Source organism: Erythrobacter sp. JB3-1 (assembly GCF_057364995.1).
The window spans coordinates 1783344-1898686 of the sequence record NZ_CP200289.1 but is presented as its reverse complement, the minus strand read 5'-3'; the positions used below and the strand labels follow the sequence as shown (position 1 = coordinate 1898686).

Genomic DNA, 115343 nt, shown 5'->3' with positions numbered 1-115343 from the left:
GTACAGTTGCGCAGGCACCCAGGAAGAGTGTCGATGCGCTTACCAGTGCAAGTCCCTTATTCATTGGCTCACCTTCATCCGTTCTATTTTCAACTAAAAGCTGCAAGCAGTTTGCTTGCTTCGTCATCGGCTTCGCCACTGGCGCGTGCCATCATCGTATCAAGTGTTTCAGCCTTGGCCACCGCATCTGCAATCGCCTTATCCAGTCTGTATCTCACCGGTTGCACCCTGAATAACGACAGGGATCTCAATCACTTCACCATCAGCCCGGATTGCGCGAACAACCAACCTGATCGTCTCTGCATCGACCGGACGTTCAATGATCGCCAAACCGCGAGCATCCATCCGGATCCAGTCAGGCAGCGGCGCGCCATCGCGCGTCACCAGCTGATATTCGGTGATCCGAGGGGCATCGTCCGCGCCAATATCGCGCATTTCGACATAGACCACACGGTCGCGCGAAATGCTCTCGATCATGACCTGATCGCTGCCGGTGTCGAGTTGCCGCACGGAGAAGCCAGTCAGCGCCTCTGGCAGGAAGTCGCCAAAGCGCGGATCGAACAGACGGTCCACACCAAAGCGTAGATCGCGAATGTGATCGATATAGCCAACCACGTCATCAATTGGATGGCCATTGGCATCGAAGCCGCCAATGCCATTCAAGGAGCGCAGGCCGTTCACAGCGTTCAGCAATGGCTGATCAACGTTGAGCGTGCCCATGCCGCCAAGCGAGCGGAAATCATTGACCGTATCGAGGATGATCAGCGGCGTGCTGATAAAGGCGTCGCTCTGATCCAGCACCCGGTCGACCGGATAAGCATCAGGAATGCCCGGAGCAGGCTCATCGCCGAGCAGGAAGCTGATATCAGCCGCAGCCTCAACCACGGTGATCGTCGCGAAGCTCTCTACAAAGCCGCCCTGACCATCAGAGATGAAGTAGCGGATCGTCACTTCGCCGAAGAAATCAGCCGGCGCAGAATAAGTGAGCGTGCCGTCAGGATTGATCACCACTTCGCCAATATCGACGAGCGCGATCACCACTTCCAGAGGATCGCCCTCTGGATCGGTCGTATTGTCGAGCACGTTGATAATCGTGTCAGTGCCGCTGATAACGGTCACGTCCTCCGGCTCATCAACCGGCGGTTCGTTGGTGTTGATCACCTCTACCGCGACGGTCGCTGTCGACGTGCCGCCATTGCCATCCGTGATGGTGTAGGTGATCGTATCCTGGCCGAAGAAATCGGGGTTCGGCACATATGTGATCGTGCCATCCGGGTTGATCGTAACCGTACCGTTGGTGGCGGTCGCGGTCGTCACCGTCAGCGGATCGCCATCGGCATCCGTGTCGTTGACCAGCACTGGAATGGTGACTTCGCTGTCCTCATTCACGCTGGTCACGTCATTGCCCGCAACCGGCGGATCATTGACCGGATTGACCGTGACGGTTGCCGTCACTGTGTCAAAGCCACCCATGCCATCGCTCACCTGATAGGTGATCGTATCGGTGCCGTTGAAGTCCGGGTTTGGCGTGTAAGTGATTGTGCCATCTGGGTTGATCGTAACCGTGCCATTCGGCGCATTGGCCGAGACAACAGTCAGCGGATCGCCATCCGGGTCATTGTCATTCGCGAGAACTGGAATGGTGACAGGTGTGTCTTCATCGGTGACTGCCGTATCTGGCTCACCAATAGGCGGATCGTTCACCGCGACAATGTCGACCGTAACCGTCGCCGTTGCCGTGCCGCCCATACCATCATCAATGGTGTAGGTGATGATGGTTGGCCCGTTGAAGTCCGGGTTAGGGACAAAGGTAATCGTGCCATCCGGGTTGATCGTAACCGTTCCATCCGGCGAAGTCGCCGTTGTCACGGTTAGCGGATCGCCATCTGCATCACTGTCATTGGCAAGCACTGGGATAGTGACCGGCTGATCTTCCGTTCCGGTTGCCGTATCATCTTCGGCCACCGGTACGTCGTTCACTGGATCAACCGTGACCGTCAGCGTCGCCGTGTCAAACCCGCCATTGCCATCAGAGATGGTGTAGGTGATCACATCGGTGCCGTTGAAGTTCTCATCCGGCGTGTAAGTGACCGTGCCATCCGGGTTGATCACAACCGTACCGTTTGGCGCGGTCGCCTCCGTAATAGTCAGCGGATCGCCATCTGCGTCGCTATCATTGGTGAGCACAGGAACGGTAACCAGCGTGTCTTCGTCGGTTGTTACCGCATCATCTTGCGCAACAGGCGGGTCGTTGACCGGCGCAACATTGACCGTAACGGTCGAAATTGCAGTGCCGCCCATGCCATCATCAATGGTATAGGTGATGGTGGCCGGTCCGTTGAAGTTCGGATCAGGCTCAAAAGTAATCGTGCCATCGGGGTTGATGGTGACTGTGCCATCTGGCGAAGTCGCATCAGTGACCGTCAGCGGATCGCCATCAACATCGGTGTCATTGGCGAGCACTGGGATGGTGACTGGTGTGTCCTCATCCGTATCCACCGTGTCAGGCGTCGCAATCGGCGCATCATTGACCGGCGCAACCACAACAGTGATCGTCGCTGTGTCGGTGCCACCCATGCCATCATCAATGGTGTAGGTGATCGTGTCGGTCCCGTTGAAATCGGGATCCGGCGTATAGGTCACTGTGCCATCTGGGTTGATCATAACCGTGCCGTTTGGCGCGGTCGCATCGATCACCGTCAGCGGATCGCCGTCCACATCAGTGTCATTGCCGAGCACAGGGATCGTAACCGGCGTGTCTTCATCGGTTGTGGTGGTGTCATTGACGGCCACCGGCGGATCATTCTCTGGATCAACTGTAACTGTGACGAGAGCCGAGGCTGTGCCGCCATTGCCGTCGCTGATCGTGTAAGAGATGGTGTCCGTACCGTTGAAATCCGGGTTCGGCGTGTAATCAATCGTGCCATCGGGCAGGATCGTGACCGTACCGTTCGCCGCAGACGCGGTGACCACAGTCAACGGATCGCCATCAGGATCGCTGTCATTGGTCAGAACATCGATGTTGGTCAATGTGTCTTCTGTAGTGGTCGCGGTGTCGTTCACCGCCACTGGAACTGGATTGGTCACAGTCCAATTAAAGATGGTGGACACGGTGCCGCCGTTGCCATCATCGGCTGTCACAGTGACTTCATAGACACCGTCACCGTTCGGTCCGCCGATCGAAGCAGATGGATCGATCGTGCCGGAAATCACGCCCGTGGCCGGATCAATCGAGAGGCCAGTTGGCAGACCGGTGGCATCAAAGGTCAGCGGATCGCCGTCAACATCGCTGAAATTGCCGGCTGTCGGCACGTTTACCACCGCGCTATCGACATTATCGCGCGGGGCAATCGGCGTCACATCCGGATCATCATTGATTGGATTGACCGTAACCGTGACGATCGCAGTCGAGGTGCCGCCGTTGCCGTCGGAGATCTCGTAAGTGATCGTGTCCGTGCCGTTGAAGTCTTCATTCGGCGTGTAGGTGACCGTGCCATCGGCTTCGATCACAACCGTACCATTTGGCGCGCTAGCCTGAGTTACAGTCAGCGCATCGCCGTCTGGGTCATTGTCATTGCCCAGCACCGGAATGTTGACCGGCGTATCTTCATCGGTGATCGCTGTGTCATCCACTGCGAGCGGCGCTGGGTTGCCAACGGTCCAGGTGAATATGACATCAACGGTGCCGCCATTGCCATCATCAGCGGTGACAGTGACTTCGTAGATGCCATCGCCGTTCGGCCCGCCTTGCGAAGCGTCCGGATCAATGGTGCCGGTGACATTGCCCGCTGCGTCAATGCTGAGGCCAGCAGGCAGACCGGTCGCCGTGAATGTCAGCGGATCGCCGTCGACATCATCAAAGCCAGGCGAGAGATCCAGAGCGACAATGTCAGCATCATCATTGATGAGCGCCGACAAAGGCGGCGCAGTTGGATCGTCATTATCCGCACCAACAGTCACCGTCACAATGGCTGTGGACGTGCCGCCCTGACCATCGGTGATCTGGTAGGTGATCGTGTCGGTGCCGTTAAAGTCTGGATCCGGCGTGTAGGCCAAGGTGCCATCAGCATTGATCGAAACCGAACCATTTGGCGCACTGGCAGAAACCACCGTCAGCGTATCGCCGTCCGGATCGTTGTCATTACCAAGCACATCAATTGACGGGATTGGCGTGTCTTCGGTGGTCGAAGCCGTGTCATCCGCGGCCGTTGGGCCAGGGTTGGTCACGGTCCAGACGAAGGTGACGTCGGTCGTGCCGCCATTGCCATCATCGGCTGTAATGGTTGTCTGATAGACACCATTGTTCACCTGGCTGGCATCGGGATCAATCGTCCCGCTGATAACGCCAGAGACGGGATCGATCGTCAGGCCGGCTGGCAGATTTGTCGCGCTGAAGGTCAGCGTGTCACCTTCGATGTCAGAGAACAATACGCCAGCGTCGATCGAGATTGCATCGCCGTCTTCATCGCCGCGATCGGGCAGCGGCGTCGCATCAGGCGCATCGTTTTCTGGCGCGATAACGATCGTCGCAACCGCAGTTGCTGGATCGCCGTTTGCATCTTCGATTGTGTAAGTGACCGTCGCCGTTCCGTTGAAATTGGGATCGGGCGTAAAGGTGATGGTGCCATCAGGATTGACCACGGCCGTGCCATTGGTCGCCTGCGCAGCGATGATGACAATTGGCGTGGTGGCATTGCCATCCGGGTCAATATCATTCGCCAGTACGTCGAGCACTTGCGGCGTGTCTTCCGTACCGACGAAGTTATCGTCAACGGCGGTCGGTGGCTGATTGTTGATCGTCCAAGTGAAGGTCGTGCTGACTGTACCGCCATTGCCATCATCAGCAGTGATCGTGACGGTGTAGACGCCGTCATTCGCCGGGCCGCCGGTCGAAGCAGTTGGGCTGGTGGTGCCGGTAACGGCGCCTGTGGCCGGATCAATCGACAGACCATCTGGCAGGCCCATAGCGGAGAAGGTGAGCGTGTCGCCTTCTGCATCGCTGAACGCTGGAGCCAGAGGCACGTTGATCGCCTCGTTATTGCCATCGGTGAGATCTGGCAGACCAATTGTCTCTGGATCATCATTCACCGCGCCAACAGTGATCGTCACGGTTGAGGTCGAGGTGCCGCCCTCGCCATCGCTGATCGTGTAGATGACCGTATCGGTGCCGTTGAAATTCGCATCCGGCGTGTAAGTGATCGTGCCATCGGCATTGATCAGAACGCTGCCATTGGCGGCATTCGCCTCTATCACGGTCAGCGTGTCGCCGTCTGGATCATTGTCATTCGCCAGAACCGGAACATTGACCGGCGTGTCTTCCGTGGTGCTGGCCGTATCAGGCGCCGCGAGTGGCGGCGGATTGTTTACAATCCACACAAAGGTCGATGTGGTCGTGCCGCCATTGCCATCATCGGCGGTGACGGTGACGGTGTAGAGGCCATTGCTATTCGGCCCGCCTTGCGATGCGTCAGCATCCAACGTGCCAGTGATGACACCATTGGCGTCAATCGACAGTCCGCCCGGCAGACCAGTGGCGGTGAAGGTGAGCGTATCACCATCAACATCGCCGAAATTGCCAGACACATCGAGCGAGATAACATCGGCGTCATCGTCGGTCTGATTGGTCGGCTGCGGGTCAGCGACCGGATCGTCATTCACCGGATCAACCGTAACAGTGACAGTCGCGGTGGTGGTACCACCCTCGCCATCGCTAATCGTGTAGGTGATCGTATCCGTGCCGTTGAAGTCTTCATTCGGCGTGTAAGTGATCGTGCCATCGGCTTCGATCACGACGGTACCATTTGTCGCAATTGCGGACGTCACCGCCAGCGCATCACCATCTGGATCGTTGTCGTTCGCCAGCACAGGGATGTTGACCGGCGTGTCCTCTGGCGTGGTCGCGGTATCATCCGTGGCCACTGGCGGCGGATTGGAGACGGTCCAGGCAAAACTGCTTTCGACAGTGCCGCCATTGCCATCATCCGCCGTCACGGTGACGGTGTAAATTCCATCACCCGCTGGCCCGCCTTGCGAGGCATCAGGATCGATCGTGCCAGTGATGTTGCCAGCCGCATCAATGCTGAGACCCGGAGGCAGACCTGTCGCCGTAAATGTCAGCGTATCGCCGTCGACATCGCTGAAGTTACCGGCAACCGGAATACTGACAGTCGCGCTGTCAATATTGGCGAGATTGGCCAGCGGCGTATCAACCACCGGATCATCATTCACCGGATCGACCGTTACAGTGACCGTCGCGGTGGAGGTGCCGCCATTGCCATCACTGATGGTATAGGTAATCGTGTCGGTGCCATTGAAGTCCGCATTCGGCGTGTATGTGACCGTACCATCAGCCTCAATCACCACCGTGCCATTTGGCGCGGTGGCAGATGTGACCGTCAGCGGATCACCGTCTGGGTCATTATCATTGGCAAGCACTGGAATGTTAACCGGCGTATCTTCGTCGGTCGTCGCTGCGTCATCCACCGCCTCTGGCGGCGGGTTGGTGACAGTCCAGGCAAAGGTCGTATCAACCGTGCCGCCATTGCCATCATCAGCCGTAACAGTGACGGAGTAGATACCGTCACCTGCGGGGCCACCTTGGCTGGCATCCGCGTCAATCGTGCCGGTAATCTCGCCCGTGTTGGGGTCGATCGAGAGGCCCGCTGGCAGGCCAGTCGCGCTGAAGGTTAGTGTGTCGCCATCAACATCGCTGAAATTACCCGCTGTCGGCAGCGATACAGTCGCGCTGTCGATGTTATCTTGCGGCGCAATCGGCGTGACAACTGGATCATCATTCACCGGATCAACCGTGACGGTCACGGTTGCGGTGGAGGTGCCGCCATTGCCATCGCTGATGGTGTAAGTGATCGTATCAGTGCCGTTGAAGTCGGGGTTCGGCGTGTACGTGACCGTGCCATCAGCCTCGATCACAACGCTGCCATTGGCCGCATCCGCAGCCGTCACAGTCAGCGGATCGCCGTCCGGATCGCTGTCATTGGCAAGCACAGGGATATTGACCGGCGTGTCTTCATCGGTGGTCGCGGTGTCATCCACGGCCTCTGGCGGCGGATTGTTCACCGTCCAAGTGAAGGTTGTATCAACCGTGCCGCCATTGCCATCATCGGCTGTCACTGTGACTTCGTACACCCCGTCACCCGCTGGGCCGCCTTGTGAGGCGTCTGGGTCAAGCGTGCCAGTGATATTGCCATCGGCGTCAATGCTGAGGCCGGGTGGCAGACCGGTGGCGCTGAACGTCAGATCATCGCCATCAACATCAGAGAAATTGCCGCTGACATCCAGCGTGACAGGCGTGCTGTCATCATTGGTTTGTGGCGCGATTGGGGCCGCAACCGGATCATCATTGACCGGGTTCACTGTGATGGTTGCGGTGGAGGTTGAGAACCCGCCATTGCCATCACTGATGGTATAAGTGATTGTATCCGTGCCGTTAAAGTCCGGGTTAGGCGTGTAATCAACACTGCCGTCCGCGTTGATTACGACGGTGCCGTTCGCCGCGGTCGCAGCGGTCACGGTCAGCGCGTCACCATCCGCATCGGTGTCATTACCGATCAGCAGTACGTTGACAGGCGTGTCTTCATCGGTGGTCGCCGCATCAGGGTTTGCAACTGGCGGATCGTTGATCGGGTTGACCGTAACCGTGACGGTCGCAGTGGCCGTGCCGCCATTGCCGTCCGAAATCTCGTAAGAGATCGTGGTCGTGCCGTTGAAGTTCGGATTAGGTGTGAACTCCAGCGTGCCATCGGCATTGATCGTAACCGTGCCATCGGGCGAGGTTGCGGTCGTGACGGTCAAATCATCGCCATCAACATCGCTATCATTGCCCAGCACACCGATGGTGACCGGCGTGTCTTCATCAGTAGTGACCGCATCATCGACAGCCACCGGATCATCATTGATCGGATTGACGGTGACGATAACCGCAGCGGTCGAGGTGCCGCCATTGCCATCATCGATCGTGTAAGTGATCGTGTCTTCGCCGTTGAAATCAGGGTTCGGCGTGTAAGTCAGCGTGCCATCGGCCTCGATCACCACGGTGCCGTTCGGCGCGCTCGCGCTGGTCACGGTCAGCGGATCACCATCGGGATCATTGTCGTTGCCGAGCACATCGACATTAACGCTGCTGTCTTCATCAACGCTCGCGGTGTCGTTCACTGCGGTTGGCGCTGGGTTGGTAACGGTCCAGACGAAGTCTTGCGAGACTGTGCCGCCATTGCCGTCATCCGCCGTCAGCGTGACGGTGTATGGGCTGCCCTGGCTTGCATCAATGTCGAGCGTGCCAGAGATGATGCCGGTCGCCGGATCAATCGACAGGCCGGGCGGCAGGCCAGCCGCCGTGATCGTCAGATCATCTCCGTCAACATCGCTAAAGAAGCTCTCCGTTGCGATGGAAACAGACTGATTGTCTTCATTGGTCACGTCAGGAATATCGACCGCCACTGGCGCATCATTCTCAGCAGTGACAGTAACGGTCAGCGTCGCTGTCGCAACGCCGCCTTGGCCATCACTGACAGTGTAGGTGACATTCGCCTCCCCGTTGAAATCCGGATCCGGCGTGAATGTGACGGTGCCATCTGCATTGACGACGACTGTGCCATTGTCCGCGCTCGCGCTGGTAATGGTCAGCGCATCCCCATCAGGGTCGCTGTCGTTGGCCAGAACCGCAACAGTAACCGGCGTGTCTTCCGGCGTGGTCGCGGCATCATTCTGCGCGATTGGCGGGACGTTTTGTATCGAATAGATGAAGGTCGTGCTGACCTCTTCACCCGATGGATCAGTCGCAGTCACGGTCACCACGAACGGCCCGTTTTGCGAGCTATCTGAGGCCAAAGTGCCGGAAATCACACCGGTTACGGGGTCAATCGACAGCGCAGGTGGCAGGCCGTCCGCGCTGAACGTCAAGGCATCGCCATCAACGTCGCTAAACGCGCTGGCGGTTGGGATAGACACAGTCTGGCTGTCTTCGCCGCTTTGGTTTGGAAGCCCGATTGTTGTCGGCCCATCATTGACCGGAGTGACGGTCACATCGACGCTGGCCGATGAGGTGCCACCTTCACCATCGTCGATTGTATAGACAATGGTATCGGTGCCGTTGAAATCTGGGTTCGGCGTGTAGACCAACGTGCCATCAGCATTGATAGTGACTGTGCCATTACCGGCCTCAGCCTCAATCACCGTCAGATCATCGCCGTCCGGATCGACATCATTGGCGAGCACCGGAATATTGACCGGCGTGTCCTCGTCCGTTGTCGCCGTATCATTTTCCGCGACTGGTGCTGGGTTCGCGACGGTCCAGGTGAAATCCTGAGAAATGGTGCCGCCGCGTCCATCATCGGCTGTCACCGTGATGCTGTAGCTGCCGCCGTTCACCTGACTCGCGCTGTTATCAATCGTGCCAGAGATAACGCCCGTATCGGGATCAATCGTCAGACCTGCAGGCAGGCCAGTCGCTGTAAAGGTGAGCGCATCGCCATCCGGATCGCTGAATGCGCCCGCAACTGGCAGGTTGATGTCTTGCGCATCAAGGTTGGTCTGATCACCGATAGAGCCGCTGATCTCTGGCGTATCATTGATGTCATTGACCACGACCGTAACGGTCGCAATCGACGTGCCGCCATTGCCGTCAGAAATCTCGTAAGTGATCGTGTCCGTGCCGTTAAAGCCCGGATTGGGCGTGTAGGTGACCGTGCCATCAGCGTTGATGACAGTGGTGCCGTTCTGCGCGTCAGCCGACGTCACCGTCAGCGGATCGCCGTCTGGATCACTGTCATTGCCGAGTACATCAATCGTGACTGGCACGTCCTCATCGGTCGAGGCGTTGTCGTTGACTGCCCCTGGTGGAGGGTTCCCAACATTGAAAGTGATTGTCTCGGTTGTCGTGCCGCCATTGCCATCGTCAACAGTGATGGTCGCGGTGTAGACCCCGCCATTGGTCTGGCTGGCATCCGGGGTGATTGTGCCGGAGATGACGCCTGTATCAGGGTCAATCGTGAGACCCGGCGGCAGATCAGTCGCACTAAAGGTGAGCGTGTCGCCGTCAACGTCGCTGAATGCATCCGCAACCGGCACAGAAACCGTATCGCCATCCAGCGCGTCAACCGGCGGGATCGGGGTCGAATCTGGATCGTCATTTTCTGGCGCAACTGTAACGGTAACAGTCGCCTCAGACGTGCCGCCTTCGCCATCGCTGATGGTGTAAGTGATGGTCGCCGTACCGTTGAAATTGGCGGGCGGAACAAAGTTGATCTGATTGCCGACCAGCGTTGCCTGACCAACGGAAGAGAATGCGGAAATAACCGTCAGAACATCGCCGTCGGGATCGCTGTCGTTTGGCAAGACATCGATCAGAACAGGCGTGTCTTCCGTGGTGCTGGCGGTGTCATCCGCCGCGATTGGTGCAGGGTTGGTAACCGTCCAAGTGAAGTCCTGATCCGCGCTTTCGCCTGCCAGATCGGTCGCTGTCACCGTGATATTATAAACGCCGCCCGTGCCGCCAGTGCTCGCAGAATTGTCGATTGTGCCGGTAATCTCGCCCGTGGCGCTGTCAATCGACAGGCCCGGTGGCAAGCCAGCCGCGCTGTATGTGAGCGTCGCATCATCGCTATCGGCAAAGCCGCCAGCGGTCGCCACAGAAATCCCGCCATCGGCATCGAGATTGGTCTGCGCTGGCAAAGTGCCAACAGGAACAGGCGGATCATTGACCGCGCCTACTGTAACTGTGACGGTCGCCTGAGAGGTGCCGCCCTCGCCATCACTGATTGTATAGGTGATGGTGTCAGTGCCGCTGAAATCAGCATTCGGCGTGTAAGTCAGCGTTCCGTCAGCGTTGATAACAACAGCGCCGTTGGGCGCGGTGGCCGAAACAACGCTTAGATCATCGCCATCCGGATCATTGTCATTGGCCAGAACCGGGATGTCGACGGCCGTATCTTCGTCGGTGTTTGCCGTATCATTGGTCGCCGTCGGTGCAGGGTTGCTGACCGTCCAACTGAAGTTCTGGATGGCTGGCGTTCCGCCCATATTATCCGTCGCAGAAACAGTAACATTGTAGACGCCTGCTGCGCCGCCTTGGCTGGCTGAATTATCAATCGTCCCGGTGATCTCACCGGTCGAAGAATTGATGCTAAGCCCCGGAGGAAGACCAGTTGCAGAGTACACCAGATTGGTGCTGTCTACGTCCTCAAATCCGCCCGCAGTGTCCACGCTGATACCGGCGTCGGCATCATCATTCACTTGCGGCGGCAGTGAACCGGTAGCGACCGGATCATCATTTTGCGCGTTCACAAACAAGCTAACAGTGGCCGTGCTTGTGCCGCCCTCGCCATCACTGATGGTGTAAGTGATGGTTTCCGGGCCGCTGTAATTGGCGTTCGGCGTATAAGTGATTGTACCGTCGGCATTGATGATCACAGTGCCGTTCGGCGCGCTGGCCGAGACGACGGTAAGATCGTCACCATCAGGGTCTTGGTCATTGGCCAGTACGTTGAAAGTAGCGGACGTATCTTCGAGCGTAGAGCCGCCGTCATTGTTGGCCTGAGGCGCAGGGTTGGTGACGGTCCAGCTGAAGTTTTGCTCTGCCGTCAGACCGCCGGAATCGGTGGCAGTCACAACAACGTCGTAAACACCGCCAGAGCCGCCCTGGCTCGCGGAGTTATCGATATTGCCCGTGATAAACCCAGTGTTTGGATCGATTGAGAGCCCGGCTGGCAGGCCAGTCGCGCTGTAAGTCAGGCCGTTTGGATCTTCGGCATCGCTGAACCCGCCAGAAACATTGACGAAAATGCCTTGCTGCGCATCAATATTGGTTTGCGGCGGCAGATTGCCATTGGTGGTCGGATTGTCATTAACTGGATCAATCACAATCGGAACGGTCGCCGTAGATGTCCCGCCGCGGCCATCGCTAATCGTGTACGTGATGGTGTCTGTTCCGCTAAACCCTGCGTTCGGCGTGTAGTTCAGCGTGCCATCAGCATTGATCGTGACTGTACCGTTGCCGGCATTGGCACTGATCACGGTCAGCGTATCGCCATCACCGTCAAAATCATTACCAAGCACGTCAATGCTGTTGACCGGCGTATCTTCGTCGGTCGTAATCTGCGTGTCATTGACCGCAGTTGGCGGATCATTGACCTCGAGCACATTGATGGTCGCGGTTGCCACGTTTGAACTCAACGAAGCGTTTTCGAAACTGATATCAATTGTGCGCGGCGTCTCAACCGGACGCTCACCCGCCGTTAGGAATGTTATCGCCTGCAGCGCATTTTCATAGGAATTCGCGCTGCCATTTCCGGTGATAATGATTTCAGTCGCGGTCCGGGTGTAGCTGAGGCCGCCACCCAAAGAACCAGAGGCTGCATTCGAACCATTGACGAGCAACTCATCGCCAGCGAGAGCATTGGTCAAAGTGATGGTCGCGCCGGTGACCGACCCATTTGGGTTTTGCACATCAACATCGTTGTCGACGATGGACACGCCCGCGCCATTTTCGACGTAAGTGTTCGTATAAGCAGACCCGCCAGCCGTGCTGTCGTTGCCATCCAAATCAAGCCGCGGAATGGAAACCGTCGTCCCGCCAGTGCCTAGGTCAAAATCAGCATCGCCATCGTGTCGGAAAAACGCGCCAGTGAAACCACTTGCAAGGTTGTATTCAATGGTAAAACTGTTGGTGTCGAGCCAATTGAAACGTGCAGCCGATGGCAATTCGCCGTCCTCATTCGCAGATCCAGACGCAGTAACCTCGCCAGGCACGGAAGTATCAAACAGAACGCGCGAACCATTTGCCGCCTCAAAGGAAGACAACGTATCCGTGTCAATTACCAGAAACTCACGCGTTTCTGGGCCGCCATTGCCATCAATATCCGCGACTGTGAAGTTCACATCCACGTTTGCAGGCGCGCCGGTTGCGCTAAAGAAAATGTCCCAACGGATTGCAGTCGTTCCGAGCGTTGATCCATCTCCCTTGCGGAGAAACACCCCGAAGTCATCCCCAGGCCCGCTGAATTGCACATTGTCACCCGGCGTCAGCGACAAAATAGTAGCCCGCACACTGATTTGCTGGCCATTGACGGTCGCTACATCGAACCAAGTCGCAGATGACCCAACAGTTGTCAGGCGGGTGCCATCCGCCACCTGATTGCCGTTCTCATCAAAAACATCGAATGCGCCCGTTACGAATGCCGCGGGCGCCAGCAAGCCAGCCCATTCGCGCGCCACGAGCGAGGCCGTTTCAACCACGCCCAGCCGGTTTTCGAGCGTCCAATCGCCGCCGCGAGCAATGCTCCCGGTATCATCGATAGACGCCGCAATGTCAGCGCCAGTGATCGCAGCCAGATTGTTGAGCAGTGCCTGACCATCGGCATCACTGCCGACGTCACAGCCGTAAATCAGGATATCCCCGTCAGCTGAGAGTTTTGAGCCGATCGAAGCGAAAGCAGATGCGAGCTCACCGGTCAGCGATGCGTTATCAATCCGGGTGTCGCCCAGCCAAAACATGCCGTCTTCGCCGTGGCTAACGAAATGGATCGCGCCAATATCACTTGCACCGGCAAGCGCGGTGAGAACCTGATCTACGCCGTCACTATTGCCATCCACGAAGACAATCGTGCCGCGACCCTCCCAGATCTCGGCCAGCTGCTCGTAATTTTCGACGCTGGTGTCGATGAAGATAAAGTCGTTAGGCACTTCACCAGAGGCAGCAGTAACCGCATCATCAGAAGGCTCTGCGAAGAAACCATCAGCCAGCGCGCGCTCTGCGCCATACATGGCCGTTGCCCGGTCATCACGCGCGGCATCTATAATTGCGCGCGGTGTGCTGCCTTCGCGCAACTCGTCGTCGACTTGAATCTCTGGATATAGCCCTGCGTTACCCTCAGACCGGTTGCCAGAGAGAAGTCCGACAGGCTGAGCGGATAGGCCTGAACCGTCGCCATCACCAAGGCTTGAAGAAGTATCACCGCGTACATCAAGGTTTACGGGCGCAACGCTCGCCTCGTTGAAAGTGTATTCACCGGGCGCAGCGGCCATCGGGCCAATGTCCGCAGTGACAGCCGTAACTACCCCCGCGCCATCGAACATCATCCGTGGTTCAAGCGCCAGAATGTGACGACTTACAGCCTGTTTTTTTGTCATGCGCGACCTGACCCCATATTCACAAGCCTACCCCAAATTCATGGCTGAACGTTGCGATGCATTTCTCACTTTACAATCAAAACAGTATCATAGTGAAACAGCTTTGGCACCAGCGAACAGGGGTGAGAAGTTGTAAAATTACGTTAAACCGGGGCAAACTGACTGCAAAAGTCTTAATGCAATCAAGCACTAACGGAGCGGGTTAGTCACTCGTTAGCGTGACTAGTGACCAGCAGAGCTCTGTGGGAGCTGCAGCTTAAAAAGCACTCCAATAGCGCCTCAGTAGAGTGCAGAAGGTGTACTTTCAGGCAAGCGAGGCACGCGCAGTCCGAACGGCAAGCCAAACGAGCGCCGGAACTCAGCCAACCTTACGGCAGAATTCGTTAGTCTCAGGTTAGTCAAAACGACTTACAGAGTGGCCACGCCTCCCAAAAACTCATTTTGCGCCAGACGCTTACCGCACTGCTCATCTGATCAGCCATGTGGTGCAGCAAGCGGGATGAGGCGACCTTGAGGTCTAGTGACAAGTTACGGTTTGTTCGCACATCTTGCGTAAAGCGTCAGGTCCGACGTCATGAAAACCGCGTTAGCCTTTATGATTAGGAACTGGTTTCATCGCCGATGATAGCGGTGCAGCCAGTTGCAATATTACCCGCCACCCGGCGGTCTTTGGGAGGAATTCCAGTATGAGTGATGAGCTGCTTGAGGCGCCTGTGCGCCCTGAGGTGGAGACAGCCAATCCGCCAACACCAGAAGCGGGCGAGGCCAGTCATAGCCCCGCCATTTCGAAAGGCGCGGCGGTATCTGCGCTTGCGATCGCGACCGCTGCATGCGGCGGCGGTGGTGGCAGCGGTTCAGCCGCCGGCGGCACTCCCCCAACCGGTGGCGGCACGCCCGCACCCGTTGCTGTGGTCACCCCGCAGACCGACGAGGAGGCATCACGCTTCCTGCTTCAAGCATCGCTCTCTGCTTCCACTGCTGAGATCTCGGCTTTGCGTTCCGATGGTTATGAGCCATGGCTTGATAGCCAGATGAACCGCAGCAACGATCAGACCGCGCGGCAGTTCTTTGCCAGCCGCGGCTATGATCAGGTCACGCAAGAGCGCTATTATTTTAACTCCACCATTGGCGACAACATGGTCTGGAGCCAGTTGATCCAAGGTGGCAGCGGCGTTCGCAAGCGCGCGGCCCTGGCAATGTCAGAGTTCTTCGTTGTCTCTTTGAACAGCATCAACAACACCTGGCGAGCACTCGCAATGGGTGAGTATTGGGACATCCTCAATCGCAATGCGTTTGGCAATTTTCGCGATCTGCTCGAAGAGATCACGCTCAACCCGACCATGGGCATTTTTCTCAATATGCTCGGCAATCGCAAAGCTGACCCGAATTCAGGCCGCGTCCCGGATGAGAATTTTGGCCGTGAAATCATGCAATTGTTCACGATCGGCCTGTTTGAGCTCAACAATGACGGAACCGTTCGCACCAGCGGCGGCGAACCGATTGAGACTTACACAAATGAAGACGTAACCGGCATCTCAAAGGTCTTCACCGGCTACGATTACGATTACACCGGGGTCGGCTTTACGCCCGACGCGCAAGGTGGAAACTTCGACATTCCAGATCCGGATTACACCCGCCAGCCAATGACAGCTGATCAGTCAAAATGGCGTTTCCCACGAAATGAATCGTTCCATTCCGATCTGGAAAAAACCTTTCTCGGCGTCACAATCCCAGCGAATACCGGCGCCGAAGAATCCTTGCGCATCGCGCTCGATACACTGTTCAACCATCCCAATGTTGGGCCGTTCTTCGGCAAGCAGATGATCCAACGCCTGGTGACGAGCAATCCGTCACCGGCCTATGTTGATCGGGTCGCTTCTGCCTTTAATGACAACGGCAGCGGCACTCGCGGCGATCTTCGCGCAGTGTTCAAGGCGATCTTGCTGGATGACGAAGCGCTTTCCAGCGCCAATGTCACTAATGCTAATTTCGGCAAGCTGCGGGAACCCATGCTGCGCTACACACAGTGGGCACGCACATTTGGTGCGCAATCGGTCTCTGGCAATTACGAGCTTGGCAACACATCCGACAACTCAAGTCGGATCGGCCAGTCGCCACTAAGGTCACCATCCGTCTTCAACTTCTTCCGCCCCGGCTACGTGCCAGCAGGATCGCAAGCGGCAGAACGCAATCTGCTCGCCCCTGAATTTCAACTGGTCAATGAGACCTCGGTCGCTGGTTACGTCAACCAGATGGAGCGGGTGATCGATGGGTCGGTGTTCTGGTCGCGCGATATCCAGCCTCAATATACCGAAGAGCTAGCGATTGCAGATGACAGCGCCGCTCTGGTCGACCGGCTCGACCTGCTGCTGACAGCGGGTCAACTGAGCGAGAACACACGCTCACTGATCCTTCCCGTCCTCGACGAAATCGACGTTACCGCCACCAGCGATAACGAGACCAAGCTCAGCCGGATCCATCTCGCGGTCCTGCTGATTATGGCGTCGAACGATTACCTCATTCAGAAATAAGGGCAGCATCATGTATATTGGCAAAGGAAATGAACTTTCACGCCGCGCCTTCATGCGCCGCTCTGGCCAGCTTGCAGGCGCAGGTGTGGCATCGTCTTATGCGCTTGGACTTGCAGGAATTGGTGAAGCCGCCGCATTTTCATCTGCCGGCGGCTATAAAGCGCTCGTGTGCATGTTCCTCTATGGCGGCAACGACCATGGCAACACGCTGATCCCCTACGATCAGGCGAACTACAATCGCTATGCCGCCATTCGCGGCGGGCAAGGCGATGCGGGCGGCGGTATCGCACTGGCGCGCGGAAGCCTGGCCTCGACCGTGCTGAACCCGACCGGCAATCAAACGTTGACCGATGACATCCAATATGCGCTCGCGCCGTCCATGCCGCGCCTCAAGGCTCGCTTTGACCAAGGCGCGATGGCGCCATTGCTCAACGTCGGCCCGCTGGTCGTTCCGCTGACCAAGGCACAGTATGAAAGCAACAATAACTCGCAATTCCCGCGCCCGGCAAAACTGTTTTCGCACAATGACCAGCAATCAACCTGGCAAAGCTCACAGCCGGAAGGGTCAACCTCTGGCTGGGGCGGGAAAATGGGTGACCTTGCCCAGTCCAGCAACACCAACTCGATGTTCACGCTGATTAATGCCACCGGCAATGCCGTATTTATGACCGGCGAAGAGGCTGTCCCGTACAAGATTGGATCCAACGGTGCGACCCAGTTCCAAGGGCTCGAGCGCGGCCGGGTCTATCGTTCGCAATCGGCCTCTGCAGCTTTGGACAGCATCTTGAAAAGCAGCAATGGCAACGTCCTTGAGGCGGACTATTCGATGGTGAACGCACGCTCAATTGAATATGGCGGCTTCATCGCCGATGCGCTGGACAACACCAACCTCACCACGGATTTTGGCCAAAACAATAACCTTGCATCACAATTGTCAGTTGTCGCCCGGCTGATCGCTGCACGCAATCGGTTGGCTGTGACGCGCCAAGTCTTCATGGTTGGGATAGGTGGGTTCGACCACCACGATGGCCTCATTGGCAGCCATGAAGCCCTACTGGGCCAAGTCGATTTCGCGCTTGATGCGTTTTATCAGGCCACAGTCGATTTGGGCATCCAGGATCAAGTGACCACCTTCACCGCATCGGACTTTGGCCGAACCTTTGCCTCAAATGGTGATGGTTCAGACCATGGCTGGGGCAGCCACCACTTTATCGTTGGCGGCGGGGTCAATGGCGGACGCTTCTATGGCACCGCGCCTCAGGTCTCGGTCGAGAGTGACGATCAGGTTGGTCGCGGCCGACTGCTGCCGACTGTCTCGGTTGACGAATATTCCTCAACCCTGGCGCGCTGGTTTGGGGTCGACAATTCAGAGCTGCCGTCGATCGCGCCGAACATTGGCCGATTTGCTCAACCGGACCTTGGCTTTATGGCCTGAGCGAAACTTAGTTCACACGAAAAAGGGGCTCTGCGCTGCTGCGTAGAGCCCCTTTTTCTGTGTCAGCTAAGACAGCGCTTCTTAGGCGTTCGCCAGCGCTATGTGCCGCTTCATATGATGATCGACATTGCCAAACTCATTGTCGTAAGTCGTCAAGCGCTTGAAGTAATGTCCAATCGCATATTCATCGGTCATGCCGTTGCCGCCATGGATCTGGATCGCTTCCTGACCGATGTGATGGGCAGCTTGGCCAATCCGCACCTTGGCCGCTGAGATAGCAAGCTTGCGTTCCCGCTCATCGGCATCGAGATTAAGTGTTGCAAGGTACGTCATCGAGACGGCTTGCTCATACTCCGTATACATGTCGACCATGCGGTGTTGCAGCACTTGGAATGATCCAATTGGCACACCGAATTGCTTGCGCTCACGCGAGTAATCGACCGTCATGGTATGCGCGACTTTCATCGCGCCGCAGATTTCTGCGGACTGCGCAGCGATCGCCTCGTCCGTAACGAGTTCGATTAGCGGCAGGCCATTGCCCTCTTCGCCAATCAACGCCTCGGCTGGAATGCTGGCGTTTTCAAAGAACACCTCAGACGCGCGGCGGCCATCAACCGTGGCATAGTCGCGCGTGACCACGCCCGCGGCGTTCTTGTCGATCACAAAGACGGACACACCCTCACGATCTGTCCGCTCGCCTGAAGTGCGCGCTGTAACGATCAGATGCGTTGCCCATGGAGCACCGATCACGACCGCCTTGTGGCCGTTGAGGACATAGCTAGAGCCATCCTTCTTCGCTGTGGTCTCAAGGTTGGCATAATCATAGCGGCCGCGCGGCTCTGCATAGGCAAAGGCAAAGATCCGGCTACCATCGACGATCCCGCCAATATGTTCTTCCTTTTGTGCATCCGTGCCAGCGTGCTTGAGGAACCCGCCCGCGCACACCACAGTTGGAACAAACGGCTCAACAACCAGGCCTTTGCCGAATTCCTCCATCACGATCATCGCATCGACCGCGCCGCCGCCAAAGCCTCCATCGGCCTCAGAAAATGGCATGCCCAGCAGGCCCAGCTCAGCCAGACTGCGCCCAGATCGCTGGCTGCCAACCGCTTTCGCTATTGATCGCCTCCATGCGCGCTTCCCACGCATAATTCGCGCGCACCAGCCGGGTCAGGCTGTCGCGCACCATGTCTTGTTCTTCAGTGAAGTTGAAATCCACGTAATGTCTCCCGCGTCTCCTTAGGCCCTAAAGGCCTAGGATCATCTTGGTGATAATGTTGCGCTGGATCTCGTTCGATCCCCCGTAAATCGAGGTTTTGCGCATATTGAAATAGCCCGCAGCGGAATGTTCCGCATAGGCGGGGCCAACAGGATATTCGTTCGATCCGGCATCGGACACGCTTGGATAGAACGGCATGCCATAATGGCCGACCGCCTCCAGAGTGAGTTCGGTCAGGCGCTGCTGAATCTCTGTGCCCTTGATCTTGAGGATCGAACTTTCTGGACCAGGGCCCTTGCCCGCCTGTTCACCAGCCAGCGTGCGCAGCTCGGTGATTTCCAGCGCGGAAAGGTCGATCTCCAGCTGGCTGACTTTGCGCGCAAAATCGAAATCGCTCATCAGCGGCGCGCCGTCCATCTGCTCTGACTTGGCGATATCGCGCAATTGCTCAACGCCGCGTTTGGAGCGGGCAACACCGGCAATTCCGCTGCGCTCATGCGCAAGCAGGAATTTGGCGTAAGTCCAACCCATGTTCTCTTGCCCAACAAGGTTTTCTACCGGCACGCGGACATCCGTGAGCCAGGTTTCATTGACCTCGTACCCTCCGTCGATCAGCTTGATCGGGCGCACCTCAATACCCGGCGATTTCATATCAACCAGAATGAAGCTGATGCCTTGCTGCGGTTTCGCGGCATCGGGATCGGTGCGGCACAAGAAGAAGCCCCAATCGGCGTGCTGCGCCAATGTCGTCCACGTTTTCTGACCATTGATCACATAGTGATCGCCATCGCGCACAGCGGTCGTCTTAAGCGAGGCAAGGTCCGAACCCGCGCCCGGCTCTGAGTAACCTTGGCACCACCACACATCGCCGCTGCGAATGCCGGGCAGGTGCTGAGCCTTTTGCTCGTCATTGCCAAAGGAGTAGATCACGGGGCCAACCATCGAAACGCCAAACGGCAGCGGCATGACCGCATTCACCCGCGCGTTCTCTTCCGACCAGATATAACGCTGCGTCGGGGTCCAACCGGTGCCACCATATTCGGTTGGCCAAGCCGGAACAGACCAGCCCTTTTTACCGAGGATTTTGTGCCAAGCGACCATGTCCTCTGGATCAAGGTCATCACGCAGGCCATCGGGCGAGACGTGCTTGGGATAATTCTCTTCGATGAAGGCACGCACTTCTTCGCGAAATGCCAGCTCTTCGGGGCTAAACTCCAGATTCATGCTCTCTCACTCCTGATCGGTCCCACACAAATGATAGTGGCATCACTGCGAGGGACTGAAAAGGGGTGACGTTGCGGCAACCAGGCGAATTATTTTTCGCTCAAGCGTCCGCCATATCCGAATCCGATTGGGCTGAGCCCGGCCGTTACCAAAGATAGGCGTAGAGACCGACCAGGATCGCGATGGTGATCGTCGCTAGAGTGTTGAACAGCGCGCTGGTGGCAAAGGCGATATCGCCGAGCTTCACAGTCTGCTCTTCATCAGGCGCCGCCGTCATCCGCGAGACGATGGCTGCTGCCACCACGCCAACCAAGAACACGATCCAGATCCGCACTACAAACGGCAGGTCAGGCAGAACCGCGTTGACGATGATGTTCAGCGCAACCGACCCGATCAGCGCGGTAAAGGCGCCGGCCGCATTGGCCCGTTTGTCAAAGAAGCCGAGCAAGAACACGATCACCACGCCCGGCGCGATATAGCCGGTGTATTCCTGAACCGTCTGGAACGCGCTTTCAAAGCCGCCGAGGAATGGCCGGGCCAGAACCAGCGCCAGCGCCATGGCGGTGAAGGCTGCCACGCGGCCAACGGTCACATAATGCCGCTCGGTCTCATCGGGCTTCACGCTGCGATAGAGATCCATGGTAAAGATGGTCGAGATCGAGTTCATCATAGAGGCGAGCGAGCTAACCACCGCCGCGATTAGGGCTGCAAACACCAGACCGCGCAGGCCAGCAGGCGCAAAGCCCATAAGCTCGCCGTAAGTGCGGTCTGAACGCTCAGCCAGAGCCGCGCCATCAAGCGCGCCTTGCTGAGCCAGAATGACCGCCGCAATGCCCGGGATCACAACGATAAACGGCACAACCAGCTTCAGGAACGCAGCAAAGGCTAAGCCCTTTTGCGCCTCGCCCAGGCTCTCTGCGCCAAGCGCACGCTGGATGATGTACTGGTTAAAGCCCCAATAGCTGAAGTGCAGCACCCACAGCCCGCCCAGCAGCGTCCAGATGCCCGGAAGATCGTTGTAAGCCGGATGATCATTATCGAGGATCATCTCAAAGTGCCCTGGCATCTCGCCTGCGAGATAGCTCAGCCCGCCCAAAGCGCCGTCCGCTGGTAGCGCATCAAGCGCAAACCAGGTGATAGCAAAGCCGCCCAGGATCAGGATCACCACCTGAATGATGTCCGTGAGCGCAACCGCCTTCAGCCCGCCATAAAGCGAATAGAGCGCGGCAAACGCCGCCAGCGCCGCCATCGATGTGAGCACGCCCCAACCGGTCAGGCTTTCCACCGCAAGGCCGCCCAGCCACAGCACGGTGGTGAGGTTGACCGCAGTGTACAACGCGACCCAGAACACGCTCATCAGCGTCTTGACGCCGCTGCCATAGCGCTGCTCGAGGAACTGCGGCATCGTATAAATGCGCCGCTTCAAAAAGATCGGTAGGAAGTATTTCGCAACGATGATTAAAACCAGCGCCGCCTGCCATTCATAGGCCGCGATCGCCATGCCCACGGCAAAGCCCTGGCCCGACTGACCGATGATCTGTTCCGCTGAAATGTTCGAGGCAATCAGCGAGGCACCAATCGCCCACCACGGCAAAGCGCGGCCAGCCAGAAAGTAATCCTCAGTGTTCTTATCGCGCCCCTTAGGCTCGCGGCTCACCGCCAAGGCTATCCCCAGCAACGCCACCGCATACCCAACAATGATCACGATATCGATCGTCTCAAGCGTCACGAAAATCTCTCCCCATCGATCCCCGGCCGTCCATGCCGTGTTTTTGGGACCATATCCATCACCTAAACCCAAAGACCCCCGGACAGCATCGCCATCCGGGGGTCTCGGGAGATCCTACTAAGAAGCTTGCGCCTCCTACTAGAAGTTCGCGCGGGCGATGAAGGTGAAACGTCGATCGTTACGGAACGCGTTGCGCAATGCGAGGTCACCTGAAGCCGAGATCGATTGCTCTGTGACGGTGATGTCATCAAGCAAGTTCACCCCTTGGACACCGATCTTAATGTTGTCTGTAACATCAAAGAAGATCGATGCATCGAGCTGGCCCGTAGCGGGTTGATAGATCGACGCAAATGGGAAGATCACATCGCGCTCAGTGAGTTGGAATTCACTCCGCCAGTTATAGGCGAGGCGTGCTTGGACAGGCCCTTTCTCATACAGGCCCACAAGGTTGATGGTATGCTCCGAAATGCGAGGGAATATGCCATCGTCGATATCGAAACGCGCCGTTGGCGGGTCATCACTCGCAAGCGTGGTATCGATTTCGTTCGAGACCCCTCTTGCATCAATGTAAGTGTAGTTGAACTGCATACCAAGACCACTGAACGCGCCCGGCAAGAAGTCGAAGAATTGCTGGTAGGCAACCTCAAAACCACTGACGGTCCCGTTCTCTTGGGTGTTCACGACAGTGTTACGCTGAACTTGCAGATCCAGTCCGTCGAATGTGATCGGCACCGGCACTGGCTGAGTGGCAATGAAGTTGTCAATTTCCTTATGGAAACCCGTCACTGTGATCGAGCCGGCGCGTGAGAAATACCATTCCCAAGCGACATCAAAGTTCCACGAAAGCTGCGGTAACAACGCGGCATTGCCAGTCGCGCTGCCTTGGAAGCCGCCAAAGGTGTTGATTGTGCCTCCTGCACCATCGGGAATAACGGGTCCTGGTAACTGTTGAATATCAATCCGTTCATTGAGTTCATCGACACCTGGACGGGACAATGTCCGCGAGACCGCAATCCTGAGTAGATGCGAGTTAGGCAAGTCAAGCTTGAGGTTCAAACTCGGCAGCCACTCATCGTAAGAGGTATCCACCGCGGTCTCAATGAAGCGGCCATCGCCAAACGCAGTTTGGAAGGCGGCAAGATCAAGCGAACAAGCAGCCGGAGTTTGGAATCCTGCCACCATAGTTGCGGGGTTCGTTGGATCACACAACGCAAGGAGCGCCGGCGAGAAGAATGTGTCAAATGGATCGACCGTGATCGACGTATCAACCGTTCGGTCTGTGCGAACATACCGCAGACCAACGTTACCACTCAGCTTGATCCCTGAATCGCTCTCCGGCCCTTCAAAGTCGAAACGAACATAAGCAGCGATGTTGTCGCGAGTAATGCTGCCAATTTCGCTTGGCAAGAATGGGGTCCCGGCGATCACACCAGCCCGTTCAGTCAATACATTGGCACCAGACGGACTGCCACCCAGGCTCGAAAGAATGTTCGAAACGGCCGCCTGGAAACCATCAAAATCGGTGGCATTGATACCGTTCAGTGTTGGGATCGCTCCGGTTGGAGCGGATACATTCCCACGTTGATAATTATCAAATGTGAAAGACCCCAGAAGCGGAGCCACCAGCGCATCCAAGTCGGAGTTCGGATTGCCACCAAACAGCAGAACTGATTGGAAATCGTCGAAATTTCCGCCTGACAAACCCTGAGTATCGCGCCCAGTCCAGACTTCAGATATATTACCCCAATTGAAATCCGACTGACGCAGTTCAAGGTCTTGTTGATTATACCGGACCCCGCCACGAACTGATTTCAACCAACCATCGCCAGAAAAATCATATTCAACATCACCCCGGAAAGCTAGAGAGTCGCCTTCGTTCTGGCTTGTCTGATCCAGGAACGCCCGGAGGAAGAAGTTGCTTGGATCTTGGAAAAAGCCGTCAGCCGTAGTGAAGCCAATATCCGGAACAGTTCCAACCGAACGATCAATTGTGACGGGCGAGAAAAATGAGCCGAACAATGACAGATCAACGATTTCAGCTTCCGTCGCGATATACTGTGCATCAAAGTTAAAGCGCAGGTTATCAGTTGCTGCAAATTTCAAGTTGAAGCCGTAGTCTTCAGTGCGGTCTTGCTCACGACGGGTCCGGAATGTGTTAAGCTGCTGACCACCATTCGGCCCGGCCCCGCCAACCAAAGCCGCCGTGCCATTTGGCCCGCGCCATTGCGAGTTATCCGTAATGGTACCGCTTTCAAAAACGCCATCATCATCGAACACAAAATCAGTTCGATCCAGACCGGTGCGCGGGCCTGCGTTGTCGGCAACGGTCTCAATGACGTTCTCACCCCAGACCAAATCGGAATCCGATCGGAAGAACTGCGCGGTCGCAAGCCAGCGGCCGTCATTGCTTTCAAACTGCGCTGCTGCCGCGATGGTAAGGCGTTCGCGGTCAAATTCTTGCTGACGTATGCTGCCACCTGATGGGATAAACAGTGCATTACCATTCGCATCGGTGATGAGATTATCATCCGCCGTAAACAGTGTGCCATCTGCGCCTGCATCCCGATCAAGCGGATCACCAAAACCTGTACCATCGGCACGAGATTTAAGCTCTGAATATGCAACGTTGGCAAGGAACCCGAACGTACCAGCGCCCGTATCCCAATTGTTAGAATAGAGAGCAGAAACCGTCGGTGACACCTCTTCGCGAATATCGCCGTAGTTTAGCTCCGCAGAAACCGAGAAAGTCTGACCAGCAGAATCCAACGGAAGTCTAGTGCGCAAATCAATCGTTCCGGCTGCACCACCTTCGACAAGATCAGCTGATGAGTTCTTAAAGACAGCAACGCTCTTCAGCAGCTCTGGCGAGACATCATCAAATCCGAGAACAGCACCTGAACTGGCACCAAATACGTCGCGGCCATTTAGCTCTGAGCGAACCAAAGGCAAACCACGAATAACTGCTCCAGCACCCTCGATGGCAAAGTGATCGGGATCATTTGGACCGGCGAAACGGATGATCGAAACACCTGGTACACGCTGCAAAACCTCGGAGACAGAACGGTCGGGCAGCGCGCCAATATCAGACGATGTAATCACGTCGACGACAGTGTCTGCATTGCGCTTGATGCCTTGCGCGCTTTCGAGCGAGGCACGGATACCGGTAACGATGATAGCGTTACCCTCATCTTCGCCAGCAGCCTCAGCTCCTTCTTGCGGAGCCGCGTCTTGTGCGGCCTCGTCTTGGGCCAGTGCTGGCGCAGCCGCCAGCAATCCCAAAGACGAAACACTCGCCAAGAGCGTTTTGGACACGGCACCACCTGCGGCACGAGCGCGAATCTGTTTCACTGATTTTCCTCCCCTAAGAGCCTCCACTATACGGAGGTCACCCTAACTTATTCCCTAATTCAATCCCAAATTGACAACCTTGTCAACTGAGATTGTCAAATCTTGTGGAAGGCGTGGCCTCCGCGTCACTTGGAATTTTAAAGCATTGTATTTGATGCGCAATTTTCCTCGATAAACGAACGATGTGTCGGCATATCATTGGCCGCGTTATCAATTGTTGCTCGAACCTTATTCAGGATCGAATCAATCCGTTCCATCGGCAGCTTGGCAATTAACGGGTTGCTGGCCTGCGGCTCGACCCCTTGGCCATACATCACAGCGAGCCAGTCTGGCCGTGCCAAAAATGTCGTTCGGCTCTTCAAAAATCCGCCCGCCTTGTTCGAATTGCGCAATCCGGCCGCGCAACTCTTCGGGCTGCTCGATCGTCTGGCAATGCCGCCAGAACGGCGTGTCATCGCGCTGTGTCGCAGTGTAATGCAGCACCAGAAAATCGCGCACTCGGATGTACTCCTTCAAAGTGCGCGCGTTAAACGCATCAATATCGGGCTGGCTAAAGCGCTTGTCCGGGAAATGCGTAAGCAGCCGGGCAATGCTGGTCTGGACCAAGTGGATGCTGGTGGATTCCAGCGGCTCCATAAATCCAGCGGCCAGCCCGAGCGCGAGAACATTGCCGTTCCAAAACTGCTTGCGGTGCCCGGTGACAAAGCGCAGCCGGTTGGGCTCCGCCAAAGGTTCGCCATCGAGATTGCGCAGCAGCGCCTGCTCGGCTGCGTCATCGTCGAGATACTCGCTGCAATAGACATAGCCATTGCCCGTGCGGTGCTGCAGCGGGATCCGCCATTGCCACCCGGCTTCACGGGCCGTAGCCCTAGTGTAGGGGATCGGGAATTCATCGCGAGTGCAAGGGATCGCCACTGCCCGGTCACACGGCAGCCACTTGCGCCAATCCTCATAGCCAGTCCTCAGTGTCTGCTCGATCAACAGGCCGCGAAAGCCGGAGCAATCGACAAAGAAATCGCCATCAATGGATGGCCCGGCTTCCAAGTCAAGCGAGCGGACATGGCCGCTCTCGCTGTCTTGCGCGACATTGCTGATCCGACCTTCGATCCGCTCAACGCCTTTGCCCTCTGCAAAGCGCCGCAGGAACGCGGCATAAAGCGAAGCATCGAACTGAAATGCGTAATTGATCCCGGCAAAGGCCGATTGCGGCCGCTCCGGCGTTGCCCGCATGAACTTCTCGCGCCGACACGCCTCGACCATCAGCGAGTAGGAAAACAGATCGTCTTTGTAACCGGCGAGGTTGCGGTGCAGCCAATATTGGTAGAACGGGATCGCATCAAAATCCCGGCCAAAATCCCCGAACGGGTGGATGTAGCTCTCGCCCTTCTTGAACCAATCGACGAATTCAATGCCGAGCTTGAACGTCGCGTTTGTTTCCCGAACGAACTCGTTCTCATCAATGCCCAGCATCGTGTTGAAGGCGATAATTGGCGGAATGGTCGCCTCGCCCACGCCGACGGTTCCAATGGCCTCCGATTCGATCAGCGTTACTTTGGTCGGCGAACCTTCGAGCAGATGGCCGAGCGCCGCAGCCGTCATCCAGCCGGCGGTCCCGCCGCCAACAATAACAACACGGTCTAGCAAATGAGGGTTCATGCAGGTTCCGTCGCAAATGAGATGGGCACCGCCTTACAAAAGCGGTCGATATAGGCTTGGTGAGTGGGCATGGCCTGAGCCGCCTTGGCATAGCTGGTGCGCATGTTGGCGAGGCTCCCTTTGAGGTTAGCCTCTGACAATCCGCTGGCGATGGGGTTAAAGCCTCGCGGCCCCCATCCCTGCCCCTCGGCCACGGCAAGCCGGCTGGTCACATCGAACAATTCGGCATCATATTTGAAGAAGCGCCCTTGCGATTTTAGCAGTTCCAGCTTGCCCGCGAGGCTGTCTGGAATTTCCATCTCCCGCACATAATCCCAAAACGGCGCGTCATCGCGCTTGGTCGCTTTATAATGCAGGATCAGAAAGTCGCGCACATGGGTGAAATCATCGGTCATCAGCCGGTTGTATTCCGCCCTCTCCACTCGTGCATCGGTGCTGCTCGGGAACAGCGACACGAGCTTCGCAATGCCCATATGGATAAGGTGAATGCTGGTCGATTCCAACGGCTCCAGAAAACCGGAAGACAGACCAATTGCCACGCAATTTCCGGCCCAGAACTCCTCGCGGTGGCCGGTGCGAAACCGCAGATGATTGGGCAAAGAGACGGGCGCGCCATCAAGGCTATCCAGTAAAGTCTCCTCGGCCTGCTCTGCACTCAGATGCTGGTCGCAATAGACGTAACCATTGCCGGTGCGATGCTGCAGCGGGATGCGCCATTGCCATCCCGCCTCATGCGCAGTTGAGCGAGTGTAAGGCAAAGGATCGCCTTGCTTCTCACAGGCCACGGCAACGGCGCGGTTGCAGGGTAGCCAATGGCTCCAATCCTTATGCGCAGAGCCCATCGCTCCGTCGATCAACAGCCCACGAAAGCCGGTGCAATCCACAAACAAATCGCCCTCAATGCGTCGATCATGGTCAAGCGACAGAGCCGTGATCAGGCCGCTGCTGCTGTCTTGCTCGACCTCTTCAATGCGTCCTTCGATCCGGGTCACCCCCAGCCTTTCGGCAAACCGGCGCAGGAAGGTTGCATAAAGCCCGGCGTCAAAGTGATAGGCATAGCCGAGCTGGCCGATGACAGCCCCGTGGTCAGGCTCAGGCCGCAAGAACTTGCCTGCATAGGCGGCGCAGGTGTTGAGCGAATAATCCGCCAGACCATGCGCATCGCCAAGGCTTTTGAGCCGCGACCAATATTGATGGAATTCGACCCCCTCCAGATCAAAACCGTATCGGCCGAATGGGTGGAAATAGCGTTCGCCCAAACCGCCCCAATCGGCAAATTCAATGCCTAGTTTGAAGGTCGCCCGCGTCTCGCGCACGAAGGTGTGCTCATCAATGCCCGAGCTGGGTGTTGAACTTTGTGATCGGTGGGATAGTCGCCTCGCCCACACCGACCGTCCCGATTGCCTCGGATTCGACCAAAGTTACGGAGACACCAGCGGGCATGACCATTTTTGCAAGCGCCGCCGCTGTCATCCAGCCAGCGGTGCCGCCGCCCGCGATGACGACGCGTTTGATTTGCTGCTCTGTCATGCCGCTTGCACCTGCCGCGTTAGGCTGTCGATTTGCCCGCGCAATTGATCTAGCCAGTCGAGCAGCTGCTCATCGGGCAGGCGCTCTGCCATGCGGTCAGACCGGCGCGGACGAACACCGCGCGCCCAAAGTGCCGCAAGCCATTCTGGCGGAGTGAACACTTCATAATCCTCGGTTGGGATCCGCCCGCAAGCGGCAAACACCTCTACCTTGCGCTGCAAAGCAGGCCGCGAACTCTTGAGCGGATCATCAAGGCTCAGCAGCTCGCGCATATCCGCCACACGCTCATTCTCTGCCACCGCAAGCCGGGTCCATTCAGCCTGCTCCGGCGCGCAATCGGACAGGGGTGCTGCTAGATTTGCAAAGCGCCGCACCGCGCTACTCAAATGGTGCCATTCCAAACCAGGAATGTCGCTTTCGGGAGCAATGGTTAACTCTTGCCCCTGCCACTTGGGAGCACCTACATCGGGCGAGCACTGGATCACCAAATCTGCATCCTGCTCTTGCTCATTAATGCTCTCGATCACGCTCGCCCCGCCCGCCTTCGCAAAAGACAATAGCGCATTGCCATAGGCGTCGCGGTCAAAGGCAATTCCAAACTCCACCGGCAGCTGCGCCAATTGCTCCAATGGTGGTTTGTGCGGGGCGTTTTGCAGCGTCAGGGGCAGGGAAAATTCGGTGAGATCAGCCTGCTTTGTTACACGGCTGGCGCGCAGCCAATATTGGTGAAACTCCACCCCGCCGCGCGGCACGCCAAAGGCGGAAAACGGCAGACTGGACTGATGTGCCATCGGCGGCCAGAGCCTCAGCCGCCAAAACGGGAGAGCCGCCGCATCCCGCGAAAAGCTGATCAATCGGCAGGCCGATCTCGCCATGGAAACGGTATACGCTGGGACGGGTCACAAAGGGACCAGCAGCATTATCCTCAGCGGTGATTGCTAGCTCCAAAGCACGTTCTGGCCCAAGCCAGCGGCTGGCGAGATAGGCACCAACAATCCCCGCCTGCACCGGCGATCCGCGAACAAGGATGCACTCGGAGCTCATGCCGCCGCCCGCATCATATTGTTGCGCGCAAGATACGCCGCGTGATTTTCCATTGACCCGGCGGCCTTTTCCATATGACCTTTAAGCCCCGCAAGATGACGCAAAACCTCCGCATCCGCCTGCGCAGAAACGCGGGCATCGACGCTGCTAGGCAGCACACGCTGGCCGATCAGCACTGCGACCCAGCTAGGCACCAGAAACAGGCCGTGATCATAGGCGCTGACATGGCCGTGCGCGGTGAAAAGCTCCAGCCGCTCGGTGAGGCTATCAGGCACTGTCATCGTGCGCATGTGGTTCCAGAAATCGGAATCGTCACGCTCGGTCGCGTGGTAATGCAGGATCAGAAAATCGCGCACCCGCTCAAATTGCAAGTCCATCCAACGATTGTATTCCGCCACTTCAACATCGCAGTCCTGATCGGCGGGAAACAGCTCCAGCAGCTTGGTGATGCCTTCCTGAATCAAATAGATGCTGGTCGATTCCAGCGGCTCTAGGAAGCCGCCAGACAGACCAATCGCAACGACATTGCGGCTCCACAATTGGCGCCGTTTGCCGGTGACAAAGCGCAGGAACCGTGGGTCGGCCAATCGCTCTCCCTCCAGCCCGCCAAGCAAGGTGTCGCATGCGGCATCATCGCTTAGGAACTGGCTGGAATAGACATGGCCATTACCGGTGCGATGTTGCAGCGGAATACGCCAGCTCCACCCGGCTTCATGCGCCGTCGCTCGCGTGTAAGGCAGCAGCGGTCCGGCGCTTTCACACGGCACGGCAACCGCGCGGTCCGCGGGCAGCCATTCGCTCCAATCGTCATAGCCAGCGCTCAGCGTCTTTTCGATCAGCAGGCCGAAAAAGCCGGTGCAATCGACGAACAGATCGCCCTCGACAACCCGGCCATCATCCATGGTCAGCGCACTCACTCGCCCGCTCTCAGGCTCCAGTGCGACGTCGACCACCTTGCCCTCCATCCGCGCGACCCCGCGTGCTTCTGCATGGGCGCGCATGAAGGGCGCATATTGCAGCGCATCGAATTGATAGGCGTAGCGATAGGTCGACATGACCGAGCGCGGATCTTCGCTCGGCGGCTGAAACTTGCCCATGCGCGAAGCGATGACGGGCAGCGAATATTCATCGAGCGCGCCAACGCCCGGCTGACCCGCAAACTTGCGCCAATATTGGTGGAAGGCGACGCCCGCATTGGGCAGGCCAAACTCGCCGAAAGGGTGGATGTAACTGTCGCCCTTGCGGCCCCAGTTCACAAACTCAATGCCGAGCTTAAAGGTCGCTGAGGTTGCGGCCATAAACTCCGCTTCATTGACACCGATGGTATGGTTGAAATTCTTGATATGAGGCAGAGTGGCCTCGCCCACGCCGACAACACCAATCGCCTCTGATTCGATCAGCGTGATCTCCAGTCCGGTTGGGCCGAGCATGCTGGCAAGCCCAGCCGCAGTCATCCAGCCTGCGGTTCCCCCGCCGACCACAACCACGCGGTTTATCGCTTGCTTGCCCTCATTCGCGCCCACAGGTCGCTCCTCCATCCCGCCGCCAAGATCGCATTTGCTCGCTCGCTGTCAATCGCAAGCATTGCAACATTCGCGCTGCTCAGCTGGGGACGCCAATACGCACAATCACTTGACGCCCCTGTCAAAACAGTAATACAAATTGACAACGTAAGACAATAGCAACCTTGGGGAGGGGTTCAGTGAGTTCTTCGCGCGTGCGGATGGGAATGGCCGGCGGCGGCCAAGGCGCCTTTATTGGCGGCGTCCACCGCATGGCGGCTGCGCTTGATGGTCAAATTGATCTGGTCTGCGGAGCATTCAGCCGCGATTTTGCCAACAGTCTGGCAATCGGCAAAGCGCTGGGACTCGCTGAAAAGCGCTGTTATCAGGATGTCGCGACCATGCTCGCCTGCGAAGCGCAGGTTGCGAGCGGCGGCACGGGCGAGCGCAATCCGATGGAATTCCTGTCGATTGTTACCCCCAACAACACCCATGCGCCCATTGCAAAGGCGGCGGCGGACGCGGGCTTTCACATCATGTCGGATAAACCGGCGGGCGTGAGCCTGGCGGAAATCGAAGCCTTGGCTGAGACGCTGCAAGCGACCGGCGCGCATTACGGGCTGACGCATACCTATCTTGGCTACCCCATGGTCTGGCAGGCCCGGCATTTGGCCGCCCAACCGGACTTTGGCCCGATCCGCAAAGTGCTGGTGAATTACACTCAGGGCTGGCTCGCGAGCGAGACGGAAAGCAGCGGTAGCAAGCAAGCGGAATGGCGGGTTGATCCGGAGCGGTCTGGGCCTGCAGGCGCGCTGGGCGATATTGGCAGCCATGCGCATAGCCTCGCTGAATTTATCGCCAATTCGCGGATGGCCCGACTGTCTGCGCGGCTGCGCAGCCACTATCCGACCCGCGCGCTCGACGATGATGGCGAGATTAGCTTCTCGCTGGAAAATGGGGCCACCGGACAGCTCGTCTCCAGCCAGATTTGCGCCGGTGATGAGAATGATCTGACGATCCGCATTTACGGCGAACACGCTAGCCTTGAATGGCGACAAATGGAGCCAAACACGCTCACACAAAGGCTCGCGAGCGGACAAAGCGTTATCCACCGCGCCGGCGTCGACAAGCCATTGTGCGATGAGGCGCTAGAACGCTGCCGTCTGCCCTCCGGCCATCCAGAGGGATATCTTGAGGCATTCGGCAATCTCTACCGCCACTTTGCTGGTGCGCTGCGCGCTGGAACGGCGCCGTCATCGCTTGGTGTGCCGGGCATTGCCGAGGCTCTGCGCGGCATGGCTTTCCTAGAGGCAGCCGTAGCCAGCAATGTCGCCAATGGCGCGTGGCACGATATCAAAGCGCCCTCGGTGGGCCCTGATCTGAAAGGTCTCCTCGCGTGAAAGAACTCCGTGGCCCGGCCATATTCCTCGCCCAATTTATGGGCGACACCGCGCCGTTCAATTCGCTTGATACGATTGCGGAATGGGTTGCGGGCCTCGGCTATAAGGGCGTGCAAATTCCCTCCAACGATCCGCGCTGTATGGACCTTGATCTGGCAGCGGAGAGCCAAGATTATTGCGACGAGCTAGCGGGTCGCTGCGCCGAGCATGGCCTGACCATCACGGAACTGTCGACCCACCTGCAAGGACGGCTGGTTGCGGTGCATCCGGCCTATGACGAAATGTTTGATGCCTTCGCCCCAGAGGCGCTGCACGGCAAGCCTGCCAAGCGGCAGGAATGGGCGGTCGATCAGATGAAAAAGGCCGCGATTGCATCACGCCGCCTGGGCTTGAAGTCGCATGCGAGCTTCTCTGGTGCGTTGATGTGGCACCTCGTCTATCCTTGGCCTCAGCGTCCGGCTGGATTGGTGGAGGCTGGCTTTGCTGAACTGGCCAAGCGCTGGAGGCCAATTCTGGACGTTTTTGAGGATAACGGTGTTGATGTCGCCTATGAAATCCACCCCGGCGAAGACCTGCACGATGGCGCGACCTTTGAGGCATTCCTCGATGCGGTGGACAACCATCCACGCGCCAACATCCTGTTCGACCCGAGCCATTTCGTGCTGCAACAGCTCGACTATCTCGATTTTATCGACCGCTATCATGAGCGGATCAAAGCCTTCCATGTGAAGGACGCTGAATTCCGGCCCAACGGGCGCACCGGAGTCTATGGCGGCTATCAAGGCTGGCAAGACCGGGCGGGCCGATTCCGTTCACTTGGCGATGGGCAGGTCGATTTCCGCCAGATTTTTAGCAAGCTGACCCATTACGGGTTTGATGGCTGGGCGGTTCTGGAATGGGAATGCTGCTTTAAGCATCCCGAACAAGGCGCCGCCGAGGGCGCGCCTTTCATCGCAGACCATATCATCCGACCAACCGAATACGCGTTTGACGATTTCGCGGGCGGCAATGTGGATGAGGCCAAGATTAAACGCGCGCTGGGCATCGATAGCTAGATGCGATTGGGAGAGGGAAATTCATGGAAGCCTTAGCAATGGGCGCGCGAGCAGAGCCCGGAATAGATCGAAACCGTCTGTTCTGGCTAAGCTGTATCTCGCTGATCGTGACCGCCATGACCTTCGCGATACGCGCAGGGATTTTGACTCAACTGTCGGATCAATTCGCGCTGAGCGACACTCAACTTGGCTGGGTGAACAGCATGGCCTTTTTGGGCTTTCCGCTGGCGATGGTGGTGTTCGGTTTCCTCTACAACAAACTTGGCCCGCGCCTGATTATGATCCTGGCCTTTGTCGGCCACCTGCTCGGCCTTGTACTCACCATTTTTGCTGATGGGTTCTTGGGCTTGCTAATCTCCACATTCTTCATCGGTTTCGCCAATGGGTCAGTGGAAGCTGCGTGCAACCCCTTGGTCGCGGATCTGTACAAAGACGAAAAAACGAAATGGCTGAATCGCTTCCATGTTTGGTTCCCTGGGGGAATCGTGATCGGTGCGGTTGTCTCTTACGTCATGACCAATGCGGGAATTGGTTGGCAGCCCCAAATTGCCGTGATGCTAATTCCTACAGCAATTTATGGCGTCATGATTTTCACCACGCGCTTCCCAGATGTGCCTGAAAGCGAAAGGATCATCGATCTGGACGCTAAAGGCGTGTTTCTCATGAGTGCGATCCTTGGTCTTCTGATCCTGATCGGCACGCCAAATAGCTTGATCGCTGGTCTGCCAGGGACGTTCGTCTTGCCGCTGCTTCTGGTGCTGGGCCTGACCTTTGTGATGATGCTGTGGCGTGCAGGGCGCGCGCACGATGCGTTGCTCTTGATTGTGTTTATGTCGATCATGAGCATCACAGCCACTTCAGAGCTAGGAACTCAGCAATGGGTTGATCGCATCCTTGGTGCGCAGCTCGGGAACCTTCCCGGCCAGGCGATGATAGTGCTCGGCATGGTGACAGGTATCATGGCGGTCGGCCGCTATTTTGCCGGGCCGCTTATTCACGCACTCAACCCTCTTGGCGTCTTGTTGATGAGCGCCATACTGACAACGCTGGGGCTGTTTCTGATGTCGTCGGCAAGCGGGGCAATGGTCTATGTATCGGCCATCATTTTTGCGGTTGGCGTGTGCTATTTCTGGCCAACAATGATCGGCGTGACGGCGCAATATGTGCCGCGCTCCGGCGCTCTGGGCATGAGCCTCGTCGGGGCCGCAGGCATGTTTGCACTAACGATTTGGAACCCGATCATCGGGGGGTGGATCGATAGTGCAAGGGCCAGTGCTGAGGCAAGCGGGCTCGATGGCACTGCTGTTGAGGTGGCAGCGGGGCAAGGGGCGCTCTCTCAACTGGTCTACTTCCCAGTGGTGCTGATCGGTATCTTCACCTTGCTCTACCTCGCCCGGAGGCAGCTCGAAAGCACAGCAGAGGCCACTCAGTCATGACGACAGATACTCTTTCAATGAACCGCCGCTCCATGCTGCGCGGCTCCATCACAGTGGCAGGCGTAGCGATTGTCCTGCCCGCGATGGGCGGCCTTGCAGGCTGTTCCAGCGGCGCAGGCGGTAGTCTTGCCGGAAAGCTGGAGCTGATTGATGCGGTCAGCGATCTCGTGATCCCGCAAACCGACACACCCGGCGCGCGTCTGGCCAAAGTGCCTGCCTATATCGAGGCGGTCTTCACCGACCACTTCACCACCGAGCAACAAGATGATTTCGCCGCTGGTCTGTCCGTCTTTGACGACATGGCAAAAGACGCAGGCGCCGACAGCTTTACCAGCGCATCGGCGGAGCAGCAGCGCGCGATCCTGACCGAGCTCGACACAGGGCCCCGCGACATGACAGGCAAAGCCACTTGGCAGCAGCTACGCGATATGACGATCTTCGGCTTTTACACCTCTGAGCAAGCCACCGAGGAGCTCAAATTTGAAGAGATCCCGGGCAGGTATGACGCTTGCGCGCCTTTGGAAGAGGTCGGCCGGGCCTGGCTGAACCGCGGCGTCTGAGTGGAATCGAAAGCGAGTATCAAGAGAATGTCTGAGAACACCCCTTTCGATGTAATTGTTGTTGGGTCCGGAATGTCCGGCGGTTGGGCCGCGAAAGAATTCAGCGAAAAAGGGTTTAAGACCCTAGTGCTGGAGCGCGGCAAGCAGAACGAGCACAGCAAAGGCTATGTCACGGAAAACCAAAACCCGTGGGATATGAAGCACCGCGACCGGGTCGACCCGAAGCTGGCCGATGCGGAATATCCGGTGCAGCAGACCTGCTATGCCTTCCGCGAGAGCACGCGGCACTATTTCATCAATGACAAGGAAAATCCCTACTCAGTCGAAGACGGCAAGACCTTCGCGTGGCTGCGCGGTGATCAAGTCGGCGGCAAGTCAATGATGTGGGCGCGGCAAAGCTATCGTTGGAGCGAGATGGATTTCGCCGCCAACAAGGCCGATGGACACGGCACAGATTGGCCAATCCGCTACGCCGATGTTGCGCCATGGTATGACTATGTCGAGAAGTTCGTCGGCATCAGCGGGTCTGAAGAGGGCTTGGATCAACTGCCTGACAGCGTGTTCCAACCGGCGATGGACCTCACCTGCGTAGAGAAAGACGCCAAGGCTAAGATCGAGGCAGCCTTCCCTGGCCGCAAGATGATCCCTGGCCGTGCAGCGCATCTGACCAAGCCGACCGAAGAGCAATTGGGGCTGGGCCGCGGTTCTTGCCAATTCCGCAACCAATGCGAGCGCGGATGCTCGTTTGGCGGCTATTTCTCGAGCGTCTCGGCCACCTTGCCAGCGGCGAGGAACACCGGAAATATGACGCTGCTGCCCGACACCGTGGTTGAGCGCATTCTCTATGACGAAAAGACCGGCAAGGCGACCGGCGTGCGGACTGTCAATCGCACCACCAATGAGCGCCAGGATTACCAGGCCAAGGTGATCTTCATGTGCGCATCGACGCTGGGCACAGTGCAGGTCCTGCTCAATTCGACCTCAGAAACGTTCCAAAACGGGTTTGCCAATAACAGCGGCACGCTCGGCAAATATCTGATGGATCACCACACCCGGGTCGGTGCGGAAGCGGCCTATCCCGGTTTTCAGGACAGCTATTTCGCAGGGCGCAGGCCCAATGGCATCTACGTGCCGCGCTTTGCCAATCTCGGCAATGAAACCGATGGCGAGTTTTTGCGCGGTTATGGCTATCAGGGCCAGAGCTCGCGGTCCTCTTGGACCCGCGCCTTGGGCGGTCAGGGCTTTGGCGAGGATCTCAAGAACCAGCTCAGACAGCCCGACGACAGTTGGCGCATTCGCCTGCAAGCCTTTGGCGAGATGCTACCGCGCGAAGAGAACAAGGCTGTGCTGCATCCAACCAAGACGGACGCCAATGGCATCCCGCAAATCCACTTGGATGTGACCTGGTCCGAAAACGAGCGCAAGATGCGCGTCGCGATGAAGCGCGATGCGGTGGCGATGCTGGAGGCGGCGGGCTGCGCCGACATTCAGACCTTCGAGCAAGAGCCGGTGCCAGGGCATTGCATCCATGAAATGGGCGGTGCGCGCATGGGCTATGACGCGGCGACCTCTGTCGTGAACGGCCGCAACCAATGCCACGATGTGCCCAATGTGTTCATCACCGATGGCTCGTCGTTCTCCTCAGTCGCATGCCAGAACCCGTCACTCACATTCATGGCGCTGACGGCGCGCGCAGCCGACTATGCCGCCACGCAAATGAAACAGGATTTGATCTGATGAACGCATTTCCATCACTGGGCCGCCGCGATGTCTTAAAGGGCGGATTGATCGGCAGCATGGGATTACTGGCGGCCTGCAATGGCGCGGTTCCAGGGAAAGAAGTAGCGGCAAAGGCCAAGCCTCATGCAGGTAAGCTGGGCATTCAGCTGTACACTTTCCGAGAGCAGTTTGAGCGGGACTATGACGGCGTTCTCACCACTCTGGCTGAGATCGGCTACAAGGACTTAGAGTTCGCGGGATACTTCGAACACGACGCCGCCGCGATCAAGGCTCGGATGGATGACCTCGGATTGGTCAGCAATTGCACCCACGTGCAGCTCGCCGATATGCGCGATGATTTCGATGCCGTTATTGAGCGCGCGGCATTGATGGGACAGAGCAAGCTGATCATCCCGTGGCTCGCCCCAGAAGCGCGCACTCTCGACAGCTACAAAGCGATTGCCGATCTGCTCAATGAGCGTGCTGTACCTGCGAAAGAGGCTGATATGACGGTTGGCTATCACAACCATGAATTTGAATTTGAAACCGTCGAAGGCGAAGTGCCTTACGACATCCTGCTCGAACGCACTGATGCGGACAAGGTGACCATGGAGCTCGACTTTTTCTGGACGCACAAGGCCAATGTCGATCCATTGGCGCTGTTTGCAAAAGCGCCGGGCCGCTTCTCCGCCTGCCATATCAAAGATGCATCGGCCGATGGGGAAATGGTCAATGTCGGCGATGGAGTGATCGATTTTCCAGCCATCATGCAGCAGGCGGAAACCGCTGGGCTTGAGCACTTCTATGTCGAAAATGACAATACGAAGGATGCCGCGAGCTTTGCCAAGGCAAGCTTCACCTACCTCAACCAATAGCGGGAACCGCGGGCGACCACGCGCCCGCACCCCTTCGGCCGGCGATTAGTCTTCGGTCAATACGGCTAGCATATCCTCGTCCCAGCCATTCTCTTCCGAATGAAGGGCGAAGGTATTGCCGTAAGCCCATAGGCACCAAGGAATGTCAGCCGCTTCCATCGCTGTCTTGACAGCACCGACCCATTTCACGCGCTGCTTAGTGTCGACCGGGTCGTTCACTCCGAACTCGCCGAGAAAGACAGGCCGCTTCACAGCATCTCGAAACGCATTTGCGATCTCAATCGCATTGGCGAGCTCTGCTTTATCTGCGGCTGAACCCCAGCCACGCTTGCCCTTGGGCATGTTCTCACCCAGCCAGGTCGCTTCTTGGTGCGTGAAGTCAAACGGGTCATAATAGTGGAAAGTGTAGACCACATTGGGATCGTCGGTGGCCAGATTCGTCGCAAGCGTGCGGATACCAGACCATTCCTCACCGCCCAAAATGACAATGCGATCAGGATTATCGCGGCGAATGGTCGCCAGCGAAAGCGCCTGCGCTTGGCGCATTGGCTTGCCGTGGAGGTTCTTGTTCGGCTCGTTTAGGACTTCGAACCAGACATTGCCCGGCAGCTTCGAATAGCGCAGCGATAGCTGGTCCCAGATTGCCCGAAACCGTTCCATCTGCTCCGCCGGGTTTTCCATCATCTCATCAAAGTGATGGACGTTGACGATCACATTGAGGCCGCTGGAAAGCGCCCATTTCAGATTGCTATCGACCTGCTCAGCAAAGTCAGGATGGATGCGATAATCTGGCGCAGGCCCGGTGTAATCGCTCCAGCGTACTGGAATGCGGACCGTGTCAAAACCAGCCGCTGCAATCTTCTGATAGTCCGCCTTGGCATAGTTCTTACCCCAAGGCGCACCGTTTGGGGCCTCCAGCGCATTGCCCATATTGACGCAGCGCTTCATCTGGAAATCCACCGCTATTGGGGCACTCGCAGCCGGTTCTGCGGCTGAAGCTGGGGCGTCCTGTGCATTCACGGGAAGCGACAAGGAAAAACCCATTGCCGCAGCAATCGCTAGTTTCGAGTTTTTCCAGTGTGTCACATTCAAATCCCTTATCCTGCGTTATTTTTAGACGCGCTTCGGCGGCGCGGTTGTCCCTCTCAGGACAAATTCATGATCCAGCACGATGCGATGCGGCCCTGCCTTTTTGCTATCGCTGAGGCCCTTAACCAGCTCGCTAACGGCAGTGCCGCCCAGATCGCTCAGCGGCTGACGCACAGTGGTTAGGAAAGGCCGCATCCGTGTAGCGATATCGGCGTCATCAAACCCCACGACAGACATGTCGTCCGGCACCTTGAGACCTGCTTCGATCAACGCAGCGACTAGGCCTGCCGCCATGTCATCGTTTGATGAGAAGATGGCTGTTGGACGGTCTTCTAGGCTCAAGAAATGCTGCCCCGCTTCATAGCCCGACGAGAAATCAAACGCGCCAGGACGCACCAGATCATCAGCAAGCTCTAATCCTGCGGCCTCCATCGCCACAGTAAAGCCAGAATGGCGCACGTGAGTGGCGCGCTGATCTTCGCTGCCACGCACAAAGCCAATGCGCTTGTGCCCAAGATCAGTCAGGTGACGCACGACCTCAATCGCGGCCTGATAATCGTCGATTTCGACCATCATGCCTTGCGTCTGGAGGTCAACCGGCCCCACGCGCACGACCGGAATGCTTAGATCACCGAGCACAAAGCCAATCTTCTCGTCATTGGCATAAGGCGCGAGCAATACCACTCCATCGGGACGATTGCGGCGCACCAAAACGTCAAAGGCAGCGCGGATATCTGCAATGGATTTGCCCGTCAGGTTTTCCAGTAGGCTGATCGACAATTGATAGCCCAGCTCTTGGCATGCGATCACCGCGCCGAACTGAATCGAATTGACATAATTACTGCCCGCCATGTGGCAGACCAGATTGATATTGTAAGAACGGCTGCCGCGCAGAGATCGTGCCGACTGGCTTGGCACATAGTCGAGCTTTTGCGCAGCCTCGCGCACTTTGCGGCGCAGCTTTTCCTGCACGTGCGGTTCGTTGTTCAGAACCCGCGAAACGGTTTTGATGGAGACGCCAGCCAGATCAGCCACGTCCTTCATCTTTGCTGATTTTCCGGCCTTTACAATCGCCATCTTGCCCCCGTCATTTCGATAACTCGTCAACTATCCGTGCATGCAAACCACGGCTCAGTGGCATAAGAAACAACGTAATTGAAGCGATCACTAGGAAGGAGGCTGGAACCAGAGCCATAAAAACCCCCAAAGATTCCGCTGTTTGAGCAGTCTGAACCTCGCGACCCGCGTCATATCCAATACCCGCCAAGAGGTAGCCAATGCCCAGACCCGTGAGCGCACCAGAAGCTTTCTGCACGAACAGGCTAGATCCGAAAACGGGTCCTTCATAGCGCTGCCCGTGGGTGTACTGACCATATTCAACGGTATCAGGAATGAGCGCCCAGATGATGATGGCAAACGCAGATGTCGCAAATCCAAAGGCGATGATCTGTAGCGGAATTCCGCTCATGAGCAGCGGCCCGCTGATGAACAAAGACAGGCCAGCCACAGCCGATAAGATCGTCGCCATGTACCAGCATTTCTTTTTGCCATAAGCGCGTGCGATCATCGTCCAAACCGGCGTTCCGGCGAGAGTGGCAACGGCATAAGAAGAGAGGATCACCTCTTTGTTGGCAAAGGTCTGTGAATTGGCTTCAACATAGAACGCCATTGGTATGTGCAGGCTCGCCCCCGCGGCTGAATTGACCAACAGCAAGAGCAGCAACAGCCGCAAGGCGTCATTCTTTTTGAAGGCATCGACAAACGACCTAAGGTCCCAGCCTCGGGACAATTCTTCACCGCCCAGCGGCGGTTTTTCCTCTGTCAGGAAATAGCATCCGACCAATGCAATCGTCGCGATTGATGCGCCGATTGCAGCCGCGATCAGGAAACCGCCGCTGGTGTACTGGCTTGCCCCACCCAGCGCGCGCGCCAGCGGGAAAAAGAAACTGGTGACGCACAGCATGCCGCAAAAGGCGAAGAACATTCGAACGCCCGAAAGCTCCGCTCGCTCGACAGAGCTAAAGGTCAGCCGCGATGAGAGAGCAGAATAGGGCACCGCGACAATTGTGTAAGAAGTACGGAATATGATCGCCGAGCCGAGCAAGGCCGCGAACAATGCCCAGCCCTCAAATGGCGGTGTCCAAAAAAGCAGACAGAACGAGGCACCCAGCCCAAAACTGCCAAACAGAATAAAGGGCCGGTAAACGCCTCGCTTGCTGCGATTGGCAGCAGCTATGGAGGCAATGAGGGGGTCAGAGATTGCATCCCACAGCAAACCCAAGGCATAGATCCAGCCCGCCATTTCCGGGGCAAGCCCCACCACCTCTGCATACCAGAAAACGAGAATGAGCGAGAGGCTGTGCCAGTAGATATTGAGCCCGAAATCGCCAATGCCATAGCCAGCCAAGCGTACAGGTTTACCGCCAATCATCGGCTGGCGCCGCTCAGATACAGCGGCGATTGACGCAGCGTGGGACAATTCAAAAACGCCCTACTCCAGAAACTTTGGTGCGCACCGCAACCAAACGATCGGCGGCTGTGATGAACAAGGTGCGTCCATCCTCGCCAAAGGCGCAATTCGCCGTCGCTCGTCCGGTTCCAATCCGGCCCATACAGCGGGCCTGAGGATCGATCACCAGCACGCCGGCCGGACCCCCTAAGAAGACGTGCCCACTGGTCGCAACCGCCATCCCATCGGGCAGGCCGCCAACCTCGTGCATGAACGGCTTTGCGTCGAACCATATCTCCCCCCGCCCATCTCACTATCGGCAGACGCGGGCGTGTCAAACCGGCGGATCAGCGGAGCCTCTGGATCAGATTGGCTCACATACAACGAGCGTTCGTCTGGAGACAGGACAATGCCGTTGGGAAAGGTCATATCATCTACCAGCCGCGACACGGTGCCGTCGCTCGACAAGCGATAGACGCCATTGGCGTCCTGCTCCTTCATCGGCGATGCGTTGAGCCCCTCCAGCCCATAGGGCGGGTCGGTGAAAAAGATGGTTCCGTCGCTTGCCTCAATCAGATCATTCGGGCTGCTAAAGCGTTTGCCGTTGTATTCGCTGACCAAAGTTCGGCGGAGGCCGGTGGCCATATCGCGCGCTTCGACACTTCGTTTGCCATGGTTGCAGATCAGCAGTTCTCCGCTTTTCCCCATCAGCAAACCATTGGCACCCGGCTCTCGCATTCCGCCAGCTTCCTCTGGCGCGACGCCTGAGGGATCGAGAAAGACAGAAGTTCCCTCGGCTTCACTCCACGAAAAGGCGAGGTTTTGCGGGACATCGGTAAAATAGAGTTTCTGGCGCGCCGCATCCCATACCGGGCCTTCAGACCACTGATACCCCTCGGACAAAAGGCGCGCTGGAGCATCTGTGTCGACGAGGTCGGCAAAGCCTGTCTCGAAACCTTCAAAGGTGACACCAGCGCCCGCATGAGTGTCATCCACGGCAACTTTTTCGCTGCCATGATCGCCAGCGCAAGCCGCAAGCGCGCTAGCCGAAATGCCCAGCATTGTTGTCCGACGCGTAAACTGCATAGTGAATCAACCCCTCCTAGTCCCCTGATATTCCAATATTGACAACCTTGTCAAAAAACGCTGCTAGTAGGACAAGATTGACGAATAGGGATTCGCCTGCGCAAGGCTGCACGGGCGGGGGAGAGCCAGAATGCAGTTTAAATCAATGAAGCCAGCCTTGGCGCTGGGGCTTAGTCTTGTCGCGGTAAGCTGCGCCTCTGGCAATCAGGTTCAGGTCGCCTCGACCGAAGAGGTGGAGGCGCAAGGCGTCATCAATCCGGACATTTGGCCGCAGCTTCCCGCCACCCCGCTCGATCCGGCGATTGAAGCGCGCATTGATGCGATCATGGCCAAAATGACTTTGGAGCAAAAGGTCGGCCAGACGATGCAGGCCGATTCCGCCTCTGTCACGCCAGAAGATGTGAAGAAGTATCGCCTCGGCTCCGTGCTCAGCGGCGGCAATTCCGCGCCCGGTCCCCTGCCCTATGCCGACACGGCTAGCTGGCTGGAAATGGCCGACAAATATTGGGAAGCCTCAACCGATCCTGAAGGGGTTGAGGTCGCCATCCCGGTTATCTGGGGCATTGATGCGGTCCACGGCCACGCCAATTTGCTCGGCGCGACAATCTTTCCGCACAATGTCGGCCTTGGCGCTGCGCACGATCCCGATCTGATTGAGCGGATCATGGCGGCGACCGCGCGCGAGCTGGTGGTATCGGGCCATGACTGGACCTTTGCGCCGACACTGGCTGTGCCGCGTAATGACAATTGGGGCCGCGGCTATGAGGGCTTTTCAGAAAACCCTGAGATCGTCGTTTCCTATTCCGACCGCATCGTTGAGGGCCTGCAAGGCACATATGGCGAGGCTGACTTCATGGCGCCCGGCAAAATCCTGTCTGCGGCCAAGCACTATATCGGCGATGGCGCGACCGATTTTGGTCGCGACCAAGGCGATGCCAGCATCAGCGAAGAGGAGCTGCGCGATATTCACGCAGTCGGCTATCTCCCCGCGCTAGAGGCGCAGGTGCAAACCGTGATGGTCTCGTTCTCCGGCTGGCAGAACGTCAAGATGACGGGCAATAAGGCGCTGATCACAGATGTCCTTAAGGACCGCCTGAACTTCAATGGCTTCGTGGTAAGCGACTGGAATGCGCACGGACAAATTCCAGGTTGTTCCAACACCGATTGCCCAGAGGCGTTCAACGCGGGGATCGATATGTTCATGGCGCCTGACGGCTGGCGCGGCCTGTATGAGAGCACGCTGGCCCACGCAAAATCGGGACGCATTCCGATGGAGCGGCTGGATGATGCAGTACGCCGGATTTTGCGGGTGAAGCTGCAATATGGCCTGTTTGATCGCGGCGCACCGAGCACTCGGCAAGATGCTGGCGATGTAAGCCTGCTGGCCAATGCAGAGCACCGCGCGCTTGCCCGCGAGGCGGTTCGCAAATCGCTGGTTCTGCTGAAGAATAACGAGTCCCTGCTGCCACTTGATCCGGGCAAAACCGTTTTGGTGGTGGGTGACGGTGCAGACAGCATCGCCAAGGCATCCGGCGGCTGGACGCTGTCATGGCAAGGCGGAACACACACGAATGACGAGTTCCCCAATGGCCAGTCTATCCTGAGCGGCATTCAAGAGGCCGTTGGCGCAGCTGGCGGCACGGTGATCTTTGACGAGGATGGCACCGGCAACCATTCCGCCGATGTTGTCATCGCGGTTTATGGTGAGGATGCCTATGCCGAATTCCAAGGCGACCGTCCGCATCTCGATTTTTCTGAAGATGGCTTCGACACTAGTCTGCTTTCAACCTACCAAGCGGCAGGCACGCCGGTTGTCTCTGTATTCCTTTCCGGCCGGCCTATGTGGGTCAATCCAGAAATCAACGCCTCTCACGCGTTCGTCGCCGCATGGTTGCCGGGTAGCGAAGGCGCCGGAGTCAGCGACCTCCTGTTCCGGACCAATCCCGCCTATGATTTTACCGGCAAACTCTCGTTTTCCTGGCCAAAACTCGCGAGCCAATCAGAACTGAATGTCGGAGATGACGGTTACGACCCGTTGTTCGCCTATGGATATGGCTTGTCCTATGCGAGCAATGGTAACCTTGCAGAACTATCTGAGCGCTCTGGCGTCAACACCCGCGGGTCCGCCGTCGGCGATGTGTTCTTTGCTGGCGGGCGGGCGCCAAACCCTTGGTCGCTCTACGGAATAGTAGATGGGGCGCAAACTCGCCTCAACTCTAGTGTGTGGGATGGCGGCGTGTTGTCCTTCGCTGGCCTCGATCGCTCAGCCCAAGAGGATTCCTTGGAGATCACCTGGGGTTCTGGCGAACCCTATGTCCGGTTCAGCAGTCATGTACCTGTGGACTTCATGCGGCAGTCAAACGGCGCAATGGAGCTGGCCTTCTTTGTTCGCAACACGGGCGACACGCCCGCCAGCCTGCGGGTCGCCATGGGCTGCGAAGATGACAGCACCTGCGGGCGAGGCCTGCCGGTGAATGTGACGTCGAGCGAATGGCGCGAAGTGCGCTTGTCACTCTCCTGTTTTGCGGATCTGGGCGCTGATCTGGGCGCGCTCAGCAACGGCCTGATAATCCGCTCTGATGGTCCAGCGTCAATCGGCCTGTCGGATATCCGGCTAGAGCCCGATATCGACGCTACGCGGACTTGCGAATTTTGAGCCAAGTAGCGCTGTGAAATGACCGCTCGGCTTGTCATCATTATGGGGCCAAGCGGCTGCGGCAAATCGCGGATTGCCAGTGCATTGGCGGAGGCGATGGCGGCTGCCATGCTAGAGGGTGACGACTTTCACCCGCCTGCAAACCGTGCCAAGATGACGGCGAGCGAACCTTTGACTGATAGCGACCGTGCAGCTTGGATCGACGCCATGCTCAGCGCGATTGCGGAGCGTAACGAGCCGCTGGTGGTGCTCGCATGCTCGGCCCTGACACGGTATGTTCAGGAGCGGCTGAAAGCAATTCCAAGCCGCGAAACCCGCTTCATTCTGCTAGATGCACCGCGCGATACCTTGGCCATCCGTATGACAAGCCGCGAGGGTCACTTCATGCCCGTCAGCCTGCTCGACAACCAGCTTGAAGCGCTTGATGTGCCGACTGGCGCAATCCGCATCGACGCGGAACAACCCGTCGGCGCAATTGCTCAGCAGATCTCCGCCGCTCTAGAGCACTAAGCCCAGCACCAGCACCATCGCAAAACCGACAAGACCAACGAGGGTCGAGGCAACCGTCCACGTCTTTAGAGTCTCACGTTCGGTCAGCGCGAAATAGCGCGATACCAGCCAAAACCCACTGTCGTTCACATGGCTGACCACGCTCGCCCCCGCCGCAATGGCGATCACCATACGCGCTAGCTCCCAGCCCTCTAGCCCAGCGGCCAGAGCCAAGGGTGCGCACAATCCCGCCGCCGTCAGCATCGCGACCGTCGCTGAGCCTTGCGCAACCCGCACAATCGCGGCGAGGACGAAGCCTGCAACAATCGGGCCGATCCCCAGGCCCGCGAAACTCTCTGCCAGCATTTTGCCAGCGCCCGTGTCGACCAAGACCTGCTTGAAAGCGCCTCCCGCCCCGGTCACCAGCAAGATCACGGCGGTCGGTTCAAAGGCGCGCGACAGCCCGTCTTTAAGCCGCGTAGTGCCTGCCTCATCATCCGCGCTCAGCGCCAAGGCGGCGGCTGCGCAGCCGATCAGCAGCGCGGTGAACGGGTGGCCGACAAACGCCAGGACCGAGCTCTCAAAGCCAAACTGACCGGCAAGCGCAGCGGCCACGATCAGCGCAATCGGCAACGCCACAACCAGAGCAGCGCGCATTGCGAGGCCCGTGTTTGCTGTATCTGCTTCTTCCATTCCCGTACCTGCTTCGCTCAACGGCAACCAACCGCGTGCATCGGCAAAACGCGCATAATACGGACCCGCGATCAGCATGGCCGGAATGCCCGCTACGAGCCCGCAGATGATCACCAATCCCAAGTCGGCTGACAGGATCTCCGCCACGGCAACCGGACCGGGCGTTGGCGGGATGAAGGCATGCGCGGTCGCCAGCCCAGCGAGCAGCGGCAATCCGAAGAACAGCGCCGGCTTACCCGCCCGCATCGCCAGCGCTTGCACCAGCGGGAAAAGCAGGATCAGACCAACATCGAAGAACACCGGGATCGCGATCACCAGCCCAACAAAACCCATCGCAATGCCTGCTGGCCCGGCGGGACGATTTCCGATCAACGAGCGCGCGAGCGCGGCTGCGCCGCCGCTTGCCTCGAGATAGACGCCTAGCAAGGCGCCAAGCCCCACGATCACGGCGATAAAGCCAAGCACCCCAGCAAAACCGTTCTTCACCGCGTCCAGCACGGCGTCAGGCGCAAGGCCTGCCATCAGACCGGTTGCCAAGGCCGCGACAAGCAGCGCCGCAAAGGCATTAACCCGCCGCACCAGAATCAGGATCAGCAACCCAGCTACTCCAACCGCAGTTGCGAGCAAGGGCCGCCAATCGGCTAAAAATGCTACAAAATCGCTCATATTTTATTCGCCTTCCCGCGCATCATGGCTTAGCTCAGTCCAGCAAGAACACTCGGTCCCCAGTGCCAGATACCTCGGCAAGAGCTGCAAGCTCATCTGAGCTCGCCAGCTCCACCCTCTTCGCTGCCCCCAAAAACTGACCAGCAACCGGATCAAACAATCGCACCAGATAAGCGCCCGGCTCCATCGTGTCCGCATCCGGTTTCGGCGTCGCATCGCTCCAATAGATCGCATAGCTGCCCTCTGCGTCAGTCAGGCAATAGGCCGCCCCCACGCACGGCTGCATCGCCCAATACTCAAGGTTGTCTTCAAAGAATTCGAGCGCCACTCGCGTTTGCCGCCACAGCTCAGCGCGGCTGCGCCAATCCTCTGTGGTCAGATCATTGCCGTCCTGATGCGCGCCGAAGTACCACTCAACGCCCGCACCGCCGCCCAGCAATGTGCCCCACAGTGCATGCTGCCGCAAGCTGTCATGCGTGGGATCGTCTTTGTCCGCCCGCGCCCCGACCTGCCATTTGCCGATCTCGTCCATGGTGATCGCCCACGGACGGCCCGCCTCGCGTGCGGCCGCGATCCATTTACGCACCTCTGCGTTCACCGTCTCGCGCTCGCTGACTTGAAACGAGAGTCCGCCTAGTGATCTTTCACCAAGGAGCGGCATCAGGATAGCGTCCTTATCTGCGGCCTCCGCATGGGTGTGAGGCAAGACGGGATGTTCATAAGGATCGTTCGCCGCAAAACGCTGCGCCATCGCCTTGCGCTGCGCGTCGGTCTGGCCGTCTGGCCGCCAATGCACCGGGCCATTTTCCTCGCCCAAGTTCCAGAACAGCGCCGGGTGATGCGCAAATCGCGCGATCAGCTCGTTGAAATAGAGCTGTCGCATTGGCCCCGTGTCCCCGCCATCCAGCAGCAATTCGTTCTCGGTTTCCTGCAGCACAATATGCAGCGCAACGCCCCGCGCCTGCATATGCGCGAACACCGTTTCCCATTGCGCCAGCTTGCTGACATCGAACCGAGTGGGATCATCGGGAGATACCCAGGGCCACACGTCCTTGCCGTCGCCCTCGGCATTGTAGGTCAGGAAATAGACCGCGTTCATGCCCTGATCGGCGAGGTAGTTCACCGCTCCGATCAGACCTTTGCCTTTGCCGCCCTGCCAAGTCGGATCGCCCTCGCGCCAATCGCGCACGTGCGGGGCAAAGGTGTGAATGTCGCCGCCTGCATCAGATTCGCCGTCTCTGGCATTGTCAGAGATGCGGTAGGTGCCATCGAAATCCGCGAAAGCGAGCAAGTTTTCCGGGCTGTTCGCCCCGCCCTTTAGCCAAGCCTTCCCGGTTTGCGCGGTGCGGAAAAACTGGCCGTCTTCGGTGAGTTTCCCGGCGGCATAGAATCCCATTGCATCCCGCTCTGGCGGCGCAACGGCAAACTTTCCCTGCCATTCGCCAAGGTTTTTGGGCTTAGCCTGCGAAGCAGACTTCAATGCAATATCCGGCCCCTGTTCCAATCGAGCGTAATATTGCCATTCGCCCGGCTCATCCGGCATAAACCGCGCGCGCCAGACATTGCCGCTCTCCGCGCCCGTCTCGCCCGCATTGCCATCGGCGGCGAAGAACCCGCGCGTCGAAACTGCGCGTGTGCCTTTGTTATAGGTGACCAGCAGGCGAACGTCGGTGAACGGGTTAAGCTCGCCGGTCTCGCTCAGCTGAGGCCCGGTAAAATCTAGCGTCACTGGTTGCCATTGCCGATACACATCGAGCGCTTCCGGCTTAGTAGAGACAGCAGCCACGTTCTGGGGCGGCGGCGACACTGCGCAACCAGCCAGCGCAAGCACACATGCTGCCAAATCGACAGCGCGGGCGGCCCAAGGGCTGAGCATTGTTACCTACTCTTCGCCCGCCGCCTCCAACGGATCAGGCGGCGTTGGTAATCCCTTTGAATTCCATTTCCAGAACACGAAGGTCAGCGGCGTGTCCCCGGTGTTTTTCACCCCGTGCAGATCCCACGGTGCGGCGTAGAGCATATCACCCTTGTTCGCGGTGAAGACCTCCTCACCCACGGTCCATTCGCCCTGCCCCTCCAGCACCATCAGGAATTCCTCCTCAGCGTGGCGATGCGGCGGGTGAATTTCGAGGCCCGGCTTGATCGTCGCAGTCCCGGACAGGAGATCGCGCGTGCCCGCCGTTGTCCCAGCAAAGAACTCGGCAAAGGTGCCCCATTCCTCTTCGGTGGATTTTGCGGTTTCGCTCGTCAGCACAGCGGTCGCCAATGCGGCTCTATCCGCCGCTGCCGAGGCCTCTGCGTGCGGCTCGCTGGCCTGCGGCGCACCGCAAGCGGTTAGAGCACAAGCCGCCAAGCCGAGCATTGCTGCATGAAACTTCATCAATCCCTCCATCCCTTTGGGAATTCTGATAACGTTGTCAATCGGTACACGCAAGATCACCTACTGCGCGCTACCAAACATCTGGTGCGCGCCCACAATTCACTGGCTGACTTACCGATCTGCTTCGACTAGCACGGTGGCTTGCGCACAAAAGAAACAGCGACAGGGCAAATGGGATTGGCCGAATGACGATAGACTGGGTTTCCTTGGCTGAAGAAACAGCGCAGGCAGCGCGCGCCTATAGCGAGGCGGTCGCAGACAAGACAGCCAGCGTGATTGCGCCGGGCGGCCGAGTCGAAGCCGCATTGGCCGAGCGCGAGCAGCGCCTGACCCACGGATTTGCCTGGATAGCGACCACGGTTGAAGCACTTGAGGCAACCGCTGAGTGGGCGAAATCTGCGCAAAGTGTGGGCGCGTTCCAAGCCGTCAATGAGCTAGTCCTCCGGATAGGCTTCGGCGAATATTGCGCGCAATTGGCCAGCGGCATCGTGATGAGCGCCAACGAAGTGATCCGTCCGGGTGAATTTGGTCTGGAGGATGCGGCACGGGCCTTTTCCGCCAATCCCGCCGTCGCTCAATTGATTGCACAAGGCAACACGGCGGAGACCCGCGCCGAGCTGACCGGGCGATTGAGCCAAGGCGAGAGTCCCTATGAGGGGCTCGGCGATGAAACGCTCGACATGATCCGCACACAGTTTCGCGCCTTCACTGCCGATCGGATCACCCCGCATGCCCACGCCTGGCATTTGGCTGACGATCTGATCCCGCTGGAGTTCGTGGATGAAATGGCGGAACTGGGCGTCTTCGGCGTCTGTATCGCCGAGGAATTTGGCGGGCTAGGCCTGGGCAAGCTGGCGATGTCGCTTGTCTCCGAAGAGCTATCGCGCGGCTGGATTTGCGCGGGATCACTTGGCACAAGGTCCGAAATTGCTGGCGAGCTGATCGGGGAGAACGGTACGGACGCGCAGAAGGCAGAGCTGCTGCCGCAAATCGCCGATGGCCGGATCCTGCCAACCGCCGTTTTCACAGAGCCGGACACTGGATCAGACCTCGCATCGGTGCGCACCTGTGCGGCCCGGCAGTCGGATGGCAGCCGGCGCATTCACGGGGCGAAAACCTGGATCACCCATGCCGCGCGCGCGGATCTGATGACGGTCTTGTGCCGCACCAATCCCGACGAACCCGGCTATGGCGGGCTCTCCATGCTGCTCGCGCATAAGACGCGGGGCACAGACGCGGAACCCTTTCCGGACGCAGGCCTCGACGGCAGCGAGATAGAAGTGCTCGGCTATCGCGGGATGAAGGAATATGCGCTCGGCTTTGACGATTTTGCCGTCGCTGAAACTGGCCTGCTCGGCGGGGCAGAGGGCCAAGGCTTCAAGCAATTAATGCGCACATTCGAAGGCGCGCGCATTCAAACTGCCGCCCGCGCGATTGGCGTTGCTTGGAACGCCTTTGATCTCGCTTTGGACTATGCGCTGGAGCGCAAGCAATTTGGCAAAAACCTGACCGCCTTTCCGCGCGTTTCAGACAAGCTGGCAATGATGGCAGCCGAGACCGTGATGGCGCGCGAACTCACCTACCGCGCCGCCCGCCACAAGGACCGGGGCGAGCGCTGCGATATTGAGGCCGGCATGGCGAAACTGCTCGCCGCCCGCGTCGCCTGGGCCAATGCGGACAATGCGCTGCAAGTGCATGGCGGCAATGGCTATGCGCTGGAATATCCGATCAGCCGAGTGCTGTGCGACGCGCGCATCCTCAACATTTTCGAAGGCGCTGGCGAGATCCAGGCGCATGTCATAGGGCGCGGCCTTGTAGCTGGCAGGCTCAAGGACGTATCAATCTAGGCTAAGCGCTATTTCTTCACCGGCGGCTGCTTGCGTGTGAACACCAGTTCGCTCTCGCTGGAGGCCGCCGCATCATAGGCATACCCTTCCGCATTGAAGTCCTTAAGGCCCTCTGCCCGGTCGATCCGATTGTCCATGATCCAGCGCGCCATCAGCCCGCGCGCGAATTTGACGTGATACATCAGCCGCCGCGCCTCGCCATCCTTCACATTGAGGAAGCTCGCGGTGAGCACCGGCGCATCCAGCGCACTTTGATCGACCGCTTTGAAATACTCGTTCGACGCCAGATTGACGACCGTATGATCGCCATGATCCGACAGATCACTTTTGAGCGTTTCAGCAATCCGGCTGCCCCAGAAGTCATACAGCGACTTGCCGCGATCATTGGCCATCTTCGTGCCCATTTCGAGGCGGTATGGCTGGATCGCATCCATAGGGCGGAGCAGACCGTAAAGGCCGGAAAGAATGCGCAAATGCTCCTGAGCATAGCTGAGCGAGGCCTCATCCATGCTGCTCGCCTCCAGCCCCCAATAGACATCACCGTCGAAGGTGAGGCCCGCTGGCTTGGCGGAATTGCTGCGCCCCTCCAGATCGAACACGCGAAAGCGTTCTTCATTAAGCTCAGCCAGCTTGTCCGAAATATGCATCAAGCGTTTGAGATCGGCGGCAGATTGCTGCTTTGCAACGCCAGCAATCTCGCGCGTGTCCTTGGCCAGGCGCGGCTGCGTAATCTCTAGGCTGGTCTCAAGCGGATCAAAGTTCAGCTTCTTGGCAGGCGAAAGCAAAGTGATCATCGGTCGTCATGTCCTATCAGCATTGGCGGCGGTGATACGCGCGAACAAGGGCTGGAATAAGTGTGGAATACGGCGAGGATGAGACAGCTTTAAACGGCTGATGGCAAGCGGAGATGCGCGGCAATCATCGGCAAAATTGCGGCCACACAGATCGATTGCTTCGCTTAATTGGATGCGCGCCCTGACCGATGCGCGATTTACGTCACCGCCGACATGGCGTGGAACTCTGGCCTGTCCCGGCTGCGCGTCTCGCAAATCTCGCTAAGGCGCTGGACCGCCTCGACAATGTCTGCATAGCGCAAATACAGCGGGGTCAGACCTAAGCGCAGCACATCTGGCGCGCGGAAATCGCCAATCACATCGCGGGTCTTTAGAGCCTGCGCAATCGCATAGGCGTTGGGGTGTGCGAAGGAGACGTGGCTGCCGCTTTCCGTTCGGTTTTGCGGACTGACCAACTCAAAGCCATATTGCGCGCACAGCGGCCGCATCTGCTCGATCAAAAGCTCTGCCAGCCGCACCGATTTCGCCCGGACATCGCGCATGTCTGCCTTTGCGATCAGGTCAACGCCTGCCTCTAATGCGACCATCCCTAGCACTGACGGGGTGCCGCACAGAAAGCGCTCGATCCCGCACGCCGCATCATAATGCTCTTCGAAAGCGAAGGGGCGCGCATGGCCAAACCATCCGGCGAGCACTGCATCGGCGTGCTGGTGACGCTGCGCAACATACATGTAAGCGGGCGCGCCCGGCCCGCCGTTGAGGAATTTGTAGCCGCAACCGATCGCGAAATCCGCGCCCGCGCCGTTTAGATCAACCTCAATCGCGCCGGTCGAATGACTGAGATCCCAGATCACCAGAACGCCGTGTTTATGCGCAGCCACGTTGACCGCCGCCATGTCTCGCATTGCACCAGTCTTATAATGCACCTGCGTCAGCAGCAGGACGGCAACGCCGTCATCCAAGCGGCCAAGCACGTCGCCCGCAGGCACTGCGAGCGAACGCACTTTACCCCCGCTGAGGCGCTCCAGCCCCTGCATCATGTAATGATCGGTCGGGAAATTGCCTTCCTCGGTTAGGATCACCGAGCGCCCCGATTGCAAGGACAATGCCGCGCCTAGCGCCTTGAAGATATTCACCGATGTGCTGTCCGCAGCGATCACTTCGCCCGGATTTGCGCCGATCAAGGCGGCAATCTTGTCGCCGATCCGGCGCGGCGAATTCACCCAATCCGCACCCAGCCATGAGGTGATAAGGCCCTCGCCCCATTGCTCGCCAACTGCATCTTGCATGGCCGCAATCGTCGCCTTGGGCAGAGCGCCAAGGGAATTGCCATCGAGGTAAATCAGCCCATCGCGCAGCTGGAATTGATCGCGAAACTCGCGCAAAGGATCATTCGCATCGAGCGCCGCCAATTGATCTACCAATGATGTCATGCCGCCAGCTCCCTTAAAATCGCGCGCACCGGGCTTGCATCGGCCCCGGCAATCGCCAGCGGCAATGCGATCAGCTCATATTGGCCGGGCGGCACATCGTCGAGCACCAACCCTTCCAAAATCCGCATATCGCCCGCGCGCACCTCATGATGAGCGTCCATTGTCTTGGATGCCTCAGGGTCAAGCGACGGCGCATCAGTGCCGATCAGACGCGCGCCGCCCTCGCGTAGCCGCGCAATCACGCGCGCATCAATCGCCGTAAAGTTGGAATCCCAGGCCCCATGCGGAAAGCGCTCATAAGTGCGTAGGATCACCCGGCTTTCGCCATCAATTGCCTGCCAGTCGAGATCGCCCTCCTGCACGCTGCCAACGGCATGGCGCGCGTCGATCACCAGGCAGGGGCCAAGATAGGGTTCAAGATCGCACTCATCGCTCGCAATGCCAGCTGGGTCGTAATGCAGCGGCGCATCGCCATGTGTGCCAGTGTGCAGCGGAAGCGAGAGTTCGCCGATGTTCACCGGGCAGTCCGGCCCGATTTCGACATTGCGCTTGATCACCACCGGCGGCTCGCCTGGCCACAGGGGAATACCTGCATGAATACGCTGGGAAATGTCCCAGATCCGGGGCGCGCTCATAAAACGGGACACTGCGAATAATCGCCGCCCTCTTGGGGCGCGTTCATGCGGGTGCGCATCGACCACAGCTCTGGGAAGAAATTGAGATCCAGCGCTTTGACGAGGTAGTTGACGCCGGACGAACCGCCGGTCCCATGCTTATGCCCGATCACGCGCGAGACGGTTTTCATGTGCTTGAAACGCCATTCCTGGAAATAATATTCGAGCGCGGTGACCTTCTCACCGAACGTGTAGAGCTCCCAATGCTGATCAGGATTGGTGTAGATCGCGAGCCACGCGTCTTCGACCGCATCGCTCGGCTCATAGGGCTCGCTCCAGTCACGCTCTAGCTTGCACTCAGGGATATCTGGCCCGCCACGCGCCAGCGCCGCCAGCACTTCGTCATAGAGCGAGGGTTCTTTCAGAACCTGCGTCGGCTGCTCGGTCGCCTCACCATTGTCATGGTGGACCAAAATAAGGTCCGGGCGTTTCAGGCCCAGCAGGAATTCCAGCTCGCGATATTGGTGCGATTGGAAACCCGATGCCTTGCGCAGGAACCCGCGAAAGGTCAGGAAGTCGTGCGGGCTGAGCGTCGCCAGCACCTCCCAACTGTGGATCATATGGCGCATGATGGTCGCCGTCCGGTCAAGCGTCTTGCCTGCCCTGCCCAGCTCGTCTGCGCGCAAGGCAGCGATTGCCTCGCGCACCTCATGCAGCATAAGCTTGATCCACAGCTCCATGGTCTGATGCATGATGATAAAAAGCATCTCATCCGGCTTATCCGAGACAGGGATCTGGCTGCTAAGCAATTGATCGGTCTGCAAATGACGGCCGTAAGTGAGGCCCTTGTCCCACTGGATCGTTTCGCCTTGGATCACCGCTTCAAAGGTCTCCACGCCGTCTTCAATCCGGCGCGTGATCGGCGAGCCTTCAGGCAGCTCCCCGTTTGGTTTCTTGTCGCTCATGCCCCGCACACCTTAAACTCAACATCGCTCGGATCACTCTGGCCCGGCGCGAGGATTTCCAAATCCTTCAACTCGTCGTAGACGGCGCTAAGGCTGGTCGTCTCCATTTCTTCGAGCAGCGCTGCAAAGCTCTCAATCACAAAATAGGTCGGCTGAAACGTGTCAAAGGGATAATCCGTGCGCATCATGCGCGGCAGATTGAACCGCAGCCTGCGGGCGCTATCGCCGCTAACCGCATGCACCGTCTCAGCATAGCTGGAAAGCAATCCCGCACCGTAAGCCTTCACTCCGGCGCCCTCATGGATCAGGCCAAATTCGACCGTGTGCAGGTAGAGTCGGCCAAGCAGATCAGACACGCCCTTGTTTTTCGCGCGCAATCCCGCGCGGCCATAAGCGGCCATGAAATCGCCAAAGGTCCGGTCGACGAACATTGGCAGATGGCCAAAGACATCGTGAAACATGTCCGGCTCGTCATTGTAATCGAGCGAGGAGTGCTGACGCAGGAAGTTTGAAACGGGGAAACGGCGCTGCGACAAATGCTTGAAGAACACATCCGTGGGGATCACGCCGGGGACAGCAATCGCCTGCCAGCCAGTCGCCGCGAGAAAACGCGGATTAAACTCGGAGTAATCCGGAATGCCATTTGCCGCGAGCTGCAAAGTTGCAAGCCCATCTAGGAAAGCAACAGACGCAAGCCCCTGCAATCCTGCTGATTGCCGAGTGACGAGATCGCGCCAGCGCGCGTGATCCTCATCAGAAAACTGCGCCCAGTCCTGCGGAATGGTCCAATCATCCGCCGCGCCCTCTGGCGGTTTTTCAGTCATGCGAAGTTGCTCCATCGGCACTCAATAAGCCGATCCTGCCAAGAAACCAATCTCAGCGGGTTTACCCTTAAATCAGTAGAACAGGAATTCGTGCAAGCCCCGCTCGGCGCTCAATCATCAGAAGTCCTATGGATTACCCAAATCGTGTGATAACAAGTCATTGACGCAAATAATTGTATAGGGGATCTAGTAAATGCGCGTTGCTCTAGCAGATGACGAAAAGGAACTGCTCGAACAGGTGTCTGCCATCGTAGTGGGTGCCGGGCACGAGGTTGAAACATTTCTAGATGGTTCCGCTCTGCAACGGGCGTTGCAACGCGAAACCTATGACATTGTGCTGCTCGATTGGAACATGCCGGGCATGACCGGGCCAGAGGTCGTCAGCTGGGCATCTGAGAACATGGACACACCGCCGCCCTTCATCGTGATGACCAGCCGCGCGGCGAAGGAAGATGTCGTTCATGGCCTCGAAGCGGGCGCAGTCGATTACATCATCAAGCCGGAATCCGACGAGGTGATCAAAGCGCGGATGGAAGCCGCCGCACGCCGTAATGAGACTTCAAAACCAGACACCCAAGCCAGCTACGGCAAATATTCGCTCGATCGCAAGGCGAAGTCGATCACCGTTGATGGTGAGGATGTGCCGGTGACCTCGCGTGAGTTTGATTTGATTGACCTGTTCTTCCAGAACTTTGACCGGCCACTTTCTCGCGGCTATCTGTTGTCTAAGGTCTGGGGCGGCAATGCCGACCTCGAAACGCGCACGGTCGATGTCCATATCTCACGGCTTCGCGCCAAGTTAAAGCTGGAACCGGCCAATGGCTTTGTGATCAGCACCGTTTTTGGATTTGGATATCGGATGGATGCGTATAATGATGAGCCATCCGATGAAGAGTGAGATATGATCCGCAAACACCGGTTCCTCAGCAGCGCAATCCTGGCCGCTTCTTGCAGCCTTGCGGCCGCTTGCGCGGTGACCATGCCGCCGCAGATCAGCGCCAGCACGGGCGCTGCTCCGAGCGCGCAATCAATCCATCTGCTTGAACCGGACAAGGAACAGGCACAGCTTTTGGCGCTGCATTCCGCTCTCAAACAAAGTTTGGCCGCTAAGGGCATCACTGTGGCCGAGGACGCCGATGTCGTGGCCGAATTGGCCCTGTCTCAGCGCGCAGCAAGCCTGGGCGTATTCGCCAGTGAGGCTGGAGAGAACACAGAGCCGCCCCGCCCTGTTGCCGAGCCGCGCAAAGCAAGGTTGCTCGACCTTTGCGAGGCGGTGACGGTAGAAGCAAGCCTCGCCTTGTTTGACCGCGCAAGCGGCAAGCCGGTCCAGCAGAGCAAAGCGCAAGGCACCGTTTGCGAAGGCAAAGAGCCGCCGATGGATGAGTTCGCGGAAATTCTTGTGGGCGAGCTCGCCAGCAATTAGTAGCTGATCATCTGTTCGCAATTCAGAATAATCTCAAACGAGGTTCCACCATCCGATTTGGTGCGCACTCTGATCTCTGCCTCGTGCTCGTCGACAACCTTTTTCACATATGCCAGACCTAGCCCGGCACTGGGCCCAGCCCCTTGGTGCGCGCACCAAACCGGGCGAATGGATTGCTTACACGTTCAGGCGGCAGGCCGGGGCCTTCGTCGACAACCTCAATCACCGGAGCGCCGTTTTCGCCGCTCTTCAAGGCGACTTTGACCGTTTCACCTTCGGAAGAAAACTTGAGCGCATTACCGATTAGGTTGTCGATTGCGCGCGAGAGTGAATAGGCTTCCACCATACAGAACACCGGATCCATCGGCAGGCTGGTCTCCAGCTTGATATGCTTGCGTTTTGCGAGCGGATAGGCCCGGTCAGTGGCCTCGTGCAGCAAAGCGCCAATATCGGTCTCAATCGGCTCAATGCCTTCATATTCTAGCCGGGCGATCTGCACGAAATCATCTGTCAGCTTAAGCGTTCGGCGCGCTTGGCTCTCAATCCGCTCCATGCGCTCTTGTTCAGGCAGGTTCTTGCCCGCCGCACCCACCAGGCCAACAATCGCGGCCTGCGGGGAGCGCATATCGTGCGAGAGAAATTCCAGCATTTCACGGCGCTGCTGCTCGCTCTCGCGGATCTTGGTGATGTCGCGCATGGTGATGATCTTGATCTGCTCGTCGATCTCCACCTCGGAGGATGCGACCAGAAACTCGCGCCCGTCTGCGGACGTTATCTCTTCCATCTTGGTGTCGAACTGCGCCCGGTTTTCAGCGAGCAATTGGAGCAAGGTCAGACCAGACCAATCGCTTTCCTCGCCAAAAATGACCATCGCCTGCTCGTTCATCAGGACCGCGCGGTCTTCTTCATCAAACACCATCATCGGGTCGGGTGATGCGGACAGCGTCTTGCGCAGAAACGCCAGCCGCTCGCGCGTGGCTCCGATCAAATTGCGCATCAAGGATACTTGGCGGGCCACCGTATCAAAGCCGGAGCTGCCATCAGCGACCTCTTTGCCCGCACGCGGCATCAGCGCCTGCGCCTCAACTTCCAAGAACCGGCTTACTGCGCTGAGGCGCCGCCAACCCCACAGCGGATAGGCAACCACCACTCCGAGGATCGCAGGGAATACTGGCATCCAATGGCCCGACACGACCAGCGCGGTGGACAGCGCCACAAGCGCCGCGATCAGCGCCAATGACAACCGCAATCCCCAAACCGGCGGAAATTGCCAGAAGGTGAGAAACAGCAGCGCGATCGCCGCGATCAAAGCCGCGCCAACGATCCAATCATTGAGGTCGGTGATCAGCTCGTTTTGCAAAATTGAGCTCAAGAGGTTGGCCTGCATTTCGACCCCGCTCATGATCCGCCCTGCATGATCCGCAACGGTGTAGCGGTCTCCGAGGCCTTGCGCGGTAGAGCCAATCAGCACGATCTTGCCAGCCAAAAACTCGCGGGAGGCCTGGCCCGACACCACATCGCCCGCCGAATAGCTGACGAAGGAGCCATAGGGGTGCATCGGTACAATCGGCTCGGCGGTGCCCTGCGGCAATTCCACAGCCTCCGCATCTGCACTCAGCGCGGCGACCTTGGTCAGGTGGTCATATTGCTGACCGCCCGCTTCAAATTCGAGCGCAAAGCGGCGCACAACGCCGTCGCTATCTGCGCCGACGGAAACATGGCCCACATCCTGCGCCGCATTGGCGAGCTCAGGTATGGGAAAAACGGGAACCGGATCATTGGACGCGCCCATCGGCCGGGCAAAGGCATGGGCCAGGATCACATTGCCGGCCTCCGCCACAGAGCGGCTCAATTGCGCGTCGCTCTCTGGCTGGGTCGGGTCAACGAACAGAATATCGACCACGGTCAGCTTCGGGCCAAAGGTCGATAATTGATCGATCAGCTCTGCATGGCGCGCCCGGTCCCACGGCCAATTGCCAATCTCTGACAAAGCGCGATCATCTATTTCGACAATGACGATCTCGTCCGACGGCTCTGCCAGGCGATATTGTGAGGCGAAATCGAGCAGACTGTAGTCAATCCGGTGCGTCCATTCTTGCTGCCAAGCGGTCAGGACGAGCACAATTGTCGCGCCAAACAGCAGCAGCCATTCGCCGAACAGACGGAAATTCTTCATGCGGACGCTCGATTGTGCGGCAAGGGCTGACTCACTCGCTTACGGACAGCTCTTGCGTCGGGCTCCACACTTTGATGACGTCGCCTTCGTCAATTTCGAAGGTCGCAACGCGCCAGCGATAATCTCCATTCTCTAGGTTGGAGATAATAATGGCGGAATTTTCGAGCGCCACTTCATCGACCAGCAACTGGCCCGGCGTCTTCGCATTCCATAGCTGGAAGGCGCTTAGGCTGTCTTCATTGCCTTGCGTGCGCCAAGCGAATTTGAACGCATCATCAAATGGTGATGGCTCAACCCCGCCCTCCACACCGGCGCGCTTGCGGCGGAAAGAGAATGTCCGCGACAGCCCCTCAAGACCCGAGGCGGAGATCGCGCGGGAGCGCACGAAATAGCGGCCGTCTTCGAGGCCATCGAAACTGGCAAGCGGCGTATCTGTGATCCGCTCAGTCACGGTCTCGACAAAACCAGCATCCTTGGCAATTTGCGTGCGATAGCCCGCCGCTCCGCTTAGCTCATTGATAGCGAACTCAACCATTTCGGCAGTTTGGATCCGGCCCGGATCGACCAGCTCTGGCGCAGTTAACAGACGCTCCTGCGCGCCCAATTGATCCTTAGCCGAGGCGACGCCGAAACCGGCAGCAGTCGCGGCCTCGCTATCACCTGCGCTAACCGCTACCTCGCCTTCGATAACTTCGGTGAGGCTGACCTGACCATCAGGCTCAAACCCGACGCGAAATTCAGTGCCGCGCACTGCCGTCACGGATAGAGGCGTACCAATCCGATAGCGGCCCTGACCGTTCACCTTGGGCGCGACAACTTCGCTGCGGCCCTTTAGAACTCTGATCTGAACATCGATCTGGCCATTGATAAGATAGCGGCGCGCATCGACAATGCGCACGCGCGAATTGGAGGGGATGGAAAGGCTCGAATTGCCGTCACCGGAAAACGCCGCAAAGCTGTTTGCGCGGGTGGTGATCTCTGCGCCTTCCCGCACCGACAAGCCAACGCGAGGCGTCACATTGCGGCCGCGCGCGGTTAGGCTGACGCTACCCGAAAAGCTCTGGAGGGTCAGCGGCACCGGTCGATATTTCAGCAGGCTGCGCGGAATTTTTAAGGTCGTGCCAACCTGCATCAGCCGCGGATTGCGCACGCCATTGGCGAGGCGCACGCGCTCCAGCGCGGCTGGGTTCACCAAATAACGCTTGGTCAGCTCGTACAAAGTGTCCGACGGCTTCACGACATAGCGGATCTCGCCCTCGGGCGCGGCAATGGCTTGGGTCGTCGCTGAGGCGAAAAACGCCCCCGCAATCAATATTTTCAGCGCAGCTTGCTTCATGCAAAATCCTCCGATGCTTTGGGTATAACACCTTGGAGGGCCGCGAAACCAGTATTGGCTCGCCGCAATGAAATTTTACATGTTCTTAGCGCAGCAGGAACGCGTCTTAAACGAAGCCCTCGGCTTGATGTTTGGCCAAATCCTGCTCGTCCCAGCCCAGCAGCTCGCCGAAGATTTCCGCGTTATGCTGTCCCGGATGAGTCGGCGCAGATTTGCGAAAACCGGACTGCGATTTGGAAAAGCGTGGGAAAGCGTTTTGCATCTTCAACTTGCCGCGCCCCTCGGTTTCCACCTCGATGATTGCCTCGCGCTCTTTGAAATGCGGATCCTCCAGCATGTCTTTCGCCGTGTAGACCCGGCCCGCTGGGATCGAATATTCAATCATCAACGCATCGACCTCGTCGATGGTCAACGTGGCGGTCCACTCATTGATCAGAATATCTAGCTCTGTCTGGTTTTCTCCGCGCGCCAGATGGGTCGCGTATTTCGGGCTTTCCGCAAGCTCTGGCTGGCCCATGGCCTGCGTCAGGCGGGCAAAGATGGCGTCATTATTGCCGCCGATCATAAACGGGCCATCCTTGCAGGAATAGACGTTCGAGGGGGCAATGCCGGGCAGGATCGACCCAGACCGCTCCCGAATGAAGCCATTGTAATCATATTCGGGGACCAGCCCCTCCATGACTTGCAGCACCGCCTCATACAGCGCGGTGTCGATCACCTGACCCTCGCCGGTTTTCTCGCGGTGATGCAGCGCGGCAAGCACACCCATGGTGCCATAGGTCGCGCATAGAGTATCGCCAATGGAGACGCCCATGCGCGATGGCGCGCGGTCCGGCTCTCCCACGATATAGCGCCAGCCGCCCATCGCCTCGCCAATGCCGCCGAACCCGGCACGCTTTGAATAGGGCCCAGTCTGTCCATAACCAGACATGCGCGCCACAATCAGGCCGGGATTGTGCTTGTGGAGCTTCTCCGGTGAAAGCCCCCATTTCTCTAGCGTTCCGGGTTTGAAATTCTCAATCAGCACGTCGGCCTTCTTGATCAGCTCAGCGGCGATCGCCTGGCCCTCTGGAACACGCAAATTGCAAGTCACAGAGCGCTTGTTGCGGGCAATGACTTCCCACTGCACCTTCTCCTCGCCCTGCCCCCAAACGCGCATCGGATCGCCTTGGCCCGGTGCCTCGATCTTGATGACATCTGCGCCCATATCGCCCAGCAATTGGCCACAAAACGGACCAGCCAAGAGCTGCCCCATCTCGACCACGCGCAATCCGGCGAGCGCGCCATTGTTCTGCTGCTCGGTCATTCGGCTGCCTCCGTAACGCTTTGATCATGCCACTCAGGTTGGATTGGCGCCGGCAGGCCGGTTTCGCTCTCGCAATTGGCGCGCAGAGTCTCGATTCCAGAGCCGTAGTCGAACAACGATAGCTCGCCGCGCTCAGCTCGCATCTTGGTGCGCAAGGCCTCAGTCGCCGCAGTATTGATGACGCCGTCACCGTCGGTCACGACCCCATAATTGGCCGCACCTTCAGGCGTGACGAGGCCCTGCCGGATTTCGAGGCCGACCAGCTCTGGATCACGGTCCAGCGGATCGCCCCAGCCGCCGCCACCCCAAGTGATAAAGTGTAGCAGTTCACCTTCTTTGACGGATACGTCTTCGATCTTATTGCCGACAATTTCCGTGGTGCCATCCGCGCGTTCGAGAACTTTCTTTGCGCGCATTCCGGGATGTCCACCGTTTACGCCCCAAGGCGGCACAAACCAGCGGTCATCATGAATTGCGATTTCACCATCGGCAAGGAAACGGTAAGTCATGTGAATACCATTACCGCCGCGGTGCAGGCCCGCACCCCCGCTGTCAGGTTCGGTCGCATAGCGTTCAATCCGCAGCGGGAAATAGCGCTCCAGAAACTCGTTTGGCACATTGGTGAAGCCTGGCCACAGCGAATGCCCATCCGGTCCATCACCCAATGGCCGCCCCGGAATCCCGCCAAAGCCGATTTGGAATAGCTGGAACCAATCGCGCTCTTTGCCCTCTCGGTTGTCCCAGCCGGAATAGAAGAGGTGCGGTGATGAACTGAACCCAGCAGCGTTCAAGAACTCTGGCGTACCCTGCCCCAGCAGACCGCCGAGAATGTCGAAAATGCGGCCCAAAGCGTGGGTGCGCCCGGAAAGCGCCGCGGGGAATTTCGGTTTCAACAATGACCCCTCTGGAATGCGGACCTCGATCAGATCATAGAACCCATCATTGAACAGGATCTGCGGGTCGAACACCATGATCATGTAGATGCCGAAAAACATCTTGAACATGTTTTCATTGAGGAAAAAGTTGATCGAGGCGGCAGATTGCGGATCGGTCCCGTCAAAGTCGAGAATGACTTTATCGCCCTCGCGCCACATCGTGCATTTGATCTTATAAGGGCCATAGCCCTTGCCATCATCGCAGATGTAATCCTCAAAGCTCGCCTTCTCAGTCGGGATCGCCTGAGAGATAAGCGCCTTCATCGCGCGGTGGTTGCGCGCAAGCAGTTCTTTGGTGGCCGAATAATAGACATCATCGCCGAAGCGCTCGCACATTTCGATCACGCGGTTGGAGGCAACCCGGCAACTGGCGATCAGCGCGTTGAGATCGGCCTGACACCAATCGGGCTTGCGCGTCTGGTGCATCACGAGCTTCATCAGATCGTCGTTATATTCGCCGTTCTTCCAGATTTTCACCGGCGGGATGCGGACACCTTCTTGAAAGATCGAAGTCGCACCAATCGGCATGGAGCCGGGCACCATGCCACCAATGTCAGACTGGTGGCCAAACATCGACGTGTAGGCGACCAAGCGGCCATCCTTGAACACAGGCAGCAGAACGAGCCAATCGTTGGAGTGGCTGATCGCACCGCCAACGGAGTAGGGGTCGGAGAGGAAGATCATATCGCCTTCCTCAACCGTGCCATCGAACCCGTCTAGGAACGGGCCGATATAGCTGCCAAATTGGCCGACGATCATCTCGCCGCTGGGCGCAGCGATCAGCGGAAAGGCATCGCCTTGCTCGCGAATGCCGGGTGACATGGCGGTGCGCACCAGCGTCGCATCCATTTCAATGCGTGCATTGCGAAGCGCGTTCTCAATAATGTCGAGCGTAACCGGATCGATATCGAGCTTTTTGAAAGGAGTGGTGTTCGATTGAATGATTTGTGCAGGCATCGTCTCAGCCCTTCTCGTTCAAATTGATAAGGATATTGCCGACCGCATCGACCGTGGCGGTGCAGCCATTTTCAACCAGAGTGGTCGAGTCCATTTCGGTGATGATCGCCGGGCCAGGGATGATGTCCCCTTGGCGCAGTTTCGCGCGGTCATAAATCACGGCGGCGCGTTCTTCGCCGTCCATCCAAAGCGTGTGATCGCGGATCTTCGCGGACGAAGAATCGCCGTCGCCCTTCTCCAGCTCATTGGCGGGTAGATCGGGCGCTTCACCCATCGCAACCGCGCGCAGGTTCACGATCTCGTGCGGGGTATCCATGTTGAAAGTGAAGAGGCGCAAATGCTCATCGTCAAAACGCGCCAGAATACCGTTGATCCCATCTGTGTTGAGCAGGTCCTGGTCAATGGTCAGCGGCACTTCGAAGGCTTGCCCCGCATAGCGGACGTCAACTTCAAAGGTGCTGGTGATGGCGCCTTCGGGGACGCCGTCTGCGAGCAGTTCCCCCCGCGTCTGCTGCTCCATTTCGGTCAGGACATTGGCAAGCTCCGCCTCGTCCGTATCGCGCGCCAGTTTGCTGAAGCTGCGGGCGGTTTCGGTGCGCATCCGCGTGGTCGCATCGCCGAGCGCGCAAAGCACGCCTGGAGAGACCGGGCTGACCGCTGGCCAGCCGCCCATCAATTTCGCCACCGCATTCACATGCAGCGGCCCCGCCCCGCCAAAGCCCATCACCGCGAACTCGCGCGGGTCATAGCCCTGCTGAACGCTGATCATGCGCAATGCGCCGAACATGTTCTCATTGACGATGTCGATAATGCCGCGCGCGGCCTCCATCAGGCCAACGCCCAGCGCATCTGCCACGGTCTGAACCGCTTTCTTCGCGCCTTCCCGGTCGAGCTGGAACGCCCCGCCGAGCAGATCCTCTGGCAGGTAGCCGAGCACGACATTGGCGTCGGTCACGGTCGGCACTTCGCCGCCTTTGCCATAAGCAACTGGACCGGGCACCGCGCCCGCGCTTTCCGGGCCAACCCGCAGCGCGCCGGTCAGCTCTGGCACGTGAGCGATCGAGCCGCCTCCCGCGCCGACTGTCTTCACATCGAGCGCCGATGCGCGGACCGATAAGTGGCCGACTTCGGTAGTGCGCACACGGCGCGCCTCCAGCCCTTCGATCAGCGCCACATCGGTCGATGTTCCGCCGACATCCAGCGTCAGAATATTGCTGAGGCCAGCGTTCTTGCCGACCCACAATGCGCCGGTCACACCGCCAGCCGGGCCGGACATCAGAATGTTGACCGGATGCTCTTCAGCCTTCTGGCTGCTCATCAACCCGCCATCAGAACGCAGCAGCGAGAGCTTGCCTTTCAGCCCCTCTTGCTCAAGCCGGTTGCGCAGGTTGGAGACATATTTGCCGACCACCGGGCGCACCGCCGCATTGGCAACGGTGGAGAGCGTGCGCTCATATTCCTGCATTTCAGGCAGAACTTCATGGCTCAGCGACACGGGCAGACCGGGCAGCTCCTCAGCCGCGATTTCGCCAATGCGCTGCTCGTGCGATCCGTTTACATAGGCGTTGATCAGACTGACGGTCAGCGCTTCGATACCCTGCCCTTTCAGCTTGCGCATTGCAGCACGCACCGCGTCCTCATCCAGAGGTCGCACTTCCTTGCCATCCGCGCCCATCCGGCCCGGCACGTCAATCGTGTCCTCCAGATGCGCGAGCGGTTGAGGCTTAGGCCAGACGATCCAAGCGGCCAGACCGCCCGGCACAAAGCTGCGCGCGATCTGCATCACGTCGCGGTAACCCTCGGTCACGATCAGGCCAACTTTCGCGCCTTTGCCTTCCAGCACCGCATTGGTCGCAACGGTGGTGCCGTGCAGGAAATATTCGATCTCGCTCGGCGCAACATCGGCTTCCTTCGTGATCGCTTCGACCCCCGTCAGAATACCTTCTGAGCTGTCATGCGGGGTCGAGGGGGTTTTGTGACGCCAGAATGCTCCGGTCTCATCATTGAACAGCAGGAGGTCGGTAAACGTGCCCCCAACATCCACTCCAAGGCGATAGCCCATTAGGCAGCATTCCTTTCTTTATCATCGGTCGGGTTTGGAAACCCGCCTGCTTTGCCGACCATCGCCGGCAGTTCTTTATCCATCACACCGGCAAGCCAGTGGTTCGTTTCGATAATGGTATCGAGCGAAAGGCCCGTAGAAATCTTCGCTCTTTCGAGCATGTAGAGAACATCGTCGGTCGCAACATTGCCCGCAGCGCCCGGCGCAAAGGGGCATCCACCCAGCCCGCCAATCGATGCATCAACCGTTTGCGCGCCTGCGCCAATGGCCGCCCAGACATTGGCGAGGCCTGTGCCGCGCGTGTTGTGAAAGTGTACACGGACGGGCAGCGGATTGATCGCTTGGCGCACTCGCGCCACCAGCCGGGCAACGTGCGCTGGATTGCCGACGCCGATTGTGTCGGCCAGCGCGATCTCGACCGGCCCTGCCTCGGCAATGGCCTTGGCCATAGCGACAACATGATCCTCGTTCACCTCGCCTTCGAACGGGCAGCCGAAACTTGCGCCAATGGTGGCCTGCGCGGTGAGGCCTGCCTCCTTGGCTCGCTCTATAATAGCGCGGCAGGCATCGACTGAGCCATCACTGGTCTGGCCTTGATTGCGCATGGCAAAGGTGTCGGTGGCGACCGCAACCGCGCCAAGCTGATCAATGCGTCCCGTGGCAATCGCCCGCTCTGCTCCGCGCAGGTTCATCACCAGGCCAATGTAGGTCACATCACCACGGTCGGGCAGGCCCGCGCACACCGCATCGGCATCGGCCATTTGCGGCACCGCCTTGGGATTGACGAAGCTGGTCACTTCGATCCGCCGAGCCCCTGCTTCGATTGCCCGATTGATCAGCGTCAGCTTGTCCGCAGTTGAAATCGGTTGCTTCTCGTTCTGCAAACCGTCGCGCGGACTGACCTCAACAATTTCGATGCTTTCTGTATACATTTATATTAGGCCCGCTTCTTATTCTGACCCGCTTCCGTCGCCATCATTTCTTGATGCGCATCCGAATAAGCATGGAAAGCACGGCGAATATGGCCGGTCATAATCGCCTCCGCCCACGGCCCATCGCCGCGCTCAAAAGCCGCGATCAACTCGTCATGCTCCTGATGCGAACGGACCAGTTCACTGAGTTCATAATGATGCGCGGTGCGCCAAATTACTGGCTGCTCAATCAAGGTTTGCAGCAGAATTTCGAGCCGAGGCGAAGCCGCGGCTCGCAGGATCAGCGCATGAAATTCGCGGTTGCGCGCAAGGAATTCTTCGATATTCGGCGGATCACTCGAAACCGCATCTCCAAGACCGGAATTGTGCATTTTTAGCGCGTTGAGAACCGCATCACCCATCAGCTCTGCGGCTCTGCGCGCGGCATACCCCTCCAGCATGGCGCGCAGCTCAAACACATCATGCACATCATCCAGCGACCAGTCAGAGACATAGCTGCGCTGAGATTCCGTTTTGCGGATCAGCATATCCGCCTCTAGTCGGCGCAAGGCCTCGCGGATCGGTGTGCGCGACACGCCGCAAATCTCAGCCAACGCCTCTTCACCCAAGGCCTCACCCGGGGCAAGATCGCCCGAGATGATAAGCTCGCGGATTTGCGAGTAGGCCTTGTCCGATGCGCGAGACATAGAATCCTCTAAAAGCTTGACGGGTTGATTTTGTATACAATAAGGGACGCGCACTGCAATGATTGTTTATTCGCTGTGCGATTTTTCGGAAGATCGCAGCCGCCACCGTCCAAGTCCGATCAAAATCGGATTACGATAAATCTGGGGAAGTCGAATTATGAAGCGTTCAACCAAAGCTCTGCTGTTCGCCACGGCTGCATTTGCGCCCGCGCTCGCAACACCTGTTCACGCGCAAGATTCAGAGGTGCCCACCTCGGTCGATGCAGATGAAGAAGACAATGCGATTATCGTCACCGCGCGGCGCCAGAATGAACGCTTGCAAGATGTTCCTGCATCGGTTTCGGTCCTTACCGCTCAAGCTTTGGAGCGCACCGGCGCCGACAATGCCGAGGACTTCGTTCAACTGACCCCCGGCGTCACTATCGTGACTGGCACGGCTGAGGCGGGCGACACCCAGATCAACATTCGCGGGGTCAATGGTGCGCGCGATGCGGAAAGCTCCGTCGCGCTGGTGGTTGATGGCATCCTTAAAACCAACACCGCGCAATTGAACCAGACCCAAGGAACGCTGCGCCAGGTCGAAATCCTGAAAGGTCCGCAAGGCGCGCTCTACGGGCGCAACGCTGCGGCCGGTGCGATTGTGCTGCAAACGCTGAAACCCTCCGATTTCTTTGAAGGCGGAGTGAAGGCGTCTTACGCGAACGAAAACACCATACAGGCAACCGGCCATGTGACTGGGCCGCTCGGCGACAATCTAGGCTTCGTCGTGTCTGGCTATTACCGCAGCACCGACGGCTTTTTCCGCAATGAATTTCTCGATAGCGATGTGGTCGATGATCAGGAAGTGTGGAGCGTAGACGGGCGCTTGATCGCGAACCTGGGCGAGGCAACAGAGCTCGATATCAAAGCACGCTATTCGCAGCTGCGCGGTGCATCGATTAACTTCAATTCCTCGTTCCACCTGCCCAATTTCGCGGGCGTGAACCCGGCGTTTAACGAAGATGTGAACGACCATCCGTTCCGCTATTATGGCAATATCCGCCCCACTAACGAGCAGGACAGCTTAGACATCTCAGCCAAGATCGAACATGATTTTGGCGACATCACACTGACCGCATGGGCGCTCTATTCCGACGTCGATCAACTGCTGACCGCCGATGGCACCTCGGCCGATTTTGCCCGCTTCATCGGAGCGGCGGACCCCGCCGCGCAAAATGTGGTCGACAGCTGCTTCTCCTCCACCGCGAACCTTACCGGCTTTCCGGTCAACCAGCCCGGCTTTGTCGGCGCCCTGCCGATTCCCTTCATCTTCGACCCGGTCAACGGCTCCACCTTCGGCGCTTACAGCCCGAGCACATGCGACGGCACACAGCCGCAGATCCGCAAGCAATCCGATATCAGCGGCGAGATCCGCCTGGCCTCTAACGGCGGCGATGCGCTGAGCTGGCAGATCGGCGCATATTTCCTCAACATTGACCGCGAAACCGGCGTCAGCATCGGCGGCGACACGGGCGCAGGCGTCAGCCGCGAGCTGTTCAACGCACCGGGCAGCGCCAACCCAACCTCGCTGCTGCTCAATGATACATTCGACACCAGTGTCTATGCCGTGTTCGGCAATGCGGAATATGAATTCGGCGATTTCACCGCTGGCCTTGCCCTGCGTTATGACATCGAAGACCGCTCGTCAGAATCGCTTGTGCCAGCCGGCGCGCTCGATCCGTTCACCGGCGGCCCGATCAACCCTGGCTTGGCCTTTGGAGCCTTCGCGCCGGTCGATGCGACCTTCCGCCAACTCCAACCGAAAGTCAGCCTCAGTTGGCAACCCAATCCTGACCTCAATTTCTATGCGAACTGGGGCATTGGATTTAAGTCGGGCGGCTTCAACAACCAAGGCTCTGCCGCGATCATCGATGCCAATTTCGTGCAATTTATCGGCGCGGATGTGACAATCGAAGACCAGTACGACAAAGAGGTCTCCTCTGCCTTTGAAGCGGGCGTAAAGGGCGAGATTGCGGGCGGCGCGATCACCTTCGATCTGGCTGCCTATTACACCGACATTGAAGACATGCAGTTCTTCGAGTTTTTCGTTGGCTCGTTCGGCTTGCTCCGGGTCGTGTCCAACATTGACGAGGTCGATGTCTACGGGATTGAGTTCAACACCTCTGCCGAAGTGGTTGAGGGCTGGACTTTCTTCGGCTCGGTCAATGTCACCGAGAGCGAGATCAAAGCCAACAGCTCGCGCCCTTCAACGGTTGGCAATAAATCGCCCTACACCGCTGATTACACGATCAATCTGGGCACAGAGATTGACGTCCCATTCAATGACAATGTCGATCTGATCGTACGCGCGGACTACCGGATTACTGGCCCGACCTGGTTCCACTCGTTCCAAAACCAAGAAGCGCCCACGCTCTTCTCTGGCCTGCTACCAGGGTCAGCTCTCGCCCTTCCCGCATTCGTCGGCAATGCGAATTACGGCGTGGCGCGGCGTGATGCCTTTGGCGTGCTAAACCTGCGCGCTGGGATTGAGACTGGCAATATCACCGCCGCGATCTTTGCCAATAATGCGCTGAACCGCGAATATCTCAACGAGGTGATCCCGGCGATCGAATTTGGCGGATCCTTCATCTCGCCGGGCGCACGCCGCCTGGTTGGCGCTGAAATTGGCTTTAAGTTCTAAGCCAAATATCTAGCGATCACCAATAGAGGCGTTGTGATGAGCAAGCTCGATGAAAACTACGCCAAAGCCTATGGACAAAGGGCGGGCTTTGGCAAAAGGCCCGCTCTCATCCTGATCGATTTTGTCGAGGGGTATTTCGACCCAGAATGCGATCTTTATGCAGACGTGGATGATGCACTTGCCTCGGCGCTGCGCGTGCGCGAGGCCGCCCGCAATGCGGGAATTCCGATCATCCTGACCAATGTGGTGTACCACCCAAAGGCAATTGATGGCGGGCGCTTTTATGAAAAGGCCCGCCCGCTGCGCTACTTCCTCAAAGGGAGTCCGATGGGCGCATGGCCCAAAGGGTTGGAGCCGCGCGAGGATGAGCTGATCATTTCCAAGCAATATCCCAGTGCGTTTTTCGGGACGTCGCTCGCCTCAACCTTAACCGCGCTAGGCGTGGACAACGTCATTTTGACCGGCCTGACCACGAGCGGCTGCGTGCGTGCATCATGTGTGGATGCGATGAGCCACGGCTTTATTACAACCGTGGTGCGCGATGCCGTAGGCGACCGTCACGAGGCCCCGCATGAAGCCAATCTGTTCGATATGGATGCCAAATACGCCGATGTGGTGAGCGAAGGAGAAATCGTCGCTCACCTCACCACACTTGACTAAAACAACCCCGACTTAGAAAGGCGGCTTAGCGGCCGCTGCGACGGGTATCTTGCCATCAGCGGGCAGCGGCGCTGGTTGTTGCTCACGCGCATACCATTCTAGCGAAGAAAGTGATGGCTCTTCCCACACATCTGGCGCTTTCAGGTATTTGGGATGATTTGCCTCGGCGTAATCCAATGCCACCTGGTCAGCTAGGTCTAGCGAATCCCCTGATCCCATGAAACAGCTGTAGCAAATGTGCCCCTCGCTTGGCCCCATCAGCATCCAAGGAAGCCAAGGGGTGATGCGCGACCATGAACCGTTTGTCTTGACGGTTGTATTGGCGGGGTTTTGCATCTCTTTCCAGTCGATCTGATACAGGAACATCTCTGTCACACGATTGAATGCATTACCGCTTTCGCGCGGCCATTTGTCTGGCTGGAGCGCTGCAGGGTAAAACAGATTGATACGCTGCGCCATGCCCAGCACATCGTTTTTGCGTGTCCAGTCGAGTTGCAGTGGAATTTTGGGCGGTGCCTGGTCATTCAATCCGCCGTAGTTAGGCGGCAACGGCACGTAATCGGTCAGCTCAAAATTGAATGGATCGTTGGCGATATGAACCACCCTCACCTCTTCTTCGAGGTAGGGGTTGAACCACGTATCCATGATTTCGCCAGTCTTGAGATCGGTATAATAGCCCACCTCGCGCAAGACTTTACGATAACCTGGATCTTTGCCCTCCAAAGAGGGGAGGAGCTTCGCACAAGAAAAACCAGTAAAGCCCATCAGATCGCGCACAGGTTCACCCGGACGGACGCCTTGGACAATGCCTGAATACCAGCCGACTTTGGTCGACTTCATATCAACATCGCCCATAATCCTCGCTATCGCATCGCGATTTCCGCGAGGCGTCGTCAGATCAAGAAAACCACCTTTCAGGCCCTTGTCAACCGAACCACCTGTAGCTGCGCCAAGCCCGCCGGGGCTTTGGCTTTTCGCATTGGCGGCGCAACCAGCCGACAACATCATGGCCGCCGCGCTAGCGCCCCCTGTTGCAACAAATTCTCTGCGATTCATCTAAAACTCCAACTGGTAAAGGGCTTAAAAATCAAAACTCACCGTCGCACCGATACGGCGGCGGCTACCCAGCGTGGGAATGTATTCCGGCTGGAAGGACTGAACGATGAAAAACGCGTTCGATACATATTGTTTGTCAAACAGGTTTCGTGCCCAGATAGAAGCGGACCAATTTTCTCCGCGAACACCCAAGGTGGTGTTCACCAACGCCCGTGGCTCGATGCGTGCTGCATTGATTTCAGAGACGAACTGGCTGGATTGGCCAGCCAAATCAGCCCTGCCGAAAACGTCGAAAGCGCTGGTCACTGGCACTTCGCCTGACACGCCCACATTCCACTGCCATTCCGATGTTCTGGGAACCGCATTGCCGCCGACATCACCATTGGCATTGCAGACTACATCATCACAGATAGGAATAGCGCCAAAGGAGCTCGAACCCGATGTCAGCAGACGCTCTGAAATGGTCCCTTCGTCAAAGGCTGCATCAATATAGGCAAGACCGCCATTGATCGAGAACCCGTCAGCAAATTCCCAGAACGCCTCAACCTCGATACCTTTCGACGATGCGCTTCCAATATTGTCGGTAATCAGGCTTACAAACGGCGCCGGGACCGTTGGCTGGCGCTGAATTTGCAGGTCGCCCCAGTCAATATAGAAGGCTGCAATGTTGAATGTTGCTGCACCGTTCAAGAAGGTGTTTTTCAAACCGATTTCATAAGTCCAGTTAGTTTCCGAACCGAAGAAACGGTCTTCTTCCACCAGACCATCAGGCGAATTGATGCCGCCCGATTTGAAGCCTCTTGCAACTGACGCATAGAACAGATTGTCGTCGGTGATGCGATAATCGATGCTGCCGCGACCGGTAAAATAATCATCGGGTCGCACAAACTGTTCATCTGCAATCGAAAGCAAATTGGTCAGCGTAATTTCTTCATCAGTGTAACGGCCTTCAAGGCTGATATTCAGCCTGTCGTCGGCGAGCGACAATCCTGCGCGGCCAAACACAGCGAACTTTTCTGTGTCGGTAATAGCACTTTGCGTGGGATTACCCTGAATGGCTGTAAACGGTGTGGTCGCATCGACGCCCAGTGGGATAAAAGTGCCGCTGAACTGGTTGAAATCCGAACCATCCTGATAATAGACACCCGCCATCAGGTAGAGCCCCTGATCATTGTCATAGGCCAGGCGCGCTTCGTGAGTCTTATAGGAGAAGTCACCAACCGGTGAGAACGTGAAAGCGTTTTGGCCGACACCAAAGGGAAACTGGAAGAATTGGCTGAAGAACAAACGAGTGCCCACCAAAGGATCGCGATCGCTAGTTCCTGCCGAGAACACATCGCCAGAATAGCTGCCAAACAGATAGCTGAGCGACAGATTGTCTGTGATGTCCAGATTGGCACCGACGCGGTACAAATCTGATGACGCATCAAGGCCAAATCCGCGCGGATCTAGAACAAAGCCTTCCACGCCCAGCGAGCTAACAGGCGGGGACGAAGGCAAGGTTCCGCAGAACAACTGGAACCCTTCACCATTGGGATTGCTGCAATTGGCATCCTGCACTGCGGACACACCCAAGGCCGCAACAGCGGGATCAATGTTGCGTGTCAGGCGATAGGTCGGGCCTTGCTCACTAACCGTTTCAAAACGATAATAATCGAAATCAACGGTAAGCGCGCTAAATGGACGCACGCTGCCTCCCACTTGGACTGACGATTTTTCATATCCGCCAATGCTTTCATCTGTGCCCGGATTGGGTGCCGATTCTGCCAATGGGTGAATATTGTCAAAGTCACCATCAAATTCAGAACGCCCCAACGCGAGGCGCACGGACAAAACATCATCGATGACTGGAACAGACAGATCACCAAAGACATCGAAGCCGCCATTTTCGGAGAACGATACTTTGCCCGATGCCTCGATCTCGTTGAGGCTGCGGCTGGTCGTGATGTAGTTGATAACGCCGGAAAAGGCATTGGCGCCGTAAAGTGCGCTTTGCGGGCCTTTGACAACTTCGATACGGTCGAAATCGGTGGCGCCAATATCGAATGCGTAATTGCGCGGAATGTTGATCCCATCAAGGAACAGAGCCACGTTGGTTTCCAGCGAAGTGACCGAAAACTGGCTGGTTCCGCGAATGGTGGGTGATCCAAAACCGCCATTCGAGAAATCCTCAAACACCAGGCCTGGTGTTTGTAAGGCGACATCTTCAAGCTCGACGATTTGGCGTTCTGCAAGATCTTCCTTGGAAAGCGCTGTGATCGAGCCTGGAACGTCCTGGATGCTCTCTTCAACTTTGCGCGCCGTCACAATGATGACGTTAGAGCTCACTTCTGCCTCGGCCTCTGCCTCCTGAGCCATGACTGGAAACGCTGGGACCAGAATTGCAGCCGCAAGACTTGTAGTGGCGAGTGCTTTTGTCTTCGAGTTCATGAGTTCCCCCGTCTGCCTTAGCATTTGTATGTTGCGCGAGCAGGCTAACAGTGCGCTTGCGAAATTCTGTCGCACCAGTTCTGTTTTATTCGGCAAGCGGATAGTTTTTTTGCCGTCTCAATAAAATCAAGAGGTTGGCGGATCAAAATTTTTCCAATTCTGCCAATCGCGCGTCACAAAAACCTCGTCGATGAGGGTTCGCATGTAGCATTTCCCGTCACGGAACCACTGCCAGGTGCGGGACTTATTTTTGTTTTCCTTATCGACCTGGATAAACTCATAAAGATAAACGCCGGGCTCGCCCTTTCGAACCCAGTTCAGGCACATGCTCAGATCATTGTCATCGGGCAACATTGCCCCGCAAGATCCCTTGATATGCTCATTGTCCCACCAAATGCGGCCATCCCGATAGCTGGCGGGAAAGTCGCGCGCTTCATGTCGGCCATCCGTCCAATAATAGTGGTTGGTTTGATGGTAATCAGCTGGTTTTGCGTCATCAGGCAAACGGCAGAGCAAGCGCGATTTGTGCTCGTCCACCTTTTCGCCCGTCTCTGCGTCGTAATAGCGGTAGACGCCTTCCCAGACGCCTTCAGCTTTCGCCAGCAATGGCATATTTTTGCGAATGGGAGTCAATTCTACCATGAGCGTTTCCTTTGCTATTCAATTCGTAATCAAGTGCTGGAGCCGACTTCGAAGCCTTTGTTCAAAGGGGCCGATGCGTAGATGAGGATGTCGGCCAATCGGCCATGCTCATCAATTTCAAAAAAGTTGCAGTTCGACATATGCGTTTCGGTTCCGTCTTCCTCGATCAAAGAGATGTTGAACCGCACTGCCAATCTTCGTGCTTCGGTATCGGCAACCGGGATAAAGTCCCGGAAATTGATTACCGGGAAACTCGTTATGAAATCCTGCAGATGATCGCGCAGCGCTTGCTTGCCGGTGTACGTGAAGTTGCTCGATGGAATGCGCATTTCACACTCCTCGGTGACACCCTCCATGACGCCATCCAGATCATGCGCGTTCAATTTCAGGAAGAAATTGTCGATCCCTGCTGCCAAAACTTGCTCTCTTGTCAAAGACATGGCTCTGCCTCCTCTGGCCGAGTGACCAACCGCACAATGTCAGCGAGCAAAGTCTCCTCGCCGCTGGTATCCATCGCTTCAAACACGGCGGATGGTTCGGACGCGAAACGCGCAACTGCAAAGCTAAGGCGCGCCTTTTCAATCTCATCTTCGCGCGCAAGCGGCCTTGATGGTGAACCAAAAGGCGCGTCAATCTGCGCCTCAAGCACGCGACCATCCTTGAGCTCGACAACTATGGTTTGCGGGCCCAGCGCATTGGGATCGGGATTATCATCCAAGATGACATGAACCTTTTGCGCATCTTCGATGGCTTGGGCTTCGGCGAAATACCGCCCCCTGAACAGTCCTGGATCAATCGTCCCGCGCCGGATCATCATGGGCGCCACGCATTGCAAACACAGCCGCGCATAGGCACCTTCCATCTCCGCAGAATATGGGCGCCCTACCAGCAACAGGATAAGCGAGGGAACATGCGCGGTCAGCGAGACAACATCGCCCATTGAAAACACGGCCTGCTTTTGCAGGTCCATAATCGCGGTGAGCGTGGCCTGCGTGGCGCGGCCAGCCGGGAACGGCTTGTGCGCAACTTCAGTGATTTTCCACGGCTTCGCATATTGCTCAAGCGCATCCTCAAAGTCTCCGCCAGCCTCAACCAATGTGAAATAGCCAAACTTGCCATCGATGATATCTTTCGGGCCGGTCAGTCCAGCCTCCGCCAGATCAGCAGCGGTTAAAGCCGCGCGTGCAGCAATGCCAATTTGCATCGGCAACGCCTCGGAACCCTCCCAATGCGCCTGCATCGTTCCCGACACTTGGCTATAGGCAAGCCCCAGCAAACGGATCATTGTCTCGCGGTCAAACTCCCTCAACAACCCGATCGCAACCGCCGCTCCCATTAGGCCGGCGGTGGAAGGGCGAAAGAAGCGCGGGTGATCTTTGGCAGCAGCGCCAAACATCACGGCCACCTCGACCGCAATCGTCAACGCAAAAAGGCAATCATTGAGCTTACACTTTTCCGCCTGCCCTTCGCTCAAAATCGCGGCAACCGGCGTGCACAGGGCAATAACAACAGATGGTTCATGCAACGCATCCCATTCCAGACAATGAATCTGAAATCCGTTCACCACTGCTGCGGAATGCGGCGATAAAACAACCCCGGGCCGGCCAAGAATCTGGCACATACCCTTGCTACCCCGATCCCATTTGCGCACCGCCGCTAGCACCTTCCGACTGCCCGGATTGGCCACCCCGCCAACACCTGTTGTCAAACTGTCAGCAAGAAATGTCTTGGCGAATTTGAGCGCTTCGGGAGGAAGGTCCGCCGGGCTCGAGCACAAGATACGGTCGACCAATCGTTCGGTCATTTTGCCGCCCGATCGGTCGATCAACTCTGCCGGTTTTTGAACCTTGCTCATAGTCCAAATAAATACGGCCTAAATCATTTCAGGAGCAGGCAAATCGGCGTTCTTATCGACTGGCGGATAAAACGGCGCCCCGCCGAAATCCTACCGTTTTATCCCACGCAGGATCATGTTGGCCAATGCGGCATTGTCCCATGTGAAACCTTTTTGTGGACTTCCCCCATCCGCAGGATCACTAGCTCTTCCGACGGAACCAGATAGGCGACCTGATTGCCGTTTCCATCAAATAGGAAGACGTCATCGGCAAGATAAGGCTCGCTGTGATAAACGCCGGTGGGGTTACTCTTCGTACCGAGAAATCCGCGCTTTTCCAGATACGGGCTGCCCAGCCACACGCCGAGACCATAGTGCGGATTGTCGGGCGATGGCTGACGGATCTGATCGACAAAACCATCCGGCAACAAACGCGTCCCGCCTGTCATGCCATCGTTCACCAGCAGCACCGCAACCTTCAGCCATGTTTGCGCGGGCAATTCCATACAACAGCCCGAATGCGCGAGGCCGCCCTCGCGGTTGATCCATATCTTGCCGCCCGGCGCGCCAATGGGCCGGAAAATCTCATTGCCGATAAACTCTTCATATTCGCGGCCCGTTGCCCGCTCGATCAATAGCGCGATCAGATCGCTGGCTGCATTGGCATAAGCAAAACGCGAACCCGGCGTATCGGTAAGCGGATATTCATCGACAATATACTGGCCGTGATACGGGTCGAGATAGGCGCGCGGAAATGGGCTGTCGAAGCTCATATCGAAGCCCTGTTCGAGCATACCGGAATGCATGGTGAGCGCGTGGCGGATGGTCATGGCTGCTTTAGGCGTACCCTCCCATTCGCTCACGAAATCGGCGATTGGTTGATCGAGGCTGTCGATATGGCCCAGCGCCATTGCCCGGCCCACGGCAACAGCCGTCAATGGTTTGGAAAGCGATTTGGAATTGAGCTGTGTATCAGCGGCGGCACCACCGAAATAATGTTCGGCTACCAATTCGCCCTTATGCCAGACAAGCAGTGCAGAGCTGGCCGCATCCGAGGCATATTGCGCTGCCGCATCTATGGCTGCGGTATCAATCGAACCGTTGGCGGCCAAGGTTAGCTTGGCATTTGCAGGATCAGCGCCAGGAATATCGGCCAGAATATCGTATACCGCCCGCCCGCGACCTTGAATGGTTTCCAGTCGCTGCTGGTAGAGAACCTCTGACGATGCAGGTCGCTCGCTCCACGAGGCGATGCCTTGCTGGCCATCCGATACCGAACAACCCGCCATCAAAGCCGCACCGCTGCTGGCGAGAGCGAAACGATACAAAGCCTGCATAGTCAAAATCCTTTTGAACGCGTCGCGTTTACACGTCGCCCTTAGCGATGTTGTCCAATGTCGAGAGATAGCCATCATGGCTCTGCTGCAACGCCTGTTCTTCGGTGCGCTTGAGCGCCACGTAATAAAGCGACTGCAAGAATTCATCGCGCCGCGCGGCCCGGCCTGCTTGGCATTCCTCATCGGCGACGAACCCTTCGATCTCTTCGGAGAGAATAATGCCTTTTTGCTCAGCAATCTGCTCAATCGTGTCCAGCCGGTCGCGCATGGCGTTAAACTCGCCTGCCAGGGTGAGGATCATGGACATGGCCTCGTCCAAACCCTCTTCGGCATAAAATTCAGGCCGCCTGCCTTTTGAAAAGCGCGGTAGGCGTGATGCGGGTGTTTCAGCGTCCATGCTCAATCCTTCCTTGCGATCAGGACTTCCCAGCCAGCGCCGGGGGCAAATTCACCTGCAACGAATTCCTGCTCTGCGTCAGGCGCCGGCTCAGGTGCGAAGCCTTCGGGGATGAAGAAGGGAGCGGTGTCGAAGCGCACGGCCTCTTTGGCAAAACCGGCATCAGCGGCCATTTGCTCTTGATCCAGATCACGCATCGCGCCCCAGAACGGTTCGTTGTTGTAATAGGTTTCATTGTCCAGAATGAACTGGTTGAACGCGCCCATTTTGAGGAAGGGCGGTAGATCGGCATGGATCATATACCCGCCCGGCTTGAGCAGCCGGTAACATTCCTCGAATATTTGCGGCATCGCCTTGCCGCTGGTCTCGTGCAGCAGGATATGGCTCACGATCAGGTCGAAGCTCTCATCCTCAAAACCAGTTTGCGACGCATCGCGCTGCATAAATCCAACGTCCAATCCCTTGGCGGCGGCGCGGGCGTGGGCATAGCGGATGCACGGCCCGCCAACATCAATCCCGGTCACATCAGCATCAGGGAACACTTCTTTGAACGGCAGGGTCGAATGGCCGACGGTGCAACCCATATCGAGAATATTAGTAGGCGTGAAACCGTTCAATTGCCGCTCGACATACTGGCAGACCGAGCGCCCCATGCCGTCATTGTCCGGCCCCATCATACCCATCGAATAAAGATAGACGCCGCGATCATAGAGCGCCCCTGCAGCAACATCCTGCTGGTTTTCTTCGGTCGAATAGCCGCCTGGCATACAGTGAATATCAATCGCGCTGACATAGCGCGGAACTTCAAACTCGGATGAAGTCTCCACAGGCGCTTTATTGGCGTTAGAAAGCCTGGCCGCAGCTGCGTTCATCGCATCGAGATCGCGCTCAATCGGCGCTTGAACGGATGACCAGATCATCTCCTGCGCCACACGGTTGGTAAGCGCATAAGTCTGGAAATAGGGATCAGCGACCATGCCCTCGCGGATTTGGTGGCGGTCAGCCGGCTCTTGCCCGTGCTTTTTCTTGTAGGCCTTCGATACTCGCCCCTCGAACACAGGGCCGAGTCCCGGCAAAAGGCGATCTTGGGTAAAGCGCTTGAGGCTCATCGCGAACTCTTGCTTTGCAAGGTCATCGTGATTGCCGACGACAAGCATATCGTGCTTTGCCTGTCCCGAAACAAACTGCGCCAACTCAATTCTCCTGAGCCCATGATGTCGTATCGCAAGTATTTATATGAGAGTGGTACTTTGGGCACCGTGGTTACTCATCTTGAAACGCCATTTTAGCCGCGTAGCGGTCAGTCCTGGAGTCCAAGCTGGTTCAGTACGACAGACGGGTATCGTTCTGGGCAGTGGATGAACCATATTAAATGCCGGGATCGAATTTATGTCGAATGAAGTCAAATCCGCAAAGAACGGTGGCGAAACAGGCCAAACGACGATCACAAATCACTGGGTTGGATACGCTTGGGCATTGTCCTATTTTGCGCTCAGCATCACCAATATGTTGATGCCCCGCGAAGACAAAGCCAATGCCATGCGAGAGGTGTATCGCGGCTGGCATTATTCGATTGGATTATTGGTCACGATCTTCAGTATCTGGGTGCTGATCCGGCTTTGGAAAAGCCGCGATTTACCCACAAACGTCCACTTGCCCGCGGCAGCCAACAAATGGGCTTTCGCATTAGCGTTTGTGAGCGCTGCCCTATTGTCCATCCCTTGGATTTTCGGGCTTTTGAGCGGCTGGGGCAGCGGCTATGATCTCTATCTCTTCGGATTTGTCGATATTCCTACTTTGATGGGGGAAGATCGTGCTCTCTGGCTATTTAATGGCTATTTTCATGCGGCAATCGGCTTCGCTGTTCTAGTCCTTTCGCTTGTCACTTTGATCACCTCCATTGTTTTTCTATTCGCCTATGGTCAGGGGCTTTTGAAGTCTTTCCCAATCGGTTTTGGCTTTTTCACATTGTTAAACGGTGCGTTCACGGCCTTTGTATCGGCGACTTTTGATGGATACGAGAAGGGTCCGATTGCCCTTGCTATCTTTTTGGCAATTTGCGCCGGCATTTGGGGCCTTGCGAAACTGTTCAAACGGTATCCTGGAACTGGCGAAGCAAGAACTACGGCATCGCCCGGCGTCGGCGCTATTTCACTGACTGTCGCATTCGCGCTCAGCCTGCTTGGTGTTTACGGCCCATATGGAATGTTCCGCGTTAGCCCTATCGAGAGTGGAGAAATGGTGGAGGCGCCCGAGGGGGTAACATCTCACAGCGGACCACTGGTGACCGTCCAAGTCACACCAGAAACGGCACTCGAGCGCGAAGTCCGCGAAGAAAACTACAAGTGGTGCACATTCTGTCATACCGTTAAGCAGGGCGAGAAACACTTGGCCGGCCCCAACCTCTACGGCATTTTTGGTCGAGAGATCGGCACCGTTCCAAACTTCAATTATACCAAGGCGATGGCCGCCCACGGCAAGGAAGGAACAGTCTGGACCGACGAGCTCATGGATGAGCTGATCACTGATCCAGATGCATTTGCGCCGGGCACCACGATGGTCGTGTCCCGTGGCAATATGACTGATCCAGAAAGAAAAGCTGCCCTCATTAATATTCTTAAGAAAGAAACCATGGGCGACGCTGTTGAGGAAGTCCCCGCTCCGTGAACCCAGCTAAACCAAACGAGTTCGTTAAAGGTTGGAAAAGCCTATTTTCAGGGATGATTGGCGTGTCCACTGGCACGTCCCCGTTGCCTTTCAACACACTGCCGATTGTTATTGGGCCGATCAATTATGCAATGGGTTGGTCGTTCCAAGAAATCAGCATTGGGATAACGATTTACGGTATAATGGGCTGCATTTTCGCCCCCGCCGTAGGCGCGCTCGCTGATAATTTTGGGACCAAGCGCGTTGCACTAACATCACTGCTTTTGTTCGGCTTTGCGTTTGGCTCGATGGCCTTTGTGCCGGGGAAATTGTCGGCATTCTATCTGTTCTGGGCGATCATAGGTATGGTCGGGATTGGCTCGTCTCCCGTCACTTGGAGCCGGACCATCAACCTGTGGTTCTACGAGCATCGAGGGCTCGCACTTGGGATCCTTTTGGTTGGGACCAGCATAGCCGGTTTCATCGTGCCGCAAATCGCCAATGCTGTGCTCCAATTGTCTGATTGGCGGACAGTATTTCTAGTCCTCGCGGCCCTTCCGCTGTTCGTGGGCTTCCCCATCGCGTTGCTACTGTTTCGCGACCCGGATCCCGATGAACGCCCGGTTGGAAATACGGCAATGCAGGGCAACTTGCCGGGCATGACACTGCGCGAGGCGGTTACCGGTTACAAGTTTTGGGTGATGTTCGTCTCGATCGCCTGCATCGCGCTCGCTTATGGCGGGGCGCATATTCACATGGTCCAGATGGTCATGCCGCATGGCTTCACCTCAGGTTCCGCCGCAACCATTATGGGTGTGGTGGCAATCGGCATTTTGTCAGGCCGCGTGATCGTTGGCGTGCTGTTTGACAAATTCTGGGCGCCCGGTGTCGCTGCACCGGTTTTGGCCATGCCGGTTATCGCCTGTTATTTCCTGATCGGTTCGGACACGCCAACGTGGCTCGTATTTGTCGCGGGCTATCTGATGGGGTTTGCCGCAGGGGCGGAAAGCGACATGATCGCCTATATGGCCAGCCGCTATTTCGGTGTGAGGAATTATGGCAAGATCTACGGATTTCTGTTTCTGCCATTCGGCGTCTTTTCCTCCTTGTCCGCAACGATGTACGGAACCGTCAGAGATTCCACCGGCAATTATGATCTTGTATTGACCTGGGCGATGGGCCTGTTCGCCTTTGGCGGTCTGATCTTGCTGACTCTAGGGCGATATCCAGTCTGGGATAGCACTCCAGCTAGTAAAAATGCCGAGATAGATCAGCCCCCCGCAGGCTTAGAACCAACGGGAACCTGACCATGAAGCGTGAAGATATCGCCCCACCCTACAATGCTGTTGCTCAGCATGATGTGTTCCCAAAACCCGGCCATGATGATGCTGCGCGTTTCAATTTTTTGGCCAATTTCAATCGCTATATGGCGAGCGAATTGGGGCCGGGGAACAAACGCGCCTATGATACGCAAGTCCTGCCTGCTTTCATAAAGGAGCATGGCCGCGAGCCGAAAGACCGGTTTGAAATTCGCAAGGCCATGAACCGCAATCCCTGGCACCAATTCTGGTCCGCGCTCAAACGCAATTCGATGGAATATCGCCAGCACCAAGGGCGCATGATGGTCTTGCGCCAGCTCGATAGCCTGATCCAAAAGACCGAGGCCCTGAATGCAGGCAGCAACCGGTTGGTGCTGGATGAAAGCGTAGAGATACCGCGCTACCAAGCGGCAGTCGATATTCACTGTATGCCGGGCAGTTATCACGGCGAGGAATGCCCCGGCGATATTTCAGCCGGTGCCAATTACGATTGCGGAATTTTCGCAACCACGGCGGGCTCAATCGGAGCGCTTTCTGATGGCGGCGGTCAGGCTTTGGTCAAATGGATCAAGCAGGAAAAGCCCGGTTGGACCCCGCGCCGCATCCTCGATATCGGCTGCACCATCGGGCACAATATTGTCCCGCTGGCACTGGCATTCCCCGATACGGAAATCATTGCAATTGATACGGCCGCGCCCGTGCTGCGTTACGGCCATGCCCGCGCCAAGGCCCTAGGCGCTGAAAATATCACATTCCTCCAACACAATGCGGAGGATCTCTCGCGGTTTGACGACGGATATTTCGACTGGGTGCAAACGACCATGTTCTTGCACGAAACTAGCGGCACTGCCCTGCCCGCGATCATCAAAGAGGGATACCGGACCTTGGCTAAAGGCGGAGTGATGTTCCATCTGGAACAGCCCGCCTACACTGATACCATGCCGCTCTACGAACAGTTCATCCGCGATTGGGACGCGTTCAACAATAACGAGCCGTTCTGGTCATCCATGCACGCTATCGACCTGAATGATGTAATGGTAGAAGCGGGCTTTGAGCGAGATGCTTTGTTTGAAACCCATGTGAAGGCTGAGGTCGACCAAAGCGTATTCCCGACAACAGCCACTGACGGTGAAACCGAAGATCATGGCCGCGCACCGGCTTGGCATGCTTTCGGAGCTTGGAAATGAGGAAACGTCTGGCAGTTTTGACGGCGGCGCTGTTTATGAGCGCCTGCTCAACCGGCGAAGGCCTGGAGCCGGTCGCGCCAGCAGCCGTCACACAGGCTCCAGCTAAACGCGACGTTGCCGCTTATGCCCAAAGCATGGCGGGCACGACCGTTATCGATGTTGACCGGTTTGAATTCACTACAGACATTGCAGGCTGTTCAGCGACCTCATTGCCTCGCGATATTCCAGCACCGGGAAGCGCCCTCGACACCGCCATGGGCAAAGCGAAAAGCTATTCCGACACCGCCAATGGCACCAGCCTGCTGGTATTGATCGACGGCAGGATCGTCCACGAAAGCTATGATAACGGGCTGACTGCGGATGGCCTTACCGATAGCTATTCGATGCAGAAATCCTTGTTGGCCCTGACGTTTGCAGCGGCGTTGGATGATAAGGTTATCACCTCGCTTGATGAGCCTGTAGGGTCATACATTCCTGAGTGGGCCGAGGACGATCGGGGAACCACAACCTTCCGCAACCTGTTGCAAATGGCCAGCGGATACAAACCCGCCCCTTTTGGCGGCCCGGCGAGCGTCGCTCTTTTGTGGAGTGATGATATCAATTCTGTCGCCTTGGCCACAGAGGCCGAAAACCCGCCCGGACAGCAATTCTGGTATCTCAATTTGAACAGCCAGATCGCTGGCTACGCGCTCGACAAGGCGCTGAAAAAAGCAGGCAAGAGCAGCTATATTGACTACTTCCAAAGCCGGATTTGGTGTGCCTTGGGCAATGGTCCAGCGAAAATGTGGCTCGACCGCACAGGCGGCTCACCACATTACTTCTCCGGCATGTTTGCCACAGGCCGCGACTGGGCACGCGTTGGTGAGATGCTTCGCCAGCAAGGCACGGCAGGCGGCGAACAGATCATTTCGGCCAAGAGCATGGCCGAAATACTGACCCCCTCGCCCACCAATCCGAATTATGCCGCGCATATATGGCTGGGCAAAGAGTGGAAGGCGATGCGCCAATACAATCCATCTCCTGCAGCCGCTGTTGCGCAGTCAGAGCCATATCTGGCCGATGATGTGATCTTCTTCGACGGGTTTGGAGGGCAAAGAGTATATGTTGTGCCATCCGCTTCATTGACTGTGGTCAGAACGGGGATGGTCAACTTCGGCTATGACGACGCAATAATCGTCAACGCCTTGCTGTCAGCTCTGTAGCTTGGGTAGCCGCACTGCGAATAATAGCGCGAGGCGCCAGACATTTCTGAGTGAAATGCCCATAGATTGCTCAATAGGTTGAGTTTTAGGGCAGCTTGGAATGAAGCAATTGAAGACCAAAGTTGTGATTGCGGGAGCTGGCCCGGTAGGCGCGGTGACCGCCTATTACCTGGCTGAAAAAGGCATTGATGTTGTTCTCCTAGAAGCGGGCAACAGCAACGCGCAGGATCTGCGCGCATCGACCTTTCACCCGCCAACATTGGAGATGCTCGACGAGCTGGGCATCACAGACAAGCTGATCGAACAGGGCTTAAAGGCTCCTGTGTTTCACTTCCGCGAACGCAAGACCGGAGATGTGATTGATTTCGATTTAGGCGAAATTTCTGATGTCACAAAATTCCCGTTTCGCATCCAATGCGAACAATATCATCTCTCCTCGATGTTATCCTCAGCGCTGGAACACAAGGAGCGGGCGCAGGTTCTCTTCAATCACCGCGTTGTTGGATTTCACCAGCATAGCCGGGGCGTTGAAGTTTATGCCGAGACGCCAGAATCAATCGTTCGGATTGATGCCGATTATCTAATTGGTGCCGACGGCTCGAACAGCATTATCCGCAAGTGGTTGGAGACGGAATTCATCGGCTTCACCTACCCGGAAAAGTTCCTCTGCTTCAGCACAGAAGAGCCGATTGAGGAGACGATTCCTAACCTCAGCTATGTCAATTATGTCTCTGATCCAGAAGAGTGGATGGTGCTGTTGCGGGTGCCGAAATTGTGGCGTGTTCTTGTCCCCACAACGGAAAATCAAGGCGACGATTTCCTCACGTCAGACACCTACAAAACCGATGTATTTGATCGCCTTATTGGCAACGGCGCCAGCGTCGAAACCAAGCATCGGACAATCTACCGCGTGCATCAACGTGTTGCCAAAAAGTTTGTCCATGACCGTGTGATTATTATTGGTGATGCGGCCCATTTGAACAATCCGATAGGCGGATTTGGCATGAACAGCGGCATCCATGATGCAATCAATCTGTGCGAGAAGATGGAACGCATTTACAAGGGGGCGGATGCGGACGCTTTGCTCGGCAAGTTTGAGCGCCAGCGCTACAAAACCACCCATGATTTCATCCAGGCGCAAACGATCCGCAACATGGAATATCTGGCGCAAGGCGATGATACAGAACACCAGCGGCGCAAATCCGAGATGGAGCGCAATCGGTCTGATACAGACCTGCGGCGCTCCTACCTGTTGCGGCAGTCGATGATCGAAAGCCTCGAAAAACAAAAAGCGATTGCGTGAGATGCCGCTGAGACCACGGCCAAACACTGATGCGCAAGGGCATAGGGCCTTGTTCGGTGTGCTAGGCCCGTCAACAAACACGATCGTCCAGCCTGATTTTGACGACATGCGTCCGGTTGGCGTCACCAACCATTACAGCCGAATTGTCGTCGATGATGCGCAGGCGATCTCTGATGAGAGCTTTATGGCCGGGACATTGGAAATCTCGCGCAACACTCTGGACGCAGTTCGCGGAGTGCTCACGTGCAATCCCGATTTTCTGGTCATGGGCATGTCTGCCGTTACCTTTTACGGCGGTGCAGATGGCGCACAGAAATGGCGCGAGAATATCGAGAGCGAGGCTGACCTCAAACTGTGCACCGGCTCCCAATCACTGATTGAGGCGTTTAGCGCCTATGGCGGGATCAAACGCATTGCAGTGCTGTCGCCCTATTACCCATCGGCCAATGCACAAGTGGCCCATTTCATGGCTGATCACGGCATAGAAGTGGTCCGCGACATCTGCCTGCGCTGCCCTAGCTGGACAAGCATTGCGCAAGTCAGCACGGCAATCCTTCGCGATCAGCTCAAGGCGTTGGATGGCGATGATATTGATGCGCTGGTTCAGGTCGGCACGAACCTGTCCATGACCCGGCTGGCGGCTGCGGCTGAACTGTATCTGGGCAAGCCTGTGATCGCGATCAACACTGCCACCTATTGGAATGCGCTAAGGCAGAACGGCTTTGAGGATAAGATCGCCGGCTTCGGGCGGCTCTTGGAAGAATTCTGATGCTGACAAAGGCCAAACAATGAGCGGGACCATCCTTCGCGAGCGCGCACTATCCGGTAAAATTGTGGCCGCGCCGGGGGTCTATGACATGATGTCGCTATTGCTGGCCAACCGGCACGGCTTCAGCGCGCATTATGCCTCAGGCTATTGGAACGCAGCAGCGACATTGGGCGAGCCGGATCTTAGCATTGCCGGATATCGCGATTTCATTACCCCGTTTGCCCGCTTGGCCGAGAAAAGCACAGCGCCAATCATCGCGGACGCTGACACCGGATTTGGCAGCTTGGCCAGCCTCGATCATTGCGTGAGAGGGTATCGGCGCGCAGGGATTGCCGCGATCCAGCTAGAAGATCAGCCTTTCCCAAAGAAATGCGGCCATTTTGGCGGTGTGCCCGTCGTTCCTGCCGCGGAGATGTGCGCGCGGATCAAGCTCGCTGTGGAAGCCCGCGAAGGCGGCGACATGGTCATCATTGCGCGCACGGATGCCATTGGCGCAGAGGGCTTGGATGCAGCATTGGACAGGCTGAAAGCTTATGGTGATGCAGGTGCGGATTGGTTGTTTCTTGAAGCACCACGAAACGCGGAAGAAATCGCCCGCGCAGCGCAAACTCTCGACCTACCGCTAATGATCAATGCCGCGCATGGCGGAAAGACACCGATCCTGAGGCCCTCAGAATACGAAGCGCTGGGCGTGTCCGTTGTCATCTATCCCGCCGGCGCACCGCTCAGCGCATCTGCGGCGGCAGACAAATTCTTTGCAGACCTCAGCCAAGATGACGCAAACCCCAGCGGTGAAGGCTGGTTCGCTTTCAGCGACATGAACACTTTGATGGGCAAGGATAGGATAGAGGAACTGCAAGAACGCTTTGGCCAAGCGTGAGCCAGCTAAACTTTGCCGCCCTCGACCTCTGCAAGTTCCTGACCGATGTTGATCGCGGTTTCTTCCAAATCGGCTAGATAGCGTTCAGCAACTTCAACATTCGTCATGGCAGACGCAAAGTAGATTAGCGTTAGCGTGCCCACGATATCGCCATTGCCGTCCCAAAAAATCGGCACTGCAATGGACGACGTTTTACCTGCATCGGCAGTGTAGGTGTTGCGATTGTGAACTGCAAATCCCTTTGCCCGTATATCTTTGAGAACCGCATTATCGCCAACCATGACAAGCCCGACGCGGGATGTGTCGTTTTCAGTCATGCGCCAACCTTCAACGATCGCATCCAGCTCCGCTTCGTCGCAATGCGCGATATACGCCTTACCCGATGCGCATTCCGAAATGGGCAAGGTGTAACCCGGGTAGTAATTGGTGAAAGTGAGGCTGGTTTGGCCATGAGTGGAATCGCGCACCATCATGCTGGTGCCCACACGCGTCGCGAGCGAGATAGGCCAATTCACATGCTCGGTTAGATTAACCAGATGATCGCGGGCAACGCTGACCAAGGCGTCTTCGGCCTGGTAACCAGTCGAGAGAGTTTGGACGAGAGCCGTCGCTCGGTATCGCTTGCGCGATGGCTCGCGCTCAATCATGCCCTCGTGGATCAGCGTTTGCACGATCCGGCAGGCGGTCGGATAAGGGATTTCTGCAGCTCGGGATATTCCCATCATGGAAATGGGCCCAATCCGGTTGACCGCCTGAATGACCGCTAAGCCGCGGCTGATTGCTCTGATGGGCACTCCGCGATCTAGTTTTGCTTCGGCCACTTCTACTCCATCGGTGCACTCGATTGGATCAAAGCTACCCTCACCCTCTGTGCTTTGCAATGCAGCCTCATCACCCGCTGCGGCTCGCGCTATAAAGTCCATAAACCCACCTAGTGCATCTCTTCACCGCCAGAGACATTCATGGCCTCACCAGTGACATAGGCCGCATCATCACTGGCCAGCCATGCACAGGCCGCCGCAATGTCGCTGGGTAGCCCAGTGCGTCCCGACGGATTACGCGCGCGCATGTCGGCGAGATAATCATCGACATTGGCGAAGCCTTTGTACTCCGCGAAATAGGCGTTCTGTTTCTCGCCCAGGCCAGTTGTCACATGGTTCGGGCACACGGCGTTGACGGTGATCTTTTTCGGAGCCAGCTCAACCGCAGCCGAGCGCGTGAGGCCGATCATGCCGTGTTTTGAGCTGCAATAGGGCACCATATGCGGAAAGCCGCTTTTTGCCGCTTGGCTGGCAATATTAATGATCCGGCCTGCCTTGCCTTGGCTGGTCATATGCTGAGCTGCTGCCTTTGTGCAGTGAAACGCGCCCGATAGATTAACGTCGATCACCGCGCGCCATTCATCTGCGCTGGTGCCGAGTAAGGATTTCATGATGTAGCCAATGCCGGCATTGTTGATCATCACATCAACACCGCCAAAGTGCTGGACCGCCGCATCAACCATAGCCTGACAGCTATCATCATCGCGAACATCGCAGGCAATGGTCATCGTCTGCCCGCCGCGCTCGGTCAGTTCCTGAGCGACCTCTTCCATTTCAGTGGTCGAGCCAATGTGGTCTGCGCCCATATGCTCTGTCGGTGCGCCAATATCGGAGACCACGCAATTGGCCCCTTCATCGGCAAATCTTTGAAGGATACCCTGCCCCAAACCTTTGTGCCGGCCGGAGCCAGTGACAATCACGGTTTTCCCAGCAAAACGTGCCACGGCTAAAGCGCCTCTGTCAGGATGAACTCAGGGTTATCGGCGAATTCCCCAAACGCTGATGCGACTTTCTGAAACGCCTCTGTCGAGGTTTGCGCGCCAAATGCGTCCATGTCGTTGACGTCGATAATCTCAATGTACTCGTAGCTCGGCTTGGCATCGCTGCCCAGAACGCCGGATGATCGCAAAACGTCAAATCCGTCGACCGATGAAAGAGCGTTGACCCCTGGAATGTCGACTGACTTCGCCCACTCTTCATAAGCTGCGACATCAGCGTCGGATTTGAGATTGAACAGAGCGATGATTTTCATAGCGCTTTTCCCATTTTTCGAGAGGGCAGAGCTAAGCAAAGCTGCCGCCTTAAACGGACAATTCAGCCAGTTTGGTCGCAGCGCGGATATTTTCGACCTCCAAGCCATCTGGCTCGCTGCCCTTGGGATAGTTCCCATCCCTATCAAACGGAGTATGTCTGCCATGAGCGAAGACCCAATGGATTGGATTTCACTTGCCGGCAAAAAGGCGAAGGGCAAACGGCCCACATATTTTGACGCGCCCGAGAATGAGCGGATGTTGTCGATCCTGATGGCATTGGTGGCTGAGGTCTCCGTGGTCCGCGAACGGCTCGACACGGTTGAGAGGTTGCTGGACGAAAAGGGTTCAATCAACCGCGAGGACATCGAAACCTATGCGCCTGATCGCGATGCTGCCTTCGAACGCGGCCTCAAGACACGCGAATATATCGCAAGGGTCATGCGCGGTGTGCAGCAATCAATGGAGGCTATGCAAAAGCAAGAGCCTGACCTTGAACAGGTGAGCAAAGAAATTCGCGACAGCTAAAGGCGGTCAGCCTCTCTCCCACTGATCCAGCATCCCGGCGCCGGTTGTGAACGCGATGTCGGGGTTCTGACTCAGCCCGTCGATCAGTGTTTCAAACGCATCAATTCGAAACGGCAAACCACTGATGTAAGGCGTTAGATGCAGCGGCAGCATACGCCCGCCAAACTGCTTCGCTTCTTTGAGCAACCACTCGCTCGCATCGTCGATTTGCTTAGCATAGCTGTCCATCGAATGCTGCTGCACATTGATGATTTGCCTGTCCGACAGCTCATGATTGAGCGGCAGATTGGCAATCGCGCCGCTGCCTGTTTCAAATCGATAGGGCAGCTCGTCATTGACCCAATCGCACATAAAACGCGCGCCTGCCTCGGCGAGCAAACGCGGCGTGTTGAAGCTTTGCGAGCGGGCAATGGATAGCCAGCCTTCCGGCCGCTTTCCCGTCGCGCTTTCGATCTGGTCAAAGCTCTTCGCGATAAGATCGCGCTCGTCCGCCTCACTCATACCGCTGGCGATTGTGCCGTTCATATCGACGGAATGGGCGATGATCTCGTGCCCGCCTGAAACAATGTCAGACACAAGCTGCGGATAGCGCCCAGCTATGGCCGAATTCATCGCAACCGATACCGCATGGCCGCGTTTCTCAAACGCATCCAGCAGCCTGTAAATGCCGATACGCGTGCCATATTCGCGCGCAGTGTAGTGCCGATAATCGGGATAGGCCGTTTGCATATGGCCGGGCGCACGAAACGGATCATCATCCGGCACCATCGGAAAATATTCAAGGCTGATCACCGGCCAGACCAGCAAGTCTTTTCCGTCATCCCAGGTGATGTTGGGCCGCGAAAACATGTTGCTGTAGGGATAGAGCGAATGATCCATCCCGCGCTGGCGCTTTGGGTATTCGAGATAGGCCGGGTCCAAGCTCATGCAGTCTGCTCCCGAAAGCTATCGACGATTGCGCCAGCCGTGGTAATCCATGCCCTGCCGTCGCTGGCGATATGTTCGAGCACCCGCTCAAACGCGCCGATCCGATGCGGCTGACCAATCAGATAGCTGTGCAGCGGGATGCACATGACCGTGCCAGAGGCCGCGCCTTCCTTGGCCAGCCGATCATATTGCCGGATCAACGTATCGGCATATTCGCGCGGCGACATGTTGTAGATGAAGAAGCCATAATGATCATTTACCTCCAACGAATAAGGGATCGCCGTCAGGCTGCCCTTGGCCACATTCACCTTCGTCGGTTGATCGTCGTGATAAAGGTCGCAGGTGTAATCAAGGCCGTATTCCGCAAGGAGATCCAGCGTGCGCGGTGTGTGGGTTAAAGCTGGTGCGAGCCAACCGCGAATGCGTTGCCCCGTCGCCTTCTCAACCGTAGCGATGGAATCTTCGATAATCGCGCGTTCTTGCGCCTCGTCCATGCCGTAAGAATAGCGAGTGTTGTAAATGCCGTGGCTGAAGAACTCCCAGCCGCGTTCCCTAGCATCGTCGACGACTTCTGGGATATGATCACACAATGCGACCGAGAGGCTGACTGAACCGGGAAAGCCATGGCGGCTCATCATCTCCGCCATGCGCCAATGCGATACGCGGTTGGCATGATCGCGGTGGCTGTACCCCACCACATCGGGATGCGGTTTAGCCCACGATTTGCGATGCGGATTGGCCGGCGGGTCGAGCTCGTAAAATTCCAGATTGGGCGCGACCCAGACCGCGCAGGTCTTGCCTTCTGGCCAAACGAGTTTGTCGCGCCCGCGATAGGGCTGATATTGATACAGTCCCGGATCGCTCTTTTGAGCGGTCATCCGCGGGACTCCAGCCATTCAATCACAGCAGAAACCGGCTCCACATCGGCATATTTGATCTGCAAATCGGTGAGATTGGCAAAGTGATAGCTCTCATGCTTATCCGCGCATGTCTCAATCGGCACGATGGTGCGAAAGCCGTGGCTTAACGCATCCACCGCCGTTGCCCTGACGCAGCCTGACGTCGACCCGCCTGTAACAACAACTGTGTCGACCTTGTGCCAAGTCAGATAGCTGGCCGAGCTGCGTTTCGAAAAATGCGCTCGGCATCCGTTTGGTATAGCAGAGATCATCGCTGCCAATGTCACAGCGCGGATCAAACTCGTGCCGGGGCGAGCCATATCGAATGTTCTGAAGCGAGTCCTCAGTATCCGTCCTCGTCCCCCAAACACCCGCATCGCTCGCATCACTTTTGTAAGCAACGCGGCTCCAGATAATCGGCATTTTGGCAGCACGAGCGAGGCTGGATATCGTATTGATATACTCGATCTGACGTGGATCGGTTTCATAGGCGGTTTTGAACATGTCGGTTCGAGTATAAGCTTGCTGGACATCGACATTGACGATCGCAAGCTTTGATCCAAAGCCGAATTTCTTGCGCGCAGGATTGGCCACTAGCTCTTCGAATATCTGCCGAGCGGTCCGGCCATCCTCGATCATTTTCGTGCCAATTTGCGCCATCACAAACCTCCAGTGGTATGCGCAAATCTATGCGGTCCGGCGGGAGCGCTGAGCAGGCCAATTGCGAGAATTAGTCGCACAGCGAGTATTTGGGCACGAATGCTGTGTCATACCGCCCAGATTCTTGCGATTATAGCGTATGGCAACAACGTTGTTCGACAAGATATGGTATCGTCATCTGATCAAGCCGCTTGCCGCGCGCAATGCGCTGATCGCGATTGACCGTGTGTTCCTGCATGAGCGGACAGGCGCGGTTGCGCTCAATTCCCTCAAACAGGCTGGCCGAAAACCGGATGACCCAGCCCGCGTATTTTGCGTGATGGACCATATCGTAGATACCCGGCCAGGGCGCAGCGATCAGACATTGATGCCCGGCGGGCAGGCCTTCATCACAGAGACCCGTCAAGCAGTAGTCGAGGCTGGCATCCATTTGTTCGATGTGAATGACGCAGATCAAGGCATCACCCATGTGATCTCACCAGAGCTAGGGATTGTCCTGCCCGGCTGCACGCTAATCGCACCCGACAGCCACACTTGCACTCAAGGTGCGTTCGGCGCGCTGGCTTGGGGTGTAGGCTCTTCTGAAGCTGAGCACGCGATGGCTACAGGCACATTGAGGGTAAAGCGGCCCGATACGATGCGGGTCAAGTTTGAAGGCCGGTTGGATCAGGGTGTCAGCGCCAAAGACATGATCCTGTCGCTGATTGCGCAATATTCAGCATCGGGCGGGCGCGGAAAGGTGATCGAGTTTTGCGGGCAGGCTGTTCGCGAACTCGACATGGAAGCGCGCATGACCTTGTGCAACATGGCGACTGAATTTGGCGCGATGAGCGCGATCATTGCGCCTGATGAGAAGACTTTCGAATACCTTCAAAACCGACGCTTTGCGCCAACGGGCGCGACATGGGGCGCAGCCTTGGCCGATTGGCAAAGCCTCAGCAGCGATCTAGATGCCACCTTTGACGAGGAGATCGCGATTGATGCGAGTTCCATTGCGCCAATGATCACTTGGGGGACCAGCGGCGACGCGGCGGTCGCAATCAATGGCGCGGTGCCCAACGACGCCGACGAGCAAATGCTTAGCTATATGGCGCTCGAACCCGGGCAAGCATTGATCGGCCTGCCAATTGATGCAGCCTTTATCGGCAGTTGCACCAATTCGCGCCTTAGCGACCTGCGACGAGCGGCGGATGTTCTAAGAGGGAAAAAGGTAGCCGCCGGGACGACAGCGGTTTGCGTACCTGGATCATCGGCGGTAAAGCGCGCGGCCGAGGATGAAGGGCTCGACCGCATCTTTCAGGAAGCCGGGTTCGAATGGCGCGAGAGCGGGTGTTCGATGTGCTTTTTCGCAGGGGGGAGAGCTTTGCCGAGGGCGCGCGCGTGGTCAGCTCCACAAACCGCAGCTTCCGCAATCGCCAGGGGCATTTGGTCAAAACCCATATTGCCAGCCCGGAACTGGTCGCCGCCAGCGCGATCAGGGGCGCAATCGCAGACCATCGGGAATCCGTCTGATGGGAACACCGCTCACAACAATCACATCTATGGCCGCGCCTTTGCTGACGGCGAACATCGACACGGATCAGATCATTCCCTCGCGCGAAATGCGCTCTACGGGTAGAACCGGGCTGGCCAAAGGGCTTTTTGCAGGGGCGCGTTATCTGCCAGGAAGCGATTATCAGCCTGACCCAGCTTTCGTGTTTAATGATCCGCAATTCGCCGGCGCTCAGATAATCTTGGCTGGCGAGAACTTCGGTTGCGGCTCCAGCCGCGAACACGCGGTTTGGGCGCTGGTTGAATATGGCATCCACGTTGTCATCGCGCCCAGTTTTGCGCCGATTTTTGAGAACAATTGCTCGCGCAATGGGGTGCTGTGCGCGGCTTTGCCCATGAATGTGATTGAGCCGTTGGCGGGTCACACCGAAGCGATCAGCGTCGATCTACCCAATCAGACCGTTACCTCCGCCGATGGCCAGTCTTGGCATTTCCCGATGGATGAAGAGGTCAAGACGATGCTGATCGGCGGATTGGATTCAATCGCGCTGACCCTCAAACACGCTGAGGACATCAAAGGCTGGCAAGCCGCAGATCAAGCCCAGCGGCCATGGATCTATCCGCAATGAAACGCTCAGGAAGCATATGGAATAGGCCGTCATAGTGACCAACGCCATCACAATCAGCGAAGTCGGTCCGCGCGACGGGTTGCAAAGCATCGACACGGTCATGCCGCTTGAGGCGAAGAAAGCGTGGATCGCGGCGGAAGCGGCCGCCGGCATAAGCGAGATCGAAGTGGGCAGCTTTGTGCCGCCTGCGCTTTTGCCGCAAATGGCCGATACCGCCGAAGTGGTCGCCTTTGCCAAGACCATACCGAACCTCGATGTGGCAGTGCTCGTACCCAATCTGAAAGGGGCCGAGCGCGCCATTGCCGCAGGGGCGGACAAGATATCGATCCCCCTCTCGATGTCGGAAACGCATAGCCTGAACAATGTGCGCAGAACCCATGCGCAAATGATCGACGAAATCCAAGCCATCGCAGAGTTGGTTCGGCAACAGCCCGAGGCGCGACGCCCCTATTTCGAAGTGGGTTTATCGACCGCTTTCGGATGCACGATGGAAGGCGCGATTCCCGCCAGTCAGATCACCCGATTGGCCGAACAGGCCATCGCCGCAGGGGCGCAGGAATTGTGCCTGTCAGACACGACAGGATACGCCAATCCCGCTCAGGTTCGCGACCTAGTGCGCCAAGTCAAAAGCGCGGTTGGCGATGACAGGCTGAACTCGCTGCACCTCCACAACACCCGCGGGATTGGCCTTGCCAATGTTGTCGCAGGACTAGAGGTCGGCATCACCACGTTCGACGCCTCCTTATGCGGTTTGGGCGGATGCCCATTCGCGCCCGGCGCATCGGGCAATATCGTGACAGAAGACCTCGTCTTCATGCTAAGCGCAATGGGGCTGGATTGCGGGATTGATCTGGAGGCGCTGCTCAAAGTGCGCGAGATTTTGGCCGAGGCACTGCCGGGCGAGCCGCTCTATGGCTTTACCGCCGATGCGGGCGTTCCTCTCGGGTTCGAACACGCAACGCCAAAGGCGGTGACAGCATGACAGATACGAACACACCCTCCCCGCTCGCCGGTCTTAAGGTTGTTGAGTTCACCCATATGGTCATGGGGCCAACAGTGGGCGCGATCTTGGCATCGCTTGGCGCGAAGGTGACCCGAGTGGAGCCTGTCGGCGGAGACCGGACACGCCAATTGCGCGGATCAGGCGCGGGCTATTTCCCGATGTATAACCGCCACAAATCGAGCATTTGCCTCAACCTCAAGCTCGGTGATGGCCAAAAAATCGCGCGCGAATTGATTGGGCAGTCGGATATTTTGGTCGAGAATTACCGCCCCGGCGCAATGGACCGACTTGGCCTTGGCTATGAGGCTGCAGCGGCGATCAATGAACGACTGATCTATTGCTCGCAAAAAGGGTTCCTGCCCGGCCCCTATGAAAACCGAACCGCGCTAGATGAAGTCGCGCAGATGATGGGTGGGCTAGCCTATATGACCGGCCCGCCGGGCAAGCCGTTGCGAGCAGGGGCCAGCGTTATCGATGTGGCAGGCGGCATGTTTGGCGTGATCGGCATTCTCGCCGCCGTGGAAGAACGCCATCGGACAGGTCGGGGGCAAAAGGTGCAGTCATCTTTGTTCGAGACGACCGCCTATCTGGTGGGTCAGCATATGGCCCAATTGGCCGTCACTGGTGAGGCGGCGCAGCCCATGCCCGTGCGGGTTTCTGCCTGGGCGATCTATGATGTGTTTCAAACCAAGGATGAGCCCATCTTTATCGGTGTGGTCTCTGATCCCCTTTGGGCGAAATTCTGCGACGTGTTTGATCTGAAAGAACTTTGGGCCAATGAGGCGCTGCGCGAAAACAATGCGCGCGTGGCGGCGCGCGATACAATCATGCCGCAGATCCGCACGCTGATGCAGCAATTCACCCAATCGCAAATCATCAGTAAGATCGAAGGCACCGGCATTCCCTTTGCCCCGATCAGCAGGCCGGAAGACTTGTTCGAAGACGAACATCTCAAGGCATCGGGTGCGTTGGAGAACGTGACGCTCAGCAACGGCACGACCACCGCCCTGCCCACTTTGCCCATCGAAATGAACGGTCGGCTGCTATCGCGGGATGCCGATCTGGTAAAACCAAGCCAAGACGCCCGCACAGTTCTGGCCGAATTGGGCTATTCACCCGAAGCGATTGATGAATTGGCGGCAAACGGCGTTACACAAACCGATTAGCCGCTAGCCAAACCAGCATGAGGAAAATGCATGTTTGAATATGACTATGTCCCGATTACCGAGCGCGGCCCATTGCATTGGCCGGGCGATGCGCGGGTCGCCTTGGTCATCACGATCAACATGGAAACATGGGATCTGACCAAGGACACGGATCAGCCCTATTATGCCGGCGGCCCAGCTTTGCTGCCCAATATGCTGGCGGGGCGTATCCCCGATTATCCCAATTACGGCTGGCGCGAATATGGTCAGCGCGTGGGTGTGTGGCGGATTATTGAGATGCTCGACGAGCTGGGCGCGAAAGCCAGTTGCACCACCAATGCGGTAACATTCGAACGGCGCGGCGCGATGACGCAGGCCTGTCTTGATCGCGGGTGGGAACTCATCGCCCACAATTACGAGCAAGGCGAATTGCTGACCGATTTTCACGATGATCCCGCCGCTGAACGCGACATCATCCGGCGCTCCATCGAAATCTATGAAAAGCATGTCGGTAAACGGCCACAAGGCTGGCTGTCATCCAGCCTGCGAGGGACGCTCAACACGCCGACCATTTTGGCCGAAGAAGGCTTCCAGTTTTACTGCGACATTATGAATGACGATCAGCCCTATATGATCCGAACCGATGCTGGCCCGCTGGTTGCCGTCCCCTATTCCAACGTCATCAATGATTTCACCATCGTCACGCGCAACATGCGCACCACCGATGAGTATCGCGACCTTTTAATCGAGGAGCTGACCGTGCTCCACAAGGAAGGCGAGACCCAGCCGCGCATAATGAATGTCGGCCTGCATCCGCATGTTTCGGGCCGCGCCCATATGATCCGCGCTTTGCGTGAATTCATCGAATTTGCGCAAGGGTTGGACGGCATCTGTTGGCCCACCCGCCAAGAGATCGCAGAACACTATTCCAAACAGCACGAAACCCACATCCCTGGGCAGCTAACAGCGAAAGACGATTTAGCATGAGCGAGATTTCGGTAAGTTCGATTGCGCCCGGTGCTGCGGCGCAGGCCTTTCTGGATCGGGAAAAGCATAAGCTCTTCATCAATGGCGAATGGGTGGATGCAGCAGCGGGCGGCCACTTCGCGACGCATGATCCGGCCACAGGCGAAGTGATTGGCCAGATCGCCCAAGGAAGCGCGCAGGATGTGGAGCGCGCAGTCGCTGCTGCTCGCGCAGCCTTTGATACTGGTCCATGGAGCGCCATGACGCCAATGGAGCGCAGCGGCGCTCTTCACCGGATCGCTGATCTGATCGAGGCGAACATTGAAGAACTGGCCGAGCTGGAAACGCTCGACCAAGGCAAGGCGCTCTATGTCGGGCGCTGGGCCGAAATCCCCGGAGCCGCGGCGCAGTTCCGCTATTTCGCAGGACTAGCCCCAGCCATCGAAGGCTCCTCCATTCCCACCTCGATCAATTATCAGCCAGAGGGCAAAGAGATATTCGCTTACACCCGCAAGGAAGCCGTGGGCGTTGTCGGGGCCATCGTGCCATGGAACAGCCCGCTGGTGCTGACAGCGATGAAGCTTGCCCCCGCTCTTGCCGCGGGTTGCACAGTGGTTTTGAAACCGGCGGAAGACACATCTCTCACCGCGATCCGTCTGGTCGAATTGATGGCGGAGGCTGGCCTTCCCGCAGGTGTCATCAACCTTGTCACGGGGCTCGGCGCGGAGGCCGGCTCGCACCTTGCCTCGCATAATGATGTGAACAAGATCGCCTTTACCGGATCAACCGCCACGGGCCGCGCGATTGTTGAGGCGTCGATGGGCAATCTCAAACGCGTCACGCTGGAATTGGGCGGCAAATCGCCGGTTATCGTGATGCCCGATGCAGACCTTGATGCAGCGATACCGGGCGCAGCCAATGCGATCTTCTTCAACGGCGGGCAAGTCTGCATCGCGGGCTCGCGGCTCTATGCGCATTCGAGCGTCTATGATCAGGTGGTCGAGGGCATTGTAGCGGCGGCGAAATCAATCAAACTTGGCCACGGCCTAGATCCCGAAACCCATATGGGCCCGCTGGTTTCGCCCCAGCATGCCGCCAAGGTCGCAAGCTATATCCAATCCGCGCGCGATGAGGGCGGCACTATTCATTGCGGCGGTAATGTCACCGGCGCCAATGCCAGTTTTGTCGAACCCACCGTTATCACTGGCCTAGCGCCTGACGCTAAGGCGCTTTGCGAGGAAATCTTCGGCCCCGTCTTGGTGATCCAGAGCTTCGAAGACGTCGAAGAAGTTATCGCCGCTGCAAATGACAGCGAATATGGCCTTGCTGCCGGCATCTGGTCAGAGGGGCTCTCCAATGCCACGCGCCTCGCCAACCGCTTGAATGCAGGCACGGTGTGGATCAACAGCCACGCCATGTATGACGCATCGCTGCCCATCGGGGGCACCAAACAATCAGGCTATGGCCGCGATAGCGGGCAGGCAGCGCTTGAAAACTACTTGGAGCTTAAGACGGTTTGCGCCGTCGTATGAGCGTGCACTCGCTCAGGCATGGCTCGATCCTATGTGTCACCGCTGCGGTACCGGACTTGGATTTGGCGCTCGACGATTACCACGGACGCTTAGGTCTTAGGCTCGTCTCTGAAGGCGAAGTGTCGCCGCAAGAGGCGCTGTCGTGGCAGGCCGATGATGTGGCCAGAAACCGGCAAGCGGTGCTGCAACCCATATCAGGCGCGGAGAGCTTTATCCGGCTGATCGAGCAACCTTTGCCAGACGGATTCCGCGCGACACAGACTTACGGCTGGGCCGCGTTTGAGCTGAGCGTGGAAGATGCCTTTCAATGGCCAGCGATCTTGAAAGGCAGCGGCTTCGATATTGTCGGTCCGCCCCGTCATATCGCCGGGCTGGACCACCTCATTGCCATGCAAATGGTCGGGCGCGGTCAGGAGATGATCTATCTCAACGAAGTGCGCGACAACACGCCGAGTACTGATCTTCCCAAAGCGCAGTGCCCCGTCGATCTGACCTTCATCTGCATTCTGGCAGCAAAGGATAGGCAGCGCGCCGTGCAGTGGTACTGCGACGAGCTGGGCCTTGATGAGAGCGAGACCCACACCATCCCCTATTCCTCGATCAATCGCGCGTTTGATCTGCCAACCGATCATCAAACCAGCCTGACCATGGTTCATAAGGGACGCATGCCGATCATCGAGGTGGATGGTTATCCCGATGCAGCGATCGAACGCCCTGTTGCGCCTGGCCATCTGCCGCCGGGCAATGCCATTGTAACGCTGGCGGTGGATAGTTTGGACCAGATTGGCCTCGCCCCGATCACTGGCATCCGATCAGAAAAGGGTGCACCCTATCTGGGCCGGCGATCAGCTACGTTCGCTGGGCCCGAGAGTGAGCTGATCGAACTGGTAGAAATTTGCTGATACACTCCAAGTTGGACGCAGCCCATGGTGGGGACATAAATGACAAGACCGACGCCGTTCCATATGTCACCAAATAGTGACATATCAATTTTCTCAAGATGACCTGATCTGGAAAGCGCTCAGCGACGGGAGGCGACGACTGATCGTTGAGGCCTTGACGGCTGGCCCAAAACAAACGGGTGAGTTGGTCGATTTGTTTGACGATATAGGGCGAACTGGCGTCCTGAAGCACATCGAAATCCTGATCGAAGGAGATATCATTCATGTGCGGCGCAAAGGCCGAACGCGCTGGAACTATCTGAACCCTGAACCCATCAGAGCTGTCTGCATTAGCTGGGTAGTCAGACACATTGACGGGATGAAATCATCCACTGTCAAACTCAAGCAGATCGCCGAACGAGGAACCATTTCATGAGCGAGATAACAGATGCAAAGATCATAAAGTATCAGTTTGAAGTACCGATACTGCGCAGTGCTTCTGATATCTGGTCATTGATGATTAACCAAATTGATCAGTGGTGGATGGCTGACTTTCGAGCTCTGGGAGAACGTTCGACAGTTTCGTTGAATGCAGAAACTGGCGGCCAGTTAGTCGAAATTGGGGCAGATGGAAGCTCCCTCGAATGGTACCGAGTGCAGATGGTCTCCTCGGGCAAATCAATCTATTGGTGGGTGATATGGCGCCCGACTGGGGCGGGCCAACCACCTCCATGCTGAAGCTGGCAGTCGAAGATCGCGATGAGGGCGGCGCGTTGATTGTTTCGGATGCGCTGCTCGGCAATGTTACTGAAAGCTCAGCCAGCAGCGCAGAGGGTGGCTGGAAAATGTTGTTTGGAGACGGACTGAAAGGCTATTGCGAGAAGTAGCCATGTTAGTACGCCAATACTTTGCAATAAACGAGCCCAAATTTTCGAATTTTTATTGTTATCCTACTTGCAGCTATTGTCAGACCTTAACTTCGATCGTTCGCCGTTGCGATTTTAGGCGACAATTTAGTATACGAAACTAAATCACTGAATTCGAGCGCTCCGAATGACTGATTATTCTTGTTGTTAATTGTCGGCAGAGCGATTATCATTTGCGAATCACAAAGAGCTGAAAGACTGTCAATAAGAACAGTCGCTTCATATGCTTCACTGGGTTGCCACTAGGTGTCGCTATCGGAACTCGCACGGATCATCCCGTACTTGTTTCGCTAAGCGAAGATGATGGCTCGGTTGGCCTTGCACTCCGAGCTTGAGCAAGGAGGTAATGGCGTTGAAGGATGAAGAGCCCGCTGCGCGCATCCTGCTGGTTGATGAGGACCAGGGTCATGCCCGTGCGCTCAAGAAAATGGCCCTTAGCCATGGTCTCGACACTCTCCTCATCTCAGCGAATGAAGCCGCCAACGCGCGCAGGGATGCCTTACCAAAGGCGCAACTTGGACTTGTATCAGTAACCAACGCAGCTCAGCAAATCGCGCGCCTCCGGGATGCCGCACCCTCTATGCCGATCGCCGCCTTTGGAGAGTCGCACGACTTGGACGACGCGCTCAACTGCATCCGAGCTGGCGCTACCGATTATCTCCATGGCACACTCGATAGCCATGCACTTTCCCAGCGGTTGGAAGAGCACTTTTCAGCCTGCACGTGCTCAGTTCGCAGTGCTACCGATGCTAAGCCAAACGAAGAATACGGGATCATCGGCGCGAGCGAAGACTTGCATCGTATCCGGAAATTTGTGGCACGCATGGCTGCTGGCGAAGTCACGACATTGATCGAAGGGCCGACCGGATCCGGCAAAGAAGTCGTCGCACTTGCGCTGCATCGCAACAGCCCCCGCTCCGGCAAGCCGCTGGTTGCGCTGAACTGCGCTGCCTTGCCCGAGGAGCTGATTGAAGGTGAGCTCTTCGGATATGAGCGGGGCGCCTTCAGCGGTGCGACGACAGCCTATCCCGGCAAGCTAGCGCTGGCTGATGGTGGAACTTTGTTCCTCGACGAAATTGGCGAATTGAGCGCTGCCGGCCAGGCTAAGCTGCTGCGCGCGATCGAAGCCCGCCAATGCTACCGGTTGGGAGGGCGCACGCCGCATAGCTTCAACGTGCGCGTTATCGCTGCGACCAACCGCAACCTCGCTGAAGAGGTGGCTCACGAGCGCTTCCGCAGTGATCTGTATTATCGGATCGCAGTGGCTCAGGTGGAGCTGACAGGCTTGGCGCAGCGCAGTGTTGATGTTGCTCCCTTGGCCCATCATTTTCTGGGCCTATTCCTATGCAACAAGCCGTATGATGTACCCACTATTTCTGAAGAAGCGCTGCACTTGCTTGAAAGTCATAGCTGGCCCGGCAATGCGCGCGAACTGCGCAACGCGATGGAGGTTGCGCTGCTGTCAGGCGCCGAGCGCGGTACGATTCTGGCCTGCGATCTGCCGCCTGCCATTGCCGCCGGTGCACCTGTGCGAGAAACAGACTCTCAGTCTTGCATATCGGCTAGTACGCCATCGCTGACGCCTTCAGCGATAAGCAGCGCCTTACTCAGATATGCCGGAAACAAGAGCGCAGCGGCCCGCTCGCTCGGTTGTTCACGTATGACGCTCTACCGACATCTGCGTGCTGATCCAGGCCTCGCGAAAACCTGCTCCGCTTGAGTAGCGACACCTTAAAACAAGCCGAGTCCTCGCCGATGCTGGAGCGCCGGTTGGCGCGTGTTTTTGTGCCGTGTGCGATCTGTCACATGTCACATGTATTGTAACGCTGCAGTGTCTCACCCAGTGTAACAGTTACACCCCGATTAAACCATAAACCACTGTTATCTAAGCCATATTTACTATGGCACGACCTTTGCTCAGAGTTCTGAAAGCGCTGCGGGACCAATCCCTCAGACTATCAGGAGGCAGAGCATGGATCAGGCGAATGGCGGGGATGAAAAGGCATCCAGCTCCGAAACGCCTGTTTATGTAAATCACTGCGATATTGTGGCGGACCTATCGGATGCGAAGCTGACCTTCGCTCAGGCAGGTGATGGCCAGGAAACACCAAAAGTAAAGGCACGCTTGGTAACGTCGCCCACGCACCTCGCACGATTTCGCGATGTCATCACCCATGCATGTCGCCAGCATGAAGAGCAGTTTGCGAGGGACATTTCCGATAGCGATACTGGGAGAGAAAGCTGATGGCTGCTCTCGGTGCGAGCATTAAATTGGGCGAGTCCATCGCCTCGCTGCTGCGCATGCAGCGCGATTTGGCCGCTGCCAGCGGCGCGCTCCAACCTGTTCCTGCCAATATTGAAATTGCACAGACGGCGATCGGCAAGCTGGCGAGCGGCGCCGCACCAACCAGCGGCCTTGGGCTGGTTTGCTACGATATGGTTCGCAGCGATCACACCGTCCCAATGCGGCGCAATCCCACATCACCACCTCGGCCCGAAATCGCGCTGGAGATGCTGTTCATGCTCGTGGCCTGGTCCGGCAAACCAGAGGAAGAGCACGCGGCTCTTGCATGGGCAATGCTGGAGCTGGACGCACATTCAACGCTTGATGCGAGTGTGCTGAAAGGCGATGTTTGGGACGAAGGCGAGACAGTTCAACTGATCCCAGAGCCTTTCGCTCCAGATGAGCAGTTTCATCTATGGGATGCGATTGGCCACAAATATCGCATGGCTCAGGCCTATCGCGCTCGCGTCTTACGCCTGCGACTTCCTGGCTCGGCTGATGCGCTGCCCGTAGCAGCTTCGCAGTTTGTCTTGTCCGATGCCATAGAGCCGGAAACCGTGACATGAAGGCGCTCAATGCCACTTTGCTGGACAGGCGCATGCTGGCTGCGATCCGTCCACTTGATCCGCTCGGCCGACCGGCTGCGGGACGCGTAGAGGCAAGAGCGGATGGCGCTCGTTTCCTGACCAAACCCGATGGCACGCTAATCCTTCAATCTTGGCGCGGTCTAGCCGGTTTCGACACCGAATTTGAGAACCAGCCGACCAGCCCCGCAACCGGCTCAAGTCAGCTAACCGTAGAGCTTGTCCCGGCAAGCACTGCGTTGATGCCCCGGGTCATCACCTTGGACCTGCCGCGCGATGCCGACCCGTCGCGCATTGCCGATGCAAGTTCTTTGTTCCGCGCCGTACCCGCCGTTCTGCCGGCCAGCACGGCCATGGCCAAACCCGGCCAGACCTGCGGATTGCTTGCCCGCGTGGTTCAGGATAGCAAAGATGCTCCAGTCGCAGGCGCGGTGCTGCGCCTGATCCCAGATGTGGATCCCCAACTCGCCACATTTGGCATTACCAATCGTCATGGCGAGGCGCTGCTGCTGGTTGCCGGTCTGCCGCTTGCTAGCGTGGGCGCCGGTGCACAGCCGACATCAGATCACAAAGCCAATCTGCAATTGTTCATCGATCCGACCATCATCCGCAGCGATGGCGGCGAGGCAGAACCGCTTAATCCTGACGCCGTAATCGCCGCTGCACCGGCTGCGGCAAGCGCGCCCACCACACTGCGTTCGCGCAGCACGACGCGGGCCGAGCTGCGCTGGAGCCCGTCATGATGACCCGTCCAAACATGATCCCGTCCCGTTCCAACTAAGAGGAGGCCTGCATGCCCGAATATCTTGCACCCGGCGTCTATGTCGAAGAAACAAGTTTCCGATCCAAATCCATTGAAGGGGTCGGCACGAGCACGGCTGCCTATGTTGGCACAACAGCCCGCGGACCGGTCACCGATGGGGATCAGCCGCCGATCCTTTGTGTATCCACCAAGGATTTCGAACGGCTTTATGGCGGCACCGATCCGCTCACTCTCGGCGCGGCTGCCTCTCCTAATTATATGGCGCACGCAGTGAACTCCTTTTTCGCCAATGGCGGCGGACGGCTCTACATCGCGCGCGTGCCAGCCGCAGGTGCAACAAAGGGCAAGAGCGAGACACTCAACAGCGGCGACAGCACGCCCGCTGGCAAGGCCGTTAGCTTTGTCGCACGGCAAGTGGGCGGCGGGGTTTTGCATGTCGATGTGGTCAAAGAGGCACTTCCAAGCTCCAAAGCATTGGCTTTGAAACAGCCAGCCGGAACGCTCGTAAAGCTCGATGATGACAATGATGACCCCGCTGACGACGAGACTTATGTCATCGGCACTGAGCCGATGGAGACCAGCGCCGCCAATGCTGACGCCTTCAACGATGCGGATGATGGTGATCCAGTCACCATCATCACGCTTAGCGTGGCGGTACGCGATGCAACCGGCACAGTTTGGGAAGCAGGTGGCCTCGGTCTTCACCCTGCCCACCCGCGTTATATCGGCGTCCAAATGGGCGATGCACCACCGCGCAGTTCGGATCGGCTCGGTAACCCTGTGACGATCACCATTGGCAAGGACGCAGACAGCGAAATCCTTTTAGACGCCCTACTATCGGGCGGCTCTTCACGCACGATCACCGTCGATGGCGGCAAGGATGGCACAGGCGCACCTTCACCAAAAGCCTACCAAGACGCCTTCGATGCACTGCTCGCGCAAGAGGACATCTCTATCGTCGCTGCGCCCGGCTCCTCAGCCATGGGTGGCTCAACACCCGCTGCGGTGAACCAAATGCTGATCGGACACGCTGAGGCCCGCCGGTCGTACCGGATCGCTGTGCTCGATACGCCGCCTGACCTATCGGTCGCCGAAGCGCAGGCGCTCAAATCAAAGATCGATTCCTCCCATGCCGCGCTTTATTATCCGTGGGTGCGGGTGGCGAACCCGCTGGCCGGCACCGACCCATCGGCCCCTTCAGAGCTGGACTTGCCCCCATCGGGTTTCGTGACCGGCATTTATGCGCGGACCGATATCCAGCGCGGCGTGCACAAGGCCCCTGCTAACGAAACCGTGACCGGTGCGATCAACCTGCAAAAGCAGGTCCGTTTCGGCGAACAGGAAGTGCTCAACCCGCTCAGCGTCAATTGCATCCGGTCTTTGCCCGGAAGAGGCATCCGCGTTTGGGGCGCCCGAACCATCAGCTCAGACCCCGAATGGAAATACGTCAACATCCGGCGCTACTTCCTCTATTTGGAGGCCTCAATAGATCGGGGCACGCAATGGGCCGTGTTCGAGCCTAATGGCGAGCGGCTCTGGGCCAATGTCCGCGATACGGTCTCGGACTTCTTGTACAATGAATGGGTCAATGGGGCTTTGCTTGGCAGCACCCCTGACCAGGCCTTCTTCGTCCAGTGCGACCGCACCACCATGACGCAAAACGACCTCGATAATGGGCGTCTTGTCTGCCTCGTCGGTGTCGCCGCGATCAAACCCGCAGAATTTGTCATCTTCCGCATCGGCCAAACCACCGCCGACACGCGTAGCTAAAGGAGTTGAGACATGACCACGCGTGAAACACCATACGGAGCCTACAACTTCTTCGTGGAGCTAGGCGACGATGTGTCCTCTGAATCCGCACTTGGCGGCTTTTCCGACGTCTCCGGCCTATCAACCGAAGTAACGATGATGGAATATCGCCAAGGCAACGACAAAGAGAACCGAGTCCGCAAAATCCCTGGCATGCACAAGAGCGGCGATGTCACCTTGAAACGCGGTATGATGGGGCTGAAGAACTTCTGGACGTGGGTGAAAGACACTCGCACTTCACCAAACGAAGCTCGCAATGTCACCATCACACTGAATGACGAGGGTGGTTCGCCAATTGCCAAATGGAAGCTCATCAATGCTCGTCCAATGAAATGGACCGGCCCAACCCTGGCCGCCAAAGGCGGATCTGACGTGGCGATGGAGGAGCTTGTTCTATCCTCCGAAGGCTTCGAGTTCGCTGACTGAGGCTGAACCCAGCATGCCATTGCCCCAGCTCACCTTTTCGCATGGCGCGCCGAAGCCCGGCGCTGCTCCACTGCGCGCCGATGTGCCCTTGTTCGCAGGGCTGGTGGCTAGGCGAGCGGCGCCTCTGCCGGCTGCGCAGGCTGCTTGGCTTGAGGACTCAGAGTGGGCCGGGGCGGACGAGCTGACCTTGCTCGATACGCCAATTCCGGTCGATAGTTTTGCCGAATTTGCTGCGATCTTTGCATGGGAGAAACGCCCGGTAGAAGAGGGCTCCGCAGCTCAAGTATCCACCCGAATTGGTCTGGCCGTCAGGCACTTCTTTGCGCAAGGCGGCGCGCGATGTTTCGTTCTGCGCACCGGCGACCCACTCCCCTTCTCGCGCCTGATGAAGAGCCGATCGAGGATAGTAAGGCGCGCTATGCGGCTATGCTCGATTGGCATGACGGCGCGGGGCCGACGGATGCTGATGGCCGCGTTCCCTTGCTGCCCGGCCTTGTCGATAGCACCAAAATGCCACGCCCACAGGAGCCAGAGACGTGGCGGGGCGTCGGACAAATCTTCGGTGTGGATGAGGCGATTATGCTTTGCCTGCCAGATCTGCCCGACCTTATCGCTGGACCAAGCCAGCGCTTACCCGATGTGCGAACACCGCCTGCTGGTGAGGAAAAGTTCATAGCCTGCGCGCCCGCTATCCCCGGCATCGAAGCTGATGAAAACGCGCTGCGCCCCGAATACGCCGCTCCGCGGCTGACGCTGGCCGACTATCGCCAGTGGTCGCTCACCATCCGTCATGCCCTGACTTTACTGGAAGGCAGCGGCAGCGCTGCACATAGGCGTGACGTCACGGTTCTAGCCGCATTGCCACTGCCTGATCTCGCCGATCCAGATATGCCCGCCGATGCGCAGGACTGGCCACTATCACTGGCCAGTGCGGCGCTGCCCGGGCCGGATGGCACACAGCCGCAAACACTATTGTCACAGGATCTCGCTGGCTCTGGCCGGTTGCAACTCGCTTGGCCATGGTTGCTGGCCGAAGACAGTTCGGACCAACCCGAACGGGCCATTGGGGGAGATGGAGCGTTAGCAGGTACAATTGCCCGCTCCACGCTTGCTCGCGGGCTCCACCGGAGCGCTGCTGGCCAACTTGCTGCCCCTCCGCGCGCGACCCTGCCCGACATTCCGCGCCGCACATTACAACGGCGCCATCTGGACGGACCCTATAGCTGGTTGGGTGATTTCTGCTGCTTGTTCGCCCGGCGCAAAGGCAGGATGCAATTGCTGAGCGATGTCACGACATCGCGCGAAGATAGCTGGCGAGAAGGAGGCGCTTCGAGGATTATGAGCGCATTGTTGCGCCACAGTGCGCTGCTTGGCCAAGAGCTCGCTTTTGCGCCAAACGGGCCAAACAGCCGGGGCAAGGTTCGCCGCTCTCTAGAAGGCCTGCTCGAGGCCTTTCGGGCGAACGGTGCCTTTGCCAGTTTCGGCCGCGAGCCCGCGTATAGCGTGCGCTGCGATGCCAGCACGATGCGACCGTACGATCTGGATCAGGGCCGTCTGGTCGCTGAAATTAGCTTCCGTCCGGCAAGAACGTTGCAGCATATCCATGTCGCGCTTGATCTGCGGGGGATGCCAGCATGATTGATGAAACCCTCTCCGGTCAGGACATGACGAGCCCTCTAGGCGCCTATGCGTTTCATGTCACATTCTCGACCCCGCTATTCGAGAATGTGACCGTCACAGCCGATCCTCCCGCCGAGGCTCCTGAAGGTGGGAGCGAAGGCGGCGAAACAGAACCGCCAAGCACCCCGCCGCCCCCAAATCCGCATAGTGCAGACGCCATTATTGGCGGCTTCTCTAACGTCAGCGGGCTAGAGGCGTCTATGGAGCCTAAGACTGTGCGTTCTGGCGGCGATAATTACCGCACTCATCAGCGTATTGGTGCGGTGAGTTTCGGCACGGTGACATTAAAGCGCGGCCTCATTCGCTCGCGCCATTTGTGGGGTTGGTGGTCGCTCTTTACCGGGGCCGACCTTGCCCTAGGCTCTGAAAGCAACGGTCTGTGGAGAGGCGATACCCGTCCAGATGTCACGATCATGCTGGTCCAGAACAATGTTGTCGCGCTGGGCTGGAGGCTCGAAAAAGCTCTGCCTGTAAAGTTCCGTATCGGCGATCTTGATGCGAGCGCTGGCGAGCTGGCCATCGAAGAACTGCATCTCGCCCATCAAGGGCTTCACATGCTTCAGCCTTCGGCCAGCAACGGCTCAGGAGAAGCAGCGTGAGCGTCGAAATGGCAATCATCTGCAAGCAGGCGGACGTCGACAATGCTGAGCCACCCAGCGAAAGCAGCGTCATCTGCGCGTTCAACCCTGAAAACCTGCGCGTATCCTATTCGAAACCCCGGCCGTCCCATTCCGGCGGGGCTGATCAGGCCGCAGTGGAGGCAAACAATGTCCGTCTGGACGTCACTCTGTTTTTCGACACGACCGAAACGGGCGATGATGTGCGCACGGGGGCCGAGGGCGCCAATGGCACACACATTCTTAAAGCACTTGCTGAACCAGCCGATGGAGCACCTGCTCCCAGTGTTGCGTTCTCCTGGGGAACATTTCGTTTCTTTGGCGCAATCGAAACGCTCACCGAAACACTCGATTTCTGGTCAGCAGAAGGCATTCCGCTGCGTTCCAGCGTGCAATTGTCGATTGCCGGGAATCAGCTAGACGAGGTTGCCAACGACACGATCAGCTTCGCGCAGGTCAGCCCTCCAACTAATGGTTGGGGCACCACAGATATCGCTACATTGGGGGGCGATAGCGCCGCTGGCCTCGACATTGCGCGAGAGAATGGGGTGGAGAACCCACGTTTCCCCGCGCTCGACAAGGCCGCCGAAGCAATTGAAAAGGTTAATGATGACATCGATACAGCTTTCGATGACGTCAACGAAAATATCGATGAAGCGAACGCAGCCTTTGGGGAACTAAACGAGGCCCTCGATAAGCTCAGCATCGGCTCCGACAAGTCAATTGGCGGCGGTGCGGGTCTCTCGCTCGGTCTTTCCGCCGATGTCGGAATCAAAGCATCCGCCGGTTTCAAATTAGGCTTCAGCGCGGGCGCAAGTGTTGGCTTTGGTTTCGGCGCATCGGCTGGTGGCGGAGCAGGCTTCGGCATTGGTGCGGACATTGGCCTTGGCATCGGCTTAGGCGCGGATCTCGGTTTGGATGTCGGACTGGGCGGCAGCTTAGGAGGTTTGGGCGGATCTCTTGACCTGTCGCTGGGCGCTCAAGTCGGCGCAGCGAACAGCGCTGGAGCTTCTGCTGCTCTAGCGGCATCGATCGGCGCTAACGATGCGCAGACGGGCATGACTGGTCAAACGGGCTACTCGGGTTCTGGGGCTGCAGTGTCGCTAGCAGCAGCTAGCAGCAACTCATCCCTTGGCATCGCTTCGCCGCTGGCCATCGGTTCTTGGAATTCTCCTCTCGCAGGGCAAGTCCAGTCAGAAAGCAAAGCCAGTGCCTCAGTTAGCGCATCGGAGCCAAGCACGAATGTGGCAAATCGCCCTGCTGGCGCCTTCGGCGCGGCCTTAATTCCCACACCTACAGATAGCAAACGCGCACTCGCATCACTCCCTGCCTCACTTGGCGCTTTTGCCGGGCTAGGCCAACGGCAGAACCGGCCCACGCGGCTCGACATCGCCGCCATCGCTGCTGCGCCCGTCACGCCAACCACAGGGCCCAACACTCAATTTGACTTACTCGGACGCATCAATGGCGCGAACAGCGATGGCTGGTCCATCGCCGGCTCGCCGCGCAGCGTCTCCGCCGCACGTTCAGTGCGGATGAACTGAGGAAATAGGGAGAGCAAAATGCCTATCGAAATCATGGATATGGACGCGAGTGAAGTGGCCGAAGCACCCGATATGCCAATGCCAGCTAGAGCTTCGACCAGCCGCGGCAGATCCATAAGGCATCTGGAGCGCGAAATGCGTCTTTGCGAAGAACGGCTTGTCCGAAGGATGGCTGACTAGTGGCGCGCGACGATCCCAATCTGCGCCCAGGCACGCGCCCTATGATCGAGATTGGCGGACAGCGGTTCCCCATGCTCGCTCGCAATCTGCGCGCGATGACAATGCACGAGGCGATGGGCGGACTTTCCACCCTAGAGCTGCGCTTTGCCGATTGGTTTGATGCCTATGACGGCAGCCGAGGGTTCGCCGCGATGGGATCAGACAACCCACTCAAACTAGGCGCAGAAGTCGTAATTGGCGCCGGGCAATGGGATGCGCCTCAAGAGATTTTTTCTGGGGTGATCACAGCGTTAGAATGCGACAGCGGCACCGGCCGCACACCAGTCATGACCGTGATCGCGCACGATCTGCTGTTCGGCCTGCGCCAGAAACGCACCAACCGCCTTTGGGCAGAATCGAGCCCCCGCGACATCGCTGAAGCAATTGCAAGCGACCACAATCTCTCGCCCGAAATCAGGGATGGTCTCGAAGAACCTGTGCGCGACCGGTTGCAAGCAGGTGAGAGCGATCTTGCCTTCCTTCGCAAAGTCTTGGCCGAAGTCGATGCCGACATGCAGTTGATTGGAAATCGTTTGCAGATCGGTCCAGTCGCTGACCAGGACCGTACCGAGCTTGAGCTCACTGTGCCTGATGACATTGTCGATTTTCGCGCGGTCGCTGATATCAGCGGCCAGCCTAGTTCCTGCTCGACCAGCGCGATCGACATTGCCCAGGGTGAAATCGTCTATTCGAGCAGGGGTGAAGGCAATCTCGGGCCTGGAGAAGGTCACGCAAGCTCCGCGTTCCTGTCCGCCCATTTCGACCATTGGATCGGTCATATACCTGGCGGTGGCCCCTTGGATCAGACTGGTGCAGATGCCGCTGCTTCGGCCGCATTTGGACAACAGGCACGGCGTTTCGTCAGGGCGCAGGGGACAGTGTACGGCAACACTGAACTGCGTGCAGGTTCGGTCGCTTTGATGAGCGGCATGAACCCCGCATTCGCCAATCGCTATCTGATTGTTGAGGCCGTGCACCGCTATGACGAAAGCGAAGGCTACTTTACCGATTTCACTGGCCACTGCGCCTATTTTGGAGGTCTGCTATGACCCGCGCCATACTCTCACGCCGGATGGACAGCTTGCCGCCTGAACTGGTTGGCGCTTCACAGGTTGGCGCACCACAAGAATGGCGGACACAGCCGCAAAGCGGGAAAGTTGTTTCGGTTGATGATCCTGATGGACGCGGTCGCGTTCAAGTGGAACTCCTCGCTCTGGATCCGGCGGGCGACACCCAAGTTTGGGCGCGCGTTGCCACCGGTTTTGCTGGCGACAATTATGGCATGTTCGCGCTGCCTGGCGTGGGTGAAGAGGTCATGGTCGTGTTCCTCGGCGGAGACCCCGCCTTTCCTGTCGTCGTTGGCGCCTTGTGGAACGGAGCGACCGCGCTCCCCGAAGATCAGCCCTCCGGTGATACACAGGTTTGGGGCCTATCTGGCCGCGCCGGCAGCCGCATGGCGATCGATGAAAGCCGGCAGGGCGGCGAAACCGTCGTGTTTGAGACCCCCAACGGCGTAAAGGTCGAATTGAAGGATGGCGGCAATAAGATCGAGCTGAAGAACGGCAGGATGAAAATCCTGATGGAAAACGGCAATATCGACATAGAAAGCGATAGCACGGTCTTGATCAAATCCAGCGGGGTCATGATTGATGCGCCGCAGCCGCATTGCACCGCGTCGCTTGCCACCTTCGACGGTACAATCAACTGTCAAACACTGAAGACCACCAGCGTCATCAGTGCGAACTACACCCCTGGCACAGGAAACATGTGGTGAGCGCGGTGCGATCGTTCGAGCGGCTGCATCCCGCTGCTGCCCGCCGCATGGCGCGCAAAATGCCGCCGCGTGCACACCATGATGTTGCCTTTCATGCACTGGGACGTCCTTCTGATAAGCGCGGACGGATAGCAACCTTCACGGAGCCCGACTTTTTGGAAGCGCTATGGGCAGATCTGCGCAGCGAAGATTGGCAAACCCGTCTGGATGCCCGCGAACCCGATAGCAGCGCTCGTCAGCGTCTGCCGCTGCCAATGCACCGCCAGACCGTACTAATGCTCTACGAAGTCAGCCGCGAAGTTCCCGGACGCCCGCGCCTGGCGCGCGAAAAAATCGAGAGCATGGGGCTTGTCTTCCGCCGCGAACAAACGAACGCCTCCGCGCCGCTTGGCTGGTTTAAGGCGCATGGTACCCCGCTTGGATGGCAGCCTACTAATGGCACGGAAACGCTCGATCCTGACCCGATGCGCCGGGCCACATTATTTCCTGGTTTCAATTCTTCCGCGCTGGAACAGGTGGCTAGCTTGCGCAACAATCCGGCTCTGCCGGCTGAGGACGTTGTCGCCCTTCAGGCTGTGCCCGGCGATATTTGTGCGAAATTGAACCGTACGATCCTTTTTGCCGTTCTGCCGCTTTCAAGCTCAGAAAGCAGCCCAGCAGCGCAAGACGCCTTCGATTACGATGCGCTCAGCCCCACTGATGAGGCGCGGCTTGATGAGCTGTATGGATGGCCCTGGCGTACCGGCTCGGCAATTCCGCTAGACAAATCCGGAGAGGAACTCGACCCCAGTTGGATTGCTCCTGGAACGCCGCGCGATGCCACACTCGCTGATCTCGTGGTTTTGGTTAGGCAAGCAGTCATTGAATGCGGGATGGGCGAGGATAATGCCGCAACCGCCGATCTACGCCAAGCCTTCGCAGCAATCTCTTTACCGCTGCGTGCGGATAACGACGGAGAGGTGCTGGAGACGATGCCAGCAGACGCATGGCTGCTTGCTGCCGCTCCCATCCTGCTTGGCCACGAGAGCAATTCAACTGGCCTTGTAATGCCGCTCGAATGGCCAACGCGCAGTATCGCCGAGGCCGACGCACTAATGGCAGCCATGCGGAAATGTCTGACTCAGCAAGCCGCTCGTTTCCAGCCCGACACGCCAAAGTTCGATGATCCGGCCACCCGTTACCGCATCCGTCCGTTCCTGAGAGTGCGCCATGCGCCCGACTGCCCAATCCGCCTTATTTGGGGTGAGCCCGGACGACAGATCGGCATACGCGCATGGTGGGACAGTGATGCGCCTCCCCATAAAATTTCTCTGCCCGATCTGGATAACGTCAAAGACCTCAAACCCAATATTGCCTTCGACTTACCACCTCAGCTGGCCGCGATGGTGGCGAAGGATCCGGAAGATCTGATGGAGGGCAACGGCTCACGTCCGGCCA

The 115343-nt window shown here is 57.5% G+C and carries 92 protein-coding genes and 1 pseudogene (2 of these 93 cut by a window edge); 44 read left to right on the top strand and 49 right to left on the bottom strand.

What is annotated here, in order from left to right:
- A protein-coding gene (locus AC0V6M_RS08960; protein WP_486138475.1) for a TolC family protein crosses the window boundary here: on the bottom strand, nt 1–64 show its 5' end (the start). The gene continues 1433 nt to the left of window position 1, outside the view; the window shows 64 of its 1497 coding nt (coding positions 1–64); its start codon is at nt 62–64; its stop codon lies beyond the left edge, outside the window.
- Between the two features lie 134 nt (nt 65–198).
- Entirely contained in the window at nt 199–14145 is a 13947-nt protein-coding gene (locus AC0V6M_RS08955) for an Ig-like domain-containing protein (protein ID WP_486138474.1), read from the bottom strand.
- A gap of 686 nt (nt 14146–14831) precedes the next feature.
- Between AC0V6M_RS08955 and AC0V6M_RS08950 the strand changes: the two genes are divergently transcribed.
- Both AC0V6M_RS08950 and AC0V6M_RS08945 read left to right on the top strand, forming a co-directional pair.
- On the top strand, nt 14832–16676 hold the full coding sequence (locus AC0V6M_RS08950; RefSeq protein WP_486138473.1) for a DUF1800 domain-containing protein: 1845 nt from the start codon (nt 14832–14834) through the stop codon (nt 16674–16676).
- Nucleotides 16677–16686: 10 nt separating this feature from the next.
- Nucleotides 16687–18111 carry a DUF1501 domain-containing protein gene (locus tag AC0V6M_RS08945; RefSeq protein ID WP_486138472.1) on the top strand — a complete coding sequence of 475 codons (1425 nt, stop codon included), beginning with the start codon at nt 16687–16689 and terminating at the stop codon, nt 18109–18111.
- Nucleotides 18112–18192: 81 nt separating this feature from the next.
- Here AC0V6M_RS08945 and AC0V6M_RS08940 read toward each other — a convergent pair whose 3' ends face one another.
- The 11 genes from AC0V6M_RS08940 to AC0V6M_RS08890 all read right to left on the bottom strand — a co-directional run bounded on the left by AC0V6M_RS08940 (nt 18193) and on the right by AC0V6M_RS08890 (nt 31384).
- Nucleotides 18193–19167, bottom strand: a complete 975-nt coding sequence (locus AC0V6M_RS08940; RefSeq protein WP_486138471.1) for an acyl-CoA dehydrogenase family protein — start codon at nt 19165–19167, stop codon at nt 18193–18195.
- Nucleotides 19168–19183: 16 nt separating this feature from the next.
- Nucleotides 19184–19330: a hypothetical protein gene (locus AC0V6M_RS08935; RefSeq protein ID WP_486138470.1), complete on the bottom strand. Its 147-nt coding sequence runs from the start codon at nt 19328–19330 to the stop codon at nt 19184–19186.
- A 27-nt stretch (nt 19331–19357) separates the two neighbouring features.
- Nucleotides 19358–20554 (bottom strand): acyl-CoA dehydrogenase family protein, encoded by a 1197-nt coding sequence (locus AC0V6M_RS08930; protein ID WP_486138469.1) that lies wholly within the window; start codon nt 20552–20554, stop codon nt 19358–19360.
- A 145-nt stretch (nt 20555–20699) separates the two neighbouring features.
- Nucleotides 20700–22283 (bottom strand): sodium:solute symporter family transporter, encoded by a 1584-nt coding sequence (locus AC0V6M_RS08925; RefSeq protein ID WP_486138468.1) that lies wholly within the window; start codon nt 22281–22283, stop codon nt 20700–20702.
- Nucleotides 22284–22421: 138 nt separating this feature from the next.
- Nucleotides 22422–25595 (bottom strand): TonB-dependent receptor, encoded by a 3174-nt coding sequence (locus tag AC0V6M_RS08920; protein ID WP_486139597.1) that lies wholly within the window; start codon nt 25593–25595, stop codon nt 22422–22424.
- 279 nt (nt 25596–25874) lie between these two features.
- Nucleotides 25875–27287 (bottom strand): tryptophan halogenase family protein, encoded by a 1413-nt coding sequence (locus AC0V6M_RS08915; protein WP_486138467.1) that lies wholly within the window; start codon nt 27285–27287, stop codon nt 25875–25877.
- Complete coding sequence (locus AC0V6M_RS08910) at nt 27284–28603, bottom strand: tryptophan halogenase family protein (protein WP_486138466.1); 1320 nt, start codon at nt 28601–28603, stop codon at nt 27284–27286. Before AC0V6M_RS08910 ends, AC0V6M_RS08915 begins: the two co-directional genes overlap by 4 nt.
- Nucleotides 28604–28616: 13 nt before the next feature.
- Nucleotides 28617–28817, bottom strand: a complete 201-nt coding sequence (locus tag AC0V6M_RS08905) for a tryptophan 7-halogenase (RefSeq protein WP_486138465.1) — start codon at nt 28815–28817, stop codon at nt 28617–28619.
- A complete protein-coding gene (locus AC0V6M_RS08900; protein WP_486138464.1) occupies nt 28814–29608 on the bottom strand; it encodes a tryptophan 7-halogenase in 795 nt (264 codons plus the stop codon). The genes AC0V6M_RS08905 and AC0V6M_RS08900 overlap by 4 nt, the downstream gene beginning before the upstream one ends.
- Entirely contained in the window at nt 29502–29861 is a 360-nt protein-coding gene (locus AC0V6M_RS08895) for a hypothetical protein (protein ID WP_486138463.1), read from the bottom strand. Before AC0V6M_RS08895 ends, AC0V6M_RS08900 begins: the two co-directional genes overlap by 107 nt.
- Nucleotides 29858–31384 carry a tryptophan halogenase family protein gene (locus AC0V6M_RS08890; RefSeq protein ID WP_486138462.1) on the bottom strand — a complete coding sequence of 509 codons (1527 nt, stop codon included), beginning with the start codon at nt 31382–31384 and terminating at the stop codon, nt 29858–29860. The genes AC0V6M_RS08895 and AC0V6M_RS08890 overlap by 4 nt, the downstream gene beginning before the upstream one ends.
- 179 nt (nt 31385–31563) lie before the next feature.
- Here AC0V6M_RS08890 and AC0V6M_RS08885 point away from each other — a divergent pair, with 179 nt between their 5' ends.
- Genes AC0V6M_RS08885 through AC0V6M_RS08860 form a run of 6 tightly spaced genes read left to right on the top strand, consistent with a single transcriptional unit; the run spans nt 31564 to nt 38408 of the window.
- Entirely contained in the window at nt 31564–32763 is a 1200-nt protein-coding gene (locus tag AC0V6M_RS08885) for a Gfo/Idh/MocA family protein (RefSeq protein ID WP_486138461.1), read from the top strand.
- Entirely contained in the window at nt 32760–33818 is a 1059-nt protein-coding gene (locus AC0V6M_RS08880) for a sugar phosphate isomerase/epimerase family protein (protein WP_486138460.1), read from the top strand. Before AC0V6M_RS08885 ends, AC0V6M_RS08880 begins: the two co-directional genes overlap by 4 nt.
- A gap of 23 nt (nt 33819–33841) precedes the next feature.
- Nucleotides 33842–35254 (top strand): MFS transporter, encoded by a 1413-nt coding sequence (locus AC0V6M_RS08875; RefSeq protein WP_486138459.1) that lies wholly within the window; start codon nt 33842–33844, stop codon nt 35252–35254.
- The gene (locus AC0V6M_RS08870; RefSeq protein WP_486138458.1) at nt 35251–35814 is read left to right on the top strand and encodes a gluconate 2-dehydrogenase subunit 3 family protein; all 564 of its coding nucleotides are present in this window, start codon (nt 35251–35253) and stop codon (nt 35812–35814) included. The genes AC0V6M_RS08875 and AC0V6M_RS08870 overlap by 4 nt, the downstream gene beginning before the upstream one ends.
- A 27-nt stretch (nt 35815–35841) precedes the next feature.
- The gene (locus AC0V6M_RS08865; protein WP_486138457.1) at nt 35842–37551 is read left to right on the top strand and encodes a GMC oxidoreductase; all 1710 of its coding nucleotides are present in this window, start codon (nt 35842–35844) and stop codon (nt 37549–37551) included.
- On the top strand, nt 37551–38408 hold the full coding sequence (locus tag AC0V6M_RS08860) for a sugar phosphate isomerase/epimerase family protein (protein WP_486138456.1): 858 nt from the start codon (nt 37551–37553) through the stop codon (nt 38406–38408). Before AC0V6M_RS08865 ends, AC0V6M_RS08860 begins: the two co-directional genes overlap by 1 nt.
- Before the next feature lie 45 nt (nt 38409–38453).
- Here the strand turns inward: AC0V6M_RS08860 and AC0V6M_RS08855 are convergent, their stop codons facing one another.
- Genes AC0V6M_RS08855 through AC0V6M_RS08835 form a run of 5 tightly spaced genes read right to left on the bottom strand, consistent with a single transcriptional unit; the run spans nt 38454 to nt 43032 of the window.
- Nucleotides 38454–39494 carry a glycoside hydrolase family 5 protein gene (locus AC0V6M_RS08855; protein WP_486138455.1) on the bottom strand — a complete coding sequence of 347 codons (1041 nt, stop codon included), beginning with the start codon at nt 39492–39494 and terminating at the stop codon, nt 38454–38456.
- A gap of 27 nt (nt 39495–39521) precedes the next feature.
- On the bottom strand, nt 39522–40574 hold the full coding sequence (locus tag AC0V6M_RS08850) for a LacI family DNA-binding transcriptional regulator (protein ID WP_486138454.1): 1053 nt from the start codon (nt 40572–40574) through the stop codon (nt 39522–39524).
- A 10-nt stretch (nt 40575–40584) separates the two neighbouring features.
- On the bottom strand, nt 40585–41976 hold the full coding sequence (locus AC0V6M_RS08845) for an MFS transporter (RefSeq protein ID WP_486138452.1): 1392 nt from the start codon (nt 41974–41976) through the stop codon (nt 40585–40587).
- 1 nt (nt 41977) lies between these two features.
- On the bottom strand, nt 41978–42187 hold the full coding sequence (locus tag AC0V6M_RS08840) for a hypothetical protein (protein ID WP_486139596.1): 210 nt from the start codon (nt 42185–42187) through the stop codon (nt 41978–41980).
- On the bottom strand, nt 42154–43032 hold the full coding sequence (locus AC0V6M_RS08835) for an SMP-30/gluconolactonase/LRE family protein (protein ID WP_486138451.1): 879 nt from the start codon (nt 43030–43032) through the stop codon (nt 42154–42156). The genes AC0V6M_RS08840 and AC0V6M_RS08835 overlap by 34 nt, the downstream gene beginning before the upstream one ends.
- 130 nt (nt 43033–43162) lie before the next feature.
- Between AC0V6M_RS08835 and AC0V6M_RS08830 the strand changes: the two genes are divergently transcribed.
- Both AC0V6M_RS08830 and AC0V6M_RS08825 read left to right on the top strand, forming a co-directional pair.
- The gene (locus AC0V6M_RS08830) at nt 43163–45688 is read left to right on the top strand and encodes a glycoside hydrolase family 3 protein (protein WP_486138450.1); all 2526 of its coding nucleotides are present in this window, start codon (nt 43163–43165) and stop codon (nt 45686–45688) included.
- A gap of 18 nt (nt 45689–45706) precedes the next feature.
- Nucleotides 45707–46198 carry a gluconokinase gene (locus AC0V6M_RS08825; protein ID WP_486138449.1) on the top strand — a complete coding sequence of 164 codons (492 nt, stop codon included), beginning with the start codon at nt 45707–45709 and terminating at the stop codon, nt 46196–46198.
- On the opposite strand, the gene AC0V6M_RS08820 is transcribed toward AC0V6M_RS08825, so the two are convergent.
- From AC0V6M_RS08820 to AC0V6M_RS08810, 3 genes are read right to left on the bottom strand one after another with little or no spacing between them, the layout of a single operon-like run.
- A complete protein-coding gene (locus AC0V6M_RS08820; RefSeq protein ID WP_486138448.1) occupies nt 46187–47536 on the bottom strand; it encodes a GntP family permease in 1350 nt (449 codons plus the stop codon). The genes AC0V6M_RS08825 and AC0V6M_RS08820 overlap by 12 nt on opposite strands.
- A 34-nt stretch (nt 47537–47570) precedes the next feature.
- Nucleotides 47571–49412, bottom strand: coding sequence for a DUF5060 domain-containing protein (locus tag AC0V6M_RS08815; RefSeq protein WP_486138447.1), 1842 nt, complete (start codon nt 49410–49412; stop codon nt 47571–47573).
- 6 nt (nt 49413–49418) lie between these two features.
- Nucleotides 49419–49916, bottom strand: a complete 498-nt coding sequence (locus AC0V6M_RS08810; RefSeq protein WP_486138446.1) for a cupin domain-containing protein — start codon at nt 49914–49916, stop codon at nt 49419–49421.
- Nucleotides 49917–50101: 185 nt separating this feature from the next.
- Between AC0V6M_RS08810 and AC0V6M_RS08805 the strand changes: the two genes are divergently transcribed.
- Complete coding sequence (locus AC0V6M_RS08805) at nt 50102–51763, top strand: acyl-CoA dehydrogenase family protein (RefSeq protein ID WP_486138445.1); 1662 nt, start codon at nt 50102–50104, stop codon at nt 51761–51763.
- Between the two features lie 8 nt (nt 51764–51771).
- On the opposite strand, the gene yaaA is transcribed toward AC0V6M_RS08805, so the two are convergent.
- The 5 genes from yaaA to phhA form a co-directional block, all read right to left on the bottom strand.
- Nucleotides 51772–52557 (bottom strand): peroxide stress protein YaaA, encoded by a 786-nt coding sequence (gene yaaA / locus AC0V6M_RS08800; RefSeq protein ID WP_486138444.1) that lies wholly within the window; start codon nt 52555–52557, stop codon nt 51772–51774.
- A gap of 197 nt (nt 52558–52754) precedes the next feature.
- Entirely contained in the window at nt 52755–53990 is a 1236-nt protein-coding gene (gene kynU / locus AC0V6M_RS08795) for a kynureninase (protein ID WP_486138443.1), read from the bottom strand.
- On the bottom strand, nt 53987–54625 hold the full coding sequence (gene kynB, locus AC0V6M_RS08790; RefSeq protein ID WP_486138442.1) for an arylformamidase: 639 nt from the start codon (nt 54623–54625) through the stop codon (nt 53987–53989). The genes kynU and kynB overlap by 4 nt, the downstream gene beginning before the upstream one ends.
- On the bottom strand, nt 54622–55569 hold the full coding sequence (locus AC0V6M_RS08785; protein ID WP_486138441.1) for a tryptophan 2,3-dioxygenase: 948 nt from the start codon (nt 55567–55569) through the stop codon (nt 54622–54624). The genes kynB and AC0V6M_RS08785 overlap by 4 nt, the downstream gene beginning before the upstream one ends.
- Nucleotides 55566–56393, bottom strand: coding sequence for a phenylalanine 4-monooxygenase (gene phhA, locus AC0V6M_RS08780; RefSeq protein WP_486138440.1), 828 nt, complete (start codon nt 56391–56393; stop codon nt 55566–55568). The genes AC0V6M_RS08785 and phhA overlap by 4 nt, the downstream gene beginning before the upstream one ends.
- A gap of 193 nt (nt 56394–56586) precedes the next feature.
- Between phhA and AC0V6M_RS08775 the strand changes: the two genes are divergently transcribed.
- Nucleotides 56587–57291, top strand: a complete 705-nt coding sequence (locus tag AC0V6M_RS08775) for a response regulator transcription factor (protein ID WP_486138439.1) — start codon at nt 56587–56589, stop codon at nt 57289–57291.
- Nucleotides 57292–57294: 3 nt separating this feature from the next.
- Nucleotides 57295–57816 (top strand): hypothetical protein, encoded by a 522-nt coding sequence (locus AC0V6M_RS08770; protein ID WP_486138438.1) that lies wholly within the window; start codon nt 57295–57297, stop codon nt 57814–57816.
- On the opposite strand, the gene AC0V6M_RS08765 is transcribed toward AC0V6M_RS08770, so the two are convergent.
- The 8 genes from AC0V6M_RS08765 to AC0V6M_RS08730 form a co-directional block, all read right to left on the bottom strand.
- Nucleotides 57813–57923, bottom strand: coding sequence for a hypothetical protein (locus AC0V6M_RS08765; protein ID WP_486138437.1), 111 nt, complete (start codon nt 57921–57923; stop codon nt 57813–57815). The two genes, AC0V6M_RS08770 and AC0V6M_RS08765, sit on opposite strands and share 4 nt — an antisense overlap.
- Before the next feature lie 11 nt (nt 57924–57934).
- Nucleotides 57935–59992 carry a CHASE2 domain-containing protein gene (locus AC0V6M_RS08760; protein WP_486138436.1) on the bottom strand — a complete coding sequence of 686 codons (2058 nt, stop codon included), beginning with the start codon at nt 59990–59992 and terminating at the stop codon, nt 57935–57937.
- Nucleotides 59993–60023: 31 nt separating this feature from the next.
- Nucleotides 60024–61328, bottom strand: coding sequence for a FecR family protein (locus AC0V6M_RS08755; RefSeq protein ID WP_486138435.1), 1305 nt, complete (start codon nt 61326–61328; stop codon nt 60024–60026).
- A gap of 106 nt (nt 61329–61434) precedes the next feature.
- Nucleotides 61435–62634, bottom strand: coding sequence for a CaiB/BaiF CoA transferase family protein (locus AC0V6M_RS08750; RefSeq protein ID WP_486138434.1), 1200 nt, complete (start codon nt 62632–62634; stop codon nt 61435–61437).
- The gene (locus tag AC0V6M_RS08745; protein ID WP_486138433.1) at nt 62631–64526 is read right to left on the bottom strand and encodes a hydantoinase B/oxoprolinase family protein; all 1896 of its coding nucleotides are present in this window, start codon (nt 64524–64526) and stop codon (nt 62631–62633) included. The genes AC0V6M_RS08750 and AC0V6M_RS08745 overlap by 4 nt, the downstream gene beginning before the upstream one ends.
- Before the next feature lie 4 nt (nt 64527–64530).
- Entirely contained in the window at nt 64531–66588 is a 2058-nt protein-coding gene (locus tag AC0V6M_RS08740; protein WP_486138432.1) for a hydantoinase/oxoprolinase family protein, read from the bottom strand.
- On the bottom strand, nt 66588–67520 hold the full coding sequence (locus tag AC0V6M_RS08735; RefSeq protein WP_486138431.1) for a hydroxymethylglutaryl-CoA lyase: 933 nt from the start codon (nt 67518–67520) through the stop codon (nt 66588–66590). Before AC0V6M_RS08735 ends, AC0V6M_RS08740 begins: the two co-directional genes overlap by 1 nt.
- A gap of 5 nt (nt 67521–67525) precedes the next feature.
- Entirely contained in the window at nt 67526–68206 is a 681-nt protein-coding gene (locus tag AC0V6M_RS08730) for a GntR family transcriptional regulator (protein WP_486138430.1), read from the bottom strand.
- 157 nt (nt 68207–68363) lie between these two features.
- On the opposite strand from AC0V6M_RS08730, the gene AC0V6M_RS08725 reads away from it, so the two are divergent.
- Nucleotides 68364–70886 (top strand): TonB-dependent receptor, encoded by a 2523-nt coding sequence (locus AC0V6M_RS08725; protein WP_486138429.1) that lies wholly within the window; start codon nt 68364–68366, stop codon nt 70884–70886.
- 36 nt (nt 70887–70922) lie between these two features.
- Nucleotides 70923–71546, top strand: coding sequence for an isochorismatase family protein (locus AC0V6M_RS08720; protein WP_486138428.1), 624 nt, complete (start codon nt 70923–70925; stop codon nt 71544–71546).
- A 12-nt stretch (nt 71547–71558) separates the two neighbouring features.
- On the opposite strand, the gene AC0V6M_RS08715 is transcribed toward AC0V6M_RS08720, so the two are convergent.
- From AC0V6M_RS08715 to AC0V6M_RS08680, 8 genes are all read right to left on the bottom strand, one after another.
- The gene (locus AC0V6M_RS08715) at nt 71559–72401 is read right to left on the bottom strand and encodes a DUF1838 family protein (protein WP_486138427.1); all 843 of its coding nucleotides are present in this window, start codon (nt 72399–72401) and stop codon (nt 71559–71561) included.
- 225 nt (nt 72402–72626) lie between these two features.
- Nucleotides 72627–75032: a TonB-dependent receptor gene (locus AC0V6M_RS08710; RefSeq protein WP_486138426.1), complete on the bottom strand. Its 2406-nt coding sequence runs from the start codon at nt 75030–75032 to the stop codon at nt 72627–72629.
- A 126-nt stretch (nt 75033–75158) separates the two neighbouring features.
- Nucleotides 75159–75644, bottom strand: a complete 486-nt coding sequence (locus AC0V6M_RS08705; protein ID WP_486138425.1) for a DUF3598 domain-containing protein — start codon at nt 75642–75644, stop codon at nt 75159–75161.
- A 59-nt stretch (nt 75645–75703) separates the two neighbouring features.
- Nucleotides 75704–76114, bottom strand: coding sequence for a nuclear transport factor 2 family protein (locus tag AC0V6M_RS08700; protein ID WP_486138424.1), 411 nt, complete (start codon nt 76112–76114; stop codon nt 75704–75706).
- The gene (locus AC0V6M_RS08695; protein WP_486138423.1) at nt 76105–77529 is read right to left on the bottom strand and encodes an MmgE/PrpD family protein; all 1425 of its coding nucleotides are present in this window, start codon (nt 77527–77529) and stop codon (nt 76105–76107) included. The genes AC0V6M_RS08700 and AC0V6M_RS08695 overlap by 10 nt, the downstream gene beginning before the upstream one ends.
- A 113-nt stretch (nt 77530–77642) precedes the next feature.
- The gene (locus AC0V6M_RS08690; protein ID WP_486138422.1) at nt 77643–78845 is read right to left on the bottom strand and encodes a serine hydrolase domain-containing protein; all 1203 of its coding nucleotides are present in this window, start codon (nt 78843–78845) and stop codon (nt 77643–77645) included.
- Nucleotides 78846–78873: 28 nt separating this feature from the next.
- Nucleotides 78874–79242, bottom strand: a complete 369-nt coding sequence (locus AC0V6M_RS08685; protein WP_486138421.1) for a hypothetical protein — start codon at nt 79240–79242, stop codon at nt 78874–78876.
- Between the two features lie 2 nt (nt 79243–79244).
- Nucleotides 79245–80435: a class I SAM-dependent methyltransferase gene (locus AC0V6M_RS08680; protein WP_486138420.1), complete on the bottom strand. Its 1191-nt coding sequence runs from the start codon at nt 80433–80435 to the stop codon at nt 79245–79247.
- 196 nt (nt 80436–80631) lie between these two features.
- Here AC0V6M_RS08680 and AC0V6M_RS08675 point away from each other — a divergent pair, with 196 nt between their 5' ends.
- The 7 genes from AC0V6M_RS08675 (at nt 80632) to AC0V6M_RS08645 (ending at nt 88548) form a co-directional block, all read left to right on the top strand.
- The gene (locus AC0V6M_RS08675) at nt 80632–81909 is read left to right on the top strand and encodes a hypothetical protein (protein ID WP_486138419.1); all 1278 of its coding nucleotides are present in this window, start codon (nt 80632–80634) and stop codon (nt 81907–81909) included.
- A 62-nt stretch (nt 81910–81971) separates the two neighbouring features.
- Entirely contained in the window at nt 81972–83195 is a 1224-nt protein-coding gene (locus tag AC0V6M_RS08670) for an MFS transporter (RefSeq protein ID WP_486138418.1), read from the top strand.
- Between the two features lie 2 nt (nt 83196–83197).
- The gene (locus AC0V6M_RS08665; RefSeq protein WP_486138417.1) at nt 83198–84394 is read left to right on the top strand and encodes a class I SAM-dependent methyltransferase; all 1197 of its coding nucleotides are present in this window, start codon (nt 83198–83200) and stop codon (nt 84392–84394) included.
- Nucleotides 84391–85596 carry a serine hydrolase domain-containing protein gene (locus AC0V6M_RS08660; RefSeq protein WP_486138416.1) on the top strand — a complete coding sequence of 402 codons (1206 nt, stop codon included), beginning with the start codon at nt 84391–84393 and terminating at the stop codon, nt 85594–85596. Before AC0V6M_RS08665 ends, AC0V6M_RS08660 begins: the two co-directional genes overlap by 4 nt.
- Nucleotides 85597–85696: 100 nt before the next feature.
- Nucleotides 85697–86899, top strand: a complete 1203-nt coding sequence (locus AC0V6M_RS08655) for an FAD-dependent oxidoreductase (RefSeq protein WP_486138415.1) — start codon at nt 85697–85699, stop codon at nt 86897–86899.
- A 1-nt stretch (nt 86900) separates the two neighbouring features.
- Entirely contained in the window at nt 86901–87668 is a 768-nt protein-coding gene (locus AC0V6M_RS08650) for a maleate cis-trans isomerase family protein (protein ID WP_486138414.1), read from the top strand.
- Between the two features lie 19 nt (nt 87669–87687).
- Nucleotides 87688–88548 carry an isocitrate lyase/PEP mutase family protein gene (locus AC0V6M_RS08645; RefSeq protein ID WP_486138413.1) on the top strand — a complete coding sequence of 287 codons (861 nt, stop codon included), beginning with the start codon at nt 87688–87690 and terminating at the stop codon, nt 88546–88548.
- A 5-nt stretch (nt 88549–88553) separates the two neighbouring features.
- On the opposite strand, the gene AC0V6M_RS08640 is transcribed toward AC0V6M_RS08645, so the two are convergent.
- From AC0V6M_RS08640 to AC0V6M_RS08630, 3 genes are read right to left on the bottom strand one after another with little or no spacing between them, the layout of a single operon-like run.
- Nucleotides 88554–89471, bottom strand: coding sequence for an IclR family transcriptional regulator domain-containing protein (locus AC0V6M_RS08640; protein ID WP_486138412.1), 918 nt, complete (start codon nt 89469–89471; stop codon nt 88554–88556).
- Nucleotides 89472–89479: 8 nt separating this feature from the next.
- Entirely contained in the window at nt 89480–90313 is an 834-nt protein-coding gene (locus AC0V6M_RS08635) for an SDR family NAD(P)-dependent oxidoreductase (protein WP_486138411.1), read from the bottom strand.
- A 2-nt stretch (nt 90314–90315) separates the two neighbouring features.
- On the bottom strand, nt 90316–90621 hold the full coding sequence (locus tag AC0V6M_RS08630; RefSeq protein WP_486138410.1) for an REDY-like protein HapK: 306 nt from the start codon (nt 90619–90621) through the stop codon (nt 90316–90318).
- Between the two features lie 163 nt (nt 90622–90784).
- Here AC0V6M_RS08630 and AC0V6M_RS08625 point away from each other — a divergent pair, with 163 nt between their 5' ends.
- The gene (locus tag AC0V6M_RS08625; protein WP_486138409.1) at nt 90785–91147 is read left to right on the top strand and encodes a hypothetical protein; all 363 of its coding nucleotides are present in this window, start codon (nt 90785–90787) and stop codon (nt 91145–91147) included.
- A 6-nt stretch (nt 91148–91153) separates the two neighbouring features.
- Here AC0V6M_RS08625 and AC0V6M_RS08620 read toward each other — a convergent pair whose 3' ends face one another.
- The 4 genes and pseudogenes from AC0V6M_RS08620 to AC0V6M_RS08605 form a co-directional block, all read right to left on the bottom strand.
- Nucleotides 91154–92074, bottom strand: coding sequence for a polysaccharide deacetylase family protein (locus AC0V6M_RS08620; RefSeq protein WP_486138408.1), 921 nt, complete (start codon nt 92072–92074; stop codon nt 91154–91156).
- Nucleotides 92071–92952: a polysaccharide deacetylase family protein gene (locus AC0V6M_RS08615; protein WP_486138407.1), complete on the bottom strand. Its 882-nt coding sequence runs from the start codon at nt 92950–92952 to the stop codon at nt 92071–92073. The genes AC0V6M_RS08620 and AC0V6M_RS08615 overlap by 4 nt, the downstream gene beginning before the upstream one ends.
- Nucleotides 92949–93245 (bottom strand): isochorismatase family protein, encoded by a 297-nt coding sequence (locus AC0V6M_RS08610; protein ID WP_486138406.1) that lies wholly within the window; start codon nt 93243–93245, stop codon nt 92949–92951. The genes AC0V6M_RS08615 and AC0V6M_RS08610 overlap by 4 nt, the downstream gene beginning before the upstream one ends.
- 25 nt (nt 93246–93270) lie before the next feature.
- Nucleotides 93271–93477 (bottom strand): annotated as a pseudogene (locus tag AC0V6M_RS08605) (isochorismatase family protein); the annotation flags it as partial.
- A 307-nt stretch (nt 93478–93784) separates the two neighbouring features.
- On the opposite strand from AC0V6M_RS08605, the gene AC0V6M_RS08600 reads away from it, so the two are divergent.
- From AC0V6M_RS08600 to AC0V6M_RS08500, 21 genes are all read left to right on the top strand, one after another.
- Entirely contained in the window at nt 93785–95251 is a 1467-nt protein-coding gene (locus AC0V6M_RS08600; RefSeq protein WP_486138405.1) for a 3-isopropylmalate dehydratase large subunit, read from the top strand.
- Nucleotides 95175–95753, top strand: a complete 579-nt coding sequence (gene leuD, locus AC0V6M_RS08595; protein WP_486138404.1) for a 3-isopropylmalate dehydratase small subunit — start codon at nt 95175–95177, stop codon at nt 95751–95753. The genes AC0V6M_RS08600 and leuD overlap by 77 nt, the downstream gene beginning before the upstream one ends.
- A 34-nt stretch (nt 95754–95787) precedes the next feature.
- Nucleotides 95788–96735 (top strand): hydroxymethylglutaryl-CoA lyase, encoded by a 948-nt coding sequence (locus AC0V6M_RS08590; RefSeq protein ID WP_486138403.1) that lies wholly within the window; start codon nt 95788–95790, stop codon nt 96733–96735.
- Nucleotides 96732–97922 (top strand): CaiB/BaiF CoA transferase family protein, encoded by a 1191-nt coding sequence (locus tag AC0V6M_RS08585; protein WP_486138402.1) that lies wholly within the window; start codon nt 96732–96734, stop codon nt 97920–97922. Before AC0V6M_RS08590 ends, AC0V6M_RS08585 begins: the two co-directional genes overlap by 4 nt.
- A 30-nt stretch (nt 97923–97952) precedes the next feature.
- A complete protein-coding gene (locus AC0V6M_RS08580; protein WP_486138401.1) occupies nt 97953–98888 on the top strand; it encodes a polysaccharide deacetylase family protein in 936 nt (311 codons plus the stop codon).
- Nucleotides 98885–100399 carry an aldehyde dehydrogenase family protein gene (locus tag AC0V6M_RS08575; RefSeq protein WP_486138400.1) on the top strand — a complete coding sequence of 505 codons (1515 nt, stop codon included), beginning with the start codon at nt 98885–98887 and terminating at the stop codon, nt 100397–100399. Before AC0V6M_RS08580 ends, AC0V6M_RS08575 begins: the two co-directional genes overlap by 4 nt.
- Entirely contained in the window at nt 100384–101301 is a 918-nt protein-coding gene (locus AC0V6M_RS08570) for a VOC family protein (RefSeq protein WP_486138399.1), read from the top strand. The genes AC0V6M_RS08575 and AC0V6M_RS08570 overlap by 16 nt, the downstream gene beginning before the upstream one ends.
- 76 nt (nt 101302–101377) lie before the next feature.
- A complete protein-coding gene (locus AC0V6M_RS08565; RefSeq protein WP_486138398.1) occupies nt 101378–101716 on the top strand; it encodes an ArsR/SmtB family transcription factor in 339 nt (112 codons plus the stop codon).
- A 262-nt stretch (nt 101717–101978) separates the two neighbouring features.
- The gene (locus AC0V6M_RS08560) at nt 101979–102167 is read left to right on the top strand and encodes a hypothetical protein (RefSeq protein ID WP_486138397.1); all 189 of its coding nucleotides are present in this window, start codon (nt 101979–101981) and stop codon (nt 102165–102167) included.
- A gap of 385 nt (nt 102168–102552) precedes the next feature.
- The gene (locus AC0V6M_RS08555) at nt 102553–103926 is read left to right on the top strand and encodes a sigma 54-interacting transcriptional regulator (protein ID WP_486138396.1); all 1374 of its coding nucleotides are present in this window, start codon (nt 102553–102555) and stop codon (nt 103924–103926) included.
- 252 nt (nt 103927–104178) lie between these two features.
- Nucleotides 104179–104451 (top strand): hypothetical protein, encoded by a 273-nt coding sequence (locus tag AC0V6M_RS08550; RefSeq protein WP_486138395.1) that lies wholly within the window; start codon nt 104179–104181, stop codon nt 104449–104451.
- Nucleotides 104451–105056 (top strand): Pvc16 family protein, encoded by a 606-nt coding sequence (locus AC0V6M_RS08545; protein ID WP_486138394.1) that lies wholly within the window; start codon nt 104451–104453, stop codon nt 105054–105056. The genes AC0V6M_RS08550 and AC0V6M_RS08545 overlap by 1 nt, the downstream gene beginning before the upstream one ends.
- Nucleotides 105053–105817 carry a hypothetical protein gene (locus AC0V6M_RS08540; protein ID WP_486138393.1) on the top strand — a complete coding sequence of 255 codons (765 nt, stop codon included), beginning with the start codon at nt 105053–105055 and terminating at the stop codon, nt 105815–105817. Before AC0V6M_RS08545 ends, AC0V6M_RS08540 begins: the two co-directional genes overlap by 4 nt.
- 50 nt (nt 105818–105867) lie before the next feature.
- Nucleotides 105868–107607 (top strand): phage tail sheath subtilisin-like domain-containing protein, encoded by a 1740-nt coding sequence (locus tag AC0V6M_RS08535; protein ID WP_486138392.1) that lies wholly within the window; start codon nt 105868–105870, stop codon nt 107605–107607.
- 12 nt (nt 107608–107619) lie between these two features.
- Nucleotides 107620–108072, top strand: a complete 453-nt coding sequence (locus tag AC0V6M_RS08530) for a phage tail protein (RefSeq protein ID WP_486138391.1) — start codon at nt 107620–107622, stop codon at nt 108070–108072.
- A gap of 339 nt (nt 108073–108411) precedes the next feature.
- Entirely contained in the window at nt 108412–109710 is a 1299-nt protein-coding gene (locus AC0V6M_RS08525) for a hypothetical protein (RefSeq protein ID WP_486138390.1), read from the top strand.
- On the top strand, nt 109707–110351 hold the full coding sequence (locus tag AC0V6M_RS08520) for a phage tail protein (RefSeq protein ID WP_486138389.1): 645 nt from the start codon (nt 109707–109709) through the stop codon (nt 110349–110351). Before AC0V6M_RS08525 ends, AC0V6M_RS08520 begins: the two co-directional genes overlap by 4 nt.
- Nucleotides 110348–111913, top strand: coding sequence for a CIS tube protein (locus AC0V6M_RS08515; protein WP_486138388.1), 1566 nt, complete (start codon nt 110348–110350; stop codon nt 111911–111913). Before AC0V6M_RS08520 ends, AC0V6M_RS08515 begins: the two co-directional genes overlap by 4 nt.
- A gap of 179 nt (nt 111914–112092) precedes the next feature.
- Entirely contained in the window at nt 112093–113181 is a 1089-nt protein-coding gene (locus AC0V6M_RS08510; protein WP_486138387.1) for a phage late control D family protein, read from the top strand.
- The gene (locus tag AC0V6M_RS08505) at nt 113178–113906 is read left to right on the top strand and encodes a phage baseplate assembly protein V (RefSeq protein WP_486138386.1); all 729 of its coding nucleotides are present in this window, start codon (nt 113178–113180) and stop codon (nt 113904–113906) included. Before AC0V6M_RS08510 ends, AC0V6M_RS08505 begins: the two co-directional genes overlap by 4 nt.
- Before the next feature lie 59 nt (nt 113907–113965).
- A protein-coding gene (locus AC0V6M_RS08500; RefSeq protein WP_486138385.1) for a hypothetical protein crosses the window boundary here: on the top strand, nt 113966–115343 show its 5' portion. 158 nt of this gene lie beyond the right edge of the window; only the first 1378 of its 1536 coding nucleotides appear in the window; it begins with the start codon at nt 113966–113968; the stop codon falls past the right edge of the window.

Coding starts and splice junctions, on each gene's coding strand:
- AC0V6M_RS08955 (WP_486138474.1), bottom strand. CDS start 14,145: ATGACAAAAAAACAGGCTGTAAGTCGTCACATTCTGGCGCTTGAACCA.
- AC0V6M_RS08950 (WP_486138473.1), top strand. CDS start 14,832: ATGAGTGATGAGCTGCTTGAGGCGCCTGTGCGCCCTGAGGTGGAGACA.
- AC0V6M_RS08945 (WP_486138472.1), top strand. CDS start 16,687: ATGTATATTGGCAAAGGAAATGAACTTTCACGCCGCGCCTTCATGCGC.
- AC0V6M_RS08940 (WP_486138471.1), bottom strand. CDS start 19,167: ATGCCATTTTCTGAGGCCGATGGAGGCTTTGGCGGCGGCGCGGTCGAT.
- AC0V6M_RS08930 (WP_486138469.1), bottom strand. CDS start 20,554: ATGAATCTGGAGTTTAGCCCCGAAGAGCTGGCATTTCGCGAAGAAGTG.
- AC0V6M_RS08915 (WP_486138467.1), bottom strand. CDS start 27,287: ATGAACCCTCATTTGCTAGACCGTGTTGTTATTGTTGGCGGCGGGACC.
- AC0V6M_RS08905 (WP_486138465.1), bottom strand. CDS start 28,817: ATGACAGAGCAGCAAATCAAACGCGTCGTCATCGCGGGCGGCGGCACC.
- AC0V6M_RS08900 (WP_486138464.1), bottom strand. CDS start 29,608: ATGGCACATCAGTCCAGTCTGCCGTTTTCCGCCTTTGGCGTGCCGCGC.
- AC0V6M_RS08895 (WP_486138463.1), bottom strand. CDS start 29,861: ATGAGCTCCGAGTGCATCCTTGTTCGCGGATCGCCGGTGCAGGCGGGG.
- AC0V6M_RS08875 (WP_486138459.1), top strand. CDS start 33,842: ATGGAAGCCTTAGCAATGGGCGCGCGAGCAGAGCCCGGAATAGATCGA.
- AC0V6M_RS08870 (WP_486138458.1), top strand. CDS start 35,251: ATGACGACAGATACTCTTTCAATGAACCGCCGCTCCATGCTGCGCGGC.
- AC0V6M_RS08865 (WP_486138457.1), top strand. CDS start 35,842: ATGTCTGAGAACACCCCTTTCGATGTAATTGTTGTTGGGTCCGGAATG.
- AC0V6M_RS08860 (WP_486138456.1), top strand. CDS start 37,551: ATGAACGCATTTCCATCACTGGGCCGCCGCGATGTCTTAAAGGGCGGA.
- AC0V6M_RS08850 (WP_486138454.1), bottom strand. CDS start 40,574: ATGGCGATTGTAAAGGCCGGAAAATCAGCAAAGATGAAGGACGTGGCT.
- AC0V6M_RS08840 (WP_486139596.1), bottom strand. CDS start 42,187: ATGGCGGTTGCGACCAGTGGGCACGTCTTCTTAGGGGGTCCGGCCGGC.
- AC0V6M_RS08835 (WP_486138451.1), bottom strand. CDS start 43,032: ATGCAGTTTACGCGTCGGACAACAATGCTGGGCATTTCGGCTAGCGCG.
- AC0V6M_RS08830 (WP_486138450.1), top strand. CDS start 43,163: ATGCAGTTTAAATCAATGAAGCCAGCCTTGGCGCTGGGGCTTAGTCTT.
- AC0V6M_RS08825 (WP_486138449.1), top strand. CDS start 45,707: ATGACCGCTCGGCTTGTCATCATTATGGGGCCAAGCGGCTGCGGCAAA.
- AC0V6M_RS08820 (WP_486138448.1), bottom strand. CDS start 47,536: ATGAGCGATTTTGTAGCATTTTTAGCCGATTGGCGGCCCTTGCTCGCA.
- AC0V6M_RS08815 (WP_486138447.1), bottom strand. CDS start 49,412: ATGCTCAGCCCTTGGGCCGCCCGCGCTGTCGATTTGGCAGCATGTGTG.
- AC0V6M_RS08810 (WP_486138446.1), bottom strand. CDS start 49,916: ATGAAGTTTCATGCAGCAATGCTCGGCTTGGCGGCTTGTGCTCTAACC.
- AC0V6M_RS08805 (WP_486138445.1), top strand. CDS start 50,102: ATGACGATAGACTGGGTTTCCTTGGCTGAAGAAACAGCGCAGGCAGCG.
- yaaA (WP_486138444.1), bottom strand. CDS start 52,557: ATGATCACTTTGCTTTCGCCTGCCAAGAAGCTGAACTTTGATCCGCTT.
- kynU (WP_486138443.1), bottom strand. CDS start 53,990: ATGACATCATTGGTAGATCAATTGGCGGCGCTCGATGCGAATGATCCT.
- kynB (WP_486138442.1), bottom strand. CDS start 54,625: ATGAGCGCGCCCCGGATCTGGGACATTTCCCAGCGTATTCATGCAGGT.
- AC0V6M_RS08785 (WP_486138441.1), bottom strand. CDS start 55,569: ATGAGCGACAAGAAACCAAACGGGGAGCTGCCTGAAGGCTCGCCGATC.
- phhA (WP_486138440.1), bottom strand. CDS start 56,393: ATGACTGAAAAACCGCCAGAGGGCGCGGCGGATGATTGGACCATTCCG.
- AC0V6M_RS08775 (WP_486138439.1), top strand. CDS start 56,587: ATGCGCGTTGCTCTAGCAGATGACGAAAAGGAACTGCTCGAACAGGTG.
- AC0V6M_RS08770 (WP_486138438.1), top strand. CDS start 57,295: ATGATCCGCAAACACCGGTTCCTCAGCAGCGCAATCCTGGCCGCTTCT.
- AC0V6M_RS08760 (WP_486138436.1), bottom strand. CDS start 59,992: ATGAAGAATTTCCGTCTGTTCGGCGAATGGCTGCTGCTGTTTGGCGCG.
- AC0V6M_RS08755 (WP_486138435.1), bottom strand. CDS start 61,328: ATGAAGCAAGCTGCGCTGAAAATATTGATTGCGGGGGCGTTTTTCGCC.
- AC0V6M_RS08750 (WP_486138434.1), bottom strand. CDS start 62,634: ATGACCGAGCAGCAGAACAATGGCGCGCTCGCCGGATTGCGCGTGGTC.
- AC0V6M_RS08745 (WP_486138433.1), bottom strand. CDS start 64,526: ATGCCTGCACAAATCATTCAATCGAACACCACTCCTTTCAAAAAGCTC.
- AC0V6M_RS08740 (WP_486138432.1), bottom strand. CDS start 66,588: ATGGGCTATCGCCTTGGAGTGGATGTTGGGGGCACGTTTACCGACCTC.
- AC0V6M_RS08735 (WP_486138431.1), bottom strand. CDS start 67,520: ATGTATACAGAAAGCATCGAAATTGTTGAGGTCAGTCCGCGCGACGGT.
- AC0V6M_RS08730 (WP_486138430.1), bottom strand. CDS start 68,206: ATGTCTCGCGCATCGGACAAGGCCTACTCGCAAATCCGCGAGCTTATC.
- AC0V6M_RS08725 (WP_486138429.1), top strand. CDS start 68,364: ATGAAGCGTTCAACCAAAGCTCTGCTGTTCGCCACGGCTGCATTTGCG.
- AC0V6M_RS08720 (WP_486138428.1), top strand. CDS start 70,923: ATGAGCAAGCTCGATGAAAACTACGCCAAAGCCTATGGACAAAGGGCG.
- AC0V6M_RS08715 (WP_486138427.1), bottom strand. CDS start 72,401: ATGGGCGATGTTGATATGAAGTCGACCAAAGTCGGCTGGTATTCAGGC.
- AC0V6M_RS08710 (WP_486138426.1), bottom strand. CDS start 75,032: ATGAACTCGAAGACAAAAGCACTCGCCACTACAAGTCTTGCGGCTGCA.
- AC0V6M_RS08705 (WP_486138425.1), bottom strand. CDS start 75,644: ATGCCATTGCTGGCGAAAGCTGAAGGCGTCTGGGAAGGCGTCTACCGC.
- AC0V6M_RS08700 (WP_486138424.1), bottom strand. CDS start 76,114: ATGTCTTTGACAAGAGAGCAAGTTTTGGCAGCAGGGATCGACAATTTC.
- AC0V6M_RS08695 (WP_486138423.1), bottom strand. CDS start 77,529: ATGAGCAAGGTTCAAAAACCGGCAGAGTTGATCGACCGATCGGGCGGC.
- AC0V6M_RS08690 (WP_486138422.1), bottom strand. CDS start 78,845: ATGCAGGCTTTGTATCGTTTCGCTCTCGCCAGCAGCGGTGCGGCTTTG.
- AC0V6M_RS08685 (WP_486138421.1), bottom strand. CDS start 79,242: ATGGACGCTGAAACACCCGCATCACGCCTACCGCGCTTTTCAAAAGGC.
- AC0V6M_RS08675 (WP_486138419.1), top strand. CDS start 80,632: ATGTCGAATGAAGTCAAATCCGCAAAGAACGGTGGCGAAACAGGCCAA.
- AC0V6M_RS08665 (WP_486138417.1), top strand. CDS start 83,198: ATGAAGCGTGAAGATATCGCCCCACCCTACAATGCTGTTGCTCAGCAT.
- AC0V6M_RS08660 (WP_486138416.1), top strand. CDS start 84,391: ATGAGGAAACGTCTGGCAGTTTTGACGGCGGCGCTGTTTATGAGCGCC.
- AC0V6M_RS08655 (WP_486138415.1), top strand. CDS start 85,697: ATGAAGCAATTGAAGACCAAAGTTGTGATTGCGGGAGCTGGCCCGGTA.
- AC0V6M_RS08650 (WP_486138414.1), top strand. CDS start 86,901: ATGCCGCTGAGACCACGGCCAAACACTGATGCGCAAGGGCATAGGGCC.
- AC0V6M_RS08645 (WP_486138413.1), top strand. CDS start 87,688: ATGAGCGGGACCATCCTTCGCGAGCGCGCACTATCCGGTAAAATTGTG.
- AC0V6M_RS08640 (WP_486138412.1), bottom strand. CDS start 89,471: ATGGACTTTATAGCGCGAGCCGCAGCGGGTGATGAGGCTGCATTGCAA.
- AC0V6M_RS08630 (WP_486138410.1), bottom strand. CDS start 90,621: ATGAAAATCATCGCTCTGTTCAATCTCAAATCCGACGCTGATGTCGCA.
- AC0V6M_RS08625 (WP_486138409.1), top strand. CDS start 90,785: ATGAGCGAAGACCCAATGGATTGGATTTCACTTGCCGGCAAAAAGGCG.
- AC0V6M_RS08620 (WP_486138408.1), bottom strand. CDS start 92,074: ATGAGCTTGGACCCGGCCTATCTCGAATACCCAAAGCGCCAGCGCGGG.
- AC0V6M_RS08615 (WP_486138407.1), bottom strand. CDS start 92,952: ATGACCGCTCAAAAGAGCGATCCGGGACTGTATCAATATCAGCCCTAT.
- AC0V6M_RS08610 (WP_486138406.1), bottom strand. CDS start 93,245: ATGATCTCTGCTATACCAAACGGATGCCGAGCGCATTTTTCGAAACGC.
- leuD (WP_486138404.1), top strand. CDS start 95,175: ATGGCCGCGCCTTTGCTGACGGCGAACATCGACACGGATCAGATCATT.
- AC0V6M_RS08585 (WP_486138402.1), top strand. CDS start 96,732: ATGACAGATACGAACACACCCTCCCCGCTCGCCGGTCTTAAGGTTGTT.
- AC0V6M_RS08580 (WP_486138401.1), top strand. CDS start 97,953: ATGTTTGAATATGACTATGTCCCGATTACCGAGCGCGGCCCATTGCAT.
- AC0V6M_RS08575 (WP_486138400.1), top strand. CDS start 98,885: ATGAGCGAGATTTCGGTAAGTTCGATTGCGCCCGGTGCTGCGGCGCAG.
- AC0V6M_RS08560 (WP_486138397.1), top strand. CDS start 101,979: ATGGCGCCCGACTGGGGCGGGCCAACCACCTCCATGCTGAAGCTGGCA.
- AC0V6M_RS08555 (WP_486138396.1), top strand. CDS start 102,553: ATGGCGTTGAAGGATGAAGAGCCCGCTGCGCGCATCCTGCTGGTTGAT.
- AC0V6M_RS08550 (WP_486138395.1), top strand. CDS start 104,179: ATGGATCAGGCGAATGGCGGGGATGAAAAGGCATCCAGCTCCGAAACG.
- AC0V6M_RS08545 (WP_486138394.1), top strand. CDS start 104,451: ATGGCTGCTCTCGGTGCGAGCATTAAATTGGGCGAGTCCATCGCCTCG.
- AC0V6M_RS08540 (WP_486138393.1), top strand. CDS start 105,053: ATGAAGGCGCTCAATGCCACTTTGCTGGACAGGCGCATGCTGGCTGCG.
- AC0V6M_RS08535 (WP_486138392.1), top strand. CDS start 105,868: ATGCCCGAATATCTTGCACCCGGCGTCTATGTCGAAGAAACAAGTTTC.
- AC0V6M_RS08530 (WP_486138391.1), top strand. CDS start 107,620: ATGACCACGCGTGAAACACCATACGGAGCCTACAACTTCTTCGTGGAG.
- AC0V6M_RS08525 (WP_486138390.1), top strand. CDS start 108,412: ATGTTTCGTTCTGCGCACCGGCGACCCACTCCCCTTCTCGCGCCTGAT.
- AC0V6M_RS08520 (WP_486138389.1), top strand. CDS start 109,707: ATGATTGATGAAACCCTCTCCGGTCAGGACATGACGAGCCCTCTAGGC.
- AC0V6M_RS08505 (WP_486138386.1), top strand. CDS start 113,178: ATGACCCGCGCCATACTCTCACGCCGGATGGACAGCTTGCCGCCTGAA.